The sequence below is a fragment of the Lelliottia sp. 7254-16 genome (assembly GCF_002922995.1).
GTDB classification, from domain to species: Bacteria; Pseudomonadota; Gammaproteobacteria; order Enterobacterales; family Enterobacteriaceae; genus Enterobacter; species Enterobacter jeotgali.
This window is the reverse complement of record NZ_PQVS01000013.1, coordinates 1-113,786: the sequence shown is the minus strand read 5'-3', so window position 1 is coordinate 113,786 and position 113,786 is coordinate 1. Positions and strand designations below refer to the sequence as shown.

109 protein-coding genes, 3 tRNA genes and 1 pseudogene (1 of these 113 running past the window's edge) are annotated in these 113,786 nt (G+C 55.4%); 72 read left to right on the top strand and 41 right to left on the bottom strand.

The features are described from left to right. Nucleotides 1-452: the 5' end (the start) of an EF-P beta-lysylation protein EpmB gene (epmB, locus tag C3708_RS17075; RefSeq protein WP_103949848.1), read on the bottom strand. It extends 577 nt beyond the left edge of the window; 452 of the gene's 1,029 nt are visible here — the first part of the coding sequence; the start codon lies at nt 450-452; the stop codon falls past the left edge of the window. Between the two features lie 41 nt (nt 453-493). Here epmB and efp point away from each other — a divergent pair, with 41 nt between their 5' ends. From efp to ecnB, 3 genes are all read left to right on the top strand, one after another. Next, complete coding sequence (gene efp, locus C3708_RS17070; RefSeq protein WP_095280459.1) at nt 494-1,060, top strand: elongation factor P; 567 nt, start codon at nt 494-496, stop codon at nt 1,058-1,060. A 59-nt stretch (nt 1,061-1,119) separates the two neighbouring features. Beyond that, nucleotides 1,120-1,251, top strand: a complete 132-nt coding sequence (locus tag C3708_RS17065; protein ID WP_095280460.1) for an entericidin A/B family lipoprotein — start codon at nt 1,120-1,122, stop codon at nt 1,249-1,251. 107 nt (nt 1,252-1,358) lie between these two features. Continuing rightward, on the top strand, nt 1,359-1,505 hold the full coding sequence (gene ecnB / locus C3708_RS17060) for a lipoprotein toxin entericidin B (protein ID WP_095280461.1): 147 nt from the start codon (nt 1,359-1,361) through the stop codon (nt 1,503-1,505). 45 nt (nt 1,506-1,550) lie between these two features. Here the strand turns inward: ecnB and C3708_RS17055 are convergent, their stop codons facing one another. Further along, nucleotides 1,551-2,150: a LuxR family transcriptional regulator gene (locus C3708_RS17055; RefSeq protein WP_103948112.1), complete on the bottom strand. Its 600-nt coding sequence runs from the start codon at nt 2,148-2,150 to the stop codon at nt 1,551-1,553. Between the two features lie 263 nt (nt 2,151-2,413). On the opposite strand from C3708_RS17055, the gene sugE reads away from it, so the two are divergent. Beyond that, on the top strand, nt 2,414-2,731 hold the full coding sequence (gene sugE / locus C3708_RS17050; RefSeq protein WP_095280463.1) for a quaternary ammonium compound efflux SMR transporter SugE: 318 nt from the start codon (nt 2,414-2,416) through the stop codon (nt 2,729-2,731). Here sugE and C3708_RS17045 read toward each other — a convergent pair. From C3708_RS17045 to frdA, 6 genes are all read right to left on the bottom strand, one after another. Further along, complete coding sequence (locus C3708_RS17045) at nt 2,728-3,258, bottom strand: lipocalin family protein (protein ID WP_095280464.1); 531 nt, start codon at nt 3,256-3,258, stop codon at nt 2,728-2,730. The two genes, sugE and C3708_RS17045, sit on opposite strands and share 4 nt — an antisense overlap. Before the next feature lie 64 nt (nt 3,259-3,322). Continuing rightward, a complete protein-coding gene (gene ampC / locus C3708_RS17040; RefSeq protein WP_103949855.1) occupies nt 3,323-4,465 on the bottom strand; it encodes a CMY2/MIR/ACT/EC family class C beta-lactamase in 1,143 nt (380 codons plus the stop codon). Nucleotides 4,466-4,524: 59 nt separating this feature from the next. Then, nucleotides 4,525-4,884, bottom strand: coding sequence for a fumarate reductase subunit FrdD (gene frdD, locus C3708_RS17035; RefSeq protein ID WP_103949847.1), 360 nt, complete (start codon nt 4,882-4,884; stop codon nt 4,525-4,527). Nucleotides 4,885-4,894: 10 nt separating this feature from the next. After that, on the bottom strand, nt 4,895-5,290 hold the full coding sequence (gene frdC, locus C3708_RS17030) for a fumarate reductase subunit FrdC (protein WP_095280466.1): 396 nt from the start codon (nt 5,288-5,290) through the stop codon (nt 4,895-4,897). A gap of 10 nt (nt 5,291-5,300) precedes the next feature. Then, nucleotides 5,301-6,035 (bottom strand): succinate dehydrogenase/fumarate reductase iron-sulfur subunit, encoded by a 735-nt coding sequence (locus C3708_RS17025; protein WP_095280467.1) that lies wholly within the window; start codon nt 6,033-6,035, stop codon nt 5,301-5,303. Further along, nucleotides 6,028-7,818, bottom strand: coding sequence for a fumarate reductase (quinol) flavoprotein subunit (gene frdA, locus C3708_RS17020; protein WP_095280468.1), 1,791 nt, complete (start codon nt 7,816-7,818; stop codon nt 6,028-6,030). Before frdA ends, C3708_RS17025 begins: the two co-directional genes overlap by 8 nt. Nucleotides 7,819-8,125: 307 nt before the next feature. Here frdA and epmA point away from each other — a divergent pair, with 307 nt between their 5' ends. Next, entirely contained in the window at nt 8,126-9,103 is a 978-nt protein-coding gene (gene epmA, locus C3708_RS17015; protein WP_103949846.1) for an elongation factor P--(R)-beta-lysine ligase, read from the top strand. 270 nt (nt 9,104-9,373) lie between these two features. Here epmA and mscM read toward each other — a convergent pair whose 3' ends face one another. The 3 genes from mscM to rsgA all read right to left on the bottom strand — a co-directional run bounded on the left by mscM (nt 9,374) and on the right by rsgA (nt 14,821). Next, nucleotides 9,374-12,685: a miniconductance mechanosensitive channel MscM gene (gene mscM, locus C3708_RS17005; protein ID WP_095280470.1), complete on the bottom strand. Its 3,312-nt coding sequence runs from the start codon at nt 12,683-12,685 to the stop codon at nt 9,374-9,376. Nucleotides 12,686-12,702: 17 nt separating this feature from the next. Then, nucleotides 12,703-13,671 (bottom strand): archaetidylserine decarboxylase, encoded by a 969-nt coding sequence (gene asd, locus C3708_RS17000; RefSeq protein ID WP_103947865.1) that lies wholly within the window; start codon nt 13,669-13,671, stop codon nt 12,703-12,705. Nucleotides 13,672-13,768: 97 nt separating this feature from the next. Then, entirely contained in the window at nt 13,769-14,821 is a 1,053-nt protein-coding gene (rsgA, locus tag C3708_RS16995; RefSeq protein ID WP_095280472.1) for a small ribosomal subunit biogenesis GTPase RsgA, read from the bottom strand. 107 nt (nt 14,822-14,928) lie between these two features. On the opposite strand from rsgA, the gene orn reads away from it, so the two are divergent. From orn to C3708_RS16975, 4 genes are all read left to right on the top strand, one after another. After that, complete coding sequence (orn, locus tag C3708_RS16990; RefSeq protein WP_103949844.1) at nt 14,929-15,474, top strand: oligoribonuclease; 546 nt, start codon at nt 14,929-14,931, stop codon at nt 15,472-15,474. A 208-nt stretch (nt 15,475-15,682) separates the two neighbouring features. Next, nucleotides 15,683-15,758: transfer RNA gene (locus C3708_RS16985), tRNA-Gly, on the top strand. A gap of 156 nt (nt 15,759-15,914) precedes the next feature. Beyond that, nucleotides 15,915-15,990, top strand: a tRNA-Gly gene (locus C3708_RS16980). A 46-nt stretch (nt 15,991-16,036) separates the two neighbouring features. After that, nucleotides 16,037-16,112 (top strand) — tRNA-Gly (locus C3708_RS16975). A 270-nt stretch (nt 16,113-16,382) separates the two neighbouring features. Here the strand turns inward: C3708_RS16975 and queG are convergent. Further along, nucleotides 16,383-17,522, bottom strand: coding sequence for a tRNA epoxyqueuosine(34) reductase QueG (gene queG, locus C3708_RS16970; RefSeq protein ID WP_103949843.1), 1,140 nt, complete (start codon nt 17,520-17,522; stop codon nt 16,383-16,385). Between queG and nnr the strand changes: the two genes are divergently transcribed. The 14 genes from nnr (at nt 17,521) to rlmB (ending at nt 33,327) form a co-directional block, all read left to right on the top strand. Beyond that, a complete protein-coding gene (nnr, locus tag C3708_RS16965) occupies nt 17,521-19,047 on the top strand; it encodes a bifunctional ADP-dependent NAD(P)H-hydrate dehydratase/NAD(P)H-hydrate epimerase (protein ID WP_103949842.1) in 1,527 nt (508 codons plus the stop codon). The two genes, queG and nnr, sit on opposite strands and share 2 nt — an antisense overlap. Continuing rightward, complete coding sequence (gene tsaE, locus C3708_RS16960) at nt 19,040-19,501, top strand: tRNA (adenosine(37)-N6)-threonylcarbamoyltransferase complex ATPase subunit type 1 TsaE (RefSeq protein WP_095280476.1); 462 nt, start codon at nt 19,040-19,042, stop codon at nt 19,499-19,501. The genes nnr and tsaE overlap by 8 nt, the downstream gene beginning before the upstream one ends. A 16-nt stretch (nt 19,502-19,517) precedes the next feature. After that, entirely contained in the window at nt 19,518-20,861 is a 1,344-nt protein-coding gene (gene amiB, locus C3708_RS16955; protein WP_103949841.1) for an N-acetylmuramoyl-L-alanine amidase AmiB, read from the top strand. Between the two features lie 9 nt (nt 20,862-20,870). Continuing rightward, complete coding sequence (gene mutL, locus C3708_RS16950; RefSeq protein WP_103949840.1) at nt 20,871-22,712, top strand: DNA mismatch repair endonuclease MutL; 1,842 nt, start codon at nt 20,871-20,873, stop codon at nt 22,710-22,712. Further along, nucleotides 22,705-23,655 (top strand): tRNA (adenosine(37)-N6)-dimethylallyltransferase MiaA, encoded by a 951-nt coding sequence (gene miaA, locus C3708_RS16945; protein WP_095280479.1) that lies wholly within the window; start codon nt 22,705-22,707, stop codon nt 23,653-23,655. Before mutL ends, miaA begins: the two co-directional genes overlap by 8 nt. Nucleotides 23,656-23,744: 89 nt before the next feature. Next, the gene (hfq, locus tag C3708_RS16940) at nt 23,745-24,056 is read left to right on the top strand and encodes an RNA chaperone Hfq (RefSeq protein WP_095280480.1); all 312 of its coding nucleotides are present in this window, start codon (nt 23,745-23,747) and stop codon (nt 24,054-24,056) included. A 75-nt stretch (nt 24,057-24,131) separates the two neighbouring features. Further along, complete coding sequence (gene hflX, locus C3708_RS16935; protein ID WP_095280481.1) at nt 24,132-25,412, top strand: ribosome rescue GTPase HflX; 1,281 nt, start codon at nt 24,132-24,134, stop codon at nt 25,410-25,412. 60 nt (nt 25,413-25,472) lie between these two features. Then, the gene (gene hflK, locus C3708_RS16930) at nt 25,473-26,735 is read left to right on the top strand and encodes an FtsH protease activity modulator HflK (RefSeq protein WP_103947871.1); all 1,263 of its coding nucleotides are present in this window, start codon (nt 25,473-25,475) and stop codon (nt 26,733-26,735) included. A gap of 2 nt (nt 26,736-26,737) precedes the next feature. Further along, complete coding sequence (gene hflC, locus C3708_RS16925) at nt 26,738-27,742, top strand: protease modulator HflC (RefSeq protein ID WP_095280483.1); 1,005 nt, start codon at nt 26,738-26,740, stop codon at nt 27,740-27,742. Nucleotides 27,743-27,813: 71 nt separating this feature from the next. Next, the gene (locus C3708_RS16920; RefSeq protein ID WP_095280484.1) at nt 27,814-28,011 is read left to right on the top strand and encodes a DUF2065 domain-containing protein; all 198 of its coding nucleotides are present in this window, start codon (nt 27,814-27,816) and stop codon (nt 28,009-28,011) included. A gap of 101 nt (nt 28,012-28,112) precedes the next feature. Continuing rightward, complete coding sequence (locus tag C3708_RS16915; RefSeq protein WP_095284157.1) at nt 28,113-29,411, top strand: adenylosuccinate synthase; 1,299 nt, start codon at nt 28,113-28,115, stop codon at nt 29,409-29,411. A gap of 201 nt (nt 29,412-29,612) precedes the next feature. Further along, nucleotides 29,613-30,038 carry a nitric oxide-sensing transcriptional repressor NsrR gene (gene nsrR / locus C3708_RS16910; protein ID WP_095280485.1) on the top strand — a complete coding sequence of 142 codons (426 nt, stop codon included), beginning with the start codon at nt 29,613-29,615 and terminating at the stop codon, nt 30,036-30,038. A 38-nt stretch (nt 30,039-30,076) separates the two neighbouring features. Further along, nucleotides 30,077-32,524 (top strand): ribonuclease R, encoded by a 2,448-nt coding sequence (gene rnr / locus C3708_RS16905; protein WP_103947872.1) that lies wholly within the window; start codon nt 30,077-30,079, stop codon nt 32,522-32,524. A gap of 71 nt (nt 32,525-32,595) precedes the next feature. After that, nucleotides 32,596-33,327 (top strand): 23S rRNA (guanosine(2251)-2'-O)-methyltransferase RlmB, encoded by a 732-nt coding sequence (gene rlmB, locus C3708_RS16900; RefSeq protein WP_103949839.1) that lies wholly within the window; start codon nt 32,596-32,598, stop codon nt 33,325-33,327. Between the two features lie 115 nt (nt 33,328-33,442). Here the strand turns inward: rlmB and C3708_RS16895 are convergent, their stop codons facing one another. Next, nucleotides 33,443-34,732: an MFS transporter gene (locus C3708_RS16895; protein WP_103947873.1), complete on the bottom strand. Its 1,290-nt coding sequence runs from the start codon at nt 34,730-34,732 to the stop codon at nt 33,443-33,445. A 191-nt stretch (nt 34,733-34,923) separates the two neighbouring features. Between C3708_RS16895 and C3708_RS16890 the strand changes: the two genes are divergently transcribed. Continuing rightward, entirely contained in the window at nt 34,924-36,546 is a 1,623-nt protein-coding gene (locus tag C3708_RS16890; protein WP_103949838.1) for an isovaleryl-CoA dehydrogenase, read from the top strand. Here the strand turns inward: C3708_RS16890 and C3708_RS16885 are convergent. The 3 genes from C3708_RS16885 to bsmA form a co-directional block, all read right to left on the bottom strand. Further along, a complete protein-coding gene (locus tag C3708_RS16885; protein ID WP_103949837.1) occupies nt 36,543-38,474 on the bottom strand; it encodes a methyl-accepting chemotaxis protein in 1,932 nt (643 codons plus the stop codon). The genes C3708_RS16890 and C3708_RS16885 overlap by 4 nt on opposite strands. A gap of 178 nt (nt 38,475-38,652) precedes the next feature. Further along, nucleotides 38,653-38,940, bottom strand: coding sequence for a DUF1471 family protease activator YjfN (gene yjfN / locus C3708_RS16880; protein WP_095280491.1), 288 nt, complete (start codon nt 38,938-38,940; stop codon nt 38,653-38,655). Nucleotides 38,941-39,076: 136 nt separating this feature from the next. Beyond that, the gene (gene bsmA / locus C3708_RS16875; RefSeq protein WP_095284158.1) at nt 39,077-39,406 is read right to left on the bottom strand and encodes a biofilm peroxide resistance protein BsmA; all 330 of its coding nucleotides are present in this window, start codon (nt 39,404-39,406) and stop codon (nt 39,077-39,079) included. Between the two features lie 138 nt (nt 39,407-39,544). Between bsmA and yjfP the strand changes: the two genes are divergently transcribed. Beyond that, a complete protein-coding gene (gene yjfP / locus C3708_RS16870) occupies nt 39,545-40,273 on the top strand; it encodes an esterase (RefSeq protein WP_103949836.1) in 729 nt (242 codons plus the stop codon). On the opposite strand, the gene ulaR is transcribed toward yjfP, so the two are convergent. Further along, on the bottom strand, nt 40,270-41,025 hold the full coding sequence (ulaR, locus tag C3708_RS16865; protein WP_103947877.1) for an HTH-type transcriptional regulator UlaR: 756 nt from the start codon (nt 41,023-41,025) through the stop codon (nt 40,270-40,272). The genes yjfP and ulaR overlap by 4 nt on opposite strands. A gap of 112 nt (nt 41,026-41,137) precedes the next feature. Then, nucleotides 41,138-42,202: an L-ascorbate 6-phosphate lactonase gene (gene ulaG / locus C3708_RS16860; protein WP_103949835.1), complete on the bottom strand. Its 1,065-nt coding sequence runs from the start codon at nt 42,200-42,202 to the stop codon at nt 41,138-41,140. Nucleotides 42,203-42,561: 359 nt separating this feature from the next. Between ulaG and ulaA the strand changes: the two genes are divergently transcribed. The 6 genes from ulaA to C3708_RS16830 are packed head-to-tail and all read left to right on the top strand — an operon-like array spanning nt 42,562 to nt 46,970. Further along, entirely contained in the window at nt 42,562-43,959 is a 1,398-nt protein-coding gene (ulaA, locus tag C3708_RS16855; protein WP_103947878.1) for a PTS ascorbate transporter subunit IIC, read from the top strand. A 15-nt stretch (nt 43,960-43,974) separates the two neighbouring features. Continuing rightward, nucleotides 43,975-44,280 (top strand): PTS ascorbate transporter subunit IIB, encoded by a 306-nt coding sequence (gene ulaB / locus C3708_RS16850; RefSeq protein WP_095280496.1) that lies wholly within the window; start codon nt 43,975-43,977, stop codon nt 44,278-44,280. Nucleotides 44,281-44,289: 9 nt separating this feature from the next. After that, nucleotides 44,290-44,757 carry a PTS ascorbate transporter subunit IIA gene (gene ulaC, locus C3708_RS16845; RefSeq protein ID WP_095280497.1) on the top strand — a complete coding sequence of 156 codons (468 nt, stop codon included), beginning with the start codon at nt 44,290-44,292 and terminating at the stop codon, nt 44,755-44,757. 13 nt (nt 44,758-44,770) lie between these two features. Next, nucleotides 44,771-45,421, top strand: coding sequence for a 3-keto-L-gulonate-6-phosphate decarboxylase UlaD (gene ulaD, locus C3708_RS16840; RefSeq protein WP_095280498.1), 651 nt, complete (start codon nt 44,771-44,773; stop codon nt 45,419-45,421). A 9-nt stretch (nt 45,422-45,430) separates the two neighbouring features. Next, the gene (locus C3708_RS16835; RefSeq protein ID WP_103949834.1) at nt 45,431-46,297 is read left to right on the top strand and encodes an L-ribulose-5-phosphate 3-epimerase; all 867 of its coding nucleotides are present in this window, start codon (nt 45,431-45,433) and stop codon (nt 46,295-46,297) included. Next, a complete protein-coding gene (locus C3708_RS16830; RefSeq protein WP_103947880.1) occupies nt 46,284-46,970 on the top strand; it encodes an L-ribulose-5-phosphate 4-epimerase in 687 nt (228 codons plus the stop codon). The genes C3708_RS16835 and C3708_RS16830 overlap by 14 nt, the downstream gene beginning before the upstream one ends. A 79-nt stretch (nt 46,971-47,049) precedes the next feature. Here C3708_RS16830 and yjfY read toward each other — a convergent pair whose 3' ends face one another. Then, on the bottom strand, nt 47,050-47,325 hold the full coding sequence (yjfY, locus tag C3708_RS16825) for a DUF1471 family protein YjfY (protein WP_095280501.1): 276 nt from the start codon (nt 47,323-47,325) through the stop codon (nt 47,050-47,052). Nucleotides 47,326-47,668: 343 nt separating this feature from the next. Between yjfY and rpsF the strand changes: the two genes are divergently transcribed. The 5 genes from rpsF (at nt 47,669) to C3708_RS16800 (ending at nt 50,197) form a co-directional block, all read left to right on the top strand. Continuing rightward, a complete protein-coding gene (rpsF, locus tag C3708_RS16820) occupies nt 47,669-48,064 on the top strand; it encodes a 30S ribosomal protein S6 (protein WP_011915632.1) in 396 nt (131 codons plus the stop codon). A gap of 6 nt (nt 48,065-48,070) precedes the next feature. Then, entirely contained in the window at nt 48,071-48,385 is a 315-nt protein-coding gene (priB, locus tag C3708_RS16815) for a primosomal replication protein N (protein WP_014068638.1), read from the top strand. A 4-nt stretch (nt 48,386-48,389) separates the two neighbouring features. Next, complete coding sequence (gene rpsR, locus C3708_RS16810) at nt 48,390-48,617, top strand: 30S ribosomal protein S18 (protein WP_000135199.1); 228 nt, start codon at nt 48,390-48,392, stop codon at nt 48,615-48,617. 41 nt (nt 48,618-48,658) lie between these two features. Continuing rightward, the gene (gene rplI, locus C3708_RS16805) at nt 48,659-49,108 is read left to right on the top strand and encodes a 50S ribosomal protein L9 (RefSeq protein ID WP_095280502.1); all 450 of its coding nucleotides are present in this window, start codon (nt 48,659-48,661) and stop codon (nt 49,106-49,108) included. Nucleotides 49,109-49,261: 153 nt separating this feature from the next. Continuing rightward, nucleotides 49,262-50,197: a DMT family transporter gene (locus tag C3708_RS16800; RefSeq protein WP_103949833.1), complete on the top strand. Its 936-nt coding sequence runs from the start codon at nt 49,262-49,264 to the stop codon at nt 50,195-50,197. A 35-nt stretch (nt 50,198-50,232) separates the two neighbouring features. Here C3708_RS16800 and C3708_RS16795 read toward each other — a convergent pair whose 3' ends face one another. Next, complete coding sequence (locus C3708_RS16795) at nt 50,233-50,877, bottom strand: OapA family protein (protein WP_095280504.1); 645 nt, start codon at nt 50,875-50,877, stop codon at nt 50,233-50,235. A 233-nt stretch (nt 50,878-51,110) separates the two neighbouring features. On the opposite strand from C3708_RS16795, the gene fklB reads away from it, so the two are divergent. Both fklB and cycA read left to right on the top strand, forming a co-directional pair. Next, nucleotides 51,111-51,731 carry an FKBP-type peptidyl-prolyl cis-trans isomerase gene (gene fklB / locus C3708_RS16790; RefSeq protein WP_174348693.1) on the top strand — a complete coding sequence of 207 codons (621 nt, stop codon included), beginning with the start codon at nt 51,111-51,113 and terminating at the stop codon, nt 51,729-51,731. A 307-nt stretch (nt 51,732-52,038) separates the two neighbouring features. After that, a complete protein-coding gene (gene cycA / locus C3708_RS16785; protein ID WP_095280506.1) occupies nt 52,039-53,448 on the top strand; it encodes a D-serine/D-alanine/glycine transporter in 1,410 nt (469 codons plus the stop codon). A gap of 96 nt (nt 53,449-53,544) precedes the next feature. Here cycA and ytfE read toward each other — a convergent pair whose 3' ends face one another. Continuing rightward, nucleotides 53,545-54,207, bottom strand: coding sequence for an iron-sulfur cluster repair protein YtfE (ytfE, locus tag C3708_RS16780; protein WP_103949832.1), 663 nt, complete (start codon nt 54,205-54,207; stop codon nt 53,545-53,547). Between the two features lie 248 nt (nt 54,208-54,455). Here ytfE and C3708_RS16775 point away from each other — a divergent pair, with 248 nt between their 5' ends. Next, nucleotides 54,456-56,105 (top strand): methyl-accepting chemotaxis protein, encoded by a 1,650-nt coding sequence (locus C3708_RS16775; RefSeq protein ID WP_103949831.1) that lies wholly within the window; start codon nt 54,456-54,458, stop codon nt 56,103-56,105. 119 nt (nt 56,106-56,224) lie between these two features. Here the strand turns inward: C3708_RS16775 and C3708_RS16770 are convergent, their stop codons facing one another. The 4 genes from C3708_RS16770 to C3708_RS16755 form a co-directional block, all read right to left on the bottom strand. Beyond that, nucleotides 56,225-57,187 (bottom strand): DMT family transporter, encoded by a 963-nt coding sequence (locus tag C3708_RS16770; RefSeq protein ID WP_103949830.1) that lies wholly within the window; start codon nt 57,185-57,187, stop codon nt 56,225-56,227. 75 nt (nt 57,188-57,262) lie between these two features. Beyond that, entirely contained in the window at nt 57,263-58,087 is an 825-nt protein-coding gene (locus C3708_RS16765; RefSeq protein ID WP_103947883.1) for an AraC family transcriptional regulator, read from the bottom strand. 81 nt (nt 58,088-58,168) lie between these two features. After that, nucleotides 58,169-59,017 (bottom strand): SDR family oxidoreductase, encoded by an 849-nt coding sequence (locus C3708_RS16760; protein ID WP_095280511.1) that lies wholly within the window; start codon nt 59,015-59,017, stop codon nt 58,169-58,171. Nucleotides 59,018-59,107: 90 nt separating this feature from the next. Beyond that, entirely contained in the window at nt 59,108-59,665 is a 558-nt protein-coding gene (locus C3708_RS16755) for a hypothetical protein (RefSeq protein WP_095280512.1), read from the bottom strand. A gap of 220 nt (nt 59,666-59,885) precedes the next feature. Between C3708_RS16755 and C3708_RS16750 the strand changes: the two genes are divergently transcribed. The 5 genes from C3708_RS16750 to C3708_RS16730 are packed head-to-tail and all read left to right on the top strand — an operon-like array spanning nt 59,886 to nt 63,822. Then, the gene (locus tag C3708_RS16750) at nt 59,886-60,245 is read left to right on the top strand and encodes a copper resistance protein (protein ID WP_095280513.1); all 360 of its coding nucleotides are present in this window, start codon (nt 59,886-59,888) and stop codon (nt 60,243-60,245) included. 48 nt (nt 60,246-60,293) lie between these two features. Continuing rightward, nucleotides 60,294-62,306 (top strand): protein-disulfide reductase DsbD, encoded by a 2,013-nt coding sequence (locus tag C3708_RS16745; RefSeq protein WP_103949829.1) that lies wholly within the window; start codon nt 60,294-60,296, stop codon nt 62,304-62,306. A gap of 2 nt (nt 62,307-62,308) precedes the next feature. Then, nucleotides 62,309-62,893 carry a DsbA family protein gene (locus tag C3708_RS16740; RefSeq protein ID WP_103949828.1) on the top strand — a complete coding sequence of 195 codons (585 nt, stop codon included), beginning with the start codon at nt 62,309-62,311 and terminating at the stop codon, nt 62,891-62,893. Continuing rightward, nucleotides 62,883-63,386, top strand: a complete 504-nt coding sequence (locus C3708_RS16735; protein WP_095280516.1) for a protein disulfide oxidoreductase — start codon at nt 62,883-62,885, stop codon at nt 63,384-63,386. The genes C3708_RS16740 and C3708_RS16735 overlap by 11 nt, the downstream gene beginning before the upstream one ends. A 49-nt stretch (nt 63,387-63,435) precedes the next feature. Continuing rightward, nucleotides 63,436-63,822: a helix-turn-helix domain-containing protein gene (locus tag C3708_RS16730; protein ID WP_095280517.1), complete on the top strand. Its 387-nt coding sequence runs from the start codon at nt 63,436-63,438 to the stop codon at nt 63,820-63,822. Between the two features lie 135 nt (nt 63,823-63,957). Here the strand turns inward: C3708_RS16730 and C3708_RS16725 are convergent, their stop codons facing one another. Next, on the bottom strand, nt 63,958-65,901 hold the full coding sequence (locus C3708_RS16725) for a bifunctional 2',3'-cyclic-nucleotide 2'-phosphodiesterase/3'-nucleotidase (RefSeq protein ID WP_103949827.1): 1,944 nt from the start codon (nt 65,899-65,901) through the stop codon (nt 63,958-63,960). Between the two features lie 190 nt (nt 65,902-66,091). Between C3708_RS16725 and cysQ the strand changes: the two genes are divergently transcribed. Then, nucleotides 66,092-66,832 (top strand): 3'(2'),5'-bisphosphate nucleotidase CysQ, encoded by a 741-nt coding sequence (gene cysQ, locus C3708_RS16720; RefSeq protein ID WP_103949826.1) that lies wholly within the window; start codon nt 66,092-66,094, stop codon nt 66,830-66,832. On the opposite strand, the gene C3708_RS16715 is transcribed toward cysQ, so the two are convergent. Next, complete coding sequence (locus C3708_RS16715) at nt 66,826-67,383, bottom strand: YtfJ family protein (RefSeq protein WP_103949825.1); 558 nt, start codon at nt 67,381-67,383, stop codon at nt 66,826-66,828. The two genes, cysQ and C3708_RS16715, sit on opposite strands and share 7 nt — an antisense overlap. 327 nt (nt 67,384-67,710) lie before the next feature. Here C3708_RS16715 and C3708_RS16710 point away from each other — a divergent pair, with 327 nt between their 5' ends. Next, entirely contained in the window at nt 67,711-67,917 is a 207-nt protein-coding gene (locus C3708_RS16710) for a DUF1107 domain-containing protein (RefSeq protein WP_012015808.1), read from the top strand. 73 nt (nt 67,918-67,990) lie between these two features. Here the strand turns inward: C3708_RS16710 and C3708_RS16705 are convergent, their stop codons facing one another. Together C3708_RS16705 and msrA are read right to left on the bottom strand one after the other, a co-directional pair. Further along, a complete protein-coding gene (locus C3708_RS16705) occupies nt 67,991-69,328 on the bottom strand; it encodes a hemolysin family protein (protein ID WP_095280521.1) in 1,338 nt (445 codons plus the stop codon). 207 nt (nt 69,329-69,535) lie between these two features. Next, nucleotides 69,536-70,177, bottom strand: a complete 642-nt coding sequence (gene msrA / locus C3708_RS16700) for a peptide-methionine (S)-S-oxide reductase MsrA (RefSeq protein WP_095280522.1) — start codon at nt 70,175-70,177, stop codon at nt 69,536-69,538. Between the two features lie 225 nt (nt 70,178-70,402). Here msrA and tamA point away from each other — a divergent pair, with 225 nt between their 5' ends. The 5 genes from tamA (at nt 70,403) to C3708_RS16675 (ending at nt 77,060) form a co-directional block, all read left to right on the top strand. Continuing rightward, the gene (gene tamA, locus C3708_RS16695; protein ID WP_103947887.1) at nt 70,403-72,136 is read left to right on the top strand and encodes an autotransporter assembly complex protein TamA; all 1,734 of its coding nucleotides are present in this window, start codon (nt 70,403-70,405) and stop codon (nt 72,134-72,136) included. Next, nucleotides 72,133-75,909 carry an autotransporter assembly complex protein TamB gene (gene tamB, locus C3708_RS16690; RefSeq protein WP_103949824.1) on the top strand — a complete coding sequence of 1,259 codons (3,777 nt, stop codon included), beginning with the start codon at nt 72,133-72,135 and terminating at the stop codon, nt 75,907-75,909. The genes tamA and tamB overlap by 4 nt, the downstream gene beginning before the upstream one ends. A gap of 2 nt (nt 75,910-75,911) precedes the next feature. Beyond that, on the top strand, nt 75,912-76,256 hold the full coding sequence (locus C3708_RS16685) for a gamma-glutamylcyclotransferase (protein ID WP_095280525.1): 345 nt from the start codon (nt 75,912-75,914) through the stop codon (nt 76,254-76,256). A 208-nt stretch (nt 76,257-76,464) separates the two neighbouring features. Continuing rightward, nucleotides 76,465-76,716: an AbrB/MazE/SpoVT family DNA-binding domain-containing protein gene (locus tag C3708_RS16680; RefSeq protein ID WP_103949854.1), complete on the top strand. Its 252-nt coding sequence runs from the start codon at nt 76,465-76,467 to the stop codon at nt 76,714-76,716. Further along, a complete protein-coding gene (locus tag C3708_RS16675) occupies nt 76,710-77,060 on the top strand; it encodes a type II toxin-antitoxin system ChpB family toxin (RefSeq protein ID WP_103949823.1) in 351 nt (116 codons plus the stop codon). The genes C3708_RS16680 and C3708_RS16675 overlap by 7 nt, the downstream gene beginning before the upstream one ends. Before the next feature lie 135 nt (nt 77,061-77,195). Here the strand turns inward: C3708_RS16675 and C3708_RS16670 are convergent, their stop codons facing one another. The 3 genes from C3708_RS16670 to ppa all read right to left on the bottom strand — a co-directional run bounded on the left by C3708_RS16670 (nt 77,196) and on the right by ppa (nt 81,037). Next, the gene (locus tag C3708_RS16670; protein ID WP_103949853.1) at nt 77,196-79,178 is read right to left on the bottom strand and encodes a TonB-dependent receptor domain-containing protein; all 1,983 of its coding nucleotides are present in this window, start codon (nt 79,176-79,178) and stop codon (nt 77,196-77,198) included. A gap of 72 nt (nt 79,179-79,250) precedes the next feature. Continuing rightward, nucleotides 79,251-80,321 carry a YncE family protein gene (locus C3708_RS16665; protein WP_103949822.1) on the bottom strand — a complete coding sequence of 357 codons (1,071 nt, stop codon included), beginning with the start codon at nt 80,319-80,321 and terminating at the stop codon, nt 79,251-79,253. Nucleotides 80,322-80,506: 185 nt separating this feature from the next. Continuing rightward, nucleotides 80,507-81,037, bottom strand: a complete 531-nt coding sequence (ppa, locus tag C3708_RS16660) for an inorganic diphosphatase (RefSeq protein WP_064324598.1) — start codon at nt 81,035-81,037, stop codon at nt 80,507-80,509. A gap of 306 nt (nt 81,038-81,343) precedes the next feature. Here ppa and ytfQ point away from each other — a divergent pair, with 306 nt between their 5' ends. From ytfQ to C3708_RS16635, 5 genes are all read left to right on the top strand, one after another. Next, complete coding sequence (gene ytfQ, locus C3708_RS16655) at nt 81,344-82,300, top strand: galactofuranose ABC transporter substrate-binding protein YtfQ (RefSeq protein ID WP_095284160.1); 957 nt, start codon at nt 81,344-81,346, stop codon at nt 82,298-82,300. Nucleotides 82,301-82,411: 111 nt separating this feature from the next. Continuing rightward, the gene (gene ytfR, locus C3708_RS16650) at nt 82,412-83,914 is read left to right on the top strand and encodes a galactofuranose ABC transporter, ATP-binding protein YtfR (protein ID WP_103949821.1); all 1,503 of its coding nucleotides are present in this window, start codon (nt 82,412-82,414) and stop codon (nt 83,912-83,914) included. 10 nt (nt 83,915-83,924) lie between these two features. Further along, entirely contained in the window at nt 83,925-84,950 is a 1,026-nt protein-coding gene (ytfT, locus tag C3708_RS16645; protein ID WP_095280530.1) for a galactofuranose ABC transporter, ATP-binding protein YtfT, read from the top strand. After that, nucleotides 84,937-85,938, top strand: a complete 1,002-nt coding sequence (gene yjfF, locus C3708_RS16640; RefSeq protein ID WP_095280531.1) for a galactofuranose ABC transporter, permease protein YjfF — start codon at nt 84,937-84,939, stop codon at nt 85,936-85,938. The genes ytfT and yjfF overlap by 14 nt, the downstream gene beginning before the upstream one ends. A gap of 93 nt (nt 85,939-86,031) precedes the next feature. Continuing rightward, the gene (locus C3708_RS16635; protein ID WP_095280532.1) at nt 86,032-87,600 is read left to right on the top strand and encodes a methyl-accepting chemotaxis protein; all 1,569 of its coding nucleotides are present in this window, start codon (nt 86,032-86,034) and stop codon (nt 87,598-87,600) included. A 34-nt stretch (nt 87,601-87,634) separates the two neighbouring features. Here C3708_RS16635 and C3708_RS16630 read toward each other — a convergent pair whose 3' ends face one another. Together C3708_RS16630 and fbp are read right to left on the bottom strand one after the other, a co-directional pair. Further along, on the bottom strand, nt 87,635-87,928 hold the full coding sequence (locus C3708_RS16630) for a LysR family transcriptional regulator (RefSeq protein WP_095280533.1): 294 nt from the start codon (nt 87,926-87,928) through the stop codon (nt 87,635-87,637). Between the two features lie 146 nt (nt 87,929-88,074). Continuing rightward, the gene (gene fbp / locus C3708_RS16625) at nt 88,075-89,073 is read right to left on the bottom strand and encodes a class 1 fructose-bisphosphatase (RefSeq protein ID WP_095280534.1); all 999 of its coding nucleotides are present in this window, start codon (nt 89,071-89,073) and stop codon (nt 88,075-88,077) included. Nucleotides 89,074-89,271: 198 nt separating this feature from the next. Here fbp and mpl point away from each other — a divergent pair, with 198 nt between their 5' ends. Next, nucleotides 89,272-90,645, top strand: coding sequence for a UDP-N-acetylmuramate:L-alanyl-gamma-D-glutamyl-meso-diaminopimelate ligase (gene mpl / locus C3708_RS16620; protein ID WP_095280535.1), 1,374 nt, complete (start codon nt 89,272-89,274; stop codon nt 90,643-90,645). Nucleotides 90,646-90,758: 113 nt separating this feature from the next. Here the strand turns inward: mpl and yjgA are convergent, their stop codons facing one another. Further along, nucleotides 90,759-91,310, bottom strand: a complete 552-nt coding sequence (gene yjgA / locus C3708_RS16615) for a ribosome biogenesis factor YjgA (protein WP_095280536.1) — start codon at nt 91,308-91,310, stop codon at nt 90,759-90,761. A gap of 94 nt (nt 91,311-91,404) precedes the next feature. Between yjgA and pmbA the strand changes: the two genes are divergently transcribed. Both pmbA and cybC read left to right on the top strand, forming a co-directional pair. After that, entirely contained in the window at nt 91,405-92,757 is a 1,353-nt protein-coding gene (pmbA, locus tag C3708_RS16610; protein ID WP_095280537.1) for a metalloprotease PmbA, read from the top strand. 221 nt (nt 92,758-92,978) lie between these two features. Further along, entirely contained in the window at nt 92,979-93,365 is a 387-nt protein-coding gene (gene cybC / locus C3708_RS16605; RefSeq protein WP_103949820.1) for a cytochrome b562, read from the top strand. Between the two features lie 70 nt (nt 93,366-93,435). Here the strand turns inward: cybC and C3708_RS16600 are convergent, their stop codons facing one another. Continuing rightward, the gene (locus C3708_RS16600; RefSeq protein ID WP_095280539.1) at nt 93,436-93,591 is read right to left on the bottom strand and encodes a Hok/Gef family protein; all 156 of its coding nucleotides are present in this window, start codon (nt 93,589-93,591) and stop codon (nt 93,436-93,438) included. A 412-nt stretch (nt 93,592-94,003) separates the two neighbouring features. Here C3708_RS16600 and C3708_RS16595 point away from each other — a divergent pair, with 412 nt between their 5' ends. The 10 genes from C3708_RS16595 to C3708_RS16550 all read left to right on the top strand — a co-directional run bounded on the left by C3708_RS16595 (nt 94,004) and on the right by C3708_RS16550 (nt 102,707). Beyond that, a complete protein-coding gene (locus C3708_RS16595; protein ID WP_095280540.1) occupies nt 94,004-94,342 on the top strand; it encodes a glycine dehydrogenase in 339 nt (112 codons plus the stop codon). Nucleotides 94,343-94,353: 11 nt separating this feature from the next. Beyond that, nucleotides 94,354-94,716: an SFCGS family glycine-rich protein gene (locus C3708_RS16590; RefSeq protein ID WP_095280541.1), complete on the top strand. Its 363-nt coding sequence runs from the start codon at nt 94,354-94,356 to the stop codon at nt 94,714-94,716. A 2-nt stretch (nt 94,717-94,718) separates the two neighbouring features. Further along, on the top strand, nt 94,719-95,018 hold the full coding sequence (locus C3708_RS16585) for a DUF4312 family protein (protein ID WP_095280542.1): 300 nt from the start codon (nt 94,719-94,721) through the stop codon (nt 95,016-95,018). A gap of 22 nt (nt 95,019-95,040) precedes the next feature. Further along, the gene (locus C3708_RS16580) at nt 95,041-95,817 is read left to right on the top strand and encodes a DUF4311 domain-containing protein (protein WP_095280543.1); all 777 of its coding nucleotides are present in this window, start codon (nt 95,041-95,043) and stop codon (nt 95,815-95,817) included. A gap of 13 nt (nt 95,818-95,830) precedes the next feature. After that, on the top strand, nt 95,831-96,472 hold the full coding sequence (locus C3708_RS16575; protein ID WP_095280544.1) for a DUF4310 family protein: 642 nt from the start codon (nt 95,831-95,833) through the stop codon (nt 96,470-96,472). A 43-nt stretch (nt 96,473-96,515) separates the two neighbouring features. Continuing rightward, nucleotides 96,516-97,649 carry an amidohydrolase/deacetylase family metallohydrolase gene (locus C3708_RS16570; protein ID WP_103949819.1) on the top strand — a complete coding sequence of 378 codons (1,134 nt, stop codon included), beginning with the start codon at nt 96,516-96,518 and terminating at the stop codon, nt 97,647-97,649. Further along, complete coding sequence (locus C3708_RS16565; RefSeq protein WP_103949818.1) at nt 97,633-98,745, top strand: DgaE family pyridoxal phosphate-dependent ammonia lyase; 1,113 nt, start codon at nt 97,633-97,635, stop codon at nt 98,743-98,745. The genes C3708_RS16570 and C3708_RS16565 overlap by 17 nt, the downstream gene beginning before the upstream one ends. 2 nt (nt 98,746-98,747) lie before the next feature. Further along, nucleotides 98,748-99,488 (top strand): KDGP aldolase family protein, encoded by a 741-nt coding sequence (locus tag C3708_RS16560; protein WP_103949817.1) that lies wholly within the window; start codon nt 98,748-98,750, stop codon nt 99,486-99,488. A gap of 143 nt (nt 99,489-99,631) precedes the next feature. Then, complete coding sequence (locus tag C3708_RS16555; protein WP_103949816.1) at nt 99,632-100,777, top strand: lactonase family protein; 1,146 nt, start codon at nt 99,632-99,634, stop codon at nt 100,775-100,777. Nucleotides 100,778-100,796: 19 nt separating this feature from the next. Continuing rightward, complete coding sequence (locus C3708_RS16550) at nt 100,797-102,707, top strand: transcription antiterminator (protein WP_103947899.1); 1,911 nt, start codon at nt 100,797-100,799, stop codon at nt 102,705-102,707. 32 nt (nt 102,708-102,739) lie between these two features. On the opposite strand, the gene nrdG is transcribed toward C3708_RS16550, so the two are convergent. The 5 genes from nrdG to treR form a co-directional block, all read right to left on the bottom strand. Beyond that, entirely contained in the window at nt 102,740-103,204 is a 465-nt protein-coding gene (gene nrdG, locus C3708_RS16545; RefSeq protein ID WP_103949815.1) for an anaerobic ribonucleoside-triphosphate reductase-activating protein, read from the bottom strand. Between the two features lie 154 nt (nt 103,205-103,358). Then, the gene (nrdD, locus tag C3708_RS16540) at nt 103,359-105,497 is read right to left on the bottom strand and encodes an anaerobic ribonucleoside-triphosphate reductase (protein ID WP_103949814.1); all 2,139 of its coding nucleotides are present in this window, start codon (nt 105,495-105,497) and stop codon (nt 103,359-103,361) included. Between the two features lie 751 nt (nt 105,498-106,248). Then, nucleotides 106,249-107,904 carry an alpha,alpha-phosphotrehalase gene (treC, locus tag C3708_RS16530; protein WP_103949813.1) on the bottom strand — a complete coding sequence of 552 codons (1,656 nt, stop codon included), beginning with the start codon at nt 107,902-107,904 and terminating at the stop codon, nt 106,249-106,251. Between the two features lie 51 nt (nt 107,905-107,955). Further along, entirely contained in the window at nt 107,956-109,374 is a 1,419-nt protein-coding gene (gene treB / locus C3708_RS16525) for a PTS trehalose transporter subunit IIBC (RefSeq protein ID WP_174348700.1), read from the bottom strand. A gap of 125 nt (nt 109,375-109,499) precedes the next feature. Further along, nucleotides 109,500-110,447: a trehalose operon repressor TreR gene (treR, locus tag C3708_RS16520; RefSeq protein ID WP_103947903.1), complete on the bottom strand. Its 948-nt coding sequence runs from the start codon at nt 110,445-110,447 to the stop codon at nt 109,500-109,502. Between the two features lie 194 nt (nt 110,448-110,641). Here treR and mgtL point away from each other — a divergent pair, with 194 nt between their 5' ends. The 3 genes and pseudogenes from mgtL to C3708_RS16510 form a co-directional block, all read left to right on the top strand. Further along, complete coding sequence (gene mgtL / locus C3708_RS24070) at nt 110,642-110,695, top strand: mgtA regulatory leader peptide MgtL (protein ID WP_350315582.1); 54 nt, start codon at nt 110,642-110,644, stop codon at nt 110,693-110,695. A 148-nt stretch (nt 110,696-110,843) separates the two neighbouring features. Continuing rightward, on the top strand, nt 110,844-113,552 hold the full coding sequence (gene mgtA / locus C3708_RS16515; protein ID WP_103949812.1) for a magnesium-translocating P-type ATPase: 2,709 nt from the start codon (nt 110,844-110,846) through the stop codon (nt 113,550-113,552). Nucleotides 113,553-113,658: 106 nt separating this feature from the next. Next, nucleotides 113,659-113,786: pseudogene (locus C3708_RS16510) on the top strand (IS481 family transposase); the annotation flags it as partial.

Here is a 113,786-nt window from a genome sequence, read left to right as displayed (position 1 = left end):
ATATAGTCCAGCGCCACCTGCCAGTTGCGCTTATTGCCCTGGTTTTCGGCATACGGGAAGTGACGACGGAAGCAGTAGCGGCAATTTACCGCACATCCGCCCTTCACCAGCAGTAGCGCGCGGTTCTGGTATTTATGCAGCAGGCCAGGCACCACGCTGTTTTGTTCTTCCAGCGGATCGGTGCTAAAACCAGGCGCAGTGACGAACTCATCCTGTGAGGTAAGTACCTGTTTCAGCAACGGATCGTCGGAGTTGCCTTTCTCCATACGTGCGACAAATGCACGCGGGACGCGCAGCGCAAAAAGGCGTTTTGCCTCACGACCAGCGAGCAGGTTTTCATCAGTGTCTATATTCAATAGACGCAGCAGTTCATCAGGACTGGTGATTACATCGGCAAGTTGCGATAACCAATCTTCTCTGGACGGGGTATTTAGGGTTACAATATGCGCCATTTTGTGGCTTAGCTACCAGTTAACAATTTTCAGAGGGCCTTATGGCGACTTACTATAGCAACGATTTTCGTGCTGGTCTTAAAATCATGATGGATGGCGAACCGTATGCGGTTGAAGCGAGCGAATTCGTTAAACCAGGTAAAGGCCAGGCATTCGCGCGCGTTAAACTGCGTCGCCTGCTGACCGGTACCCGCGTTGAGAAAACCTTCAAATCTACCGACTCCGCTGAAGGCGCTGACGTTGTCGATATGAACCTGACCTTCCTGTACAACGACGGCGAGTTCTATCACTTCATGAACAACGAAACTTTCGAGCAGCTGGCAGCTGATGAGAAAGCCGTTGGTGATAACGCGAAATGGCTGCTGGACCAGGCTGAATGCATCGTGACCCTGTGGAACGGTCAGCCTATCTCCGTGACTCCGCCTAACTTCGTTGAGCTGGAAATCATTGAAACCGACCCAGGCCTGAAAGGTGACACCGCAGGTACTGGCGGCAAACCAGCGACGCTGTCTACTGGCGCAGTGGTTAAAGTTCCACTGTTCGTACAGATTGGCGAAGTGATCAAAGTAGATACCCGCTCTGGCGAATACGTATCTCGCGTGAAGTAATTCATGTAAATGATTTGAGGCGCAGCGCCTGCTGCGCCTGATTGATTCAGGCAGGGATGATGAAACGTACCGTTAAAATTCTGCTGCTGCTGGCACTCTCCAGCGCGATTCTTTCCGGCTGCAACACCGCGCGTGGCGTCGGTGAAGATATTAAAGACCTCGGCCATGCTATTTCCCACGCTGCCAGTTAATCACGTCTAATACTCCGAAAAATTCTTCCTTTTCCGTCAACCGGCGGGATCTTGTCTATCCTTAAGTGGCTATACACAAATAACATTGGCTATAAAAGGAAGATATTATGGTTAAGAAAACAATTGCAGCGATCTTTTCTGTACTGGTGCTTTCTTCAGTATTAACCGCCTGTAATACCACGCGTGGCGTGGGTGAAGATATCTCAAGCGGCGGTAGCGCGATTTCTGGTGCAGCGACGAAAGCGCAGAATTAAAGCAGTGTTATCAGGACGGTACGGAACGGGTCTACCGCCGTACCGTCAGCTTTCGACTTCCTGAAGGGTCAAAAACGGTGAAAAACGGGTATCCATATGCAGCTTCATACGGATATTACGTTTGTAGGTATACACCGTCTTACTGTTAATACTGAGTTTGCTGGCAATTTTCTGATTGCTGGCGCCTTCCATCCACAGCGTTAATACTTTTCCTTCCTGACGAGTCAGCAGCGGCGCCGCAATTTGCGGTATCTCATAGCTGGCGCAAGAGCTCAGCGCGTCATTAATTACCGCCGCCAGCGTTTCAAGCCCGGTGCTTTTGCTCAGGGATGCCCAGAGTGGGAACTGTTGAATATAGTCCGACATATCCAGTTTCTCGCTGGACTGTAACAGAATAAAAGGCCGTGTCTCGCTGGCAATCAGCACCGAGGACAGCTGCTGGATATCATTCATATCCTGCATAAAACTGTTGAGATCAGCGATGACCAGCGTCGGTTTCCATTGCAGGATGTGCTCCCTGGCAAGGAACAGGTTGTTCAGACCGGTGACCATAAATGAGCCCGGGAACAGACCTGAATGATTGAGCCAAGCTTCAAACCCGGAGCGGGTGAAGTGACAACGGTCAATCAAGAGAATTTTAAACATGTTTTTTTTCGCATCAGGCAAAGGGTTTGGCTTGCTGCCATCAGAAAGCACACCATCATAGGGAAGTCGGATGAGTGATAAAGGACTGAACTCCGTTGCATACTGAGGCTATTTCAGGCTTTAACCGACTTTTCGCAAATGGATTGAAATAAAATCAGTTTGTGGGGAAAATAGGCGCTTCACTTATGCCTTGCTGGACGACCTGCAAGCGCTTCGACCACCGGGGACGGCCCCAGACTGTTATTTAAGTTAAGGAGCCCGATATGTCCTGGATTATTCTTTTGATCGCCGGTTTATTGGAAGTTGTGTGGGCCATTGGCCTGAAATACACCCACGGTTTCACCCGCCTGACCCCCAGTATCATTACCATTACCGCCATGATCGTCAGCATTGCGCTGCTCTCCTGGGCGATGCGCACGCTGCCCGTTGGCACCGCGTATGCCGTCTGGACAGGGATTGGCGCAGTAGGTGCAGCCATCACTGGCATTCTGCTGCTAGGGGAATCCGCGAGCCTGGCGCGTATCGCCAGCCTCGGGTTAATCGTCGCGGGAATTATTGGGCTAAAACTCAGCACTCATTAATGAGGCTGTTCCACCCAAATTAATTTCGACACATCAAACCCCTGCCGGGTCGCGATATCGAGCATTTGCTGTTTCATTTCGGCTGAAATGGTCGGCGTGCGCGAGAGAATCCACAGATAATCGCGATCCGGCCCGCAGACCAGCGCATGGCGGTATTCCCGGTCCAGCGCAATCACGTTATAGCCGCCGTAGAACGGGCCAAAGAACGACACTTTCAGCGCGGCTCTGCTCGGGTCACCGGTAAAGTACGCTTTGCCGATCGACTGTTGCCACATGCCACGCTCTGGGTTGTATCCCTTGTTGATCACCTGAATGCCGCCGTCATCCATCGTGCTATAGGTGGCGGTGACGCGCTGAAGTCCACGCTCAAAGCGGTGATCGAGACGGGCGATTTCATACCAGGTACCCAGATAACGCTGTGCATCAAAATTGTTGACGACGGTAACGCCATTTGGCGGGGTAGGGGAACTACAGGCCACCACTAAAAACGCGGCTGTCACTGCGGCGATAACAGGCAAAATGCGCATAGAAGTTTCCTTGCTGTTTTTTTGTTAAGTGTAGATGACAGCAAGGAAAATGCGGGACAAAAGGTTACTTGAGCGCGTCCAGAATTTGATACGCGGCGTCTACACGAGCCGGGTTGGGATAGCTTTTATTCGCCAGCATCACGATGCCAAGATTCTTTTCCGGAATAAAGGCGACATAACTGCCAAATCCGCCGGTGGATCCGGTTTTGTGCACCCATGAGGCTTTCACGGCTGGCGCTGGTGGATTGACTGCCACTGCGGTTGTCGGCGCGAGCGCGATTTTATTATCGCTGCCGTCGACGATAGTTTTGGCTTTCACCGGCCAGTTCAGCATTTCCCAGCCTAAGCCCTGATACATCTCGCCGATACGCCAGTAGCGCGACTGCGCAAGCGTAATGCCCTGCTGCAGTTTTTCATCTTTAACGCTTGCCGGGTTCATGTTGGCCTGCACCCAGCTCGCCATATCTTCAATTGTGGTTTTGACGCCGTAAGCTTCGGCATCCAGCATCCCCGGCGAAACGTGAACCGCTTTGCCGTCGCGATAGCCCCAGGCATAGTTTTTCGCTTCCGCAGCCGGAACATTGAGCCAGGTGTGATTCAGTTTCAGCGGCTGGAATACACGCGTGGTCATCGCCTGTTCAAAGCTCATGCCCGAAGGTTTAACAGCGAGGGCGCCAAACAATCCAATGCTGGCGTTCGCGTAAAGGCGTTTTTCGCCAGGTGCCCACTGCGGCTGCCAGTGTTGATAGAACTTCAGCAGGGCCGCCTGGTCGGTGACTTCATCCGGCACCTGGAGCGGCAAACCGCCCGCCGTATACGTCGCCAGATGCAGAAGATTGATATGTTCCCATTGTTTGCCCGTCAGCTCCGGCCAGTATTTTGTCACCGGGTCGCTGAGTTTAATCTCGCCGCGCGCAATAATGTCACCGCCGAGTACCCCAGTGAAGGTTTTGCTCACGGACCCCAGCTCAAACAGGGTTTGTTGAGTGATGGGTTTATTCCCGTCGATATCGGCTTTACCCCAGGTGAAATAGTGAGGTTTACCCTGATAAATGACCGCGACGGCCATACCGGGGATAGCCTGTTCCTGCATAAGTGGGGCGATGGTGCGATTGACGATGTCGGCAAGCTGTTTGTCTGTTGCCGGTGCCGCCAGCGTTGAGAATGACGCGCTGAGCAGTAAGGCACAGCAAAGTGATTTTTTCATCTGAGCATCTTCCATAAAAAAGCCCGCCGGAAGGGCGGGCCGGATGAAGACGCACAATATCAAATTGTGACGATAGCAACCAGGGTCACAACCGTCAGAATGGTCGCCAGGCCGTAGAACACCCATTTGCCGTTTGGCACGTGGATTTTCAGGTCATGCATGGCGTGGTGGATGCGGTGCAGCCCCAGCCAGAGTGGCAGAACAATCATCAGGAAGATAAACACGCGGCCAATAAAGCTGCTGGCGAACGTCAGCACGCGGTCGTAGCCCAGCGCATCACCGGGGAAAAGACCCAGCGGCAGCAAAATCGCCACCAGCAGGATAATGACCGGTGCCACGATGGCGCTCCACATGCCGCCTGCGCCGAACAAGCCCCAGAATACCGGCTCGTCAGAACGTTTTGGGTTGGGATTAATCACTCAGGCCTCCTTACCAGAACAGTGCCACAAACAGAACGACCACAGTCACGACTGCAGTCACCGCCCAAAGCCCTTTAATGACTGGCTCTGGCCCCATTTTCTCGCCTTTCACGATGATGTTTGCAGCCTTCGGCGCCAGCTCAAACCAGGTTTTGGTATGCAGCAGCGCAGCGGCCAGCACGATCAGGTTCAGGATCACCACGATCGGGTTTTGCAGGAAACCCACAAAACTGGCCCAGGTTTCCGGGCCGTGCTTCAGCGCGAAAACACCGTACATCAGCTCAAGGCTGAACCACACCGCCGGAACCGCCGTGCCTTCACGCAGCATATAGAAGCGATAAAACGGCAGTTTTTTCCACCAGGTAGCCGGCATTGGCCGCACGTAGGCTTTGCGTTTAGTCGTCATCATGCACTCCTTAGCGTGGTTTCAGGGTAGCGATAAGAAAGTCTTTCGAGCTTTCCACTTTGCCCTGCTGAATAGCGGCGGCCGGGTCGACATGCTTCGGACACACTTCCGAGCAATAGCCCACGAAGGTGCAGCTCCACACGCCATTCTGGCTGTTCAACTGCGCCATACGTTCTTTCTTCCCGTGGTCGCGGCTGTCTTCGTTGTAACGATGTGCCAGAGTAATGGCCGCCGGGCCGATGAACTCCGGATTCAGACCAAACTGCGGGCATGCGGCGTAGCACAGGCCGCAGTTGATGCAGCCGGAGAACTGATGGTATTTCGCCATCTGCGCCGGGGTCTGGGTGTTTGGACCCTGATCCGGCGTGCGCGGGTTGCCGATGATGTACGGCTTAATCGCTTCCAGACTTTCGATAAAGTGGGTCATATCGACCACCAGATCGCGCTCGATCGGGAAGTTGCCCAGCGCTTCGACCTTCATGCCTTTGGTGTACTCGCGCAGGAAGGTTTTACAGGCCAGCTTCGGCACTTTGTTGACCATCATGCCGCAGGAGCCGCAGATCGCCATGCGGCAGGACCAGCGATAGCTCAGGTCTGGTGCCAGGTTATCTTTGATGTACCCGAGCGCATCCAGCAGGGAAGTTTGCTCATCAAAAGGCACATCGTAGAAAGCGCTGTGCGGTGCGGCGTCCACTTCCGGGTTGTAGCGCACCACTTCAATTTTCAACGTCTGCATCTCAGCCATTCGCCTTCTCCTTCTTATCGGCGGCTTCCGCTTCTGCCCCATAAACACGTTTCGCTGGTGGCAGCGTGGTGATCTTCACGTCGCTGTAGTCCAGACGGGTGGTGCCGTCTGCGTCGCGGTAAGCGAGGGTATGCTTGAGGAAATTCACGTCGTCGCGTTCGGTACAGCCTTCGTCCAGACGCTGGTGCGCGCCGCGCGACTCTTTACGCGCCAGAGCGGAGTGCGCCATACATTCGGCAACGTTCAAACCGTGGCCCAGTTCGATGGTGTAGAGTAGGTCGGTGTTGAACACGCTGGAGGTATCGGTAATGCGCACGCGCTTGAAGCGCTCCTGCAGCTCCGCCAGCTTATCGACGGTTTTCTGCATCAGTTCCGGCGTACGGTAGATCCCGCAGCCTTCTTCCATAGAAAGCCCCATTTCGTCGCGGATTTTCGACCAGTTTTCGGTACCTTCCTGGTTAACCAGCGCTTTCAGGCGTTTTTCGACATCCACCACTTGCGCGTCCAGCGCGGCGCTGTTGGCTTCACCGGCCGTTGCGGCGCGTTCCATCGCGCGTTCACCCGCCATGCGGCCAAACACCACCAGCTCGGCCAGCGAGTTGGAGCCGAGACGGTTCGCTCCGTGCAGGCCGACGGAAGAACATTCTCCAACGGCAAACAGCCCTTTAATACGGCTTTCGCACTGCTGATCGGTTTCGATTCCGCCCATAGTGTAATGCGCGGTTGGACGTACCGGGATCGGCTCTTTCACCGGATCGACACCGACGTAGGCTTTCGCCAGTTCGCAGATGAACGGCAGACGTTCCAGCAATTTCTTCTCACCCAGATGGCGCAGGTCGAGATAGACCACATCGCCGCGCGGAGTAGAGATAGTGTTGCCTTTGCGCCATTCGTGCCAGAACGCTTGGGAGACTTTGTCGCGCGGACCGAGTTCCATATATTTGTTTTTCGGCTCGCCGAGCGGCGTTTCCGGGCCCATGCCGTAATCCTGCAGATAGCGATAGCCGTCTTTGTTGACCAGGATACCGCCTTCACCACGGCAGCCTTCCGTCATCAGAATGCCAGAACCCGGCAGGCCGGTTGGATGATACTGAACAAATTCCATGTCGCGCAGCGGAATACCGTGGTTGAGCGCCATGCCCATGCCATCGCCGGTGACGATCCCGCCGTTAGTGTTGTAGCGATACACGCGGCCAGCACCGCCCGTGGCCATTACCACCGCATTGGCACGGATCTGCATCAACGTGCCTTCCATCATGTTCATTGCCACCAGGCCACGCGCATGACCGTCGTCGACCAGAATGTCGAGGACGAAGTGCTCATCGAAGCGTTGAATTTGTGGGAACTGGAGGGAAGTCTGGAACAGGGTATGCAGCATGTGGAAGCCGGTTTTATCGGCGGCAAACCAGGTGCGTTCGATCTTCATCCCGCCGAAACGGCGCACGTTAACGCTGCCATCCTCACGGCGACTCCACGGGCAACCCCACTGCTCCAGCTGGGTCATTTCCGTCGGGCAATGATGGACGAAGTAATCAACAACATCCTGTTCGCAAAGCCAGTCGCCCCCGGCAACCGTGTCGTGGAAATGATATTCGAAGCTGTCATGATCCTGCGCTACGGCGGCGGACCCTCCTTCTGCGGCAACTGTGTGGCTGCGCATGGGATAGACTTTTGAAATCAGTGCGATTTTAGCGCTTGGATTTGCTTGTGCTGCAGCGATCGCAGCCCGTAATCCTGCGCCGCCTGCACCTATAACGACAAGATCGGCTTGAAAAGTGTGCACGACATTCCTCCAGATTTTTGTTTTTTCGCAACGCGATAACCAACAGGTTTCGTTTGCCACAGAGGCGGTTGCGAATGCGTTTCCACTGCTCCTTTATGGGTAAAACAGTATAGCCTTATGGATGTGAGGGAAATTTGACGCGTTCGATTTTTTTGCTGTTAAGTCCGGCGATTTATCACGGCGTTTGATGAATTGCGTCACGGAATCGCACTGTCTGCTGAATCGAGAAAATTTACTGCGCAAAATTTGTCTCTCTTCCCGCTAACGAGTAGACTTCGTGCCCTTGTCTGAAACCGGAGAAATTCCCATGAGCGAAACGGCCACCTGGCAGCCGAGCGCAACCATCCCTAACCTGTTAAAACGTGCAGCAATTATGGCAGAAATCCGCCGTTTCTTTGCTGACCGTGGTGTACTTGAGGTGGAAACGCCGTGCATGAGTCAGGCAACGGTGACCGATATTCATCTGGTCCCGTTTGAAACCCGTTTTGTCGGCCCAGGTCATTCTCAGGGAATGAATCTGTACCTGATGACCAGCCCGGAATATCACATGAAGCGCCTGTTGGCAGCGGGTTGTGGCCCGGTGTATCAGCTGTGCCGCAGCTTCCGCAATGAAGAGATGGGACGTCACCACAACCCGGAATTCACCATGCTGGAGTGGTACCGCCCGCATTACGATATGTACCGCCTGATGAACGAAGTGGACGATCTGCTGCAACAGGTGCTGGAGTGCGCCGGAGCCGAAACGCTCTCTTATCAGCAGGCTTTCCAGCGTCATCTGGAAATCGACCCGCTGTCGGCAGACAAAACGCAGCTGCGCGAAGTGGCGGCGAAGCTGGATCTGAGCAATGTCGCGGATACGGAAGAAGATCGCGATACCTTGCTGCAACTGCTGTTCACCTTTGGCGTTGAGCCGCAGATTGGCAAAGATCGTCCGACGTTTGTCTATCACTTCCCGGCAAGCCAGGCGTCTTTGGCGCAGATCAGCACCGAAGATCACCGCGTTGCCGAGCGTTTTGAGGTCTACTACAAAGGTATTGAGCTGGCGAATGGTTTCCACGAGTTGACCGATGCCCGCGAACAGCAGCAACGTTTCGAGCAGGATAACCGTAAGCGTACCGCGCGCGGTCTGCCGCAGCAGCCAATTGATACCAACTTACTGGAAGCACTAAAAGCCGGTCTGCCGGACTGCTCCGGCGTGGCATTGGGTGTAGATCGTCTGGTGATGCTGGCGCTTGGCGCCGAGCAGCTTGGTGATGTGATTGCCTTTACGGTGGATCGCGCCTGAGGCGGGTTTTCCCCTCACCCTAGCCCTCTCCCAAAAGGAGAGGGAACTGTTCGGAGCTGCTTCTCCCTCTCGCAAAGGGAACTGTTCGGAGCTGCTTTCTCCCTCTCGCCAAGGGAACTGTTCGGAGCTGCTTTCTCCCTCTCGCAAAGGGAACTGCTCGGAGCTGCTTTCTCCCTCTCGCAAAGGGGATTGTTCGGAGCTGCTTTCTCCCTCTCCCTGTGGGAGAGGGCCGGGGTGAGGGCATCTGGCCGCACCAACCCACACCTTACCTTACAAACTCCCCGCCGGCCTTTTCCGCGCCGCAGACGTCAACGTTCTTCCCGTTTTGCGCCCATCCAGAGTTTCCAGACGCATCTGGAACGGAGGGAATGGCATATCAATACCGTGCTCCCTGAACCCGGCCAGAATCAGCTGGTGGATCTCATGACGCAACGGCATACGATGCCCCATCTCGGCGGCGTAGATACGCAGCTCGAAAATCTGAATCCCCTGCTGCAAATCGACCAGGAACACTTCCGGTGCCGGGTTGTCGATCACCAGAGAACAGCGTTCAGCGGCGGTATACAGAATCTGCGTGACCTCTTCGCTGTTCGCATCCGAAGGTGCCGGAACGGTCAGCACCACACGTGTCACAGAGTCCGACAGCGACCAGTTAATAAACTGCTCAGTGATGAACGCCTTGTTCGGGACAATGATCTCTTTGCGATCCCAGTCGCTGATGGTGGTGGCGCGGGTGTTGATCTTGGTGATACTCCCGGTCAGATCACGGATCGTCACGGTATCGCCAATGCGGATCGGTTTTTCGAACAGAATGATCAGGCCAGAGATGAAGTTGGCGAAGATCTCCTGCAAACCAAAGCCCAGACCGACACCGAGAGCCGCGACCAGCCATTGCAGCTTGGACCACTCGATCCCAATCATCGAGAAACCGACCAGTCCACCAAACAACAGGATCAGATATTTGGTAATCGTGGTGATGGCGTATCCCGTGCCAGGCGTTAAATCCAGGTGCTGCAACAGCGCCAGTTCCAGCAGAGCAGGGAAATTACGCACCAGCTGCGTGGTAATAATCAGCACCAGAATCGCAATCAGCACCGCACCCAGGGTTATCGGCTCAAGGCTTTCGACACCCTGCACCGTCGAGGTGGCATCCCACAGGGAGATGTTTTCGAGGAAGCCAAACGCCGAATGAATTTCCGACCACAGCACGATCACTGACAGCAGCGCGATAAGCATCAAAATGGATCGCACCAGTCGCAGGGACTGGGTACTGATCGCATCCAGATCCAGCTCGACTTCATCCACTTCTGTCGTGCCTTCGGTACTGCTGGTGCTGTGCGGATCGTCTTCGCCGCGCGCGCGCTGGGCAAGGATTTCGGCGCGACGATGCTTGGCGCGATCAAACGCCAGTCGACGGCGCTGAATTAGCATCCATCGGCGGATAATGTGATACACCACCAGCAGCAGGAACCAGATCGCGACCGAAGTTTCCAGGCGGGCCAGCAGGGCCATTGAGGTCGCCAGATAGCCGACCGCTGCCGCCAGAATCGCCGCCAGCGGCGCGCTGAGCAGCAGGTTCCACAGCATGCGGTTAACCATGTTTTCGCCGCTGCCGGTTTTATCGACATACAGCGGGATACCGGCGCGTTTCAGGCTCAGCGTGACCATCGCCAGCGCGCCGCAAATCAGCATAAAGCACAGCCGTCCGAGCGAGCCCGAAAACTCACGGTCATTAAGATTATCGAACATAATCAGTGCCATAATCAGCGGCACAATCAGTCCGATACTCATCAGGTAATAGCGCATCGCCCGCGTCACGCGCTGGCGCGGCCACGCGAAGTGGGCGATAAACAGCCCATTCGGACGCGAGAACGTGGCGCAGATCATTACCACCCACAGCAGCGGCACCGTGGCGGTAACGCCATCGCCAATCGCCACGGCGAGCGGATAAGGCCAGGCTTCACGCAAACCATAGCCTAGCGTCATCCACAGCAGAGGCAGGGGAGAGGCCACCAGAATCGACCAGAAAACGGTGCGCAGCGTTAGCCAGAAGTGGTCCTGGGTCACTTTGCCCACTCGAGCGCTGGAACGTTCCAGAAAACGGGTGAAGTGTCGGCGCGAGTAAATACTAAAACCAACCAGAATTAATGCGCCGAGCAGCGGGAAAATCGTCTCTTTGCTGGTCAGGATCATGACCCCGGCTTTTCCCACCTGACCAAAGGTATCCAGCGAGATCAGACGACGTAGATCCTGAACTAAATCCAGCGGCCAGGAGATGCCCATTGGTCGTACATCGGATGTCCAGAACAGGTAACGGTGCGTGGCTTCGTTGACCTCTTTCAGCGCATCTTCAAGCTGGCTGTTGGATACTTTCAGCTTGGTCAATTCCAGAATCAGCGTGTCGCCGCCCTGCAACAGGGAATTGAGCAACTCGCGCTGCGTACGCAGCTGGGCTTCGAGAATCCGATTCTCTTCGCTGGTTAACGGCTCACCGTCCGCCTGATGCTGCTGGCGGATTTGCGGCTGCTTGTTAAGCAGGTCTTCATAACGCAGGCGCTGGACGCGCAGCTGCGCCATTTCGGTATCTAGCTGCTGCGGTTTCGGCATTTCCGGCAGACGCGCGACCTGCGCACGTAACGCCTCACCCAGCAGATTCGACGACCCCAGCCACTGAGACTGCTCGCGCAGAGTATTCAGGGCCTGGCGCACCTGTAATGTCTGATTGGTGGCCTGACGCTGCTGAGAGGCCACCAGATCCATACGCTGGGCCTGCTGGTTAAGGGCGGCTGACAATTCACGGTTGACCTTGAACTGAGCCACAATCCCGGCCGGGAGATTTTCGCTGTTCTCTGCCAGCAGTTCGGTGCTTTCCAGCGCGCGTTCGGCTTCACGCTGACGTTGGCTGTTTAGCTGATTGCGCAGGGCTTGCAGATACGTATCGAGCTGCTGGCCCTGTTTTTGCGCCAGCTCAGAGCGCATGCGCGCCAGCTCCTGGCGGTTATTGGCAGACAGCTGGGCCAGTTCAAGCTCATCAACCTGGGCTTTGAGTTTGGCGGATTCGGCCTGCAGGCTGAGATTTTGCGGGCTGTTAGCGGGCTGCGTGCCTATGCGGCGCTCGACTTCGCTGAGCTGGCGGCGAGCATCGGTTTGCTGTTGTGGCAGTTGGCTGAGGGAATCAGCGATTTCGCGGGCGCGTTCTTGCTCCTGCTGGGCCTGACGGCTCTTTTCCAGCAACTGGCTGCTGACCTGTAAGATTTCCTGATTCAGGGCATCGGAGGTCATGCCCGACGGCACGTCGCGCGGTTCATCGCGCAGATTATTTAGCTGCGAACGGAGTGTTTGGGAGAGTTTGGGGAAGTTATCGATAACCTGTTGATATTGCTGCACGCGCTCAAGGGAACCTTTACGTTCCTCAAGCGCGTTCAGCGCAGCCTGGAGCTGCTCAACGGCTTCCGGCTGGGCGGGTTTTGCCGCTTTTGCCTGCTCCAGTTCCTGGGATATCTGTTTGGCATCAGGGGCTGTCGCTGCGTACGCCCCTGTACTGAGGCACCAGGCCATCAGAAAAATGATAATCGGGCGCACTTCAGTAACCCCTTTGGTTAGACCTGGTCTTTCTTATCGTCAACCAGCGGACTGGCGTCGTGTTCGGCTTCGATCTCTTCTTCTGCCAACGGAGCTGGCTCAGCTTCCGGTGTCACGAGGGTTTCAGTAGAAACCGCCAGCGGCTGACCGATTTTGGTCACCGACAGGCTGGAAAGCGTTTCGACCAGATTCACTTTGCCCGGTGCGAACAGGTTGATAACCGTTGAACCCAGCTTGAAGCGGCCCATTTCCTGACCTTTCAGCAGGGCAATTGAGCCTTCGCTTTCGCCAGCCGGCCAGGTCCAGCGTTTGATCACGCCTTCGCGCGGTGGGGTGATGGTCCCGGCCCACACGGTTTCGATGCTGCCTACAATGGTAGCACCGACCAGAATCTGCGCCATTGGGCCAAATTCAGTATCAAACAGGCAGATGACGCGCTCGTTACGGGCAAACAGGTTCGGAACGTTTTGCGCCGTCAGATGGTTCACCGAGAACAGATCGCCCGGCACGTAGATCATTTCACGCAGGATACCGTTGCACGGCATGTGGACGCGGTGATAGTCGCGCGGAGACAGGTAGGTGGTGACAAACGAGCCGTTGCGGAACAGGTCCGCCATCAGATAGTTACCCGCCAGCAGGGCTTCCATGCTGTAGTCGTGGCCTTTAGCCTGCAGGATTTTGTCTTCTTCAATTTTGCCGAGCTGGCTGATCACGCCGTCAGCAGGCATCACCAGTACGGCTGGATCGGTATTCAGCGGACGAACGTCATCGCGCAACGGGCGGACGAAGAAATCGTTAAAGGTGCGATAGCTGGCGGTGTCCGGCTTCTGCGCCTCTTTCATGTCGACCTTGTAGTATTTAACGAACAGATCGATAACCAGCTTAGTCAGCCAGCCCGCTCGTTTGCTCGCGCCCCAGCCCGCCAGGCGGGTGAGCCATAGTTTTGGCAGAATGTATTGAAGCGAAAGTTTAAATGAGTTTAACAAGGTAGCCTCCAGGCCATTGTTTTGTCGTTCCTGATCCGGCCAAAGGGAGCCGGAACCTGAAAAAAGGGGACGATTTTAGCGACGCTTAGCTTAGTTGTCAGTTATCAGAATCAGAAAAGTTTTTACGCGTTTTTACCTGGTCCATGCTTTCGAGGATGTGGTGATAGTTATAAAAACGGGTTTCGGCAATTTTCCCGTTTTCAACCGCTTCACGAATGGCGCAGCCAGGGTCTTTGTCGTGTTTACAGTCGCGATATTTGCAAGCACCTAAATATTCATGGAATTCGACAAATCCATTGAAGATTTGTTCCGGCTCAAGGTGCCAAAGTCCAAATTCGCGCACCCCAGGGGAGTCAATCACATCACCGCCGTGCGGGAAGTGGTACAGGCGCGAGGCGGTGGTGGTGTGCTGTCCAAGCCCTGAGTTATCAGATACGTCATTGGTCAGGATCTCTTTCTGCAGGCCCAGCAGATTGTTTAACAGGCTGGATTTGCCCACGCCAGACTGGCCAGCGAAAATACTGATACGGTCAGTGAGCGCCTCTTCAAGCGGTTTCAGGCCATCTTTCTTATGGCTGGAAACCATCAGAACGCGATAGCCAATATCACGATAGATATCCATCTGCTCGTTCACGAACGCCATACCTTCGTCATCCAGCAGATCGATTTTGTTCAGAACGATCAGCGGCTCGACTTCCAGCGTTTCGCAGGCGACGAGATAGCGATCGATAATATTGAGCGAAAGCTCGGGTAAGATTGCCGACACAATCACGATCTGATTGATGTTGGCGGCGATCGGTTTGACGCCATCGTAGAAGTCGGGGCGTGTCAGAACGGACGTGCGCTCATGAACCGCTTCGACGATCCCTTTTACGTTGACACCTTCGGATGCCGCTTTGCCCGGACGCCATACCACACGGTCACCTGTCACCAGTGAACGGATGGTACGACGAATGTTGCAGCGGTGAACACCGCCGTCGGCAGCTTCCACATCGGCGTGCATACCGAAACGGCTAATCACCATGCCTTCGGTCGTTTCGCCAAACAGGTTGTCGTCGTAATCGGGTTTCTCCGAAGTGGTCTTAAGACGGCGCTGATGGTTGGCACTCACACGGCGCTGTTGCCCTTTGGAGAGTTTATTTTTACTCAATCGTGCTGACTCCTGGTCGCCCGTATCGGGCAAAACCTCTATGATACACACTAATTAATACTAGTTAACCTGCTACAGCCGGTTATGCGAGAAGGGTGGAAAATAACATGAGCGCAGACGAAAACAACCTGATTTGGATCGATCTTGAAATGACCGGGTTAGATCCCGAGCGCGATCGCATCATTGAGATCGCCACGCTGGTGACCGATGCCAACCTGAACATTCTGGCGGAAGGCCCGACGATTGCCGTGCATCAGTCTGACGAACAGTTAGCGCTGATGGACGACTGGAACGTACGCACCCATACCGGCAGCGGGCTGGTGGAACGCGTGAAAGCCAGCACTCAGGACGACCGTGACGCCGAGCTGGCGACTATTGAGTTCCTGAAGCAGTGGGTTCCTGCGGGCAAATCGCCGATCTGCGGTAACAGCATCGGTCAGGACCGCCGTTTCCTGTTTAAGTACATGCCGGAGCTGGAAGCCTATTTCCACTACCGTTATCTGGACGTGAGCACCCTGAAAGAGCTGGCTCGTCGCTGGAAACCGGAAATTCTCGATGGCTTTAAGAAACAGGGCACCCATCAGGCGATGGATGATATCCGTGAGTCGGTGGCAGAACTGGCGTATTACCGCGAACACTTTATTCAGCTCTGATTTCAGATGGTTGCCGGGTGGCGGCTTCGCCTTACCCGGCCTACTCGGCCTGTTTTTGGTGTAAAAACACGCAAAGCGACGAATAATCCATCACTTGAACTGAATTTCGAAAAAATCGCTTTAAGGGGGGTTGCAGCTAAAAGGATTTCTCGTATAATGCGCCTCCCGTAACGACAGAGAATTACACGTTACGACAGCGCAAATTTTTGCGGGAATAGCTCAGTTGGTAGAGCACGACCTTGCCAAGGTCGGGGTCGCGAGTTCGAGTCTCGTTTCCCGCTCCAAAATTTGTTCTGTAGAAGTTATACGCACCACCCAATCGCAGGATTTCAAGTTGCAACAAGGCGGCAACTGAACGAATCCTTAGGAGCTTACTTAAGTAGGTGACTGAGGTGAGTGAAGGCAGCCAACGCAGTGGCGGCTTGAAAGACGAAGATTAAGCGGGAATAGCTCAGTTGGTAGAGCACGACCTTGCCAAGGTCGGGGTCGCGAGTTCGAGTCTCGTTTCCCGCTCCAAAATTTGAAAGTATCGCAAGATACGCACAGCATCATGATCACCCAAGCGGGAATAGCTCAGTTGGTAGAGCACGACCTTGCCAAGGTCGGGGTCGCGAGTTCGAGTCTCGTTTCCCGCTCCAAATTCTTCTTCATACCCAGTTTATCCACAGCGAAGTTCTTCGTTGGGGACATTTTCTTTTGCCTCTGACAAACTCTTGTAAACAGAGTTATCCACAGATCCGGCTATTATTCCTGAATCGCAAAAACCTTCGCACGGTGAACGGTATATCTGTAACCTATTGAAGTTTATATATAAAATTTGATTTCAAAATGTTATTGAGATCACTTGACCTCTCTGCAAAGCCTGATGGTTCCTGACTTCATGATTTTATTCACAGGCTGTGAATAGTTCAGGCATCGCGCGGAAGCCCTTTTTCGACCACCCGAACCAGACGCTGTTTCTTCGGCAACTGCACCTCAACGACACAGGCGTTTCGCTTCTCGATTTGCTGCGCAATCGCCCACTCTATGTGTTCGTCGAGAAGTGGGTGCTCACCTCGACGTGTTTCAAGCGCCTGAATATTCGCTTCGTCCCAGGGCGCATTTCCCAGCGCAACGGCGATATTTCTCAGCCAGCGCAGATGCCCAATGCGGCGAATCGCCGAACCTTCGGTAATTTTCAGGAAATAGTTTTCGTCCCAGGCAAACAATTCTGTCAGCTTCGGAGCGTGCAGCGCCTTACGCGGACTGAAATCGTCTTCCTCGGTGAGCTGTGAATAACGATTCCACGGGCAGATCAGCTGACAGTCGTCACATCCGTAAATTCGATTGCCAATCAGTGGGCGGAACTCTTCCGGGATCGCCCCTTCGAGTTCAATCGTAAGATACGAGATGCAGCGGCGTGCATCTACGGTGTAAGGCTCGACAATCGCGCCCGTTGGGCAGATGGTCATGCAGGCCACGCAGCGCCCGCAGCCCTCTTCAACCGGACCGTCCACTGGCAGCGGCAAATCAATCAGTAATTCACCGAGAAAGAAGAATGAGCCCGCGTCGCGGCTCAAGATAAGTGAGTGCTTACCTGTCCAGCCAAGCCCTGCTTTTTCAGCGATTGGGCGCTCAAGAATAGGCGCGGAATCGACAAAAGGTCTAAAATTCAGCGAACCACAGTGCTGCTGGATGGTTTCGCCGAGTTTTTTTAAGCGGTTACGCAGAAGTTTATGATAATCACGTCCAAGGGCATAACGGCTGACGTAACCCAGTGACGGGTCTTTCAGCGTGCGGGCAAACGCCGCGTTAGCGGGAAGGTAGTTCATGCGAACGCTAATGACGCGCAGGGTCCCCGGCAATAGTTCATGGGGCCGGGCGCGCATCATGCCGTGACGCGCCATCCACTCCATTTCGCCGTGGTATTGTTTGTCCAGCCAGGCCTGCAGTTTTGGCTCGCTCGCGGAAAGGTCAGTATCCGTGATACCGACTTTCTGAAAGCCAAGCTCAGCGCCCCACTGTTTAATGTTTTGCGCTAACTGATTGAGATCGAGGGGCTGTGACATGACGGACCATACGGTGAAGAAAATCCCCGCAAGTATACCACATTCCATTTGGCCTGCGGACGCCCTGCGTCGCGCTGAAAAAGAGGCCGCCGACAGTCTGGGTATCACCCTCTACGAGTTGATGCTCCGTGCGGGCGATGCGGCGTTTAGCCTCGCACGAGAAGCGTATCCACTCGCCACTCACTGGCTCATCCTGTGCGGGCACGGCAATAACGGCGGCGATGGTTATGTCGTCGCCCGGCTTGCCGCCGCAGCGGGGATGAATGTTACGCTCCTGGCCCTGGAGAGTGACAAGCCGTTGCCAGAAGAGGCGAACGAGGCCCGTGACGCCTGGTTGAACGCCGGGGGCGTGATCCACGCGGCGGATATCGTCTGGCCAAAGGATATCGATCTTATTGTGGATGGGCTGCTCGGCACCGGGCTGAAACAGGCTCCACGCGAGAACGTCGCCAATCTTATTGAACAGGCGAACGCGCATCCCGCGCCCGTTATCGCGCTGGATATTCCCTCGGGACTGGTCGCGCAAACGGGCGCGACGCCGGGGGCGGTGATCAATGCCGCTGCCACCGTGACTTTTATTGCCCTCAAACCTGGCCTGTTGACAGGCAAAGCGCGTGATGTGGTAGGAAAACTTCATCATCATGCGCTCGGCCTGGATATCTGGCTTGCGGGTCAGGAAACAAATATCTCCCGTTTTGATGCCTCGCAGCTTGCGCAATGGCTGCCAGCGCGCCGTCCGACATCCCATAAAGGCGACCACGGAAAACTGGTCATTATCGGTGGCGATCACGGCACTGCGGGGGCAATACGCATGACCGGCGAAGCCGCTCTGCGGGCGGGCGCAGGTCTTGTGCGAGTACTCACTCGCGTCGAAAACATTCCACCGATAATCACCGCGCGCCCGGAGCTAATGATGCATGAACTCACGCCACAATCCCTAGAAGAGAGCCTGGTATGGGCGGACGTGGTGGCGATTGGCCCAGGATTGGGTCAACAGGAGTGGGGCAAAAAAGCGCTGCAAAAAGTCGAGAACTGCCGTAAACCGATGCTGTGGGATGCCGACGCGCTGAACCTTCTGGCAATCAATCCTGATAAACGTCACAATCGCATTCTGACGCCACACCCCGGCGAGGCCGCGCGGCTGCTTAACTGCAGCGTCGCAGAAATTGAAAGCGATCGCTTACTTTCTGCGCAGCGTCTGGTAAAACGTTACGGAGGTGTTGCGGTTCTGAAAGGGGCAGGCACCATTGTGGCTTGTGAATCTGGCGCGTTGGGCATTATCGACGCAGGCAATGCGGGGATGGCAAGTGGCGGAATGGGCGACGTGCTCTCCGGCATTATCAGCGCATTGCTCGGACAGAAACTTACCCCTTATGATGCAGCTGTTGCAGGCTGCGTGGCGCACGGCGCGGCTGCCGACAGACTGGCAGCGCAGTATGGAACGCGCGGCATGCTGGCCACCGATCTTTTTGACGCGCTACGGCGTGTTGTTAACCCGGATGTGATTGACGTAGAAAATGACTAATCGAGTGATTGCTTTACCCGACGAGCAGGCAACTTTGGATCTTGGTAAAAACCTGGCGCTGGCCTGCGAGGGCGCGACCGTGATTTATTTATACGGTGATTTGGGTGCGGGTAAAACCACCTTCAGCCGCGGATTTTTGCAGGCGCTGGGGCATAAAGGGAACGTGAAAAGCCCGACCTATACCCTGGTGGAGCCTTACGAGCTCGAAAATGTGAGGGTGTATCACTTCGATCTCTACCGTCTTGCGGACCCAGAGGAGCTGGAATTTATGGGTATCCGCGATTATTTTGCCAACGACGCCATTTGCCTGGTGGAGTGGCCACAACAAGGTGCGGGTGTGTTGCCTGACCCGGATGTCGAAATTCACCTGGATTATCAGGCGCAAGGGCGTGAGGCACGCATCAGTGCAGTTTCCTCATCAGGCTGTTCCTTGCTGGCTCGTTTGGCCAGCTGAATGAAGGGATAACGGGATGATTAATCGCGTTAAAGGTTGGTTGTTGGCCGCAACGGTGCTGCTGTGCACGCAGGCCGGAGCGGCGAGCTTATCGGACATTCAGGTGTCCAACGGTGATTCGCAGGCGCGCATCACCTTCAGTTTCATGGGCGATCCTGATTACGCCTTCTCACAGGTCGATAAACGTAGCGTTGCGCTGGATATCAAACAGACCGGGGTGATTCAGGGTCTGCCGCTGCAATTTAGCGGCAACAATCTGGTCAAAAGCATTCGTTCCGGGACGGCAACAGACGCGCAATCCCTACGCCTGGTGGTTGATCTGACGCAGAATGGTAAAACCCGCGCGGTGAAGCAGCAAAACGGTGCGAATTACACTGTCGTCTTCACCATTAATGCCGATGTTCCTCCGCCACCACCTCCGCCGCCTGCGCCTGTCGTGGCACAACGCGTGGAGCCGCCGGTGGTTGCACCGCGGCCGTCTGAACCGGCGCGTAATCCGTTCAAGGCGCAAAACGATCGCATCACCAGCGTGACCAGCAGCAATACCGTCACGCGCCCGGCGGCACGTGCGCGAGCAGTGTCGTCCGACGAGAAAGTGATCATCGCCATTGACGCCGGTCACGGCGGGCAGGACCCTGGCGCGATTGGGCCGGGCGGTACGCAGGAGAAAAACGTTACTATTTCTATTGCGCGTAAACTGCGTGCTTTGCTGAACGACGATCCGATGTTTAAAGGCGTCATGACCCGTGACGGCGACTATTTCATCTCTGTGATGGGGCGTTCCGACGTGGCGCGTAAGCAAAATGCGAACTTCCTGGTATCGATTCATGCGGATGCCGCACCGAACCGCAGCGCAACTGGGGCCTCGGTCTGGGTTCTGTCGAACCGCCGTGCGAACAGCGAAATGGCGAACTGGCTCGAAGAGCATGAGAAGCAGTCTGAACTGCTTGGTGGAGCGGGGGATGTACTGGCGAACAGTCAGTCCGATCCGTATCTCAGCCAGGCGGTGCTGGATTTACAATTCGGTCATTCTCAGCGCGTCGGGTATGATGTGGCGACTAACGTGATTAGCCAGCTTCAGCGCGTCGGCGCGATCCACAAACGCCGCCCTGAGCACGCGAGTTTAGGCGTGCTGCGCTCCCCGGATATCCCGTCGATTCTGGTCGAAACCGGTTTTATCACCAATAACGGCGAAGAGCGCCTGCTTGGTAGCGACAGCTATCAGCAGCAAATTGCCGATGCGATTTATAACGGTCTGCGCAATTACTTTGCTGCGCATCCGCTGCAGTCAGCGCCGCAAGGGGGCGCGGGTCAAACCGCCAGCGCAGTCCTCCCAGGCGAGATGAGCGCGACCCACTAAGGAGAAGTCATGCCGATTCAGGTTCTGCCGCCGCAGCTTGCGAACCAAATCGCCGCCGGCGAGGTGGTGGAGCGTCCTGCATCGGTCGTGAAAGAACTGGTTGAGAACAGTCTGGATGCGGGGGCGACCCGCATCGATATTGATATCGAACGCGGTGGCGCAAAGCTTATCCGCATTCGCGATAACGGCTGTGGTATCAAAAAAGACGAGCTGGCGCTGGCGCTGGCGCGTCACGCCACCAGTAAAATTGCCTCACTCGACGATCTGGAAGCGATTATCAGCCTCGGTTTTCGCGGCGAAGCGCTGGCCAGTATCAGCTCCGTTTCCCGTCTGACGCTCACCTCCCGCACTGCCGAACAGCAGGAAGCCTGGCAGGCGTATGCGGAAGGGCGTGACATGGACGTGACTGTTAAACCTGCCGCCCATCCTGTGGGTACCACGCTGGAAGTGCTGGATTTGTTCTACAACACGCCGGCGCGGCGTAAGTTTATGCGCACCGAGAAAACCGAATTCAGCCATATCGACGAGATTATTCGCCGCATCGCATTGGCGCGTTTTGACGTCGCCATCAATCTGAGCCATAACGGCAAAGTGATGCGTCAGTATCGAGCGGTGGCTGAAGGCGGTCAGAAAGAGCGTCGGTTAGGCGCGATCTGCGGAACCGGGTTCCTGGAACAGGCGCTGGCGATAGAGTGGCAGCACGGTGATTTAGCGATGCGCGGTTGGGTGGCCGATCCGAAAGCCATGAACACGGCACTGGCTGAAATTCAGTATTGCTACGTCAATGGCCGCATGATGCGCGATCGCCTGATCAACCATGCGATCCGCCAGGCTTGCGAAGATAAACTCGGCGCGGATCAGCAGCCTGCGTTTGTGTTGTATCTGGAAATCGATCCACATCAGGTGGACGTTAACGTCCATCCGGCTAAGCATGAAGTGCGCTTCCACCAGTCGCGTCTGGTGCATGATTTTATCTATCAGGGCGTGCTGAGCGTTTTGCAGCAACAGGCTGAGCCGACGCTGCCGCTGGCTGAAGAGGTTATCGCGCCGCGTCCGATTCCTGAAAACCGCATCGCAGCGGGGCGCAATCAGTTTGCTGAGCCTGCTGTTGCTCGCGAGCCGGAAGCTCCGCGTTATTCTTCAGGCAGTAGCGCACCGCGACCGGTCGGGGCAAACTATCCCCATGCGCCGGGATATCAAAAACAGCAGGGTGCGCTGTACAGCAAATTGCTGGATACTCCAGCCGTCGAGCGTAAAGAGAACGTGGCGCAATCGGCCCCGGCGCTGGAAGGACACAGCCAAAGCTTTGGCCGGGTGTTAACGATTATTGCACCGGAAACGGCGTTGCTGGAACGCGACGGTAAATTGGCCTTGCTGGCGTTACCTGTTGCAGAGCGCTGGTTGAAACAGGCACAGCTGACGCCAGGCGCAAACGCGGCCTGCGCACAGCCGCTGTTGATTCCCGTACGGCTCAAAATTTCAGCGGACGAAACCACCCTTTTGAACCGTGCTAAAGCGCTGTTGGCGGAAATGGGCATTGAATTTGTCTTAGAGTCTCATCATGTGACGATTCGCGCGGTGCCTTTACCCTTACGCCAACAAAATTTACAAAACTTGATTCCTGAACTGATAGGCTACCTGGCGCAGCAAACGACGTTAGATGCGACCAATACCGCGCAGTGGCTTGCCCGCCATTTGGCGAGCGACCATCATCCGTGGAGCATGGCGCAAGCCATCACCGTATTGGCAGAAGTTGAACGTCTTTGTCCTCATTTGGTCAAAGCACCGCCGGGTGGTTTATTACAACGTGTTGATTTAGATTCGGCGATGAATGCCCTGAAAAATGAGTGATGTGAGTAAGGTGAGCCTGCCTAAGGCGATTTTTTTAATGGGCCCAACGGCCTCTGGCAAAACCGCGTTAGCCATTGAGTTACGTAAAGTTTTGCCAGTAGAGTTGATTAGCGTCGATTCCGCCCTTATTTATCAAGGGATGGATATCGGTACGGCGAAGCCAGACGCAGACGAATTGCGCGCGGCCCCGCATCGGTTGCTGGATATTCTCGACCCGGCCCAGGCGTACTCAGCCGCGGATTTTCGCCGCGATGCGCTGGCGCAAATGGCTGAGATAACCGCAGCAGGCCGGATACCGCTGCTTGTCGGCGGAACCATGCTCTATTTCAAGGCGTTGCTGGAAGGATTATCACCCTTGCCATCAGCGAGCCCTGAAGTGAGAGCCAGAATTGAGCAGCAGGCGGCAGAGCAAGGATGGGGCGCGTTGCACAAGCAACTGGAAGAAGTTGACCCGGTTGCCGCAGCACGGATTCATCCAAATGATCCGCAAAGGCTTTCCCGGGCACTGGAAGTTTTTTTCATTTCGGGTAAAACTTTAACGGAACTGACGCAAACGTCAGGAGAGGCTCTGCCGTATCAGGTGCATCAGTTCGCCATCGCCCCGGCGAGCCGTGAACTGCTCCATCAACGAATTGAGCAGCGTTTTCATCAGATGTTAGCTTCAGGATTTGAAGCAGAAGTACGAGCGCTATTTGCTCGCGGAGATTTGCATACGGACATGCCTTCCATTCGTTGTGTCGGATACCGCCAGATGTGGTCATACATTGAAGGCGAGATCTCATACGATGAAATGGTTTATCGAGGTGTTTGCGCCACGAGACAGTTAGCGAAACGCCAGATGACCTGGTTGCGCGGTTGGGACGGTATTCACTGGTTAGACAGTGAGAAGCCAGACCAGGCGTACAGCGAAGTTTTACAGGTTGTGGGTGCTATCGCAGACTGAATGTGTACAATTAAGTCGTACCGTGCGCAATTTTTCAGAATCGCAAGGTTCTAAGTACATAACAAGCATACATATAAGGAAAAGATAGAATGGCTAAGGGGCAATCTTTACAAGATCCGTTCTTGAACGCATTGCGTCGTGAACGTGTTCCAGTTTCTATTTATTTGGTGAATGGTATTAAGCTGCAAGGCCAGATTGAGTCTTTCGATCAGTTCGTGATTCTGTTGAAAAACACGGTCAGCCAGATGGTGTATAAGCACGCTATTTCTACTGTTGTTCCGTCCCGTCCAGTATCTCATCACAGCAACAACGCTGGCGGCGGCACCGGTAGTAATTTCCATCATGGCAGCAACGCACAGGGCTCTTCTGCACCTGCGCAGGACAGCGAAGAAACCGAGTAAGGTAACGGGCTGTTTTTCCACACGGGGAGCCAGGTTTTCTGCGTTCCCCGCTGATTTATTTTGAGGATAATACGCTTGTTTGACCGTTATGATGCTGGTGAGCACGCGGTACTGGTACACATCTATTTTACGCAAGACAAAGATATGGAAGACCTCCAGGAGTTTGAAGCTCTGGTCTCTTCCGCCGGTGTCGAAGCATTGCAGGTGATTACCGGTAGTCGTAAAGCACCGCACCCAAAGTTTTTTGTTGGTGAAGGTAAAGCAATCGAAATTGCGGAAGCCGTAAAAGCAACTGGCGCGTCAGTCGTGCTCTTTGACCATGCGCTATCTCCGGCTCAAGAGCGTAACCTGGAAGCTCTGTGCGAATGTCGTGTTATCGATCGTACAGGACTGATATTAGATATTTTTGCTCAGCGTGCACGTACCCACGAGGGGAAATTGCAGGTTGAGCTGGCGCAATTGCGTCATCTTGCCACACGCCTTGTGCGTGGCTGGACCCACCTTGAAAGGCAAAAAGGCGGGATTGGTTTGCGCGGTCCGGGTGAAACCCAGCTCGAAACCGACCGTCGACTGCTGCGTGGCCGTATTACCCAGATCCTCTCACGTCTGGCAAGAGTTGAAAAACAGCGTGAGCAAGGACGTCGTTCGCGAACCAAAGCTGACATCCCAACGGTGTCGCTGGTGGGGTATACCAACGCCGGTAAATCCACCCTGTTTAACCAGATTACTGAGGCCAAGGTTTATGCCGCAGACCAGTTGTTTGCGACCCTTGATCCTACGCTGCGTCGCATTGACGTCGCAGATGTCGGTGAAACAGTGCTGGCGGATACCGTAGGGTTTATTCGTCATTTGCCGCACGACCTGGTGGCTGCGTTTAAAGCAACCTTGCAGGAGACGCGTCAGGCGACGCTGCTGCTGCACATTATCGATGCTGCGGATGTACGCGTGCAGGAGAACATCGACGCGGTCAATACCGTGCTCGAAGAGATCGAAGCGCATGAAATCCCTACGCTTCTGGTGATGAATAAAATCGATATGCTGGAGGATTTTGAACCACGTATCGACCGAGATGAAGAGAACAAACCGATTCGGGTCTGGCTTTCTGCCCAGACCGGGGCCGGTGTGCCACTGCTTTTCCAGGCTTTGACAGAACGTCTTTCTGGTGAGGTGGCTCAGCATACGCTGCGTCTGCCGCCACAGGAAGGCAGGCTGCGCAGCCGGTTTTATCAGCTTCAGGCGATAGAAAAAGAGTGGATGGAGGAGGACGGCAGCGTGGGGATGCAGGTGCGTATGCCGATCGTTGACTGGCGTCGCCTCTGTAAACAAGAACCTGCGCTGGTGGACTACGTCGTCTAACCAGGTAAAGGTGCACGAGCCTGAAAATTCGCCCTTGCATAACAAATATGGAGCATATACATGGCGTGGAATCAGCCCGGTAATAACGGACAAGACCGCGACCCGTGGGGAAGCAGCAATAATCAAGGCGGCAACTCTGGGGGAAATGGCAACAAAGGTGGTCGCGAGCAGGGTCCTCCTGATCTGGACGATATCTTTCGCAAACTGAGCAAAAAGCTGGGTGGTTTTGGCGGAGGTAAAGGTTCTGGCTCGGGTGGGAATTCCACTCCAGGGCCGCGCCCGCACATGGGTGGTCGCGTAGTGAGCATTGTTGCCGCTGCCGTGGTCATCATTTGGGCTGCCAGCGGGTTCTACACCATTAAAGAAGCCGAGCGCGGTGTGGTCACTCGTTTCGGTAAGTTTAGCCATCTGGTTGAGCCAGGTCTGAACTGGAAGCCAACCTTCGTCGACAACGTGACGGCCGTTAACGTCGAATCGGTACGTGAACTGGCAGCGTCCGGTGTGATGCTGACTTCTGACGAGAACGTAGTGCGCGTTGAGATGAACGTCCAGTACCGCGTGACCGATCCGGAACACTATTTGTTTAGCGTCACCAGCGCCGATGACAGTCTTCGTCAGGCAACCGACAGCGCCCTGCGTGGCGTGATCGGTAAATACACCATGGACCGTATTCTGACTGAAGGTCGTACCGTTATCCGTAGCGATACCCAGCGCGAGCTGGAAGAGACCATTCGTCCATACAACATGGGTATCACTTTACTGGACGTCAACTTCCAGGCCGCTCGTCCGCCGGAAGAAGTGAAAGCCGCATTTGATGATGCGATTGCCGCGCGTGAAAACGAACAGCAATACATCCGTGAAGCCGAAGCCTACACCAACGAAGTTCAGCCACGTGCTAACGGCCAGGCGCAGCGTATTCTCGAAGAGGCGCGTGCGTATAAGACACAGACCATCCTGGAAGCACAGGGTGAAGTTGCTCGCTTTGCGAAGCTCCTGCCGGAATATAAAGCCGCACCGGAAATTACCCGTGAGCGTTTGTATATCGAGACCATGGAGAAAGTGCTGAGCCACACCCGTAAAGTGCTGGTGAACGACAGCAAAGGCGGCAATCTGATGGTGCTGCCACTGGACCAGATGCTGAAAGGCGGTAATGCGCCTGCGGCAAAACAGGATACCAGCGGAGCAAACAATCTGCTGCGTCTGCCACCGGCATCCAGCAGCAATTCCAGCGCCAATACCACGTCTTCTTCAAACGATGGTGACATCATGGACCAACGCCGTGCCAACGCACAGCGTAACGACAGCCAGCGTCAGGGGGAATAACGATGCGTAAGTCAGTTATTGCGATTATCATCATCGCGCTGGTCGTACTTTATACCTCCATCTTTGTGGTGAAAGAGGGCGAGCGCGGGATCACCATGCGCTTCGGTAAAGTTCTGCGTGACGATGAAAACAAACCACTGGTCTTCGAGCCGGGCCTGCACTTTAAGCTCCCGATGATTGAATCAGTGAAAATGCTCGACGCCCGTATCCAGACTATGGATAACCAGGCCGATCGTTTCGTTACCAAAGAGAAAAAAGACCTGATCGTTGATTCCTACATCAAATGGCGTATCAGTGACTTCAGCCGTTACTATCTGGCGACCGGCGGCGGTGACGTCTCCCAGGCAGAAGTGCTGCTGAAACGTAAGTTCTCTGACCGTCTGCGTTCTGAAATTGGTCGTCTGGATGTGAAAGACATCGTGACCGATTCCCGCGGTCGTCTGACTCTTGAAGTGCGTGATGCGCTGAACTCCGGTACAGCGGGCACGGAAGATGAAGTCGCCACGCCAGCAGCGGACGATGCAATCGCTAAAGCGGCTGAACGCGTTCAGGCTGAAACCAACGGCAAAGTGCCGGTGATGAACCCGAACAGTATGGCTGCGTTAGGTATCGAAGTGGTCGATGTGCGTATCAAGCAGATCAACCTGCCTGCCGAAGTGTCTGAAGCGATCTATAGCCGTATGCGCGCTGAGCGTGAAGCGGTTGCCCGTCGCCACCGTTCACAAGGTCAGGAAGAGGCTGAAAAGCTGCGCGCGACAGCGGATTACGAAGTGACGAAAACGCTGGCAGAATCTGAACGTCAAGGCCGCATTATGCGCGGTGAAGGCGATGCAGAAGCGGCGAAACTGTTTGCCGATGCCTTCAGCCAGGACCCGGATTTCTACGCCTTTATTCGTAGCCTGCGTGCGTACGAAAACAGCTTCCAGAGCAATCAGGATGTGATGGTGCTCAGCCCTGACAGCGATTTCTTCCGTTATATGAAGACGCCAGGCAACGCCACGCGATAAACTCATTCTCGTTTGAGTTATCAAACCACCGCTCTCAACGGAGCGGTGGTTTTCTTTTATAGGGAGCTAAAATGAATTCCACTATCTTGCTAGCATTAGCCTTGGTTTTGGTGCTCGAAGGGTTGGGGCCGATGCTTTATCCACGCGCATGGCGTCGAATGATCGCCACCATGACCCAACTGCCGGATAATATTTTACGTCGTTTTGGCGGGGGTCTAGTGGTTGCTGGAGTGGTGATCTACTACATGTTGAGGAAAACGATTGGCTGATCAAAAAGTGGTCGGATTTGCCTTATATTGAGGCCAAAAAGTGCTGTAACTCTGAAAAAGCGGTGGTAGAATCCATTTTTAAGCAATCGGTGATTTTTAAAATGGGTAACAACGTTGTCGTACTGGGCACCCAATGGGGTGACGAAGGTAAAGGGAAGATCGTCGATCTTCTGACTGAACGTGCTAAATATGTTGTACGCTATCAGGGTGGTCATAACGCTGGCCATACTCTCGTAATCAACGGTGAAAAGACCGTCCTCCATCTTATTCCATCAGGTATTCTTCGTGACAATGTGACCAGCATCATCGGTAACGGTGTTGTGCTGTCTCCTGCTGCGCTGATGAAAGAGATGAAAGGCCTGGAAGACCGTGGTATCCCGGTTCGTGAGCGTCTGCTGCTCTCCGAAGCCTGCCCGCTGATCCTCGACTATCACGTTGCACTGGACGTAGCGCGCGAAAAAGCACGCGGTGCAAAAGCTATCGGCACCACCGGCCGTGGCATCGGCCCTGCTTACGAAGATAAAGTTGCTCGTCGCGGTCTGCGCGTTGGCGACTTGTTCGACAAAGCCACCTTCGCTGAAAAACTGAAAGAAGTGATGGAATATCACAACTTCCAGCTGGTGAACTTCTACAAAGCTGACGCCGTTGACTACCAGAAAGTGCTGGATGATGTCATGGCGGTAGCGGATATCCTGACCGGTATGGTTGTGGATGTGTCCGACCTGCTGGACCAGGCGCGCAAACGTGGCGATTTCGTCATGTTCGAAGGCGCACAGGGTACGCTGCTGGATATCGACCACGGTACCTATCCGTACGTGACTTCCTCTAACACCACCGCAGGTGGCGTGGCAACGGGCTCCGGCCTGGGCCCACGTTATGTGGATTACGTTCTGGGTATCATCAAAGCTTACTCCACTCGCGTGGGTGCAGGTCCATTCCCTACCGAACTGTTTGATGACATCGGCGAGTTCCTGTGCAAACAAGGTAACGAGTTTGGCGCGACCACTGGTCGTCGTCGTCGTACCGGTTGGCTGGATGCTGTTGCTGTGCGTCGTGCAGTGCAGATTAACTCCCTGTCTGGCTTCTGCCTGACCAAGCTGGACGTGCTGGACGGCCTGAAAGAAGTGAAAATCTGCGTCGGTTACCGTATGCCAGATGGCCGCGAAGTGACCACTACTCCGCTGGCAGCTGACGACTGGGAAGGTATCGAGCCGATTTACGAATCCATGCCAGGCTGGTCCGAAACCACCTTTGGTGTGAAAGAGCGTAGCGGTCTGCCGAAAGCCGCGCTGGACTACATCAAGCGTATCGAAGAACTGACCGAAGTGCCGATCGACATTATCTCTACCGGCCCTGACCGTACTGAAACCATGATCCTGCGCGACCCGTTCGACGCATAATTCAGGTTTTGCCCGGCGGCGCTACGCTTGCCGGGCCTACAAAACACTTCTTAAGCCGGATAAGCAACGTGTATCCGGCTTTTTAGTTCCTCTTTCCCCCTTTCAGTCAAATAAATTAGCCGCTAAGTATCTGGCTGGTTTATCATCAATAGTGAATATCTCTGCGGTTTGACCGCGTTTTTCCCTTTTCCTGAGGTTGATGTGCAGTTAACGAGTTTCACCGATTACGGCTTGCGTGCGCTGATTTACATGGCGTCGTTGCCACAAGGACAGATGACCAGTATCTCTGAGGTGACAGAGGTCTACGGCGTGTCCCGTAATCATATGGTCAAAATAATCAATCAACTTAGCCGTGCGGGATACGTGACTGCCGTCCGCGGGAAAAACGGGGGGATTCGTCTCGGTAAACCAGCGCAGAGTATTCGTGTTGGGGATGTGGTACGTGAACTGGAGCCGCTGACTCTGGTGAATTGCAGCAGCGAGTTCTGCCACATCACTCCCGCTTGCCGCCTGAAACAGGCGCTTTCTAAGGCTGTGCAAAGTTTTCTCAAGGAACTGGATAACTACACGCTGGCCGATTTGGTTGAAGAGAATCAACCGCTGTATAAATTATTGCTGGTGGAATGAAGAAAATTTCCACCGGAGCTGACAACGGAGGAACCGACATGTCACATGATCCTTTCCAGGAACGCGAAGCAGAAAAGTACGCGAATCCTATCCCAAGCCGCGAGTTCATCATCGAACACTTAACTAAACGCGAAAAGCCCGCTAATCGTGAAGAACTTGCCGTTGAATTAAACATTGAAGGCGAAGAGCAAATTGAAGCCCTTCGCCGCCGCCTGCGCGCTATGGAGCGCGACGGCCAGCTGGTCTTTACCCGCCGCCAGTGCTATGCCCTGCCGGAACGTCTCGACCTGCTGAAAGGCATCGTTATCGGTCATCGCGATGGCTACGGCTTCCTGCGCGTCGAAGGACGCAAGGATGACCTGTACCTGTCATCTGAACAGATGAAAATGTGCATCCACGGCGATCAGATCCTGGCGCAGCCGTTAGGGGCTGACCGCAAGGGCCGCCGTGAGGCACGCGTGGTTCGCGTACTGGTGCCGAAAACCAGCCAGATTGTCGGGCGTTACTTCACCGACGCGGGCGTTGGCTTTGTGGTGCCGGACGACAGCCGTCTTAGCTTCGACATCCTGATCCCGCCGGAAGAAGTGATGGGCGCGCGCATGGGTTTCGTGGTGGTGGTTGAACTCACCCAGCGTCCAACGCGTCGCACCAAAGCGATTGGTAAGATCGTGGAAGTGCTGGGCGATAACATGGGTACCAGCATGGCCGTGGATATGGCGTTGCGTACGCATGAAATTCCACACGTCTGGCCAACCGCTGTTGAAGAGCAGGTCAAAGACCTGAAAGAACAGGTGCCGGAAGAGGCCAAAGTGGGCCGCGTGGATCTGCGCGATCTGCCGCTGGTCACTATCGATGGCGAAGATGCCCGCGACTTTGATGACGCCGTCTTCTGCGAGAAAAAACGCGGCGGCGGCTGGCGTTTGTGGGTGGCGATTGCGGACGTGAGCTATTACGTGCGCACCAACACCCCGCTGGACAGTGAAGCCCGCAGCCGTGGTACGTCGGTGTACTTCCCGTCGCAGGTGGTCCCAATGCTGCCAGAAGTGCTTTCCAACGGCCTCTGCTCCCTGAACCCACAGGTCGATCGCCTGTGTATGGTCTGCGAAATGACCATCTCCACCAAAGGGCGTTTAACCGGCTACAAATTCTATGAAGCGGTGATGAGCTCGCATGCGCGCCTGACGTACACCAAAGTCTGGCACATGCTGCAGGGCGATCAGGAATTGCGCGAGCAGTACGCGCCGCTGGTGAAACACATTGAAGAGCTGCATAGCCTCTACAAAGTGCTGGATCAGGCGCGCGAAGAGCGCGGCGGGATCTCCTTTGAGAGCGAAGAAGCGAAGTTTATCTTCAACGCCGAGCGCCGCATCGAACGTATCGAGCAGACGCAGCGTAACGATGCGCACAAACTGATTGAAGAGTGCATGATCCTGGCGAACATTTCGGCGGCGCGTTTCGTTGAGAAAGCCAAAGAGCCTGCGCTGTTCCGTATTCACGATAAACCAACCACCGAAGCGATCACCGCATTCCGTTCTGTGCTGGCGGAGCTGGGTCTGGAACTGCCGGGCGGCAGCAAACCAGAACCGCGCGACTACGCCGAGCTGCTGGAATCGATTGGCGATCGCCCTGACGCAGAAATGCTGCAAACGATGCTACTGCGCTCGATGAAACAGGCGATTTACGACCCAGAAAACCGTGGTCACTTCGGCCTGGCGCTGCAGTCTTACGCGCACTTTACCTCTCCGATCCGTCGTTACCCGGATCTGTCACTGCACCGCGCCATTAAGTATCTGTTGGCACAAGAGCAGGGGCATAAAGGAAACACCACCGAAACCGGCGGCTACCATTATTCTATGGAAGAAATGCTCCAGCTCGGTCAGCACTGTTCAATGGCGGAACGTCGTGCAGACGAAGCGACGCGTGACGTGGCTGACTGGCTGAAGTGTGATTTCATGCTGGATCAGGTGGGCAACGTCTTTAAAGGCGTCATTGCCAGCGTCACCGGCTTTGGTTTCTTCGTGCGTCTCGACGAGCTGTTCATCGACGGTCTGGTTCACGTCTCGTCTCTGGACAACGATTACTATCGCTACGACCAGGTCGGACAGCGTCTGACGGGTGAATCCGGTGGCCAGACTTACCGTCTGGGCGATCGTGTGGAAGTCAAAGTTGAAGCCGTCAACATGGACGAGCGTAAGATTGATTTCAGCCTGATCTCCAGCGAACGTGCGCCGCGTAACGTCGGTAAAACCGAACGTGAAAAGGCCAGAAAAGGGCCGAATGGTAAAACCAGCGGCAAACGTCGCCAGGCAGGTAAGAAGGTGAACTTCGAGCCAGATGCCGCTTTCCGTGGTGATAAAGGCAAACCAGCGCCGAAACCACCGAAAGCCAAGAAAGAGAAAGGCGCGAAAAAACCGTCGGCTAAGACTCAGAAAATAGCGGCCGCGACTAAAGCGAAGCGTGCGGCGAAGAAAAAAGTGGCGGAGTGATTTCCCCTCACCCTGACCCTCTCCCCATTGGGGAGAGGGGAAAAAGCAAAAGCAATTAACGAGAACCATCAATGAGTGAAATGATTTACGGCATCCATGCGGTGCAGGCCCTGCTGGAGCGCGCACCGGAGCGTTTTCAGGAAGTTTATATTCTGAAAGGGCGTGAGGATAAACGTCTGCTGCCGCTGATCCATGCTCTGGAAGCCCAGGGCGTGGTGATTCAGCTGGCAAGCCGCCAGTTCCTCGACGAAAAAAGCGAGGGTGCCGTTCACCAGGGGATTATCGCGCGTGCGAAGCCGGGCCGTCAGTACCAGGAAAACGATCTGCCGGATCTGATTGCCCAACTGAATAACCCGTTCTTCCTGATCCTCGACGGCGTGACCGATCCACACAACCTCGGCGCATGCCTGCGTAGCGCAGATGCGGCAGGTGTTCATGCGGTGATTGTGCCGCGTGACCGTTCTGCACAGCTGAACGCCACGGCGAAGAAAGTGGCCTGCGGCGCGGCGGAAAACGTACCGCTGATCCGCGTGACCAACCTGGCGCGCACTATGCGTCAGCTACAGGAAGAGAACATCTGGATCGTCGGCACCGCTGGCGAAGCCGATCACACCCTGTACCAGAGCAAAATGACGGGCCGTATGGCGCTGGTGATGGGTGCAGAAGGCGAAGGGATGCGTCGTCTGACTCGCGAGCATTGCGATGAGCTGATCAGCATTCCGATGGCGGGCAGCGTTTCGTCTCTGAACGTGTCTGTGGCAACAGGTATCTGCCTGTTCGAAGCAGTGCGTCAGCGCGGGTAATAAACAGCAAGGCCTTCCTGCGGAAGGCCTTTAGTGTTTTCTCCCTCTCCCGTGGGAGAGGGCCGGGGTGAGGGCATCAGACGGTGAAGGACTGAAGCGCCACCGGGCGCAAAGGCTACTCCTCCAGTGACCGAAGATGGTCGTCTTTCTTGAGCGTCATCAGCGCGACAATACTCACCACCGCCGTCGCCATTACGTAATACGCCGGAATATCCAGATTCCCGGTCTGCTTAATCAACCCCGTAATAATCAAACCCGCGCAGCCTGAGAAGATCGCGTTCGACAGCGAATAGGCCAGCCCAAGGCCGGTGTAACGAACACGCGTCGGGAACATCTCCGACAGCATCGCCGGGCCAGGACCCGCCAGCATTCCCACCAGACCGCCCGCAATCAACACTACAATCGCTTTGACCGCCAGCGTGCTGGATTCCGCCTGCAAAATCTTCAGTAAAGGCAGGGCGAGGATCAGCAGCAGCGCAGTCGCAATCACCATCACCGTACGCCGCCCGATGCGGTCGCTCAGGATGCCCGACGGGATAATCGTCAGCGCAAAGCCAATATTTGAAATCACCGCAATCAGCAGCGCCTGGTTAAAACCGGTGTGCAACGCGGATTGTAAATAGGTCGGCATAATCACCAGATAGGTATACCCGGCGGCAGACCACACCATTACGCGGGCAATCCCCATCACAATCGCCTTGAGGGTGGCAGCGGTTTGCGCCTGGGCGACGACTGGCTTTTCCTTTTGCTGCACAAAGCTCGGTGTCTCCTCCATGCTCACCCGCAACCACAGGGCGACCACACCCATCGGTAGGGCGAGGAAGAACGGGATGCGCCAGCCCCAGTCATGCAGCGCTTCGGGCGTCAGCACGGCGGAGAGCAAAGCGACTATCCCTGCGCCTGCCAGCAGGCCGAGCGCAACGGTAAAGGATTGCCACGCGCCGTACAGACCGCGTTTCCCGCGTGGGGCGAACTCGGTCATCAGCGACACCGCACCGCCATATTCCCCCCCGGCAAACAAGCCCTGCAGAATGCGCAGCCCGGTGATGATCAGCGGTGCCGCAATGCCGATACTGGCGTAGACCGGCACGATACCAATGGCAGCAGTGGCGAGCGTCATCAGCACCAGCACAATAATCAGCGTTGGCTTGCGACCGATTCGGTCGCCAATGCGTCCGAAGACAACCGCGCCAAGCGGACGGAAGAAAAAAGCCACGGCAAATGAGGCGTAGGTGAGGATCAGGCTGGTCATCCCGGCTTCGCCTTCAAGCTGGAAAAAGTTCTTCGCAATGACGGTCGCCATAAACCCGTATACCGCGAATTCATACCATTCGATGAAGTTACCAATCGAGCCTGCAATTAAAGCGCGCTTGTGCGCGTCCGGCGCACGTTGGGAAGAGTGCATAATGATTCTCTCATGGGATGTGAGAATAAATTATTCAACAGAATGGTCCGCGTGAAATAGTTTATTCTTATGTTGTGTGACCTGATTCACGAATGATTTCAGTTAGTTTGCCACCTTGTGACCCGACTCCCATGCAGCGCTCGCGTGCGCTGTCCATACTTACCTTCATTGCCATTGAAGGAGGGACACACATGCACTGGCAGACACACACGGTTTTTAATCAGCCTGTACCGCTGTCGAACAGTAATCTGTTTTTGTCCGATTGCGCCTTGCACGAGGCAGTGGCGCGTGAAGGGGCCGACTGGGACAGCGAATTTCTCGCCAGCATTGGTCAGCAGCTTGGCACGGCAGAATCCCTGGAGCTGGGGCGTCTCGCCAACACCAATCCACCGGAGTTGTTGCGTTACGATCCGCGAGGAGAACGACTTGATGATGTGAGATTCCATCCAGCCTGGCATTTGCTGATGCAGGGACTGTGCGCTAACCGGGTCCATAATCTGCCCTGGGAAGATGAGGCCCGCAAAGGTTCGTTTGTCGCTCGCGCTGCGCGATTTGTGCTCCATGCGCAGGTAGAAGCGGGAACACTTTGCCCGATAACAATGACGTTCGCCGCCACGCCGCTACTCCAGCAGACGCTTCCCAAACTTTTCCATGACTGGCTTACGCCTCTGCTGAGCGATCGCTACGATCCACATCTGGCCCCCGGCGTACAAAAGCGTGGGCTGCTGATCGGCATGGGAATGACTGAAAAGCAGGGGGGCTCGGACGTGCTGAGTAACACCACACGGGCGGAAAAATGTAGTGACGGGAGCTATCGACTGATTGGGCATAAATGGTTTTTCTCCGTGCCGCAAAGCGATGCCCATCTGGTGCTGGCGCAGGCCAAAGGGGGATTATCATGCTTTTTCCTCCCGCGTATTCTCCCAGATGGGCAGCGTAATAGCGTCCGACTGGAACGCCTGAAAGACAAGCTCGGCAACCGCTCGAACGCCAGCAGCGAAGTCGAATTGATGAATGCCTCAGGCTGGCTGCTGGGTGAAGAGGGCGAGGGTGTAAGACAGATCCTGAAAATGGGCGGACTGACGCGCTTTGATTGTGCGTTAGGTAGCCACGGGCTGATGCGCCGCGCGCTGTCCGTCGCGCTGTACCATGCACATCAGCGCCAGACGTTTGGTAAAAATCTAGTCGACCAGCCGCTAATGCGCGAAGTATTAAGCCGGATGGCGCTGCAGCTCGAAGGACAAACCGCGCTGCTGTTCCGTCTGGCGCGCGCATGGGATCGGCGCGACGATCCGCAAGAATCTGCCTGGGCGCGGCTCTTTACCCCTGCGGCTAAATACAGCGTGTGCAAAGGGGGGATGCCGTTTGTCGCCGAAGCAATGGAAGTGCTTGGGGGCGTCGGTTATTGCGAAGAGAGCGAGCTGCCTCGCATCTACCGTGAGATGCCGGTGAACAGTATCTGGGAAGGCTCGGGCAATATCATGTGCCTGGATGTCCTGCGGGTGCTGGCGAAACATTCTGGAATTATTGATGTTTTGCATGAAGACTTCGCGCAGGTGAAAGGTCAGGATCGCCATTTTGATCGTGGCTGGCGGCAGTTGCAGCAAAAATTACGCAAACCGCAGGAAGCGCAGGGCAGGGAGATCGCTTCGCAACTCTATTTATTGGGAGCCGGTGCGCAAATGTTGCGACACGCATCGCCTCCTGTGGCGCAGGCGTGGTGTCGCATGATGCTGGACCCCCGTGGCGGCTCGCTGTTGAGCGAACAGGTGCAAAACGACCTGCTGCTGCGCGCCACAGGGCGAGTGGGCTAGTTCTTCAGACGGAACAGGCTAACAAGCTCAGTCAGGTGTGAGCCTTTCTCGCGCAGCGTGTGTGCTGTTTGCTCGCTGCGCGAAACCCGGTCGGCGTTGATATGCGACGCTTCACCGATGTGCGACATCGCCAGATTGACCTGACGAATCCCCGCCGACTGTTCGTGCGAGGCATGGTTAATCTCTGTGACCAGTTGGTTGATGTTATCGATGTGAACAATTATCGAGTCCATCGCCTGCCGGGTTTGCTCGGAAAGCTGGTGGCCTTCGGTGACTTTCTTCAGCGTGTCGCCGATGAGTTGTTCGATCTCCTTCACGGCATTTGCACTGCGCGCGGCCAGCGCCCGAACTTCCTGAGCGACCACAGCAAAACCTTTGCCGTGCTCACCTGCGCGCGCGGCTTCGACCGCGGCGTTCAGCGCCAGGATATTGGTCTGGAAAGCGATTGACTCAATCACGCGGGTGATGTCTTCAATACGTTTCGATGCGTCGCGAATATCATCCATCGTCGCGACAGCATTACCGACCGTTTCCCCGCCGTGATGTACCGCGCGAGATGTTTCCCCGACGAGCTGCTGGGTTTGCTGCATGTTCGCCGCATTTTGCGCCACGGAGGCGGCAAGCTGCTCCATACTCGCGGAGGTTTCTTCGACGCTGCTGGCCTGTTTGTTGATCTGCCCAGAGATTTCACCGGTATCGGACGCCAGTGCGTTAGTACCAAGGTGGATTTCACCCGCGGCTTCACGCACCTGCTGAACGATTTTCTGCAGCCCACCGCCGATGCCGTTAATCGCGTCAATCAGTTGGCCCACTTCATCCTGGCGGTTAACAGGCAGCTCTGCACGAAGGTCGCCTGCGGCGTATTGACGGGCAAGATGGATAACATCGCGCAGTGGCCGAGTTAACCAGCGACGAATAATGATAACGAACATGGCTGCGAACAGAATCGACAACACAATGCCCGCCAGCAGGAAGCGATCGCGTAAGGCGTTGACGTGCTCCAGCAGTACCGATTTATCCACCTCACCAATAATTGTCCAGTTCCAGCCCGGCAGCGGGGTATAGGCCATTTTGAGCGTGCGTCCATCATCACTGACACGCTCGACGGTGCCCTCTTTGCCGCTCAGCAATTGCTGCTGGAGTGCGCTATCCCATTTCGGCTGCTGCCCCTCTTCGCTGGCATGGAACAGATATTGCCCGCGTGTTTTGCCATTACTGCGATCCAGCACGTAGAAATGACCGCTTTCACCCAAGCGGCGGTTGAGGATCTTATCGCGCATCACGTTCCAGGAATGTCCAATGTCGATACCGACAAAAATGATCGCAATCACCTGCCCACTTGCATCTTTCACCGGCTGATACTGCGTGATGTAGCGCTTGCCAAACAGCAGAGCCAGGCCGCGATAAACCGCGCCTTTACTGACGCTGCTGAAGGCGGCGCTGGTGTTGTCGAGAACGGTGCCCATCGCTCGTTCACCGTTTTCTTTGCGCAGGGATGTGGCGACGCGGATAAAGTTGTTACCGCTGCGTACAAACAGCGTCGAGATTGCTCCGGTACGATTCAGAAAATCATCGGAGAAAGTGTTGTTTTCGTGGAGCTCGGTATCGCCGCCTTTCAACAGTGGAGCGTTTTGACCGTTGATCGCGCGGATTTGGCGGGTATCAATATTCAGTGGTTGTGGCAGAAACGTGCTGAAGAGTTTGGTGTAGCTTTCGACTTCTTCGCCAAGGCTGGTATTAAACATCTGCACCATATCCACGACACCAGTGGACTGGTTGTGAAGATCCTCTACCGCCAGTGCCTCTAGCTGTTGGCTGGCTTTGTGACTCAGGAGGAAAGTGAACAGCAGAAACAGTATTGCGACACTCACGCCGGTCAGTAGCGATAACTTAGCGCCAAGACCTGCACGGCGGAAAAAATTGATCATAAATTGCTCATTGTTGAAAAGGTATGGCTGTTCAACGGCAGAGCGAGGCTAACATTTATCAACTTTATGTAACTAAATGTTACATAGCTGTGTCGAGTTAGTAGCGTTAAGGATAATCGATTTGTAAAAAGACAAAAGCCACTAACATTAAGTGGCTTTTATAGGTATAGGGGGACTATCAGGCGTAGAGAATAGCTTGTACACGCCATTGGTCGGCGTATCGGTCTTCCTGCATCTGGACGATTCGATACCAAGATGCCCCTTGCTCATCCGCTTTTAAGGCAATGACACGTTCAACGTCTTGCGGGCTCCCTGAAATATTATTCACAGAGATTAGGCCAATTTCGTTTAAGCCTGTGACGCAATCAGCACTGGCAAACTCTGCTGACTGTGCGGTTGTGCTCATCAGCCCAGCTGAGAGCAGCAGTGAGGTCAAAGCAAGAGATCGTTTCATTGTCAGCTCCATTTCACATGTCTCCGGTATCCGCCGGGCAATCCTTCGCAAATAAACTCACTTCCATTGTCACAGGCATGGAGTTTATTGTGGACAGGAAAACGTCTATGGACGCAAAGCAGTGTAAATGTCGTTTAAATGCTGACAGTTATTTGCGATACAAAATGGCCTGCGAGTACCACTGTCCGGTAATGATGGTTTCATCCACCATAATAATGACGTAGTAATCTGCTTTTGCGGCGACGGCTTTTGCTCTTATGTCATCCTCTGCATCCGCCGGTGAGCCACGAACTAACGTGCTGACGGTACCCATTCGTTGTAATCCTTCGGTTTGATTACGGCGAATTTCCTGAGGATGATTGGTGGCCGGTGGAGCGGGCTGAGGTGTTCCTTCCAGCACGCTACAGCTTGTTACCAGCAACACCAGCAATAAAGCAGCTAACCTGCGCATAACCATATCTCGTTTCCTGATAGCCATAGTGTAGATGTCTGCGAATTTAGTTTTGGGGGAATGTTCCCAAACTGTTATCTGTGACGTCATTTTCGAATGAAAATAGCGTGAAAGCGTAATCCAGTTCTCAACATTATGAATCACCCATTAGAAAGAGGATCGGCAATGATTGAACTAAAGACGCAGCAGCTTGGTGAGCATGAAATTCTACACGCTTTCCCGGCTGGATTGAGTGAGCAACCATTGCCACTTGTGATTTTTTATCATGGGTTTACCTCATCTAAACTGGTTTACAGCTACTTTGCGGTCGCGCTGGCGCAGGCAGGATTTCGTGTGGTGATGCCCGATGCGCCCGATCACGGTTCGCGTTTTTCGGGTGATGAGCAGACGCGTTTGGGCCAGTTCTGGCAAATCTTACAGGGCAGCCTGGGCGAGTTTTCCGGGCTAAGAGATGCGCTCTATCAGGCGGGGCTGGTGGCCGATGAACGTCTCGCTGTAGCAGGTGCGTCGATGGGGGGAATGACCGCACTCGGGATCATGGCACGCCATCCGGAAGTGAAGTGCGTGGCGAGCTTAATGGGGTCGGGCTATTTTTCGACGCTTTCTCAGACGCTATTTCCGCCCCAGGCGCAGGATGTCGACGCGGTTCTCGCCTCGCTCGCTGACTGGGACGTGACTCACGCGCTGCCGCGTTTGGCCGACCGCCCACTGTTGCTGTGGCACGGCGAGGCCGATGATATCGTGCCTGCCGCCGAAACGTTGCGTTTGCAGCAGGCGCTTGTGCGAGAGGGGCTGGATAATAACCTGACCTGCCTGTGGGAAGCGGGCGTGCGGCATCGCATTACGCCCACGGCGCTGGATGCCACCACTGATTTTTTCCGTAAAAACCTTTAAACGCGCAGGATTTTGACGCCCAGATCCTCAAGTTTTTGCAGGATCTGCGGATTAGCACTTTTACCGGTGATCACCATGTCGATCTGCTCGGCGCGGCTGAACAGCATTCCGGCTCGTTCGCCCACTTTGCTGCTGTCGACCAGCACCACCAGTTTCCCGACGACATTCAGCATATTTTGTTCCGCCATCGCCGTGAGCATATCAGTTTTGTACAGCCCATCGGCGGTCAGCCCTTTGCCGCTGGTGAACATCCAGTGCCCGGCGTACAGGCTGTTTTCACTGTCCTGTGGGCTGAGGGTGATGGACTGGCTCTTGTTGTACTGGCCGCCCATGATCACCACGCTTTCGTGCTCCTGGTCGATCAGATAGTTGGCCAGCGGCAAATAGTTTGTGATGATTTGTACCGGTTTTCCGCACATTTCACGGCCCAGTAAAAAAGCCGTCGAACCGCAGTTAATCACCACGCTTTCACCGGGATTCACCAGTTGCGAAGCGGCGCGGGCGATACGCACTTTCTCATCGTGATTCTGCGCCTGATGAATATTCATTGGCGTCCAGCGTGGGCGTTGCTGGCTAATGGCTTCCGCGCCATTGCGCACTTTCTTGAGCTTACCGCTCTCATCGAGCTTATTGATATCGCGGCGCGCCGTGGCAGGGGATATTTCAAGACGATCAATCACTTGTTCGACGGTGACAAAACCTTTTTGTGCCAGGAGTTCCAGTAAGATTTGATGCCGTTGCGCTTCCGTCATGAGCTATTCCGAAAAAAATTGATTTTAAAAGATGATATTTGAAATAGCCTGAAAATACTAAGCAAAAGAGAAAATCGCCAGGCGCACTGGCCTGGCGAAAGCTGTTCTTTGGTTACAGGAACGATTTAAACGGCAGATCCGGCTCAATGGTGAAGCAATCATCAAAGCCACGCGGGTAGTGATATTCGAAATTATCTTTATCCAGCGGCCAGGTAAATTTGCCGCCCACCTGCCAGATAAACGGCTTGAATCCGTACTTCAGACGATCTTTTTTCATCTCCCACAGGACCCGAATTTCCTGCGGATCGGCCTGGAAGTTTGACCAGATATCGTGATGGAACGGAATCACCACTTTGGTGTTGAGCGCTTCCGCCATACGCAGCATATCGGCGCTGGTCATTTTATCGGTAATACCGCGCGGGTTCTCTCCGTATGAGCCGAGCGCGACGTCGATCTTGTGTTCGTTGCCGTGCTTAGCATAGTAGTTGGAATAGTGAGAGTCGCCGCTGTGATAAAGCGATCCGCCCGGTGTTTTGAACAGATAATTTACCGCACGTTGGTCCATGCCATCCGGCAGAATACCTGCGGCTTTTTGGTCGGCTGGGAGGGTTATCAACGCGGTACGATCGAACGCATCAAGCGCATGAATTTCCACGTCTTTGATTTTCACCACGTCGCCCGGTTTCATGACGATGCAGCGCTCTTTCGGCACGCCCCAGCCAATCCACAAGTCGACGCAAGTTTGTGGCCCAATAAACGGCACATCGTCCGCGCAGTTTTGCATGACTGCTGCGGCCACGTTGACGTCGATATGATCGTTATGATCGTGAGTCGAGAGCACCGCATCGATCTGACGAATGGCGAACGGATCCAGCACAAACGGCGTGGTGCGCAGGTTTGGCTGTAGTTTTTTGACGCCTGCCATGCGCTGCATCTGGTGTCCGTCTTTCATCAGCGGATTGCCGTGGCTCTGTTTGCCGGTGCCGCACCAGAAATCGACGCAGATATTGGCACTGCCTTCTGATTTCAGCCAAATACCGGTACAGCCAAGCCACCACATTGCAAAAGTGCCTGGTGCGACCTGCTCTTGTTCAATCTCTTCATTCAGCCAGCTGCCCCATTCCGGGAAGGTGCTCAGAATCCATGATTCACGGGTGATGGATTTCACTTTACTCATTGTTCAACTCCCTTTTTAATCATAAATAATCATTTAGTGATTTGTTATGATTTATTTTGTCACCATTAAATCAGCATTGCAACGACGATTTTGCATAATCATTGATGTAACACATCGAAGTAACAGGAAGTGAAGAATGCGATTCTTATTTCTGGGTTTGTGTTAATTATCTAAATTAAAAGAATAAATTATGATTCATGCGTATGGAATGAAAATCATTATGAAGTGCAGGGAAATAATTTGCGTGACGCGTCACAAATAATCAAATTCAATCTTGTGGTGATTATTTGTGATTACTAGAGTGAGGGCACTTCTCTTACGCAGTTTGTCCTTTGTGCCCTCACTTTCTGGAGTGTGTTATGGAAATCCTCTACAGCGTCTTTACCGTCTTCTTCAATCAGGTAATGACCAACGCGCCGCTGTTGCTGGGTATTGTGACCTGTCTCGGCTATATCCTGTTGCGTAAAAGCGCGAGTGTGATCGTCAAAGGCACCATCAAAACGATTATCGGTTTTATGCTGTTGCAGGCGGGATCGGGTATTTTGACCAGCACGTTTAAGCCCGTTGTCGCCAAAATGTCAGAAGTTTACGGCATTAATGGTGCGATTTCGGATACCTACGCGTCGATGATGGCGACCATAGAACGCATGGGTGATGCTTACAGCTGGGTTGGCTATGCGGTGCTGCTCGCGCTGGCGTTGAATATCACTTACGTGCTGCTGCGCCGGATCACGGGCATTCGTACCATCATGCTGACGGGACATATCATGTTCCAGCAGGCCGGGCTGATTGCCGTCTTTTTCTTTATCTTTGGCTACCCGATGTGGACCACCATTATCTGCACGGCGGTGTTGGTGTCGCTCTACTGGGGCATCACCTCCAACATGATGTACAAGCCGACGCAGGAAGTGACCGACGGCTGCGGTTTTTCCATCGGACATCAGCAGCAATTTGCCTCGTGGATCGCCTATAAAGTCGCGCCATACCTCGGAAAGAAAGAGGAGAGCGTGGAAGACCTCAAACTCCCCGGTTGGCTGAACATTTTCCACGACAACATCGTCTCCACGGCGATTGTCATGACCATTTTCTTCGGCGCGATTCTGCTCTCTTTTGGCATTGACGTGGTGCAGGCGATGGCCGGGAAAACCCACTGGACTATCTACATTCTGCAGACAGGCTTCCAGTTCGCGGTGGCGATTTTCATCATCACTCAGGGCGTGCGCATGTTTGTCGCTGAGCTTTCCGAAGCATTCAACGGTATCTCCCAGCGACTGATTCCCGGTGCCGTTCTGGCCATTGACTGTGCGGCTATCTACAGCTTTGCGCCGAATGCGGTGGTGTGGGGCTTTATGTGGGGCACTATCGGCCAGCTGATTGCGGTTGGCATTCTGGTCGGCTGTGGCTCTTCCATTCTGATCATCCCTGGCTTCATCCCAATGTTCTTCTCTAACGCCACTATTGGTGTCTTTGCTAACCACTTCGGCGGCTGGCGCGCGGCTGTCAAAATTTGCCTGGTGATGGGGATGATAGAAATCTTTGGCTGCGTGTGGGCGGTCAAACTCACCGGTATGAGCGCGTGGATGGGCATGGCGGACTGGTCGATTCTGGCACCACCGATGATGCAGGGCTTCGCCTCTGTCGGCCTGGCCTTTATGGCCGTCATTATCTTGATTGCACTGGTTTATATGGTCTTCGCTGGGCGCACACTGCGCGCTGAAGAAGACGCAGAGAAACAGCTGGCAGAGCACTCTGCCTAACAAGGAGTTTTGATTATGACCGTACGTATTCTGGCAGTGTGTGGTAACGGACAGGGCAGCTCCATGATCATGAAAATGAAAGTGGACCAGTTTCTCACCGGGGAAGGTGTGAGCCACACGGTGAACAGCTGCGCCGTAGGCGAGTACAAAAGCGAGCTAAGCGGGGCGGATATCATTATTGCCTCAACGCATATTGCAGGCGAAATCACGGTGACGGGCAATAAATATGTGGTGGGCGTGCGCAATATGCTCTCCGCCGCCGATTTCGGTCCAAAGTTGATGGACGTCATCAAAGAGCACTTCCCCGGCGACATCAAATAAGGACGCGACATGAAATTACGTGATTCGCTGGCGGAAAACCGTTCCATCCAGCTGCAGGCCGAGGCCAGCACCTGGCAGGAGGCTGTCAAACTGGGCGTTGATTTGCTGGTTAAGGCCGATGTGGTTGAGCCGCGCTACTACCAGGCCATTCTCGACGGCGTGGCGCAGCACGGCCCGTACTTCGTCATTGCGCCAGGCCTTGCCATGCCACACGGTCGCCCGGAAGAGGGCGTCAAAAAAACCGGCTTCGCGCTGGTGACGCTGAAAACACCGCTGGTGTTTAACCACGAAGACAACGACCCGGTCGATATCCTGATCACTATGGCGGCAGTTGATGCCACCACCCATCAGGAAGTGGGCATCATGCAGATCGTGAATCTGTTTGATGATGAAGCCAATTTCGACCGCCTACGCGCCTGTCGTACCGAGCAGGACGTTCTGGAATTAATCGATAGCGCCAATGCGGCGACAGTTTAATAGGGAATTGAAAATGTCATTACCAATGTTGCAGGTGGCTCTGGATAACCAAACGATGGCTCACGCGTACGAAACAACGCGTCTGATTGCAGAAGAAGTCGACATCATCGAAGTCGGCACTATTCTTTGCGTCGGGGAGGGGGTGCGCGCGGTGCGTGACCTGAAAGCTCTGTATCCGCACAAAATTGTGCTGGCCGATGCCAAAATTGCCGATGCGGGGAAAATTCTCTCCCGTATGTGTTTTGAAGCCAACGCCGACTGGGTGACGGTGATCTGCTGCGCGGATATCAACACCACCAAAGGCGCGCTGGAAGTGGCAAAAGAGTTCAACGGCGATGTGCAGATTGAACTGACCGGCTACTGGACCTGGGAACAGGCGAAAGAGTGGCACGACGCGGGTATTCAGCAGGTGGTTTATCACCGCAGCCGCGACGCGCAGGCCGCCGGTGTTGCCTGGGGCGACGCGGACATCAGCGCCATCAAACGTCTTTCGGATATGGGCTTTAAAGTGACGGTGACGGGCGGTCTGGCGCTGGAAGACTTACCGCTGTTTAAAGGGATTCCAATCCACGTCTTTATTGCCGGTCGCAGCATTCGCGATGCCGCGTCTCCGGTTGAAGCCGCGCGTCAGTTCAAACGCTCCATCGCCCAGCTGTGGGGATAAGGAGCGGGTATGTTGTCTACACAAGCTCCGCTCGGTATCTATGAAAAAGCTCTTCCCGCCGGTGAGTGCTGGCTTGAGCGCTTACAGCTTGCGCAAAAACTGGGATTCGATTTTGTTGAAATGTCCGTGGATGAAACAGATCTACGCCTTTCTCGTCTCGACTGGAGTCGTAAAGAGCGTCTGAAGCTAGTCAACGCGGTGGCGGAAACCGGCGTGCGGGTGCCGTCAATGTGCCTGAGTGCCCATCGTCGTTTTCCACTCGGTAGTGAAGACGATCTGATTCGCGACCAGGGGCTGGAGATCATGCGCAAAGCCATCACGTTTGCGCAGGATGTTGGAATTCGTGTGATCCAGCTGGCAGGCTATGACGTCTATTATCAGAAAGCGAATGATGAAACTCGCCGTCGTTTTCGTGAGGGACTGAAAGAGAGCGTCGACATGGCCAGCCGTGCGCAGGTGACGCTGGCGATGGAGATCATGGATTACCCGCTGATGAACTCCATAAGCAAAGCGCTTGGCTATGCACACTACCTCAATAATCCGTGGTTCCAGCTTTATCCTGATATCGGCAATCTGTCGGCGTGGGATAACGACGTACAAATGGAGTTGCAGGCAGGTCGCGGGCATATCGTGGCGGTTCACGTCAAAGACACACTTCCTGGCGTATTCAAAAATGTCCCGTTCGGCACCGGGGTTGTGGATTTCGAACAATGCTTCCGGACGCTTAAACAGAGTGGCTATTGTGGGCCGTACCTGATTGAGATGTGGAGTGAAACGTCAGACGACCCGCTCGCCGAAGTGGCGAAAGCCCGCGACTGGGTACGCGAGCGGATGGCGCGGGCCGGATTGCTGGAGGCGTCTCATGCAACAGCTTAAACAGCAAGTGTTTGACGCCAATATGGATCTCCCGCGCTACGGTCTGGTGACGTTTACCTGGGGTAATGTGAGCGCGATCGATCGTGAACGCGGGTGGGTGGCGATCAAACCCAGCGGTGTGGCATATGACGTCATGCAGCCAGAGGATATGGTGGTGGTAGATCTGGACGGCAACGTTATTGACGGGAAATGGAACCCCTCTTCGGATACTGCCACCCATCTGGCGCTTTATCGCCGTTATCCGTCCCTCGGCGGCGTGGTGCATACCCACTCGACCCATGCAACGGCTTGGGCGCAGGCGGGGCTGGCCATCCCGGCGCTTGGCACCACGCACGCTGACTATTTCTTTGGTGACATCCCCTGTACCCGCGCGTTAACCGAAGAAGAAGTGCAGGGCGAATATGAGCTAAATACCGGGAAAGTCATCATCGAGACGGTCGGTGAGCGCGAACCGCTACATACGCCGGGAATTGTCGTCTGGCAGCACGGTCCATTCTCGTGGGGCAAAAATGCGCACGATGCGGTGCACAATGCGGTGGTGATGGAAGAGGTGGCGAAAATGGCGTGGATTGCGCGCGGTATCAATCCACAGCTTCAGCCCATCGACAGCTATCTGATGAACAAGCACTATCTGCGCAAACACGGTCCAAATGCCTATTACGGGCAGAAATAAAAAAAGCCCCCGGGCAGGGGGCAAGTCAAACTATGGCTATATTTTCGTTGTTGGCTTTCCTGGTGCTAGCGTCAAAGTCTTATCGATAGATATCTGCGCTGGCGTGCATATTGCCGTTGCTACCGGGCTCGCGGGTCAAAATGACGTGGTAGTACTTTGCGCCCTGTGCATCGGTCTCTTCATTCAGCGCCTGATCTGCTTCACTTTCGGTGGCGAAGTTATGATTGATGTAAATTACGCCCAAGCTCTGCACATCATCCATATTTCTGGCCTGTCGACCGTCTATCTTGATGGCTGCCATCGCGTTTGCACTAAGCAAAAGCGCAGCCAGAATGGCAATTACGATGTTTTTCATGATATGCGCTCCACGACTGCGTGCTGTGTGACGGTTTGTACCTCTCCTGTGCTGTTCGGATGGGGTCTGATTAAAGTGTAATCGTTAATATTGTGGGGAATGGCGACCATTTCTGATGCTGTTGTTCAAAAAAGTAGCGCTACCCGATGTGACTAATTTTAAATCATCTACTTAGACCGGCTTCACGCTTTGTGCGAATTATTTGTGCAATCAGCTTGAGTTTTTTAGGGTTCGCAATTAGAATGACGCGTCAATTTTTCGGCCGCCCTTTAACACGTTCCTTGCCTCCATGGGCCGCGGCTGACCCAGACAGGAGGCTGAATAATCCGTAAGGAGCAATTCGATGCGTCATTACGAAATCGTTTTTATGGTCCATCCTGACCAGAGCGAACAGGTTCCGGGTATGATCGAACGTTACACTGGTGCAATCACTGCAGCAGAAGGTACGATCCACCGTCTGGAAGACTGGGGCCGCCGTCAGCTGGCTTATCCGATCAACAAACTGCACAAAGCTCACTACGTTCTGCTGAACGTTGAAGCTCCGCAGGAAGCGATCGATGAGCTGGAAACTAACTTCCGCTTCAACGACGCCGTTATCCGCAGCATGGTAATGCGTACTAAGAACGCAGTTACCGAAGCATCTCCGATGGTTAAAGCGAAAGACGAGCGCCGTGAGCGTCGCGATGATTTCGCAAACGAAACCGCAGATGATTCTGATGCTGGGGATTCTGAAGAGTAATTTCTGATGACCAACCGTCTGGTGTTGTCCGGTACCGTGTGCAGGACCCCCCTTCGTAAGGTCAGCCCATCAGGAATTCCTCATTGCCAGTTCGTGCTTGAGCATCGTTCTGTGCAGGAGGAAGCCGGGTTTCACCGGCAGGCGTGGTGCCAAATGCCCGTTATTATTAGCGGACACGAAAACCAGGCCATTACTCACAGTATAACGGTCGGTAGCGCAGTAATCGTTCAGGGGTTCATTTCTTGCCACAAGGCAAAGAACGGCCTGAGCAAAATGGTTCTGCATGCCGAGCAGATTGATTTGATAGATTCTGGAGACTAGCCATATGGCACGTTATTTCCGTCGTCGCAAGTTCTGCCGTTTCACAGCGGAAGGCGTTCAAGAGATCGACTATAAAGATATCGCAACGCTGAAAAACTACATCACCGAAAGCGGTAAGATTGTCCCAAGCCGTATCACCGGTACTCGTGCAAAATATCAGCGTCAGCTGGCTCGCGCTATCAAACGCGCTCGCTACCTGTCTCTGCTGCCGTACACTGATCGTCATCAGTAATCGGGCACGGTCCATTAATACGACTTTAAGAGGATAAGGTAATGCAAGTTATTCTGCTTGATAAAGTAGCAAACCTGGGCAGCCTGGGTGATCAGGTTAACGTTAAAGCGGGCTACGCTCGTAACTTCCTGGTTCCACAGGGCAAAGCTGTTCCTGCTACTAAGAAAAACGTTGAGTTTTTCGAAACCCGTCGTGCTGAACTGGAAGCCAAACTGGCTGACGTTCTGGCGGCTGCTAATGCTCGTGCTGAAGCAATCAATGCACTGGGCACCGTTACCATCGCGTCTAAATCAGGCGACGAAGGTAAACTGTTCGGTTCTATCGGTACTCGCGACATCGCTGACGCTGTAACTGCAGCTGGCGTTGAAGTGGCTAAGAGCGAAGTTCGTATGCCGAACGGCGTTCTGCGTACCACTGGTGAGCACGAAGTGGACTTCCAGGTTCACAGCGAAGTGTTCGCTAAACTGGTTGTTAACGTTGTAGCTGAGTAATTTTTTACTCTGTTAGCGTTTAAGCGCCGGCCTTGTGCCGGCGTTTTGTTTTTTTAAGCCCCGCCAAAATCACACCCTGCGTCTTGTATGGTAGCTATTCCTCTCGCATTCCCTGATAATAATTGAAACGCAATTTTATCTTTGAGATTTGCTATGGAAGCCTCTCCTTCAGTCCCCGTTTTCGCCCGAAAGAATATCGCCTACGCAAGCGCTACACTGTGTTGTTTGTTATGGGGTAGCTCTTATCCGGCGATCAAAAGTGGCTACGAACTTTTCCAGATTGCTACCGACGATATTCCGTCGAAAGTGGTCTTTGCCGGTTACCGTTTTCTCTTCGCAGGTATGCTGTTGCTGATGTTTGCGCTGGCCCAGCGCAAACCCATTGCCCGGCTCACGCCACGGCAGTTTGGGCAGCTGACGTTGCTGGGTCTGACACAAACGACCATCCAGTACACGTTCTTCTATATCGGCCTCGCGTATACGACCGGCGTCAAAGGCTCGATAATGAACGCGACCGGGACTTTCTTCAGCGTACTGCTGGCGCACTTTATCTATCAGAACGACAAGCTTAGCTATAACAAAACCATCGGCTGTGTTCTCGGTTTTGCAGGTGTGATGCTGGTGAACTTCAACAGTGGATTGATGGATTTTAGCTTTGTCTGGAAGGGTGATGGTTTTGTGGTACTGGCGGCGTTTATCCTGTCTGCTGCCACGCTGTACGGTAAACGTATTTCGCAAACCGTCGATCCGACGGTGATGACTGGCTGGCAGCTGGGGATTGGCGGTGCTGTTCTGGTGGCCGGTGGCTATGCGACGGGCGGAACGCTGGAAGTACACAGTATGGCGGCGGTGGCCGTGCTCGGCTATCTGACCCTGCTGTCGTCCGTGGCCTTTGCCCTGTGGAGTATGCTGCTGAAAGTAAACCGCGTGAGCATGATTGCTCCGTTCAACTTTGTCATCCCCGTCGCGGGGACGGTGCTGTCGGCCATTTTCCTTGGGGAAAACATTCTGGATATCAAATACGCGATCGCGCTGGTGCTGGTTTGCTCGGGGATTTGGTGGGTGAATAAGGCGAAAAAAGCGGTCTGATATGAACGCCCGGCCGGCACGACCGGGCATCTCGGTTATTTCACTCGCATAAAGCTGCCGTTTTGTTCACGCATAAACAGCACCTGCTGGCCGTTGCCGGTATCAATCGTCAGGCCCGTCACCACGCCGCTGGCGTTCTGGCGAATCTGCACCATCTGCCCGTTCTGTAAGTTGCTCAGAGGTTTTCCTTCGCCTTCGACCTGCGCCATCGCATAGACATCGGTCGGTGGCAGATTATGGTCGCGGAACAGCTGCGCCATCGTTTTGCCCGGCTCGACGCGATACGCGCGCCACTGCTGATCAATACCTGGCGGCTGTTGCGCCTGCGACCGAACGGGCGCGGCTGCCTGTTCCTGCGGTTGCTCTTCCTGAACGGGCTCCGGCGAGACCGGTGCTACCAGGCCTGGATCGTTAGACGGTGTGACCAGCTGCGTTTGCATCGGTTGTTGATCGGGCTGTGGCCGTGACTGCGACTGAATATCCAGCTGAGCGTTGCGGCTCACGGGCTGCACATCACTGCTGTCATCGCCTGAAGGAAGCAGGAATCCGATCACTACCACCAGCGCCGCAATAATAATGCCTCGGCGGTGCAGCGGCGGCAGCGGGTCCATGATGCGAAAATTGTCCGGCGCGTGCCAGATTTTCGCCAGGGTAGGTTTCAGTTCAAATCGCCCGGGCATGGCTCTCCTCCTGCTCCGCATCATTATAATCCTGTCCTGAGAAGTATAGTCTGCTAACTGCCTGAATGGCGTAGTAAACCCGACTCGTGTGACTCATGTTTAGGAAAACACCTGGTCGCCCCTATTGTTTCTGTTTCGCCGCTGTTTGTCATCTTTACTTCAGACAAAGTTTTACCCATAAGGGCGTGGCTGATATGCTGCCCGCTACTTTAAATGTGATGGAAGGAAAACCCATGACCACCCCGACTTTTGACACTATCGAAGCGCAGGCAAGCTACGGTATCGGTTTGCAGGTAGGACAGCAGCTGAGCGAATCCGGCCTGGAAGGACTGTTACCTGAAGCACTGGTGGCGGGCATCGCTGATGCGCTGGAAGGCAAACACCCGGCTGTACCGGTAGACGTTGTACATCGCGCACTGCGCGAAGTTCACGAGCGTGCGGATGCCGTTCGCCGTGAGCGTTTCGAAGAAATGGCCGCTGAAGGCGTGAAATACCTGGAAGAAAACCGCGAGAAAGAAGGTGTTAACAGCACCGAATCTGGCCTGCAATTCCGCGTGATCACTCAGGGCGAAGGCGCGATTCCTGCGCGCACCAACCATGTACGCGTGCATTACACCGGCAAACTGATCGACGGTACTGTGTTCGACAGCTCCGTTGCGCGTGGCGAACCGGCTGAATTCCCGGTCAATGGCGTGATCCCTGGCTGGATCGAAGCGCTGACGCTGATGCCAGTTGGTTCCAAATGGGAACTGACTATCCCACAGAACCTGGCCTACGGCGAGCGTGGCGCTGGCGCGTCTATCCCGCCATTCAGCACCCTGGTATTTGAAGTCGAGCTGCTGGAAATCCTGTAATCGGCACACGTATTTCCTCTCCCGCTGCGGGGGAGGAAATAGTGAGAAAACCTATAGTTACGCCGATATCAATATTTAATCTTGCAAACAGCCGAGTTGCGTGTATTTTTGTGAGCTGTTTCGCGTTGTATGAGTGATATGACACTCACTTTAAACATATTATTAACATAATATCTATTTCATAGTATTCATCCCGCCGATTCTTACCTACTATCGATGAGTCCTTTTACGGGACCGTCTTTTTTTGACGTATTTAAAGGCCAGAAGAGCCTAACAACACAGACAGGCACAAACAGGAAAAAATCACATGGTAGATCAGGTAAAAGTCGTTGCCGACGAAGAGGCATCGTCTGAACAGTCGCTACGGCGCAATCTCACAAACCGTCACATTCAGCTTATCGCCATCGGCGGTGCCATCGGCACAGGGCTGTTCATGGGGTCAGGTAAAACCATCAGTCTTGCCGGACCGTCGATCATCTTCGTCTATATGATCATCGGTTTTATGCTGTTCTTCGTGATGCGTGCAATGGGTGAATTGCTGCTCTCGAATCTCGAATACAAATCCTTTAGCGACTTCGCCTCCGACCTGCTCGGTCCGTGGGCGGGATACTTTACCGGCTGGACCTACTGGTTCTGCTGGGTGGTCACCGGCATGGCGGACGTCGTCGCCATAACGGCCTACGCACAATTCTGGTTCCCCGGCCTTTCCGACTGGGTGGCATCGCTGGCGGTAATCGTTCTGCTGCTGAGCCTTAACCTCGCCACCGTCAAAATGTTCGGTGAGATGGAGTTCTGGTTCGCGATGATCAAAATCGTCGCTATCGTTGGGCTGATTGTGGTCGGTCTGGTGATGATCCTGACGCACTTCCAGTCGCCGACCGGTGTGCAGGCATCCTTTACGCACCTGTGGAATGACGGCGGCTGGTTCCCGAAAGGGCTGAGCGGCTTCTTCGCGGGCTTCCAGATTGCGGTGTTCGCCTTCGTGGGTATTGAACTGGTGGGCACCACCGCTGCGGAAACCAAAGATCCGGAGAAATCCCTGCCACGTGCGATCAACTCGATTCCGATTCGTATCATCATGTTCTACGTCTTCGCGCTGATCGTGATTATGTCCGTGACGCCGTGGGGCTCCGTTGTCCCAACCAAGAGCCCGTTTGTTGAGCTGTTTGTTCTGGTGGGTCTGCCTGCTGCGGCCAGCCTGATTAACTTCGTGGTACTGACCTCGGCGGCTTCTTCGGCGAACAGCGGTGTGTTTTCCACCAGCCGTATGCTTTTCGGTCTGGCGCAGGAAGGCGTCGCGCCGAGTGCGTTCGCCAAGCTGTCCAAACGCGCGGTTCCGGCGAAAGGGCTGACCTTCTCCTGCATCTGTCTGCTGGGCGGTGTGGTGATGCTGTACGTCAACCCGAGCGTGATTGGCGCATTCACCATGATTACCACGGTGTCGGCTATCCTGTTCATGTTTGTCTGGACGATTATTCTGTGCTCGTACCTGGTGTATCGCAAACAGCGTCCGCAGTTGCATGAAAAATCAATCTACAAAATGCCGCTTGGCAAGCTGATGTGCTGGGTTTGCATGGCGTTCTTCGTGTTTGTACTGGTTCTGCTGACGCTGGAAGATGACACCCGTCAGGCGCTGATCGTGACGCCGCTGTGGTTCATCGCGCTGGGGTTAGGCTGGCTGTTTATCGGTAAGAAACGTATGGCAGGCGTGCGTTAATTCTGTAGCCGGATGGCGCTGCGCTTATCCGGCCTACGAAGACAAAAAATGCACGAGATGTAGGCCCGGTAAGGCGAAGCCGCCACCGGGCTTTTTTTATTCCCCGGCTAATGCGCGCGGGAACAGGACGTTGTTTTCCAGACTGATGTGTTCCATCAAATCGTCGATCAATACGTTGATCCCGTTGTACATCGCTTTCCAGGTGGTGCAAGCATCCGCCGGTGGCGTGACGTTATTGGTGGTGTGTTTGATCACTTCCAGCAGCTCGCCCGCGTCGTCGTGCTCACTTTCCATGACGCTGATCGGCCCCATCGCCTGGCTACCCATGCCCTGCTTGATCATCGGGAACAGGATCTGCTCCTCTTTCATCATGTGGCTTGAAAGCTCTTGATGCAGCATGGTCAGGTATTTCGCCAGGCCGCGCGGTACGGAGGCCTTATCCGCATGTACGCGCTCGACTTTCGTCGCCTGAAGAATCAATTCCGGCAGTTGTTCACGGTGGCGATCGTGATAACGCACGATGATGTGGTCAATGATTTCTGCCAGCGCCACGCTGCGCCAGTCTTTCTCTATCGGTTGCTCGGCCAGTTGCGCCAGTTCGGCTTCAATCGCGTCAACATCCAACTCTTTACGCAGAGCCGCACGCGCCAGCGTTTGCTTCCCGCCACAGCAGTAATCCATATCGTATTTACGAAACAGCGCAGATGCGCGTGGAATGGAGAGCGCCAGCTCGCCTAAAGGTTGGTCGCGAAAGGCCATAGCAGTTACCTCATCATGAAGAATATAAGATGCATTTTAAATGCATCTTTAAGGCGAAGCTATAACCCTTTAGTGGCAACGGTAAAAACGAGAGGTGCGTCACAATTATTTTGAAGTTTTAAGCTGCTGAATGGCTTTAATAAATTCCGAAAATGACACGCTTATGCCCGTCCCTACGTTAAACAACCCCGCGCGTCTGCCGATAGATACACGTCAAACACTATCCTGCATATAACTAAAGGCATCGCATGTTTAAACGTATAAAAGTCATTACCCTATTGATCTCGGTGTTGCTCGGGCTGGGCGCAGTCCAGCTGATCTCCGCCGGGGTGTTCATCAATGCTCTGAATAACGACAAAGATAACTTTACCGTCTCCCAGCTTTCCAGCCAGAACGTGGCTGAATTTACTGACGCCTGGATCAGCCTCAACCAGGCACGCGTCACGCTCAACCGTGGCATGCTCCGTTTGCAGAGCAGCGTCGCAAGCCAGATTAACGGCGGACAGCTGAACGAGTTGGTCGCCACGGCCAAAAATCTGCTGGCCGAAGCGCAGGGTCATTACGATAAATACTACGCTTTGCCAGAAACACCGGGGATGGACGAGAACCTGTCCAAAGAGCTGGAAGAGCAATATCGCGTATATTCATCCACACTGACGCAAATGAACACCTTGCTGGCGCAGGGCAATCTTGAAGATATGTTCAAGCAAAATGCCGAGCAAAAGCAGACCGGCATGCAAAAAGTGTATCGCGAGTGGCGCGAGGCGCAGGCGAAACTGACCAGCAGAGGCATTCAGGACAATGAAAGCGACTACAACCGCATCCTGTGGATCCTCTCCGCCATTATGCTGGTGGTTTTGGCGGTGATTATCACCAGTTGGATTGCGATGCGCCGCGTGCTGTTGCTGCCGCTGCATGACGTGATCAGCCATATCCGCGCGATTGCGGCGGGCGACCTGACGCAGCCGATCGATGCCCAGGGCAAGAACGAAATGGCGGTTCTGGCGCGTAACGTGCAGGAGATGCAAACCGCATTGGCAAACACTGTTGGTGTGGTGCGTGAAGGGGCTGACACTATTTATACCGGCGCGGGCGAAATTTCTGCCGGCAGCAACGATCTCTCCTCCCGTACCGAGCAGCAGGCCGCATCGCTGGAAGAGACCGCCGCAAGCATGGAACAGCTGACCGCGACCGTGAAGCAAAACGCCGACAACGCCCGTCAGGCGTCCCGTCTGGCGCTGGACGCTTCGACTACCGCCAAAAAAGGCGGCAGCGTGGTGGAAGGCGTGGTGCGCACAATGGATGAAATCGCCACCAGCTCCAGCAAAATTGCCCAGATAACCAATGTGATTGACGGCATTGCGTTCCAGACCAATATTCTGGCGCTGAACGCAGCGGTAGAAGCCGCGCGCGCAGGCGAGCAAGGCCGTGGCTTTGCCGTGGTGGCTGGCGAAGTTCGCACGCTGGCGCAGCGCAGCGCCCAGGCGGCGAAAGAGATCAAAGGGCTGATTGATGATTCGGGCGATCGCGTCAACGCCGGTTCAGCGCTGGTCAATCAGGCCGGGGAAACGATGGCCGAAATCGTTAACGCCGTAACGCGCGTGACCGACATCATGGGCGAAATCGCCTCGGCGTCCGATGAGCAGAGCCGCGGTATCGACCAGGTCGGCCAGGCGGTGGCGGAGATGGATCGTGTGACGCAGCAAAACGCCTCGCTGGTAGAAGAATCCGCCGCAGCGGCAGCCGCGCTGGAAGATCAGGCCGCGCGCCTGAACGAAGCGGTCGCGGTGTTTAAAATCACCCGCGGCCAGGCGGTAAAAGCGGCTCCGGTAAAAACGTACGCAGCGAAGGCTAAGTCAGCGGCGACGGTCAACGAAGCTCACTGGGAAACCTTCTGACAGATGCCGGATGGCGCTAGCGCTTATCCGGCCTACATAAACCGCGCCGGATGGTGCAAATTCATCATTGTGGTTTTGTAGGCCCGGTAAGCGCAGCGCCACCGGGCTTTTTTTTACATTTAGGCTACCGGAACCACCGTCGGTTTTTCCGGTTTTGCTCTGACAGCAATCACCACCCCCACCACCAGCAGCGCGATTCCACACCCTGTTAACAGCGGCGGCACGCTGTGGCGCATCAGGAAGGTATAAAGCAATCCGGCCAGAGTTTCGAAGACAATCAGTGGCACCAGAATCACCGTTGGCAATTTTTGGCTGGCGATATTCCAGCACAGCGCTCCCACCCACGAGCACAGCACCGCAATTGCCACCATCAGGCCGACAAACACCCACGGACGTGGGCCGAACGGCAGGGCAAATTCCGGCTGTTGCAGATCCAGCCACCAGCAAGATGCCGCATACCCCAGCAGCGAAACCGGCAGCGTCACCAGCGCCTGCGCGGTCGCCCACATCATTGGGTGCTTATCCGGATTTTCCCGCAGCCAGCGGGCGTTACGAAGGGCATACCACGCCCAGCAGACGACGGACACCGACGCCAGCAAAATCCCCGACCCGTAGCGCCATCCGTCAAACTCGCCAACGCCCACGTGGTGCAATTCAGCAATGTTCACCAACGCCAGGCCGATGGCGATACACACCAGCGCAGGGATCATTTTTGACCACGCCAGTTTGCCGTCGCGCTGGCTATACAGCAGGTTAGCAAATACCGGAATGACCACTGGCAGTGTCCCAATAATCATCGTCGAAACCGGCGCACCGGTGCGCTGAATGGCACTTGCCAGACACACGTAATAGATAATATTGCCCATCATGGTCAGCGCCAGTGCGGTTTTCCAGTCATGGTGAGTGAGTTGGCGAAGGCGTGCGCGGCCCAGCCACGCCAGCGGCAGGGCGATCAGCCCCAGCGCCAGATAGCGCCCCATCGACTGCAACACCGCCGGGTATTCTGGAACCATTAACGGGCCGACAAAAATCAGTCCCCACATCAAACCCGCCAGCAGGGCATACAACACGCCGATAATCATTTTGCCATCCACATCAAAGAAACCTGCGTGCAGTGTAGAAAAGCAATGGGCGGGAATATTGTATGAGGTTGCGCATTAGCGCCGGACGACCTGCTTTTGATAGCGAACGGGCGTAATGCCGTAGCGATGAGTAAAGGCGCGGGTGAGATGCGACTGATCGGTCAGGCCGGTGGCGGCGGCCACTTCGGCGGCGGGCATACCGAGGGTCAGAAAGGCTTTGGCACGCCACAGGCGGATCGCCATCAGCATCTGATGCGGCGTGACGTGAAAGTGAGCTTTAAACTGGCGCTGGAAATGGTAAGGACTGAGCGACACCACACGCGCCAGTTCGTCCAGCGTCACTGGATGCATATAGTTGTCGTGCAGATACTCGCGCACCCGCTCGAAGCGATGTGCCCCTTCCTGAATCACCGGTGCATGGCGCGCCAGTGGTTGAAAAGTGTCGATCAAATCCAGCAGCAACCCCTTCTGCGCCAGCGGATCGTCCGTATGCCACAGACCATAAATCAGCTGACAGATCTGCTGCGAGCGCAACGGGTCGTGGCGCGTTACATCGCTAAACCACCAGTGGCGAATGCCAGTGACGTCTTCGAGCAGGTCGGGATCGAGATACACCATCCGGTAGCGCCAGCCGTCGTCGGTTGCGGCTTCGCCGGTGTGCAGCTCGTCAGGATTCATGGTGACAACAGAATGGACGGGAGCGACGTACTGGGTGCCGCGATAGCGAAAGCGCTCGGCACCGGCTTCGATTGCGCCGATCCCGAAGGCTTCGTGGGTATGTGGTTCAAAGGCGTAGCGTGAGATATGCGCGTGATACAGTTCGACGCCCGGCACTTGCGCCAGATGGCGAAAGCGCGCGCTGTCTCTCTCATCGATGAACTGTTCGGGTACGCCTTGCACGGTGAGCCTCCGGGTGGGTCATCTTTTCATTATCAGAGATGACCCACGGGGATGCCACAAAAATTAACCACCGCGTAACCGTTACAGAATGCCTTTTACGCTCTCAGCCAGCGGCGTGGTTGGGCGACCAATCAGTTTGCTTAAGGTATGGCTGTCGTCGAACAAACCGCCTTTAGACGCGCCCGTATCGGAGTCAGCCAGCATGTCTGCCAGCCCGGCCGGTAAGCCCACGCCTTTCAGTGCGGCGGCGAAATCGGCTTCGCTCAGGTTCTGGTACGTCACCGGTTTTCCGCTCTGTTTGCTCAGCTCGGCGGCCAGCTCGCTCAGCGTCCAGGCGTTGTCGCCCGCCAGTTCGTACACTTTGCCCTCGTGGCCTTCTCCGGCGACAACGATAGCCGCTGCCGCCGCGTAATCTTCGCGCGTGGCCGAGGCGATTTTGCCTTCACCCGCCGCGCCGATAAACACGCCGTGCTCAATTGCAGGTGGTGCACTGGCGAGATAGTTTTCAGTGTACCAGCCGTTACGCAGCAGGGCGTAAGGAATGCCAGAATCGGCCAGCGCTTTTTCAGTCTGAACGTGTTCAACGTGCAGGCCAAGCGGGGATTTATCCGCATGCAGCAGGCTGGTGTATGCAATGAATTTCACGCCTGCCGCTTTGGCCGCGTCAATGACGTTTTGATGTTGAGTGGCACGTTGGCCGACTTCGCTGGAGGAGATCAGCAGCAGTTTATTCACGCCGCTTAAGGCAGCGGTGAACGCCGCCCGATCGGTGTAATCGGCCTGACGCACAACAATACCTTGCTGGCTCAGGGCGTCGGCTTTCGCCGGATTGCGCACAATTGCCACGATCTGGCTGGCAGGAACGGTTTTCAGCAGATTTTCGATAACGTGTTGGCCAAGCTGGCCGGTAGCGCCGGTAATTGCGATCATCAGGGAACTCCTTCGTGTTTGTCTGGTGTTGTAAAACACTAACACCTAAGCTTACTTTTAGTAAGTACGTACAAAAAGGTAAGTATTAAATCATTCATTCCGGCTCACTTCCTGACTCAACAACCGGGCTTCTTGTGCCGAAATCGTGGCTGCCGATTTAAAAGCTATAAACACCAGCAGGGCGCAGGCGATAAACCCCCACCAGAAATGACCGTTCAACAGTAGCAGACTGGCCACAGCGACATACGACACCGCCGTCACGGCGCTGACGAGCGCGACTTTAATGGCAATTTCTTCATTACGTTTGAGGGATGTGCCGATGAGTACCGCGATTAAAATCATGCCGATCGCGGCACCGATAACCGGAAGGGCGCAAATCATGGCGGCAACCAGGAAAATTAACGTCTGGTATTTACGTAAACCGGGATGATGCGCAAAGAAATCAGTTTCAAAGACCGTTTGCGTGGAGCGGTTAAATATCCGCACCAGGCAATTTTTCCTGAAAAGCAGGTGCAGGTGCTGCCCTGTTTCCAGTTGAGACAGAACCCGTGCAGGGATCGCAATAGTGTCTTTCGTGTCACCCCGTTTCAGGACAATAGAATTCCATGAGATGTGTTCAATCTGACCTGCCAGTAGTTTCTTTTCCATTTGTCATCATCGTTGAGTGACTGGATAACAGAGGCGCATCTTAGACTACGCGGAGTTAAGTAGTGTAAAGTTGGCTGCTAACTCAATAAGGTATTGTACAGATTGTTAAAGTGCAGATTATTGGACGAGGATTTTTCTGCTGCTTGTCTCTCGACGTTTCTTTACAGCACGCCGAGATTTTTGCCGCTAAGATAACCTCCTGAACTTTATCGAGGCGTTTATGATCCCCCGTCAGCGGAAAGCTTTTCTTCTTGTCGCTCTGGCATGTCTGGTAGTGCTTGTTTGCACCACGCAGCGCATGGCGGGGCTGCACGCGCTGCTGATGAACGTCTCGCCTGTTGCTCAGCAAACGGTACAGCAAAGCGGTGAAGCCGACGCTCCGGTCACACCCTGCGAGCTGAGCGCCAAATCTCTGCTGGCGACACCGCCGATCATGTTTGAAGGCGCGCTATTTGCCATCACGCTGATACTGGCTGTGCTGGCCGTTGTGCCGCCTCGTCCGGTGCGCCGTTGGCCGCCTCGCGTTATCTCTCCGCCCCGATTGCGGGTGCATCTGCGACTCTGCGTCTTCCGTGAATGATTGATTGCCTGGGAATATAGGTTAATCAATTATTTATGGAGAAAATAAATGCATGCATTTTTAAGGCAGCTTGTGCTCTGCCTGTTTTGGCTATGGCTGCCCGTCAGTCAGGCCGCCGACAGCGGCTGGCTCCGCGCTGCCGATAACGATCACGCCAGCGTTCGCCTGCGGGCAGACGCTCAGGAAAAGGGTGATACGCGCCTGCTGCTGGACGTTACGCTGGAGAAAGGCTGGAAAACCTACTGGCGATCGCCGGGAGAAGGCGGTATTGCGCCCGCCATCAAATGGCAAACCCCGCTGGAGATGGACTGGCGCTGGCCCGTGCCGCAGCGTTTCGAAGTAGCAGGCATCACCACGCAGGGTTATGACGGCAAGGTGTCGTTCCCAATAACCTTACGCGGTCAACTGCCGGGTAAACTGGCGGGTGTGCTGACGCTCTCCACCTGCAGCAACGTCTGCATCCTGACGGACTATCCCTTTGCGTTGGATCTCAGTGCGCCCGCCGATCCGCAGTTCAACTACGACTTCAGCCGCGCGCTGGGCACACTGCCGCTTTCTGAAGGGCTGACTTCCCAGATCACAGCCGGTTTCGGCGCAGAAAAGCTAACTGTCACCGCCACCCGCGAGGCGGGCTGGCAAAACCCCGAGCTGTTTATCGACACTTTGGCAGACACAGATTTTGGCAAACCGGTTTACCAGGTTGACGGCCAAACCCTGACCGCTAGCGTGCCCGTTAGCGATGGCTGGGGAGAAGCGGCTCCGGATCTGCGGGGCAAAACCCTGTCGCTGGTGCTGGCAGATAAGGGGCAGGCGCAGGAAAGCCGGGTGATAGTGGGAGAAACTCAATCCAGCGACGCGCCGCTCTCGCTTGGCGGGATCATACTGATGGCACTGGTCGGAGGGCTGATCCTCAACGTCATGCCGTGCGTGCTCCCGGTGCTGGCGATGAAACTGGGCAGCATTGTGCAGACCTCTTCGGTCAACCGCCGTCGCGTTCGCCAGCAATTTATGGCCTCGGCCGCCGGGATCGTAACCTCCTTCCTCGCCCTGGCCCTGATGATGACCGTACTGCGCCTCGGCAATCAGGCACTCGGCTGGGGCATTCAGTTCCAGAACCCGTGGTTTATCGCCGCGATGGCGCTGGTGATGGTGATATTCAGCGCCAGTCTGCTGGGCCTGTTTGAAATCCGGCTCTCCTCGGGGCTGTCCACGTTTCTCGCTACGCGGGGTGGCAATGGTCTGCTCGGGCATTTTTGTCAGGGCGCTTTTGCAACGCTGTTGGCGACACCCTGTACCGCGCCGTTTCTTGGCACGGCGGTTTCTGTCGCACTGGTCGCGCCCTTGCCGCTGCTGTGGGGGATCTTCCTGGTGATGGGGGTTGGCATGAGTTTGCCGTGGCTGTTGATCGCCGCCTGGCCGGGACTGGCATTGCACATGCCGCGTCCAGGGCGCTGGATGAACGTAGTGCGGGTGATTCTGGGGCTGATGATGCTCGCTTCGGCGCTGTGGCTGAGTAGCCTGCTCGCGGTGCATATCGGGCCAATCCCAACGCTGACGTTGACCGCCTTCATCATCATTGGGCTATTGCTTGCGACGTTATGGCGCTGGGGCTGGCGGACAGCTTTATCCTGGGCAGTGGCTGCGACAGTAGCGCTTGCCATTCTCTTTTCGCTCTTACGTCCCGGCAGCGCTGCGCTGGTGGAGGATCGCGTTGCCTGGCAACCGCTCAGCGAAGAGGCCATCACCGCTGCCCTTGCTGAGAATAAGCGGGTATTTGTGGATGTCACCGCCGACTGGTGCGTGACCTGTAAAGCGAACAAATACAACGTGCTGCTCCGCGATGAGGTGCAAGACGCCCTGAGTGCGCCGGACGTGGTAGCACTGCGCGGCGACTGGAGCCGTCCGTCCACGACGATTAGCCAGTTCCTCCACGCTCGCCAGAGCGCCGCCGTCCCCTTCAATCAAATTTATGGCCCAGGGCTTGAGCAAGGCCGCGTATTGCCGCCGTTGCTGGAAAGAGACTCTCTCCTTCAGACCCTGACCGACGCCAAAGGAAAATAACGATGCGTATTATGACTTTCATCATGTTGATGTGCTTTTCAGCCCTGAGCTTCGCCGCTGAACCCGATCTGGAAAATTTACTGTGGAACGATCCAAATACCCCGGCGATGGGGGCAGAAAAACCGCGCCTGACGCTGGTGTCATTTACTGATTACAACTGCCCGTACTGCAAACAATTCGACCCGGAGCTGGAAAAAATCGTGCAAAAGTATCCGGACGTCAAACTGGTGGTGAAACTCCTGCCGTTTCGCAGTGAAAGCTCTGCCCATTCAGCGCGTATCGCGATGACCGCGTGGCGACAGCAGCCTCAGCAGTTCTGGGATTTGCACCATCGGCTGATGTCGAAGAAGGGCTATCATGACGATGCCTCTATCCTGGCTGCTCAGCAGAAAACGGGTACTGCGGCCATCAAAGCGGACGAGAAAAGCGGCGAAACGCTGCAGATGAATTTGATTCTCTCGCAGGTGTTGGGTGTGCAAGGTACTCCGGCGACGCTTGTTGGCAAAACAATGGTGGCGGGCGCCATTCCTTACGACGAACTGGAGGCGCTGGTAAAGCAAGAGCTGGCGAATCCTGATGCGCAGTAAATACATGCGCTGGCTGCGCGAAGGTATCGTCTGGCTGCTGATTGCGACAGCCACTGTGCTGGTTGTGGATCAGTTTCGCAAACCGGCGCTCCCGGCGACATTTATCAGCACGCCGTTGCAGACGCTGGACGGCGAATCGGTTGATCTGGCGCAGAAGAGCCACGAACGACCGCTGCTGGTTTACGTCTGGGCAACCTGGTGCGGCGTGTGCCGGTACACCACTCCCTCGGTGGCAGAAATGGCGGAGGAGGGGAAAAACGTCATCACCGTTGCGCTGCGATCCGGCGAAGACCCTGCTCTAAGTCAGTGGCTGGCGAAAAAAGGTTATGCGATGCCGACGGTCAATGATCCTCAGGGCCTGCTCGCGAGGAGCTGGCAAGTGCAGGTCACGCCGACGGTAATGATTGTGTCGCAGGGAGAAGTGAAATCCATCACCACGGGTTACACCAGCGGCTGGGGCATGAAGCTGCGGCTCTGGTGGGCGGGGGTGTGATGTGGCACACTGGAGCTAACTTTTAGTAAGTACCGTCAGAAAGGTGAGTATGAAAACGTCAATTCCGACGCTCAGTGAGCAAATGCGCGACGGCAATCTGTTTGCCGAACAGTGTCCGTCCAGAGACGTGCTCAAGCACGTGACCAGCCGCTGGGGCGTGCTGATTCTGGTGGCGCTGCGTCAGGGGACACATCGTTTTAGCGACCTGCGCCGCAAAATGGGTGGCGTCAGCGAGAAAATGCTGGCTCAGTCGTTGCAGGCGCTGGAACAGGACGGCTTTGTCGATCGCGTTTCATATCCGGTGGTACCACCGCACGTGGAGTACAGCTTAACGCCGCTGGGCGTTCAGGTGAGCGAGAAGGTGGCCGATCTGGCGGACTGGATTGAGGTGAATACGCCGCAGGTGTTGGCCCATCGGGACGACCGTGCGGCGTGATGAATTGCCGGGTGGCGCTGACGCTTACCCGGCCTACAGTTTCGGCGCGATTTGCGGGTTTTGAACTGCGGATTCGGTGCGATTTGCGGGTTTTGTAGGCCGGGTAAGGCGTAGCCGCCACCCGGCACAACCACGCTACTTACTCAAATCCACCTGATAAATCGCGAACCCAATGTCATCACTTCCGATGTTTTTCATCGGATACTGCGCTTTGTCTTTGATAAACGCCGCCGCTTTTGCAGACGGTGACGTTTCAAAGCGAATATCCAGTTTGGTGTCGCTCTGAATCGGGGCCAGACGCCAGTTATTGTCCGCCGCCGGATGCACTGCTCCGGCCTTTTTAGACTGCTCACCAATCCATGCCGCCAGCACCGAGCGGTTCTCGTCCGGTGATGCAAACGCGATATGGCTATCGCCAGTTCCGGCAAATTTACCGCCGTAGGCGCGATAGTTATTGGTTGCCACCAGGAACACCGCGTTCGGATCGATCGGCTTACCGTTAAAAGTTAGGTTTTTAATGCGTTCAGCCTGCGGATTTACCGTCTGGCACTCGCCGTCATATTTCGCGGGCTGCGACACATCAATTTGATAATCCACGCCGTCGATCACGTCGAAGTTATAGGTGCGGAAACCGTCCCAGTTAATCAGCGACTGCGGTTTACTGCTGTGAACGTCGATTTGGTTAAACTGACCGGCAGAACACTCCAGCCACTCTTTCACCTCTTTGCCCGTCGCTTTCACCACCACCAGCGTGTTCGGGTAGAGATAAAGATCCGCCGCGTTGCGGAAGGTGAGCTGGCCTTTTTCCACTTCGACATAGCTTGCCGGGTCGTTCTTGCGTCCACCCACTTTGAACGGGGCCGCAGCAGACAGGACCGGCAGTTTTGCGAGGTCTGGATCGCCCTGAATAAAGCGCTCGACGTAGGCTTTCTGCGCCATGTTGACGATCTGCACCGTCGGATCGTCCTGCACCAACGCCAGGAAGCTGTACATATTGTCGGAGGATTTCCCGACCGGCTTGCTGACAAATTCGCGGGTCGCGTCGTGATCGTGTTTCAGTACGTTCAGAATGTTTTTATCTTCTGCTGCCAGCGATTTTTTGGCTGCCGCGTCGTAAATCGGACGCGCTTCGGCTTTCGACTGCGTGACCTGCCATTTCCCGCCGTCGTTGTTCAGCACCAAATCCACCACGCCCAGATGATCGCCCCACATGCCCGGCATCACCGACGGTACGCCGTTCAGCGTGCCTTTCTCGATATCCGCGCCCTTGATGCTGGCGAAATCTTTGCCTGGGAACACCGCGTGCGCGTGGCCAAACAGAATGGCGTCGACGCCCGGCACTTCACTCAGATAGTAAACGGAGTTCTCGGCCATCGCCTGATACGGATCGGCAGACAGACCGGAGTGTGCGACCACCACCACCAGATCGGCGCCTTTCTCACGCATTTCCGGCACGTATTTGCGCGCCGTTTCGGTGATGTCGTTGACGGTCACTTTGCCGGAGAGATTCGCTTTGTCCCAGGTCATGATCTGCGGCGGCACAAAACCGATATAGCCGATTTTAAGCGTCTGCTTTTTACCGTCCTTATCGACCACCTCAGTCTCTTTAATCAGATATGGCGTAAACAGCGGCTTTTGCGTCTTAACGTCGATGATATTGGCATTAACGTACGGGAATTTTGCCCCGGAAAGGGCCATGTGGAGATAATCCAGGCCGTAGTTAAATTCATGATTTCCAAGGTTGCCGACGGCGTAATCCAGGGTATTCAACGCCTTGTAGACCGGGTGGATATCACCCTTTTTCAGCCCTTTCGCCGCCATGTAGTCGCCGAGCGGACTACCCTGAATTAAGTCGCCGTTATCGACCAGCACGCTATTTTTCACTTCGCCACGCGCGGCGTTAATCAAACTGGCGGTGCGCACCAGCCCGAATTTTTCGGTTGGGGTATCTTTGTAGTAATCGAAATCCATCATATTGCTGTGCAGGTCAGTCGTTTCCAGAATACGGAGATCGACCGTTGCTGCCTGAACGCTCGCGGCAATCAGCGTCGCCAGAAGCGTTGCGCTAAACTTAATCATCAGAGGAGTCCTTTTTACGATCCAAGCCACAAAAGAATATGTATGTATATTTTGTTGCTTACAGAAGTGTGAATCCTGCCAGAAAAAAGTGTCGTGAAACCAGAATTGCCTCACAGATAGCGGAATTGTTTACAATACGATATAACTAAAACAAATACTTATGCCCACTGCGTTAACAAAGAGGTGGAGAATGTTAGATAAAATTTGTCAGCTCGCACGGGATGCGGGTGATGCCATTATGCAGGTGTACGATGGCGCGAAGCCGATGGATGTTGTCAGTAAAGCTGACGACTCCCCGGTAACAGCGGCCGATCTCGCGGCCCACGAGGTGATCCTCAAAGGGTTGCAGGCCCTGACACCGGAGATTCCGGTGCTGTCTGAAGAGGACCCGCAGAGCTGGGATGTGCGCCAACACTGGCAGCGCTACTGGCTGGTAGATCCGCTGGACGGCACCAAAGAGTTCATCAAGCGTAACGGTGAGTTCACCGTCAACATCGCGCTGATTGAGAAAGGCAAAGCAGTGCTGGGCGTGGTCTATGCCCCGGTGCTGAAAGTGATGTACAGCGCGGCGGAAGGCAAAGCCTGGAAAGAAGAGTGCGGGACGCGGAAGCAAATTCTGGTGCGCGACGCGCGGCCACCGCTGGTGGTGATCAGCCGCTCGCACAGCGATTCCGAATTGCAGGAATATCTGCAACAGCTGGGTGAACACCAGACGACGTCGATTGGATCGTCGCTGAAATTCTGTCTGGTGGCAGAAGGACAGGCGCAGCTGTATCCGCGCTTTGGGCCGACTAACGTCTGGGATACGGCGGCAGGCCATGCGGTGGCATCGGCGGCGGGCGCACACGTTCACGACTGGCAGGGTAAGCCGCTGGACTATACCCCGCGCGAATCGTTCTTAAACCCGGGCTTTCGGGTCTCGATTTACTGACCGAGTAATTTATGCAGCAGGGCGACCACCTGCTGCACCTCTTCCTGCGTCAATGCACCGTCTTTCGCCCATTGCACGCGGCCCTCTTTATCCAGCACCACAATCGCGGAACTCTCCTCTTCCAGCCCCCAGGCTTTGCGCGTCACGCCGTCGCTGTCAACAATAAACTGCGACCACGGATAGAGTTTTTTGTTGCTCTCAAGGCTTGAACGCACAAACATGCCGGAGCCTGGAATCGCATCGTCGGTGTTCACAATGGTGGTGGTCTGGTAGCGGTCATGAGGGAATTTTGCGGACTTGATCGCTTCAACCAACGTGGCATTTTTCTCTTTTGCCGAGGTACGACCGGCAATATGTTGCACCACTCGCACTTTGCCCGCGAGCTGCGCGCTATTCCAGGGTTTATAGCTAAACTTATCATTGTCGAGAATCAATTCTCCCCGATCGGCAATACCGATCGGTGGCACACGCTGTCCATTTTCAATGTTATGTGCGCAGGCCATCATCGGCAGTAACAGGCAGGCTACGGCCAGGATGTTACGAAGGGTCATGGTGTTTCCTTATCATTATCGTTGCAGGTGATCCGACCACTTGGTCTTACGGTTTAAGCATAAGTGCGATCGTCAGGCTTTTCCCGCAATCCGAATGCCAGTTTGCGGGCGAACGCACATATCCGTAAAAAAACGAAGGCTTATACTGTTTTCAGAAACGCTATGCAAAGAATGTTCTGAATAATTGTAATCAAACGGTAAATAAACTTATGCATACTGGGTATCAACGTTTTTCTGGTCTATAGTCATTGAGCAATAAATTTGCGCTCAGGACAGTCGGCCCGATTGTGGCGCCGCAAGAGCGTATGATTCGCAGGAGATACAAGAATGAAAATTTTCCAACGCTACAACCCGCTTCAGGTGGCGAAGTACGTGAAGATCCTGTTCCGAGGACGGTTGTACATCAAGGACGTTGGCGCTTTCGAATTTGATAAGGGCAAAATTCTTATCCCGAAAGTGAAGGACAAACAGCACTATTCTGTGATGTCCGAAGTCAACCGACAGGTTATGCGTCTGCAAACTGAGATGGCTTAACTGCGTGCTATGCAGTAATTAAAGCAGTATAAAAAAACGGCTCCCAAGGGAGCCGTTGATGTTTGTGCAGCGCTTACGCAGACACTTTTTCTTCCGCGTCTGGCAGTTTTGGCACCAGCACTGTCGGTTTGTTATCAATGCGCGTCACCAGCAGCTGGTCGATGCGGTAGTTATCGATATCTACGACTTCAAACTTGTAGCCGGAGAACTTCACCGAGTCGGTCCGTTTCGGGATTTTACGCAGCATAAACATCATGAAGCCGCCAATGGTCTCGTAGTTGCCTGACTGCGGGAATTCATCGATATCCAGCACGCGCATCACGTCTTCAATCGGCGTGCCGCCGTCCACCAGCCATGAGTTCTCATCGCGCGCCACAATCTGCTCTTCCAGACCCTGACCGACCAGATCGCCCATCAGGGTGGTCATCACGTCGTTCAGTGTGATGATGCCTACCACCAGCGCGTATTCATTCATGATCACCGCGAAGTCTTCACCGGCGGTTTTGAAACTTTCCAGCGCTTCAGAGAGCGTTAGGGTGTCCGGCACAATCAGCGTATTGCGGATCTGCACGCCGCTGTTCAGCGCCAGGCTTTGGTTTGCCAGCACGCGGTTCAGCAGGTCTTTAGAATCGACGTAACCGATGATGTGGTCGATATCTTCGTTACACACCAGGAACTTGGAGTGCGGATGCTCGGCCACTTTGTTTTTCAGGCTCTGCTCGTCTTCGTGCAGGTCGAACCAAATCACGTTTTCACGTCCGGTCATGGAGGACGGCACGGTACGGGATTCGAGTTCAAACACGTTCTCGATCAGTTCATGTTCCTGCTTACGCAGCACACCCGCCAGCGCACCGGCCTCAAACACGGCGTAAATATCATCGGAAGTGATGTCGTCTTTACGCACCATCGGCAGTTTGAACAGACGGAAAATGGTATTCGCCAGGCCGTTAAAGAACCAGACCAGCGGGCGGAACACGTACAGACAGAAGCGCATCGGGTTGATGATGCGCAAAGCCACAGCTTCTGGCGCAATCATACCGATGCGTTTCGGGGTTAAATCTGCGAACAGAATGAACAGACCCGTGACCAGCGAGAAGGAGAGAATAAAGCTCAGCTGTTCGGACAGTTCAGGCGCGAAGTACTTTGAAAACAGGCTGTAAAAGGCCGGAGAAAAGGCCGCGTCGCCCACGATACCGCCGAGAATGGCGACCGCGTTAAGACCGATTTGCACCACGGTAAAGAACATACCGGGATTTTCCTGCATTTTCAGGATGCGTTGGGCGTTGAGGTTGCCATCGTCGGCAAGCAGTTTAAGTTTGATCTTGCGGGAGGCGGCCAGCGAAATCTCTGATATCGAGAAAAATGCACTGACAGCAATAAGGCAAAGTATTACTAAAATACTGTTTAACATAGTTTATCCGGCCTAACGCCAGATCCTCGGAAGGGAGTTGATTTCATTCGTGTGAAGACACATTGAACATCGGCTCGTAGCGTTGAGCCGATTATTTCAGCGGGTAGTATAGCGTAAACGAGTGTAAATCCGCCAGAGGTCACATTTTTACTAAAAAAAGGGCGGGCAGAGGCGCGCCACGCGGCTCGCGTGGCGCGGGAGAGATAATCAGGCCAGCTGTGGCGGCAGGCAAACGCCGATTCCGCCGATACCGCAATAGCCGTACGGGTTTTTGTGCAGATACTGCTGGTGGTCGTCTTCCGCATAGTAGAACGGTGTCGCGGTGGCGATTTCGGTGGTGACCTGGCGTGTATCGCCCGCGGCCTGCATCGCCTCCTGGAAGCGGGTCAGGCTGGCGCGCGCGGCGGCGTCCTGCTCTGGCGTCAGCGGATAAATGGCGGAACGATACTGAGTTCCATGATCGTTACCCTGCTGCATGCCCTGGGCCGGGTCGTGGTTTTCCCAGAAAACCTGCAATAATTGTTCGTAGCTGATGACCGCCGGATCGTAGACCACGCGCACGGCTTCCGCATGACCAGTGTCACCCGAGCACACTTCGCGATAGGTTGGGTTAGGCGTGTAACCGCCGGTATAACCCGCAGCCGTGCTGTAGACGCCCGGTAATTGCCAGAAGAGGCGTTCGACGCCCCAGAAGCATCCCATCGCGAACAGGGCGATCTCCATCCCGTCCGGGACATTGGTCATCGAATGATCGTTAACGGCGTGTAATGTGGCGACCGGCATTGGCGTATTACGTCCCGGCAGTGCATCTGCTTGAGAAACAAGATGCTTTTTGTCGAATAAACTCACGGTTGGGCCTCCGGGGCAGCGATGTTTCAGTTAAGGTTGTCATGGAGCGTTTAATTGAACACAATAAATACGCTGAATGAGTCTAGATTTAAACATAAGAAATATTAGGCCTGTCGGCCATTTTTCAACCCAGTGAATGGGTTTTGGGCTTTTATGCCGTGAAACGCCGCGGAGCGGCACTTCAATTGCTTCCAGGGGTGGAAACAAGGATATTCAGGAGAGAACGTGCCAAAGATCCGCCAGTTATGTTTGGTCAGTTTATTGCTGACAAGCGGAGTCGCCAGCGCGGCGAATGTCCGTTTGCAGGTTGAGGGGTTATCCGGGACGCTGGAAAAAAACGTGCGTGCACAGCTTTCAACGATTGAGAGTGATGAAGTGACGCCGGACCGGCGCTTTCGCGCACGCGTGGATGATGCGATCCGCGAAGGGCTGAAAGCGCTCGGTTATTACGAACCTACCATTGATTTCGATTTACGTCCGCCTCCGGCCAAAGGTCGCCAGGTGCTGATTGCTCGCGTATCCAAGGGCGAGCCGGTGCTGATCGGCGGCACCAACGTGGTGCTGCGCGGTGGTGCGCGTACTGACCGCGATTATCTGGATCTGCTGGGCACGCGCCCAAAGGTCGGCACTGTGCTGAATCACGGTGACTACGACCACTTCAAAAAAGAGCTCACCAGCGTTGCGCTGCGTAAGGGCTATTTCGACAGTCAGTTCAACAAAAGCCAGCTCGGGGTTGCCCTCGACCGCCGTCAGGCGTTCTGGGATATCGATTACGACAGCGGCGAGCGCTATCGTTTTGGTGATGTCACCTTCGAAGGCTCGCAAATCCGCGACGAGTATCTGCAAAACCTGATCCCCTTCAAAGAGGGCGACTATTACCAGTCAAAAGATCTGGCTGAGCTGAACCGTCGTCTGTCGGCAACCGGCTGGTTTAACTCCGTCGTCGTGGCACCCGAATTTGACAAGGCGCGCAAAACCAAAGTCTTACCGCTGCACGGCGTCGTTTCGCCGCGCACCGAAAACACCATCGAAACCGGTGTCGGTTACTCAACGGACGTCGGTCCGCGCGTGAAAGCAACGTGGAAAAAGCCGTGGATGAACTCCTACGGCCACAGTCTCACCACCAGCGCCAGTATCTCCGCGCCGGAACAGCAGCTCGATTTCAGCTACAAAATGCCGCTGCTGAAGAACCCGCTGGAGCAGTATTACCTGGTGCAGGGCGGCTTTAAGCGCACCGATTTAAACGATACGGAATCCGACTCCACCACGCTTGCCCTGTCGCGCTTCTGGGACCTTTCCAGCGGCTGGCAGCGGGCGATTAACCTGCGCTGGAGCCTCGACCACTTTACCCAGGCTAACGTCACCAACACCACCATGCTGCTCTATCCGGGCGTGATGATCAGCCGCACCCGCTCGCGCGGCGGCCTGATGCCAACCTGGGGCGATTCCCAGCGCTATTCCATTGATTACTCCAACACCGCCTGGGGCTCGGACGTCGATTTCTCGGTGGTGCAGGCGCAAAACGTCTGGATTCGTACCCTTTACGACAAGCACCGCTTCGTGACGCGCGGCAACCTCGGCTGGATTGAAACCGGCGACTTTGAACGCGTGCCGCCGGACCTGCGTTTCTTCGCGGGCGGCGACCGCAGTATTCGTGGCTATAAGTACAAATCGATCTCCCCGAAAAATGACAAAGGCCAGCTGATGGGGGCCTCTAAACTGGCGACCGGATCGCTGGAGTACCAGTACAACGTCAGCGGAAAATGGTGGGGCGCGGTGTTCGTGGACGGCGGCGAAGCGGTGAGTGATATCCGCAAAAGTGATTTCAAAACTGGCGCAGGCGTCGGCGTGCGCTGGCAGTCACCGGTCGGGCCGATCAAGCTCGACTTCGCCGTTCCTGTAGGCGACAAAGACGAACACGGTTTACAGTTTTACATCGGTCTGGGGCCTGAATTATGAGTTTATGGAAGAAGATAAGCCTCGGCGTGTTGATTTTTATCGTGCTGCTGCTCGGCACGGTGGCGTTCCTGGTGGGGACCACCACAGGTCTGCATCTGCTGTTTAACGCGGCGAACCGCTGGGTGCCAGGGCTTGAGATCGGCCAGGTGACGGGCGGCTGGCGCGATTTGCGCCTCAAGAATATCCGCTATCAACAGCCTGGCGTGGCGGTGAACGCGGGCGAGTTCCACCTGGCGGTGAAGCTTAGCTGTCTGCGCGACAGTGGCCTGTGCGTCAACGATCTATCGCTAAAAGATGTGAACGTGGCGATAGACTCAAAGAAAATGCCGAAATCTGCGTCGGTGGAGGAAGAGGAGAGCGGTCCGCTCAATCTCTCTACACCTTATCCGATCGCGCTGTACCGCGTGGCGCTCAACAACGTCAATATCAAAATCGACGACACCACCGTTTCGGTGATGGATTTCACCTCTGGCCTGCGCTGGCAGGAGAAAAACCTGACCCTGACGCCAACTTCCCTGCAGGGGCTGCTGATTGCCCTGCCGAAAGTCGCCAAAGTGGCGCAGGAAGAGATCGTCGAACCGAAAATTCAGAACCCACAGCCGGAAGAAAAACCGCTCGGCGAGACGCTGAAAGACTTGTTCTCGAAGCCGGTGCTGCCGGAGATGACCGACGTTCATCTGCCGCTTAACCTCAACATCGAAGAGTTCAAAGGCGAACAGCTGCGCCTGACGGGCGACACAGATTTGACCGTGTTCAACATGCTGCTGAAAGTGAGCAGTATCGACGGCACCATGAAGCTCGACGCGCTGGATATTGATACCAACCAGGGGAGCGTTAACGCGACCGGGCAGGCGCTGCTGCGGGATAACTGGCCGGTGGATATTACCCTCAACAGCGCCCTCAACATCGACCCGCTGAAAGGCGAGAAAGTGAAGGTCAAAGTGGGCGGCGCGCTGCGCGAGCAGCTGGAGTTCGGCGTCAATCTCTCCGGCCCGGTGGATATGGTGCTGCGCGGGCAGACAAAGTTAGCGGAAGCGGGTTTACCGCTGAATCTGGAGCTGGTGAGCGAACAGCTCTACTGGCCGTTTACCGGCGAAAAACAGTTCCAGGCCGATAAGCTGAAGCTCAAGCTGAGCGGCAAAATGACCGATTACACGCTGTCGTTCCGCACCTCGGTGAAGGGCGAAGGCCTGCCGCCAGCGGATATTACCCTCGATGCGAAGGGTAACGAGCAGCAGATTAATCTCGATAAACTCACCGTGGCGGCGCTGGAAGGTAAAACTGAACTGACCGCGCTGCTCGACTGGCGGAAAGCGATCAGCTGGCGCGGCGAGCTGAACCTGAAAGGCATCAACACGGCGAAAGAGGTGCCTGACTGGCCGTCGAAGCTCGACGGAACCATCAAAACGCGCGGCAGTCTGTACGGCGAAAGCTGGCAGATGGAGGTGCCGGAGATCAAACTCACCGGCAACGTGAAGCAGAACAAAGTCAATGTCGAAGGCTCCCTGCGCGGGAACAGCTATTTACAGTGGATCATCCCGCATCTGCACGTGGTCCTGGGGCGCAATACGGCGGATATCAAAGGTGAGCTGGGGGTGAAGGATCTCAATCTGGATGCCACCATCGATGCGCCCAATCTCGACAACGCCCTGCCGGGTCTCGGCGGAACGGCGAAAGGCTTAGTGAAAGTGCGCGGAACCGTTGACGCACCGCAGTTGCTGGCGGATATCACCGCCAACAATCTGCGCTGGCAGGAGCTGTCCGTCGCACGCGTACTGGTGAAAGGTGACGTCAAATCCACCGACCAAATCGCGGGCAACCTGAATCTGCGCGTTGAGCGTATTTCCCAGCCGGACGTGAATATCAGCCTGGTGACGCTGGACGCAAAAGGCAGCGAGAAGCAGCACGACCTCCAGCTGCGCGTGCAGGGCGAGCCGGTTTCTGGTCAGCTGCATCTGACGGGCAGTTTCGACCGCAAGGAGGAGCGCTGGAAAGGGGTTCTGGATAATACCCGCTTCACCACGCCGGTGGGGCCGCTTACGCTCTCCCGTTCCATCGCGCTGGATTACCGCAACGCCGAGCAGAAAATCAGTATCGGGCCACACTGCTGGACTAACCCGAACGCCGAGCTGTGCGTGCCGCAGACTATTGATGCGGGCGCGGAAGGGCGCGCGGTGGTGAATCTCAACCGCTTCGATCTGGCGATGCTGAAACCGTTTATGCCGGAGACCACCGAAGCCAGCGGCGTCTTCAGCGGTAAAGCCGATGTATCGTGGGACACCACCAAAGAAGGGCTTCCGCAGGGCAACGTCACGCTCTCTGGACGTAACGTAAAAGTGACCCAGACGGTGAACGACGCGCCGCTGCCGGTAGCGTTCGAGACCCTGAATCTGACGGCGGATCTGCATAACAACCGGGCAGAGCTAGGCTGGCTGATTCGTCTGGCCAACAACGGTCAGTTCGACGGCCAGGTGCAGGTTACCGATCCGCAAGGGCGACGTAATCTGGGCGGCAACGTCAATATCCGCAATATGAACCTGGCGATGGTCAACCCAATCTTCTCGCGCGGTGAAAAGGCAGCCGGGATGCTCAGCGCTAATCTGCGTCTGGGTGGCAATGCCCAAAGCCCGCAGCTGTTTGGTCAGATGCAGCTCAACGGCGTGGATATCGACGGCAACTTTATGCCGTTTGATATGCAGCCGAGCCAGATCTCGATGAACTTCAACGGCATGAGTTCGACGCTCGCGGGCGTGGTGCGTACCCAGCAGGGGCAGATCAACCTGAGCGGCGACGCAGACTGGAGTCAGATTGATAACTGGCGCGCGCGCGTGGCGGCGAAAGGTAGCCGGGTGCGCATCACCGTGCCGCCGATGGTGCGCCTCGACGTTTCCCCGGATGTGGTCTTCGAAGCGACACCAAGCCTGTTTACCCTCGATGGCCGCGTCGATGTGCCGTGGGCGCGCATCGTGGTTCATGACGTGCCGGAAAGCGCCGTTGGTGTCTCCAGCGATGAGGTGATGCTTAATAATGATCTGAAGCCGGTCGAGACTAAAAGCGCTGGGATTCCGATTAACAGTAATCTGACTATTCACGTCGGCAACAACGTGCGGCTTGACGCGTTTGGTCTGAAAGCGCGACTGACGGGCGACCTGAAAGTGGCGCAGGACAGCCAAGGCCTTGGCCTGAACGGACAGATCAATATTCCGGAAGGGCGCTTCCACGCTTACGGGCAGGATCTGATTGTGCGTAAAGGCGAGTTGCTGTTCTCCGGCCCGCCGGATCAGCCGCTGTTGAATATCGAAGCGATTCGTAACCCTGAATCGACTGAAAACGACGTGATTGCCGGGGTACGCGTCACCGGAACAGCCGACGAGCCGAAAGCGGAAATCTTCTCCGATCCGGCGATGTCGCAGCAGGAAGCGCTTTCTTATCTGCTGCGCGGGCAGGGTCTGGACAGCCAGCAGAGCGATAGTGCGGCGATGACGTCAATGTTAGTTGGCCTGGGGGTTGCACAAAGTGGGCAGGTTGTGGGTAAAATCGGCGAGACGTTTGGCGTAAGCAATCTGGCGCTGGACACCCAGGGAGTCGGTGACTCTTCGCAAGTGGTGGTCAGCGGCTATGTACTGCCAGGTCTACAGGTGAAATACGGCGTGGGGATCTTTGACTCACTGGCAACTCTCACGTTACGCTATCGGCTGATGCCTAAGCTATATCTGGAAGCGGTGTCTGGCGTAGACCAGGCGCTCGATCTGCTCTATCAGTTTGAGTTTTAGCAATGCGAATATTTGTATACGGCAGTTTACGAACCAGGCAGGGCAACAGTCACTGGATGACCAATGCCCAGTTACTGGGAAATTACAATATCGAGAACTACCAGTTGTACAGTCTGGGCCACTATCCAGGCGCGGTTCCGGGGAACGGAACGGTACAGGGTGAAGTTTATCGTATTGATAACGCGACGCTTGCCGAACTTGATGCCTTGCGCACCAGGGGCGGGGAATATGCACGCCAGTTGATCCAGACCCCGTATGGCAGTGCATGGATGTACGTGTACCAGCGTCCGGTCGATGGATTGAAACTGATTGAAAGCGGTAACTGGTTAGACAGAGACCAGTACTGATATGAACAACGCCACCTTCGGGTGGCGTTGTTTTTTGCGAGATGCTACGCATTCTGTTCTGCAATTTTCCAGCACATCACTTTTTTCTCCGATGCTTTTTCCGAAACGAATAATTGCCCCATTTTTTTGCTGGCACTCACACATGTGCAGGCGTAAAACAGTTCTCGCATCTTCATGAGTTATACTTTGTATAACCTTGGAGGTAATGATGCGTATAACTATTAAAAAGTGGGGAAACAGTGCAGGTATGGTTATTCCAGGCACAGTAATGAAAGAGCTCGGTTTACAACCGGGTCAGAGTATGGAAGCTCAGGTAATGAATAATCAGTTAGTGCTAACGCCAGTAGCTAAGCGTTACACGCTAGAAGAACTGCTGGCGCAGTGCGATACGACAGCTCCAGAAATAAGTGAACAGGAACTCTGGGGAGCATCCGGCCCTGTGGGGGATGAAATATGGTAAAGCGCCCGATTTTTGAGCGCGGGGATATTGTGCTCGTCGGGCTTGATCCCGTAAGAGGTCATGAGCAACAAGGGGAGAGTCGGCCTGCGCTCGTCCTATCAGTCGGTGATTTTAATCAGTTAGGAATGACGTTAATTGCCCCTGTCACTCAAGGTGGCAACTTCGCTCGTTATGCGGGTTTCAGCGTGCCGCTGAGCTGTGAAGAGGGTGACATTCAGGGCGTGGTTCTGGTCAATCAAATCAGGATGCTGGATCTCAGTGCCCGGCAGGCTAAACGGCTGGGTGTGGCCGCAGATGAAGTTGTTGAAGATGTGCTGCTGCGTTTGCAAACGCTTATCGACTGAGGCTAATGCTGACGGGTGGCGCCTACGCTTACCCGGCCTACAAAAGCTGCGATACCGTCATGTAGGCCGGGTAAGCGCAGCGCCACCCGGCAATAAACGGCTCAGGTTTCTCCAGCGGCCTGGCTGAGCGCAGAATTAAAACTCAATCCTTGCCCCAAGATTGTATCGACGTCCTTCGAGCTGCCCGTAATCGCCCCACGAGGTGGTGCGTTTCGGGTCTGCATCAAACAGGTTATAAATTCCCGCCAACAGTTGGGTGTTTTTATTCAGCTTATAGCGCGCGCCGATATCGACCAGCGTGTAAGCCTCATATTCCGTGCCACTGTTGCTGTCACGGTTGCTGCTGCGGTAGTTCGCGTTACTCCACAGGTCCAGAGACTGCGTGGTTGCCCAGGTCAGTGACACGTTCGCCATGTGACGTGGGAAATCATTCAGCGCGTAACCCTTATCCACGCCGGATTTCTGCTCGCTGTGGTTATAGGTGTAGTTCGCGTTCGCTTTCAGGTCGGCGGTAATCTGCCAGTCGCCATTCAGCTCGATACCGTAAACGTCGGCTTTGCTGACGTTAAAATATTTATCCACGGAATCCGCTTTGTAGCCGTTCACTTCGCACTGGTGAGTGGACGTCGTTTCGCAGATGGTCTGCTCGGAGATTTTGTCCTTGAACTGGGTATAGAAGACGGTGCCGTCCAGCGACACGGATTCTCCGGTCCAGTACAGGCCCGTTTCGGCGTTGATGCTTTTCTCAGGTTTCAGATCGTCGTTACCCACGGTCAGGAACGGATACGGCGGCGTTGACCCGTGCGGGGTGACGAATTGATCCGAGGTAGCGCGCAGCTCCGGTTTTTTATAGCCCGCCGAGAGGCCGCCTTTCAGCGCCCAGGCATCGGTGATTGCCCAGTTACCGTACAGTTTTGGCGTTACGTGCGCGCCGAAGTAGCTGTCGTAATCGCCACGCGCGGAAGTGGTCAGGGTAAAATCATTGATCGTCCACGCATCTTCTGCAAACAGCGCCCAGCCGTTACGCGTCACTTTGGTCACCGGCTCCACGCCCGGCAGGGTTTTGCCCGACTCGTAGAAATGGTCGTTTAACTCTTCGCGCGTAAAGTTGGCCCCGACGGTGAGCTTGTGGTTATCCAACGTGAACGTAGTTTGCGAGTTGGCAACGTAGTTTTCCGTCTGCACATATTCGGGCGAGGTGTTGTCCAGCAGATACTTCGAACGCCCTTTTTCGTAATTGATGTAGTTGGTTGTGGCAATGGTGTCATCTGCATACCAGCCGGTATGCGTGAGGGTCACCGCGTCGCGATCGAATTTCCACATCCACGGCGTACCGCGTTTTTTGGTGCGATTTTTTTCCTGCTCGCCCACAACCACATTCAGATCGAAGAGGTTATTTTCGCTGGCCTTCAGGCCGAGCGTGGCATCCACCGATTTGCGGTTGTGCTTGCCGAAGTAATTCTGGCGCTCGTCGTCGCGGCGATCCAATCCGTCAGCGGCAATGCTTAAACCCAGTTTGTCCTGAATGAGTGGCCCCATCGCAAACAGGTTCAGCTGGCTGGTGTTGCCGAGATCTTTATGTTCCTGCAGCCAGGTGTTGGCGGCGATAGCGCCGGTCCAGTCTGCTACGCCGTAGGGTTTTTTGGTGATCACGTTGACCACCCCGCCGATGGCATCAGAGCCGTACAGGGAGGACATTGGACCACGAATCACTTCGATGCGCTCGATGGCTTCCATCGGCGGTAAAAAGCCCGCTTCTGCACCGATATCCTGGCCGTAAGGCCGCGATTCGCTGGTGTTTTGCTTTACGCTGTTGACCATAAATGCCGTATAGCTTGAGTCCATCCCGCGCATCATAATGCTGCCGTTGGCCATATCGCTGCCGCCGTTAGAGACCGATACGCCGGGGATATTTTTAATCGCATCGCCGATGGTCTGGTCGGGCTGAATATCCAGCGTTTTGCGATCGATACTGGAAATCGTGGCGGGGGCTTCTTTTTTCTGCTGTGCAAAGCCGGTCGCGGTGACCACCATTTCGTCATCCGCCTGTGCGGGTAAAACCAGTGTGCCGGTTAACGCCACCATGCCTGTGAACGTAATTAATTGACGCGTTTTCATAGCCATAAACCCAAAAGGAAAAATAAAAAACACCCGACGGTCTTACGCCGCAGGGTGTGGTTGGTGAAGGAATCAGAGCTTATCGAGGGCGATTCTGATGACGTAATCCGGCTTCTCTTTGGCCTCTTTCTCGTCTTGTTTAACGCTGGCGTACAGCACGTTACCGTCGGTAGAGAGGGCGAGGCTGTTCGGCATTGCGCTGGTCGCGATGCTGTTTTTCACCTGATACGTTTTGCTGTCGATAATGCTGATGAGTTTTCCGTTGCGGTGCGTGACGTAAATCTCGTTACGCTTTTCGTTGTAAAGCACCGCCAGAGAATTGGTGACGTCGATATGATCAAGCACTTTGCCGGTCGTGATATCCACCACCAGAACGTTCGGTAAATCCGGATCAGTCAGGAAAGTGCGGTTATTTTTGCTGTCCAGCGCGATGTTCAGGAAGAAGTGTTTTTTCTCTGGTTCGACGTTGAAGCGGCTGACGATTTTGTCGGTTTGGGTATCCACGACAATCAGCCCATTTTTGCCGTTAACCACATACAGACGATTTTTCTCAGCGTCTACCGCCAGCCCGGTCGGGTATTCGCCCATATCTGTCAGGGTATTAACCAGCTGGCGCTTTTCGGTGTCGATCACCCAGACGATGCCTTTCTCCACCACGGCGGTGACGTACAGGCGGTGATGCTGTTTATCGAGCACCATTTCGCGGGTGTGGGCGATATCTTTCGGGTTGCTGGTGTCGGCGAGCTGGATAACCGCCAGCTCTTTGCCGGTCTGGGTATCGATGACGGTGACGGAGCCTTCCAGCGTGTTGCCCACGTAGAGAAGGTGATTTTCTTCGTCAAGCGCGGTGGCGAACACGCGGCGCGTGGTTTCAATCACGCCCGTTCCCGTCAGGTCTTCCAGGTCCAGCTTGTAAATTTTGCCTTTGGTTTTGTCTTTATCAAACGAAGGGGCGCTGGCGGCGAACAGCACTTTCGCCTGTCCGTCGTAGGCCAGTTCATAAACACCGTGGCCCACGGGCTGGGTGACAAAGTCTTTCTCCGGCAGCGGGGTAGCGTAACCAGACACGCTGGTCAGCATGAAAGCCGCAGCAACGGCGAGTGCGAGGGAGGCTTTAAGGGTCTTCACATTGTGTAGGGTCATTGACGTTTATTCACAGTTATTTACGAAGTGCAAATGATAATGATATCTACTCTCATTATCAAATGAGTAATGTGAACTGCGACTACCTTTTCTGGTAGGTCAATAACCGGTCAGATATTAAGGGGATACAGAATGACAGACACAAAAAAGCCCCGACTCGCGGGGCTTAGCATAGGGCGTAAGAATTACTTCTTAGCGGCGCGCTCGAAGGACGCAACGATTTCAGCTTTCGCTGCTTCAGCGTTGTCCCAGCCGTCAACTTTAACCCATTTGCCTTTTTCGAGATCTTTATAGTGCTCGAAGAAGTGAGTGATCTGCGCTTTCAGCAGTTCTGGCAGGTCGTTCACATCTTTGATGTGATCGTACTCTTTGCTCAGTTTGGTGTGCGGAACGGCAACCAGTTTCGCATCTTCACCGGCTTCGTCGGTCATTTTCAGTACGCCAACCGGACGGCAGCGAACCACAGAACCTGGGGCCAGTGGGTACGGAGTTGGGACCAGAACGTCTACCGGGTCACCGTCCAGAGACAGGGTGTGGTTGATGTAACCGTAGTTGCACGGATAGAACATCGCGGTGGACATGAAACGGTCAACGAACAGCGCACCGGTGTCTTTGTCGATTTCGTATTTGATAGGATCTGCGTTGGCCGGGATTTCGATAACAACGTAGATGTCTTCCGGCAGTTCTTTACCCGCAGGGACGTTGAGTAAGCTCATGTGAGTGTCCTATGTGTATGCTAAACAAGTGGCGAGTATTATAGCCAACTCGCGCTGAAAGTCTCCGCCTGTTTTCATTCTCATCCGCATCCCCGCGCCATTTTCAGAACCTTTCCATGACAGGAAAATCCATAAACTCAGCCGCATATTTAATGGGCGAATGAAAGCGATTACAAACTTGTGATTAACGTTTTATTCACTTTTCCGAAGTGTGATGTAACGCAATCCGTTACATATTCCATTGGCTATAGTTTTTTCGCAGAACATCTTTTGACCAACAATAACCTGGGCTACGAGGGCATCATTATGTGGAAGCGCTTACTTCTTGTCACAGCAGTTTCGGCAGCCATGTCGTCTATGGCGATGGCCGCACCATTAACCGTCGGTTTTTCACAGGTTGGATCGGAATCTGGCTGGCGAGCGGCTGAAACCAACGTCGCGAAAAGCGAGGCCCAAAAGCGCGGTATCACGCTGAAAATCGCCGATGGCCAGCAAAAACAGGAAAACCAGATCAAAGCGGTGCGTTCGTTTATCGCCCAGGGCGTTGACGCCATTTTCATCGCGCCGGTGGTGGCGACAGGCTGGGAACCGGTGCTAAAAGAAGCCAAAGACGCTGAAATTCCGGTGTTCCTGCTCGACCGTTCCATTGATGTGAAAGACAAATCTCTCTATATGACCACCGTCACCGCAAACAACGTGCTCGAAGGGCAGCTGATCGGTGACTGGCTGATTAAGCAGGTCGATGGCAAGCCGTGTAACGTGGTCGAACTGCAAGGTACCGTCGGCGCTAGCGTGGCGATCGACCGTAAAAAAGGCTTTGCGGAAGCCATCGCCAAAGCGCCAAACATCAAAATCATCCGTTCTCAGTCCGGTGACTTTACCCGCAGCAAAGGTAAAGAGGTTATGGAGAGCTTCATCAAGGCTGAGAACAACGGCAAAAATATCTGCATGGTTTACGCCCATAACGACGACATGGTGATCGGTGCGATTCAGGCGATCAAAGAAGCGGGCCTGAAACCGGGCAAAGATATCCTCACCGGCTCTATCGACGGCGTGCCGGATATCTATAAAGCGATGATTGACGGCGAAGCGAACGCCAGCGTCGAGCTAACGCCAAACATGGCCGGTCCGGCGTTTGATGCTCTTGAGAAATTCAAGAAAGACGGCACCAAACCTGAACAGCTGACCATCACTAAATCTACCCTCTACCTGCCAGACACGGCGAAAGAAGAGTTAGAGAAGAAGAAAAACATGGGCTACTAAGGCCTCTCAGCCAGGAAAAATGCCGGGTGCCGCTGCGCTTACCCGGCCTACAGTACGCATTTTTGTAGGCCGGATAAGCGTAGCGCCATCCGGCGTGATGTAGGGGGAATCATGACTCAAGAACAACACCAGGAAATCCTCCGAACCGAAGGATTAAGCAAATTCTTCCCCGGCGTGAAAGCGCTGGATAACGTCGATTTCAGCCTGCGTCGCGGTGAAATTATGGCGCTGCTCGGTGAAAATGGCGCCGGGAAATCGACGCTGATCAAAGCGTTAACCGGCGTGTACCACGCCGATCGCGGCACCATTTTTCTTGAAGGCAACGCCATCTCCCCGAAAAATACCGCCCACGCCCAACAGTTGGGCATCGGGACGGTTTACCAGGAAGTAAACCTGCTGCCAAACATGTCGGTGGCGGATAATCTGTTTATTGGTCGTGAGCCGCGTCGCTTCGGCCTGTTGCGCCGAAAAGAGATGGAAGCGCGCGCCACCAAACTGATGGAATCCTACGGTTTTTCCCTCGACGTGCGCGAGCCGCTGAACCGCTTTTCGGTGGCGATGCAGCAGATTGTCGCCATTTGCCGGGCGATCGATCTCTCTGCCAAAGTACTGATCCTCGACGAACCCACCGCCAGCCTCGATACCCAGGAAGTGGAAATGCTGTTCACTCTGATGCGCCAGTTGCGCGATCAGGGCGTTAGTCTGATTTTCGTCACCCACTTCCTCGATCAGGTTTATCAGGTCAGCGATCGCATTACGGTTCTGCGCAACGGCAGTTTTGTCGGCTGTCGCGAAACCCGCGAGCTGCCGCAGATCGAGCTGGTCAAAATGATGCTGGGCCGCGAGCTGGACACCCATGCGCTCCAGCGGGCGGGCCGGACGCTGTTGAGCGACAAACCCGTTGCCGCGTTCAAAGATTTTGGCAAAAAAGGCATCATCACCCCGTTCAACCTGGAAGTGCGCCCAGGCGAAATCGTGGGTCTGGCGGGTCTGTTAGGATCGGGGCGTACTGAAACCGCCGAGGTGATTTTTGGCATCAAACCAGCCGACAGCGGCAGTGCGATGATCAAAGGCAAACCGCAAACGCTGAGTTCTCCCCATCGGGCCTCCTGTCTGGGAATTGGTTTTTGCCCGGAGGACAGGAAAACCGACGGCATCATTGCCGCCGCCTCGGTGCGCGAAAATATCGTGCTGGCGTTACAGGCCCAGCGCGGCTGGCTGCGGCCAATCCCTAAGCGCGAGCAGGTCGCCATTGCCGAGCGTTTTATTCGCCAGCTCGGCATTCGCACCCCCAGCACCGAGCAGCCGATTGAGTTCCTCTCCGGTGGCAACCAGCAAAAAGTGCTGCTCTCCCGCTGGCTGCTGACCAAACCGCAGTTCCTGATCCTCGATGAGCCGACGCGCGGTATCGATGTGGGCGCGCACGCCGAAATTATTCGCCTGATCGAAACGCTGTGCGCTGACGGTCTGGCGCTGCTGGTCATCTCCTCCGAGCTTGAAGAGCTGGTGGGGTATGCCGATCGCGTGATTATCATGCGTGATCGTAAGCAGGTGGCAGAGATCCCGCTGGATGAACTCTCGGTTCCGGCGATCATGAATGCTATCGCGGCATAAGGAGTCAATCGTGATGCCCCGTTCTCTTCCCCAGCCAGGCGAATCCAGGCGCCGCGTTAACTGGCCCACCGGCACGCCGCAGATCGTGGCACTGCTGCTGGTGCTGGTGGTGGATAGCCTCGTTGCGCCGCATTTCTTCCAGATTATTTTGCAGGATGGCCGCCTGTTCGGTAGCCCTATCGATATTCTAAACCGCGCCGCACCGGTGGCGCTGTTGGCAATTGGCATGACGCTGGTGATTGCTACTGGCGGGATCGATTTGTCCGTCGGCGCGACGATGGCCATCGCGGGCGCGACAGCCGCCTCGATGACGGTTGCCGGACACAGTCTGCCGGTTGTGATTTTAGCGGCACTAGGGACCGGCGTACTGGCGGGCCTGTGGAATGGAATTCTGGTCTCGCTTCTGAAGATCCAGCCGTTCGTTGCCACCTTAATTCTGATGGTGGCCGGACGCGGCGTGGCGCAGTTGATTACCTCCGGGCAGATCGTCACCTTCGACTCTCCGCAGCTGGCGTGGTTCGGCAGCGGCAGGCTGCTGCTGTTTCCGACGCCGGTGATCATTGCCCTGGTGACGCTTGTCGTGTTCTGGCTGTTCACCCGTAAAACGGCGCTGGGGATGTTTATCGAAGCCGTGGGGATCAACATTCGCGCCGCGAAAAATGCGGGGGTCAGCACCCGGATGGTGGTGATGCTGACCTACGTCCTGAGCGGGGTCTGCGCGGCCATTGCCGGGATTATTGTCGCCGCCGATATTCGCGGGGCTGATGCCAATAACGCCGGATTATGGCTGGAGCTGGATGCGATTCTGGCGGTGGTGATTGGCGGCGGATCGCTGATGGGCGGGCGCTTTAACCTGCTGCTGTCGGTGATTGGCGCGCTGATTATCCAGGGGATGAACACCGGTATTTTGCTCTCTGGCTTCCAGCCGGAGCTGAATCAGGTGGTCAAAGCGGTGGTTGTGCTCTGCGTACTGATTGTTCAGTCGTCGCGCTTTATTAGCATCATCAAGGGGATACGCGGCCATGATAAAACGTAACTTACCGCTCATGATCACCCTGGGCGTCTTTGTGCTGGGCTATCTCTACTGCCTGACGCAATTCCCCGGTTTCGCCTCGACGCGTGTGATTTGCAACATTCTGACTGATAACGCCTTTCTGGGGATTATCGCCGTCGGCATGACCTTCGTGATCCTTTCCGGCGGGATCGATCTCTCCGTCGGGTCGGTGATCGCCTTTACCGGCGTGTTCCTCGCCAAAGCGATTGGGTTCTGGGGGATCTCGCCGCTGCTGGCTTTCCCGCTGGTGCTGGTGATGGGCTGCGCGTTTGGTGCGTTTATGGGCCTGCTGATTGATGCTCTGAAAATCCCGGCGTTTATCATTACCCTCGCCGGGATGTTTTTCCTGCGTGGGGTGAGTTATCTGGTATCGGAAGAGTCGATCCCAATCAACCATCCGATCTACGACACCCTCTCCAGCCTGGCGTGGAAAATCCCTGGCGGCGGTCGTCTGAGCGCGATGGGCCTGCTGATGCTCGGCGTGGTGGTGATCGGCATGTTCCTTGCGCACCGCACCCGTTTTGGCAACCAGGTCTACGCTATCGGCGGCAGCGCGACATCGGCAAATCTGATGGGGATCTCCACCCGCAGCACCACGATCCGCATCTACATGCTATCAACGGGGCTGGCGACCCTGGCGGGAATTGTCTTCTCGATCTACACCCAGGCGGGCTACGCGCTGGCGGGCGTGGGCGTTGAACTGGACGCGATTGCCTCGGTGGTGATTGGCGGTACACTCTTGAGCGGCGGCGTTGGAACGGTACTCGGCACGCTGTTTGGTGTGGCGATCCAGGGGCTGATTCAGACCTACATTAACTTCGACGGCACGCTCAGCTCCTGGTGGACCAAAATCGCGATTGGCGTTTTACTGTTCATCTTTATCGCGCTCCAGCGTGGTCTGACAGTACTGTGGGAAAATCGCCTCAGCTCGCCGGTGACGCGGGTGAGCACCACAACGCTCAACAGATAACGTCCTGAATTTGCTTAAAGTGTAAACTTTTTCCGGTAGCGGTCGATAACCTTTATTTCTGTCCAGAAATATCTCGCTACCGGAAATAACATCATGCTGAAAACGCTATCGATTCGTACCGGCTTGCTTTCGTTACTGGCCGTTATGACCCTTCTGCTGCTGATTGTCAGCGGCATTGGCATTTATGCCCTCACACAGAGTTCCTCTTCTTTACAGCGCATTAATCACCTTCAGGGTGAGCAGATGGTGCAGCTCAACGCGGGTTACACCCTGATTTTGCGCGCCCGTAACGAAGCGGGTCAGGCCGTTCGACTCATGGAAATCGGTATGCTAGACGATGCCGCCAAATCCGTGCAGAACATCAATCGCGAAGTCGCTCAGGCGCAAAAAACGCTGAAAGGCGTGATCGACGGCGGCATTGAGAACCCGAAAGGGCAGCAACTGCTGGACAAAGTGGCGGCAAGTTTTGCCACCTATAACGCCGAAGGGATCACTCCGATGGTGGCCGCGCTGAACCAACAGAGCGCCGATACCTATTACGATCTGCTGGAGAATAAGCTGATCCCGGTCGCGCGTCAGTTTGATAACGACATGCAAGCGTTCCAGTCGTGGAGCGAAAAGCGCGGGAAATCGGAAGTGAAAGCGGTGCAGTCGAGCAAAAACCGGGTGATGATGCTGATCGTGATTGCCGCCCTGCTCACCGCCGGGATCATCGTTCTGGCCTGGCTTTCTCTGCGCAATATGCTGCTTAAACCGCTTCTGGCGTCGATTGCTCAGCTGGAACACGTGGCGGCAGGCGATCTGACACACAGCCTGAACGAACCGACCAGCCAGGAATTTAACCGCCTGAATGCGGCGATCGAAGAGATGCGCCAGTCGCTGATGGGCTCGGTCATGCGCGTGCGCGATGCCAGCTCGCAAATTGATACAGGCAGCCGCGAGTTGACCGCCGGAAACATGAATCTGGCCCAGCGCACGGAATCCACGGCCACCTCCCTTGAGCAGACGGCAGCGAGTATGGAAGAGATCACCGCCACCGTGAAGCAGAACGCCGATAACGCCGAACAGGCGCACCAGATGGCGAAAAGCGTCTCGGATACCGCCGATCACGGCAGCGAAATGGTGTGCTACGTAATTGAAAAAATGCGCGATATCTCAGGCAGTTCGGCGCGCATCGCAGACATCCTGAGCGTGATTGACGGCATTGCTTTCCAGACGAACATTCTGGCGCTCAATGCTTCGGTCGAAGCGGCGCGCGCGGGCGAGCAGGGGCGTGGGTTTGCGGTGGTCGCCGGAGAAGTGCGTAACCTCGCCAGTCGCAGCGCCGATGCGGCGAAAGAGATTCGTACGCTAATCAGTGATTCCCAGACTCACGTCAACGAAGGCAGCGAGCTGGCTCAGCAGGCTGGCGAAACGATGGATGAAATCGCCACCGAAGTGCTGCGCATGACCAAACTGATGCGTGAGATCGCCAACGCGTCTCTGGAGCAGAGCCGTGGTATTGAGCAGGTGAATATCGCGGTCAATCAGATGGACGAAACCGCGCAGCAAAATGCTGCGCTGGTACAACAATCTTCCGCCGCGACGCGCTCTCTGGAAGAGCAATCGCGCGAGCTGATTGAAGCCATGTCGTCGTTTAAATTATCGGCCCAAACGGCCTGACTAAAATAAGCCCTGACGCATAATGCGTCGGGGTTTATACTTCCGCAGTATTCACCGCACCAATATTTTGATGAATATCCGCCATTAAATTTTCCAGCGAATTTGTCAGCTGTAATGCTTTTTGCGTGGGCTCAAGATATAAACCTTTACGAATAAATAACGGCTCATCAAAAAGTTGATTAAAACGTTTTAATGCCAGACTTACCGCCGGGCGCGACATGTCCAGACGCACGGAGGCTTTCGCCATGCTGCCGCAGCGGACAATCTCAATAAAAACAGGAATAAGATTTAAATCGATACCGGTGTTTGCACGAGAATAATTTTGCATCGTGACGGTCACTCCTCTGAATAAAATTTAACTGTTCAGAATAATGCGTGAGTGGCCGGGAAGATTAAAGCGCCATTTTTATATTCATTTATACGGTAAAATATATAAATGAAAAGAGGGAGCGATGCTCCCTCAGAGTAAAAGCGTTACGCGTCCGGGTATTCGCGGATCAAACGTTCAACGTCTTCGACCATGTGATTGTTGCCAACAAAGAACGAACGGCGCTGGTGCAGGCTGTTCGGGATAATATCCAGAATCCGCTCTTTACCATCGCTGGCCTTGCCGCCAGCCTGTTCAGCCAGGAACGCCATCGGGTTGCATTCATACAGCAGGCGCAGTTTCCCTTCCGGGTGGCTGGCGGTGCTTGGATAAAGATAAATGCCGCCTTTCAGCAGGTTACGGTGGAAATCCGCGACCAGAGAACCGATGTAGCGCGAGGTATAAGGGCGCTGGGTCAACTTATCTTCTTCCTGGCAGAATTTGATGTATTTCTTCACGCCGTTCGGGAATTTGATGTAGTTGCCTTCGTTGATGGAGTAAGTGGTGCCTTTTTCCGGGAAGCGCATGCGCTCCTGGCTCAGGCAGAATACGCCCAGCGAAGGATCGTAGGTAAAGGCATGAACGCCGCAGCCGGTGGTGTACACCAGCATGGTGGATGACCCGTAAACCACATATCCGGCAGCCACTTGCTTGCTGCCCGGCTGCAGGAAATCTTCTTCAGTGACCGGGGTACCGACGGGCGTAACGCGGCGATAAATGGAGAAAATCGTGCCGACAGAAACGTTCACGTCGATATTGGAGGAACCGTCCAGCGGGTCCATCAGAACGACGTATTTGGCGTGCTCGCAGCCTTCGAAAACAACGATTTCATCTTCTTCTTCGGACGCAATTCCCGCGACGATATCGCGTGCGCGCAGTGCGGCTTTCAATTTCTCATTGGCGAACAGATCGAGTTTTTGCTGCACCTCGCCCTGCACGTTTTCGGCACCGCTGGCACCCAGGATATCGACCAAACCGGCCTTGTTGATATCGCGGTGGATGATCTTCGCGCCGAGCTTTATTGCCGACAGCAAAGCAGTGAGCTCACCAGTAGCATGAGAGAACTCGTGCTGCTTTTCGACAATAAATTCACCTAACGTTTTCATAACACTTTCCCTGCATCGTATGTGAGTAAAGCGATCGTATGTTGCGTATAAAGCCTGAAGCCCAACAATCTTAACAAACATTCAAATATTAGCGCAGAGGTGAATCGCGCCAGCAAAATACGGATTTACCTGAAATGCGTTTCTCTGACGCTGACATGTGAGTAAAATGTGCGCCACACAGAAGAGGGATAGTGACGTATGCGCATTCATATATTGGGGATTTGTGGCACTTTCATGGGCGGACTGGCGATGCTGGCGCGCTCTTTAGGCCATGAGGTGACGGGTTCGGACGCCAATGTGTATCCGCCAATGAGCACATTGCTCGAGAAACAGGGCATCGATCTGATTTCGGGATATGACGCCAGCCAACTGGACGATGAGCCGGATTTAGTGATTATCGGCAACGCCATGACCCGTGGTAATCCGTGTGTGGAAGCGGTGCTGGAACGCAACATTCCGTTCATGTCTGGCCCACAGTGGCTGCATGATTTCGTGCTGCGCGATCGCTGGGTGCTGGCCGTGGCCGGTACGCACGGCAAAACCACCACCGCCGGAATGGCGACCTGGATTTTAGAGGCCTGCGGCTACAAGCCGGGCTTCGTGATCGGCGGCGTACCGGGGAATTTTGACGTTTCCGCGCGTTTGGGCGACAGCCCTTTCTTCGTGATTGAAGCGGATGAATATGACTGCGCGTTCTTCGACAAGCGTTCCAAATTCGTGCATTACTGCCCGCGCACGCTGATCCTCAATAACCTTGAGTTTGATCACGCAGACATTTTTGACGATCTGAAAGCGATTCAGAAACAGTTCCACCACCTGGTGCGCATTGTGCCGGGCCAGGGGCGCATCATCTACCCGGAAAACGACATCAATCTGAAACAGACGATGGCGATGGGCTGCTGGAGCGAACAGGAGCTGGTGGGCGAGCAGGGCCACTGGCAGGCGAAGAAACTGACCACCGACGCCTCCGAATGGGAAGTGTGGCTGGACGGTGAGAAAGTCGGCGAAGTGAAGTGGGCGCTGGTCGGTGAACACAACATGCATAACGGTCTGATGGCGATTGCCGCCGCGCGTCACGTGGGCGTCCTGCCTGCCGATGCGGCGAATGCGCTTAACACGTTCATCAACGCCCGTCGTCGTCTCGAACTGCGCGGTGAAGCCAACGGCGTGACCGTGTACGACGATTTCGCCCATCACCCAACGGCGATCCTCGCGACGCTGGCTGCCCTGCGTGGCAAAGTGGGCGGCACGGCGCGGATTCTGGCAGTGCTGGAACCGCGCTCGAATACCATGAAAATGGGGCTCAGTAAGGACGATCTCGCACCGTCGTTAGGCCGTGCGGATGAAGTCTTCCTCCTGCAACCGCAGCATATCCCGTGGCAGGTAGCGGAAGTGGCGGAAGCGTGCATTCAGCCTGCGCACTGGCATGCGGACGTAGACACATTAGCGGATATGATCGTCAAAACGGCGCAGCCGGGCGATCACATTCTGGTGATGAGTAACGGTGGTTTTGGTGGGATTCATCAGAAACTGCTGGACGGTCTGGCGAAGAAAGCACAAGCGGTAGAGTAGCTGTTGTGCCCGGTGGCGCTTTGCTTACCGGGCCTACAGAATCGTTGGGCGGATAACCATCCGGGCCGACAACATCGTAGGCCGGATAAGCGCAGCGCCATCCGGCAAAAATCTTAACCTTCGTTCTCAGCCAGCTCGCGCAGATACTGGAAAATCAGGCGCGCAGATTTCGGCGGCTTATTCCCTTCTTTCTCTTTCTTCGCGTTACGGATAAGCGAACGTAACTGCTGGCGGTCAGCGTCCGGCCACAGGTTCAATACTTCTGCGACGGCATCGTCACCGTTATCGACCAGACGGTCGCGGATCTGCTCAAGCTTATGGAACAGCGCAACCTGCTGGTTGTGACGGTTCTTCAGCTTATCCAGCGCCTGGCGGATCGGTTCTACGTCACGCTGGCGCAGCATTTTACCAATCAGCTGGAGCTGACGGCGACGGCCTTCTTTTTTGATTCGTTGGGCCAGTTCAATGGCACCGCGCAGATCCGGGTCGAGCGGGAGTTTATCCAGCGCGTTTTTACCCAGTTCTACCATTTCCGCACCAAGTTGTTTTAACTCTTCGGCGTCGCGTTTAATTTCACTTTTACTGACCCAGATGATTTCATCATCTTCGTCTTCGATGTCATCACCGGGAACGTCGTCGAGCCAGTCTTCGGGCTGCTTAGTCATGTCAGGCTCCTTAAAAAAGAGGCTAATGTTACCAGTTAAGACGCGCACTGAAAAACGGTTCTCTGTTAGACTTCAGATAACTCCCTCTTACAGTATGGCATTTGCGATGAAAGTAACCTCACAAGTTGAAGCGCAGCGTAAGATTCTTGAAGAAGCGGTATCCACAGCACTGATGCTGGCCTCAGGCCAATCCGACGGCGCAGAAGTGGCGGTCAGTAAGACCACGGGCATTAGCGTCAGCACCCGCTTTGGCGAAGTGGAAAACGTTGAATTTAACAGTGACGGCGCGCTGGGGATTACGGTTTATCACCAGAATCGCAAAGGCAGCGCCTCTTCGACCGATCTCAGCCCGGATGCCATTGCCCGTACCGTGCAGGCCGCGCTGGATATTGCGCGCTACACCTCGCCAGACCCGTACGCGGGCGTGGCAGACAAAGAGCTGCTGGCGTTTGACGCCCCGGATCTGGACCTGTTCCACCCGGCTGAAGTCACACCGGACGAAGCCATCGAGCTGGCGGCGCGCGCAGAACAGGCGTCGCTTAAAGCCGATAAACGCATCACCAATACCGAGGGCGGCAGCTTCAACAGCCACTACGGAATCAAGGTGTTCGGCAACAGCCACGGCATGTTGCAGGGCTACTGCTCAACACGTCACTCTCTGTCCAGCTGCGTTATCGCCGAAGAAAACGGCGATATGGAACGTGATTACGCCTACACCATTGGCCGCGCGATGGGCGATTTGCAGTCTCCTGAGTGGGTCGGTGAAGATTGTGCAAGACGCACTCTTTCGCGTCTGTCTCCGCGCAAACTGTCGACCATGAAAGCGCCAGTTATTTTTGCCAATGAAGTGGCAACCGGTCTGTTTGGCCATCTGGTCGGCGCGATTGCGGGTGGGGCGGTGTATCGTAAATCCACCTTCCTGCTCGACGCGCTGGGCACCCAAATTCTGCCAGAATGGCTGACCATCGAAGAACATCCGCACCTGCTGAAAGGGCTGGCGTCCACGCCGTTCGACAGCGAAGGCGTGCGCACCGAACGTCGTGACATTATCAAAGACGGCGTGCTGACCCAGTGGCTGCTGACCAACTATTCTGCGCGCAAACTGGGGCTGAAAAGTACCGGTCACGCGGGCGGCATTCACAACTGGCGCATCGAAGGCCAGGGCCTGAACTTTGAACAGATGCTCAAGCAGATGGGTACCGGCCTGGTTGTCACCGAGCTGATGGGCCAGGGCGTGAGCGGCATCACCGGCGATTACTCGCGCGGTGCGGCGGGCTTCTGGGTCGAAAACGGTGAAATTCAGTACCCGGTGAGCGAAATTACCATCGCCGGTAACTTAAAAGATATGTGGCGCAATATTGTTACGGTCGGTAACGATATTGAAACGCGCAGCAATATACAGTGTGGTTCAGTGCTGTTACCGGAGATGAAAATCGCCGGCCAGTAATACCCGTCATACTTCGAGCTGCAGGTGCGTTGGCTGCGCGTGCTCACCCCAGTCACTTACTTTAGTAAGCTCCTGAGGACTCGCGCACTTGCCGCGTGACTCGGCCAGTGGCCTCGCCCCTTCGGGGCCAGCGCATGCGCTGTTCAAAACGCTGTGCGTTTTGTCCTGCAACTCGAATTATTCGGGTATGACTTTTTCTATAATAAAAAAGGAAGTGAGCAATGTATAAAAGCCTGTTAGCCGTCGTCGTCGCTTCAACCCTGGTCATGAGTCCGGCTGCGTTTTCCGCCGATCTTGAAGACAATATGGATACCCTCAGCGCCAATCTGAAAGTGGTGCAAAAAACCGATAATGCGACGGAAATGAAAGACGCATTAACCAAAATGCGTGCCGCCGCGCTCGATGCGCAAAAAGCGACGCCGCCGAAGCTGGAAAACGCGGCGCCAGACAGCGCGGAGATGAAAGATTTCCGTCACGGTTTTGACGTGCTGGTCGGGCAGATCGACGGTGCGCTGAAGCTCGCCAACGAAGGCAAGGTCAAAGAAGCGCAGGCCGCTGCTGACGGCTTCGTCACCACGCGCAACGAGTACCACAAAAAGTATCGTTAAATGGGTGCCTGAGCTGTACGCCTGGTCTCGTGATGCGGAGGCATACTCCCTGCCTCCGCGTGTTAGCTCCTTACTTCCCGGAGCGGCAGTCCATCCGCGCAACTAACTCCAGCGAACCCTGACGAAAACGGAGCTCGCAAAGCGTTTTGCGGTTTACCAGAGATAAGATGATTAGTGTCAAAGCAATAATCATCAGAGCCCTGATAATCGGTTTCTGCTGCTTCATGGATGCCTCCTTGGCAGCGGGTAAGGCATTGCTTCACGTGTCTAGACGTGTTGTTTCAGCCCCGACCCTGATTTAAATTCAGGTAGGGGCTTTCCACTTTCCGTCCCATGCATGAGACAGTTAGTCTCAAGCACCCACGCGCACTCTATCGAATCCCCATAAGAAAACCTTATCCACGTCACATTTCTACGAGCCCACTCGTAAACTTTTTCGTTCTCGTTCCCGCCGTTTGACCCTCGAATAGCGTGATATTCATCACGTGAATCCAGCTGATAATTCATATTTGCCGCAATTATGTGGCACAGATCACTGGTGCCGCTTTCCTTTCCACTTCGAAGTGGAAAACAACTCGCTACAAACATTTCACAGCCAGCGTTAGTTTGAACCCAGAGCCATTAACGGGGTAAGACGAGTGATTAACGGAGCGGTAATGAACGACGTTGGGGAACAGGCAGCGCAAACGCAAAAGCTCGCCGACACCATGCTGGAGCAGGTTTTCACCCTGCTTGCCCATAACAACATCATTCCCAATGACGTCCAGGTGCAAATGCTGACTTCACACGTTCGTGCGATGGCGCACCGGTCTGTGACCGGCGAGCCGCTGCCGGAGGTGGAAGCCGACCTGTTTGACGAAATTTCTGCAGATTCAATGCGACTTGCCCGCGAAGTGGTGGCGCAGTTCGGCAATCTTCCTGATGAAGAAGCCTGGCTGCTCTCCGTTCACTTCGAAGTCGCGAAAGACAACCTTTAAGGAGCAATACCATGGAACAAATTACTGTAGTCATCGGCGATCGTCTGGGCAAAGGCCAGAAAGTGGCCCTCGGCGTTGAAAAAGCGGGCGGTCGTGCGGTTGTCGTGCCGGGTGTCGCGGCGGATATGAAGCTGGGCGATGTGATGAAAGCGGAAAACGCTACTTTCGGCATCTCTTTCTGCGGCAGTGGCGGCGCTGGCGCTATCACCGCGCAGACCAAATATGGCTACAAAGCCAAATACGGCATGCGTTCAGTGGAAGAGGGTGTTACCGCCATCAACGAAGGCTGCAACGTGCTGGGCTTTGGCTTTATGGATAAAGAAGAGCTGGGCGAACGTCTGGTGCAGGCGTGGCAGAAGAAGCACGGCGCATAAGCATGAAAGAACAATTCACCACCACGGTGAGGGTGAAAGGCAAAGGCGAGATGAAATCCCGCGCCTTTGCCGACGCACTAAACCACGTACAGGCGACGGTGATGAAAGCCTCGCCGCATATCTTACTGCGTATTGAGCCACAGGATGTGCAGGTTGTTCAGGCGCAAGAAGCGGTGCGTAAGGAAGCTTTTCTGTACTTCTTTTTGCGCCGGGAAAGACGCACTTACAGCGTGGAGCTGGATGTGACCGTCAACGTGACTGCCATCAATCTCGACAAGGTGGACTTTGTCACGCAACGCTGATTCTTACTAATAGGGCAGACTAATGTTCCTGATAATTTTAATAAAATCGCTCATCATCGGCGGTCTGGTTGGCGTCGGCGTGGGCGCCGGAGCGGCACGCATGTTTCATGCGCCTACCACACAAGGTATGGGCGCGTTTCGTACGTTGGGGGAACTGAACTCCTGTGAAGGGGACCCGGCGTCTCACTTCTCCTTTGGTCTGGGGTTCTTCTTTAACGCCTGGGCATCGTCAGTGGCTGCGGGGGCATTCACTCAGGACGTTGACCATCGCATCATCCCTAACTGGGGTGCGGCGGCGCTGATGCTGAAAAATCGCAACGTCGGTGAAACCCTGCACGACCCGCGCAAAATGGCGATTGCCTGCGGCATCATCGGCATGTTCGTGGTCACCTTCCTTAACCTCACCGCCTCGTCCGTTCCGGCAGCCCTTCAGGTTACTGCTGTGAAGGTGCTGGTTCCGGCAGCCAACCTGCTGGTCAATACCGTAATGCCGGTAATTTTCTGGCTGGCGGCAATTGATGCGGGCAAAAAATCGGGCTTCTGGGCAACCGTGTTTGGCGGCGCAGCGCAGCTGATCATGGGTAACGCCGTACCGGGTCTGGTGCTGGGTATTCTGATCGGTAAAGGCGTCGAAGAGAGCGGCTGGAACCACGTCACCAAAGTGATGATGGTGGCTATCGTTCTGCTGTTCGTCCTGAGCGGATTCTTCCGTGGCTTCGACATGAAGATGATCGAATCCTTCCATCTGACCGTGCCGAACTGGCTCGATCTGATCCACAGCTCGCTCAGCGGCAAATAACAGGAGCCTCTAAATGGAACAGAATAAAGGTTTTTGGTATGCCGACTGGTCGTTCCCGATCTTCGTTGGCCTGCTCTCCTCCGGCGTCTTCGCCGGGACGCACATGTACTACCTGTACGGCATCGGCGCGTTTAACGAAGTGGCCTTCGTGGCGATGTTGAAAGCAGGCATCGACACCGGCGTGTACGGCGCGGTGGCGGCGTTCGGCGCAAGCTTCCTGTTCGCCCGTATCATCGAAGGTTCCCTGGTGGGGATTCTGGATATCGGCGGCGCGATTCAGACCGGCGTCGGCCTCGGCGTTCCGGCGCTGCTGCTGGGCGCGGGGATCATGTTCCCGGTGACCAACTTCATCGCCTCGCTGGCGACCGGCCTGGTGATTGGTCTGGCGATTGGCTACGTGATCATTCTGGCGCGTAAATTCACCATCAATCAGAGCAACTCCACCTACGGGGCTGACGTGATGATGGGCGCGGGTAACGCCTCTGGCCGCTTCCTCGGGCCGTTGATTATCCTCAGCGCCATGACCGCTTCCATTCCGATTGGTATCGGCTCCCTGGTCGGCGCGCTGCTGTTCTACCTCTGGCAGAAGCCGATTACCGGCGGCGCGATCCTCGGCGCCATGATTTTAGGCTCGCTGTTCCCGGTAGCCCTTTAACACCCACGGGCGCTTAAGGCGCCCGTCCTTTCAGGAGATACGCATGTTTGATTTACTCCTGCGCCGTGCGCGCCTGACCGACGATACCTTGACCGATATCGCCATCCAGGACGGTAAAATCGCAGCGCTGGGCGAGATTTCCACTCCCGCACACAAAACCGTCGAGCTGAACGGCGAAGTCTTCGTCAGCGCCGGCTGGATTGATTCCCACGTTCATTGCTACCCGAATTCCCCGATCTACCACGATGAGCCCGACAGCGTCGGCATCGCCACGGGCGTGACCTCGGTGGTGGATGCAGGCAGCACCGGTGCGGATGACGTGGACGACTTCTACGACATCACCCGCAAAGCGTCTACGGACGTTTTTGCCCTGCTGAACATCTCCCGCGTCGGGCTGATCGCCCAGAACGAACTGGCGAACATGGCTAATATCGACGCTGATGCGGTGAAACAGGCCGTTGCACGCCACCCGGATTTCATCGTTGGCCTGAAAGCGCGCATGAGCAGCAGCGTGGTCGGCGAAAACGGCATCACGCCGCTGGAACGCGCGAAAGCGATTCAGAAAGAGAACGGCGATCTGCCGCTGATGGTCCACATCGGCAATAACCCGCCGAATCTCGATGAGATCGCTGATTTGCTCAGCTCCGGCGACATCATCACCCACTGCTACAACGGCAAACCGAACCGTATTCTGACGCCAGAAGGCGAGCTGCGCGCTTCCGTCACCCGTGCGCTGAAGCGCGGCGTGCGTCTGGACGTCGGCCACGGTACCGCGAGCTTTAGCTTTGAAGTGGCGAAACGCGCCATCGCGATGGGCATTCTGCCGCACACCATCAGCTCGGACATCTACTGCCGCAACCGCATCAACGGCCCGGTCGGCAGCCTTGCCAGCGTGATGTCGAAATTCCTCGCCATTGGCATGTCGCTCCCGCAGGTGATCGAGTGTGTCACCGCCAACGCCGCCGATGGCCTGCGTCTGGCCCATAAAGGCCGCCTTCAGCCGGGTCTGGACGCCGACCTGACGCTGTTCACCGTCAAACGCCAGCCAACGCTGCTGGTGGATGCGGAAAACGACAGCCTGCAGGCTGAACATATTCTGGTGCCGCTTGCCGCGATCCGCGCGGGCAAGGGCTATATGACCGAACAAGGGAGTACGGAAAATGCCTTCGATTTATGAGAAATACGGTTTAAAACAAGTGATCAACACGTCTGGCCGCATGACCGCGCTGGGCGTATCCACGCCGCGCCCGGAAGTGGTGCAGGCGGCGATGGACGGCATGAACCAGTACTTCGAAATGAAAGATCTGGTGAATAAAACCGGGGAATACATCGCGAAGCTGCTGGACGTGGAAGGGGCGACGGTCGTCTCCTGCGCGTCGGCGGGGATTGCCCAGTCCGTCGCGGCGGTGCTGGTGAAAGACAGTGACTGGCTGCTGGAAAACCTGCACGTCACGCCGATCGAGAACAACGAAATTGTGCTGCCGAAAGGCCACAACGTTAACTTTGGTGCACCGGTGGGTACGATGGTGGCGCTCGGCGGCGGTAAACTGGTGGAAGCCGGGTACGCCAACGAATGCTCTGCCGATCAGCTGGCAGCGGCGATCACCCCACGCACGGCGGCGATCCTCTACATCAAATCGCACCACTGCGTGCAGAAAAGTATGCTCAGCGTCGAGCAGGCGGCAGTGGTGGCGCGCAAACACGATCTGCCGCTGATCGTCGATGCGGCCGCCGAAGAAGATCTTCACACCTATTATCGCTCTGGCGCGGATCTGGTGATCTACAGCGGCGCGAAGGCGATTGAAGGGCCAACCAGCGGGCTGGTGATCGGCAAAACGCAGTACGTCGAGTGGGTGAAACGCCAGACGGCGGGCATTGGTCGCGCAATGAAAGTGGGCAAAGAGGGGATTCTCGGCCTGACCTGCGCCATCGAACATTATCTGACGGCAACCAAAGAGAGCGGGGCGGAAATGGTCGCGAAAATGACGCCATTTATCGATTCCCTGAATACCCTAAACGGCGTCACGGCCCGCGTGGTGTGGGACAGCGCCGGTCGCGATATTGCGCGCACTGAAATCCAATTCGACGAAGCCACCACCGGCGTCGGCACCGGCGATCTGGTATCGCAGCTTAAACAGGGTGAATACGCGATCTATTTCCGTGGCTACAAGGCCAACGAAGGGATTATCGAAGCGGACGTGCGCAGCGTCAGCGCCGATCAGCTGAACATTGTTTATCGCCGCATCCGCGAAGTCTTAAGCCAGGAGAAATAAGCATGAAACTGACCCCCAATTTTTACCGTGACCGCGTGTGTCTGAACGTGCTGGCCGGTTCCAAAGCTAACGCCAGTGCGATCTATGAAGCCGCAGAAGGTCATGTCCTGGTGGGCGTGCTCTCCAAAAACTATCCAGATGTGGCGAGCGCCGTTGCGGATATGCGTGAATACGCTGCGCTTATCGACAACGCGCTCTCCGTCGGGCTGGGCGCGGGCGACCCGAACCAGTCGGCGATGGTGAGCGAGATTTCTCGCCAGGTGCAGCCGCAGCACGTCAACCAGGTGTTTACTGGCGTGGCGACCAGCCGCGCGCTGCTCGGGCAGAACGAGTCCGTGGTCAACGGTCTGGTGTCACCAACGGGTACCGTTGGGATGGTCAAAATCTCCACCGGCCCGCTGAGCAGCAAAGCGCCGGACGGTATCGTCCCGGTGGAAACGGCGATTGCCCTGCTGAAAGATTTCGGCGGCAGCTCGATCAAATACTTCCCGATGGGCGGCCTTGAATGCCGTGAAGAATACAAAGCCGTCGCCGAAGCCTGCGCCCGTCACGATTTCTGGCTGGAGCCGACCGGCGGTATTGATCTGGAGAACTTCGAGGAGATCCTGCAGATCGCCCTCGATGCAGGCGTGAGCAAAATCATTCCGCATATCTACAGTTCAATCATCGACAAAGCCAGCGGTGATACCCGTCCTGACGACGTGCGCACGCTGCTGGAGATGACGAAGAAGTTGGTTAAGTAGCTTTTCCCCTCACCCTAACCCTCTCCCAAAGGGAAAGGGGACTAAAACATCCTTCTCCCTGTGGGAAAGGGGACTAAACCGCCCTCTCCCTGTGGGAGAGGGCCGGGGTGAGGGCATCAAACCGCACAAAGCCAGGAGCCACCATGCACACCCATCACCTGCTCGTTGCTTCACTCTCTATGCTCGCCACCGCCGCCATCGCCCAGCCCCAGTACGCCTGGGTCGGCACCTACAACCCGAACGGCGAGGGGCTGTACCGTTTTACCGTCGATCCGCAAACCGGCGCGCTCGGTAATAAAAAATTGGTCAGCCAACTGCCCAACGCCGCGCAGCTCACCGTCTCGCACGATGGCAAAACCCTCTATCTGGCGAGCGAAGCCGAGAAAGGGATGATTCAGGCGCTGCGCATCGGTGCAGAGGGTGAACTGACCGAGCTCAATCAGGTGGCGTCCGGTGGAGCGGGGCCAGTGTATGTTTCGCTTACGCCGGAAGGGCGACATCTGCTGGTGGCGAACTACGTCAGCGGTTCGATTGCGGTGCTGCCGGTGAAAGCAGACGGCAGTCTGGGCGAGGAAACGGACACGCATCAGGATCAGGGCGAACCTGGCGCAGCTAAGCCGGAAGCGGCAGTGGAAGGGAGTTTCGCCGCCAGCGATCATAACGGCCCACACGCTCATATGATCGCCGCCGATCCGAGCGGGAAATTTGTCTTTTCGACGGATCTCGGCCTGGATCGCATTTATCAGTACCGCTTTGACGGTCAAAGCGGAAAACTCACCCCGAACGATCCGCCATTTATCAGCGCCTCGTCGAAAGGCGCGGGGCCCCGGCATTTCGTCTTTACCCCGAAAGGTGACGGCCTGTGGCTGATCAACGAAGAGTCCTCAACCCTGACCTGGTATGCACTGGATAAGACTTCCGGCACTCTGAAAGCAGGCAAAACGATTTCGTCACTGCCGAAGGAGTACAAAGGCACCAGTTTTGCCGCCGGGCTGGCGTTGAGCGCCGACGGCCAGCAGCTTTACGTCGCGAACCGTTTGCATAACAGCATCGCGCACTTTAGGGTAACGGCGGACGGCACGCTGGTGCATCAGGATGATGTCTGGACGCGCGGGGATTATCCGCGCTCGCTGACCCTGGATCAGCAGGGCCGCTGGCTGTACGTTATGAATCAACGCAGCGATAACATCACCCGTTTTCGCGTTGCGCCCGATGGCACACTAAGCTTTGAACCGGACTACACGCCGGTCGGCAGTCCATCACAGATGGTCATTTCAACCGGGCCATGAGCCGTAAGAGGACAAAGACGTGCGATTTCCGAACCAACGTTTAGCGCAACTGTTTGATCTGTTGCAAAACGAGACGCTGCCGCAGGATGAACTGGCGCAGCGGTTGTCGGTATCCACGCGTACCGTACGGGCGGATATCACCGCCCTCAACGCGCTGCTGGCTGGCCACGGCGCGCAGTTTATTCTCAGCCGCGGCAACGGCTATCAGCTTAAAATTGATGATGCCTCGCGCTATCAGTCGTTGCAGGATTCCCGTCCGCGTGCGCTGCGTATTCCGCGCACCGGTCAGGAGCGCGTGCACTATCTGGTGGTGCGTTTTCTCACCTCCGCCTTTTCCTTAAAACTGGAAGATTTGGCTGATGAATGGTTTGTCAGCCGCGCCACGTTACAAAGTGACATGGCAGAAGTGCGAGAGTGGTTCCAGCGTTATTCTTTGACCCTGGAAACGCGCCCGCGCCACGGCATGAAACTGTTCGGCAGTGAGATGTCGATTCGCGCCTGCCTGACCGATTTGCTGTGGGAGCTGGCGCAGCAGGACAGCCTCAATCCGCTGGTGACGGAAGTCGCCCTCAATGCGGGCGTGCCGGAGCAACTGGTGGTGGTGCTGCACGACACCCTTACGCGCCATCACATTCGTCTCACGGATGAAGGCGAGCTGTTTGTCCGTCTGTATTGCGCCGTGTCGGTGCGGCGTATCAGCGAAGGCTATCCGCTGCCGGAATTTCACGCCGAAGATGTGGAAGAGAATGTACGCAATGCCGCGCGTGATATCGCCGTCGCCATTGCGCACCTTGCCGACAAAGTACTCGCCCCGTCGGAGGAAAACTGGCTCTGCGTCCACATCGCCGCGCGCCAGATTCAGGAGATCGCCCCAAGTGCGATTAACGCCGACGACGACGAAGCGTTGGTGAATTACATTCTGCACTACATCAACAGCCACTATAACTACAACCTGCTGAACGACGCCCAGCTGCATGCGGATTTGCTGACGCATATCAAAACCATGATCACCCGCGTGCGCTACCAAATCATGATCCCCAACCCGCTGCTGGATAACATCAAGCAGCACTACCCGATGGCGTGGGACATGACCCTGGCGGCGGTCTCTGGCTGGGGGAAATACACCCCGTATGTGATCAGCGAAAACGAAATTGGTTTTCTGGTGCTGCACATCGGCGTCGGGCTGGAGCGGCACTACAACGTCGGCTATCAGCGCCAGCCGCGCGTCCTGCTGGTTTGCGACGCCGGAAACGCGATGGCACGTATGATTGAGGCGGTGCTGCAACGTAAATACCCACAGGTGGAAGTGACGCGCACCGTCACGTTGCGTGAGTACGAACTGGCGGAAAGTATTAGCGAGGATTTCGTTATCTCCACTGCGCGTATCAGCGAAAAAGCCAAACCGGTGGTACAAATCGCCCCGTTCCCAACCGACTATCAGCTGGAGCAGATCGGCAAGCTGGTGCTGGTGGACCGCACCCGTCCGTGGATGCTGGAAAAATACTTCGACGCCGAGCATTTCCGGGTGATTGATTCAAGTATCGATCAGCAAACTCTGTTCCAGGAACTGTGCGGGCAATTGCGTCAGGAAGGGTTTGTCGACGCGGAGTTTCTTGATTCGGTGGTGGAACGTGAAGCCATCGTCAGCACCATGCTCGGTGACGGCATCGCGCTCCCGCACTCCCTCGGTCTGCTGGCGCAAAAAACCGTGGTCTACACTGTGCTGGCACCCCAGGGCATCAAATGGGGCGACGAAACGGCGCACGTGATTTTCCTGCTGGCGATCAGCAAAAGCGAGTACGAAGAGGCGATGGCGATCTACGATATTTTCGTCACCTTCCTGCGTGAACGGGCCATGACGCGCCTGTGCGGCTGCCGCGATTTTGCGGAGTTCAAAACAGTGGCGATGGAGAGTTTGAGTCGATTTTAAGACGATAGGCGGAGAAGGTATCCGCCCATCGATTAACGTAAATGATGCACAACCTGGTTGCTGCTACCGCGCCAGATAAGCGCCGGGTCTTTCAAATCCTGCACAAACTTGCCGTCGACCAGGACGTTAATCAGGTCGACGATTTCCATTTGCGCATCGTTCAGCTCATCCAGCTTGTAGCCGGTCCACACCCAGATATCTTTCCCCGCGCACTCTTTGTGAATGCGCTTCACCAGTTTCAGAATGTGCGGCACGTTCTGTGGGTGAAGCGGGTCGCCACCGGAGAGGGAAATCCCCTGGCGTGGAATGCGCGTGTCATTCAGATCGCTGATGATCCGGTTTTCCATTTCGTCGTCAAACGGCAGGCCCGAGTTCAGCCGCCAGGTGCTTTTGTTGTAGCAGCCGGGGCATTCGTGAACGCACCCTGAAACAAACAGGGTGCAGCGGGTGCCGGGGCCATTGACGATGTCGACGGGATAATACTGATGGTAATTCATTTCTGTTTCCCAATGAGCACGCTGATGCCCTCACCCCGGCCCTCTCCCACAGGGAGAGGGAGAAAATCGCGCTGGTCGGGGAGAAAACTGCGCCGGGCGGTCCCCTCTCCCTTGAGGGAGAGGGCTAGGGTGAGGGGGAAAATTCCGCGACGGATTACCCGATCTGCCCATTCCCTAAATGCTTCACGCGGCGTTTCACTTCTTCCTGCTTGCCGGCGTTGAACGGACGCGCGTCAGGGCTGCCGAGATATCCGCACACGCGGCGGGTCACGGAGACACGGGCCGCATCGTGGTTACCGCATTTCGGGCAGGTAAAGCCCTTGCTGGTACATTCAAACTCACCGGTAAAGCCACACTCGTAGCATTCGTCGATCGGCGTGTTGGTCCCGTAATACGGCACGTGCTGATAGCTGTAATCCCACACGTCTTCCAGCGCTTTCAGGTTGTGCTGAATGTTCGGGTACTCGCCGTAACAGATGAAACCGCCGTTGGCGATCGGCGGATAGGCCGCTTCAAAGTCGATCTTGTCGTACGGATTGACCTTTTTCTCGACGTCGAGGTGGAAGCTGTTGGTGTAGTAGCCTTTGTCGGTCACGCCGTTGACTACACCAAATTCGGCGGTATCCAGACGGCAGAAGCGGTCGCAGAGGTTCTCGCTCGGTGTGCTGTACAGGCTAAAGCCGTAGCCGGTTTCGTCTTTCCACAGATCCACCGCATCGCGCAGACGCTGGACGATAGCCACGCCTTTCTCACGCAGGGCCTCGCTGTCATACATATGCTGATTGCCGAACAGCGCGTTGATGGTTTCGTGAATGCCGATATACCCCAGGGAGATCGATGCGCGACCGTTCTTAAAGATTTCAGACACGTCGTCGTCCGCTTTCAGGCGCACGCCGCAGGCCCCTTCCATATACAGAATCGGTGCGACGCGGGCTTTGACCCCTTCCAGACGGGCGATGCGGGTCATCAGGGCTTTACGCGCCAACTGCAGACGTTCGTCGAGCAGCGTCCAGAACGCGGCTTCATCACCTTTCGCTTCCAGCGCGATGCGCGGCAGGTTAAGGCTGATCACGCCGATATTGTTACGGCCTTCATGGATTTGCTCGCCGTGTTCATTTTCATACACGCCGAGGAAGCTGCGGCAGCCCATCGGGGTTTTGAACGAACCGGTGACTTTCACCACCTGGTCGTAGTTCAGAATATCCGGATACATGCGTTTGCTCGCGCATTCCAGCGCCAGCTGTTTGATGTCGTAGTTCGCATCGCCAAACTTATGGTTCAGGCCATCGCGAATGGCGAAGACCAGTTTCGGGAACACCGCGGTTTTGCGGTTTTTGCCGAGGCCCGAAATGCGGTTGCGCAGAATCGACTGCTGAATCAGACGCGATTCCCAGCTGGTGCCCAGGCCAAAACCGAAGGTCACAAACGGCGTCTGGCCGTTGGCGGTGTGCAGGGTGTTCACTTCATATTCGAGGGACTGGAACGCGTCGTAGCACTCTTTTTCGGTGCGGGAGTGCGCATAGCCGTCGGCATCAGGAATATTCCACTCCTGCGCCACTTTACGATGCTTGTTGAAGCTCTCGGTGACAAACGGGGCCAGTACTTCGTCGATACGGTTAATGGTGGTGCCGCCATAAATATGGCTGGCTACCTGGGCGATGATCTGCGCCGTCACCGCCGTGGCGGTGGAGATGGATTTTGGCGGTTCAATCTCGGCGTTACCCATTTTAAAGCCGTGGGTCAGCATGCCTTTCAGGTCGATCAACATACAGTTGAACATCGGGAAAAACGGCGAGTAGTCGAGATCGTGGTAGTGGATCTCACCGCGCTCATGCGCCTGCACCACGTCGCGCGGTAGCAGGTGCTGACGGGCATAGTGCTTGGCGACGATACCGGCAAGCAGGTCGCGCTGTGTCGGGATCACCTTGCTGTCTTTATTGGCGTTTTCATTGAGCAGCGCCGAGTTGGTCTGCTCGACCAGGCCGCGAATCTCCTGATTCAGGCGACCGCGCTTTTCACGCTGGATGTCACGGTCGTGACGATACTCAATGTAGGCGCGCGCCAGCTGCTTGTACGGACCGGACATCAGCTGGTTTTCTACCGCAGTCTGGATCTCATTGATATCCACCTGACTGCGTTCATTCATCTGGCTACAGACAATTTCTGCGACGGTGGCGCAGTAATCTGCGTCATCGACTCCCGCTGCTTTAGCTGCACGCAGAATGGCTTCTTTGATGCGCTCTGACTTAAACGGCACTTTACAGCCATCTCGTTTCATCACATGCGGTGTCATGATCACTCCATTAAAAACAGGTTATCCACAGAGGTGGGGAAGTATGCTCTGGACGCAAGTCCCGATGTCTCAGTCACTTCCCTCGTTCCCGACGCTTGTTATCCACAATTCCGGCCAGCGTTGACGCCGTTGTCTTGTTGGAATAGTAGACGATAAATACAATATGTTGGGTCGGCGTGCATTTTAAGTTCTATATGTAGTGATTTGCATCAAACATGTTTGCGATTTTTTTGATTCAGAACAAAGTAAAAAGACGAGAGTACAAATGGCGGGCACTGTAGCGTTTGTAAAGGCCAGGCAGGAAAATTCTGATTAATTATTCAACAAAAACAGTAAGGTATTGCCGTGAAAATGTAGCGCCCTCCGTATTGGTGATCAAGTAAGCAACGCAGGTTGTTCCGTTCACCTCATGTTCAGCAGAATATAATGAGTTTGTCACCTGTGAACGTGCAAAGGGGACCGCGCGGCCCCCTTTGCAATCCCCGCGCCCCGCCATGAAATCGGTGCTTCGCACTGCGCTCACCTCCTGGCCTGCTGCCTGCGGCCGGCTCGACTCGACATCCCTGTCTCGTTTCGCCTCTGGTCGCCATCCCTGGCGCCCAGACCTTGTCATCCGGCCTCCGGTTCGCCGATTTCTGCGAGGACCCACACCTGTGCCATATTCAGACGATTGAGAAGTAGGTTTTGTAGGCCGGGTAAGCGAAGCGCCACCCGGCAAAAACGTGCACCGTGTCGAGGCAGGCGGGAGGCATTACTCCTGCATCCACCACACCGCCTCAAACGGGCGCAAGGTCATCGCCGTCGGTTTCGCGGCCACTTCGGCGTAGTTGCTGATGACCACGCGCCAGTCGCCACTCACAGCATCCGGCTGCCATTCCTGGCATTCGCGACTCAGGTTCGCGACCACCATCAGCGTCTGCCCTTGCCACTGGCGGCGATAGCACCACAGGGAAGGGTGCATCGGCAGCAGATCCTGATAGTCGCCCCAGGTCAGCAGCGGGAGTGATTTACGCAGGGCGATCAGCGACTGGTAGGTATAAAACACCGAATCGGGATCGTTGAGCGCCGCGTCCACATTGATGGTTTCGACGTTATCGCACAGATCGATCCACGGCTCACCGGTGGTAAATCCGCCGTTCGGCGTGGCATCCCACTGCATCGGTGTGCGGCCGTTGTCGCGGGATTTACTCGCCAGAATTGCCAGAAGTTCGTCCGCATCGCGGCCTGTTGCCCGCAGTTCAGCGAACATGTTGTGGCTTTCCACATCGCGGTAATCGGTGATGCGCGCGAAATGCGGGTTGGTCATGCCGATCTCTTCGCCCTGATAGATGTACGGCGTGCCCTGCATCCCGTGCAGCACCATCGCCAGCATTTTGGCGGAGGTGGCGCGGTACTCGCCCTCGTCGCCAAAACGTGAAACGATGCGTGGCTGATCGTGGTTACACCAGAACAGGGCGTTCCAGGCAACGTTATGCATCCCCTGCTGCCAGTGGCTGAACAGCATTTTCAGCGCCACGTAATCGGGTTTTGCCAGCGTCCACTTTTCGCCGTTCGGATAATCGACTTTCAGGTGATGGAAGTTAAAGGTCATCGACAGTTCGCGCCCGTCGAGAGCGGCGTATTGCTGGCAGTTTTCCAGCGATGTCGAGGACATCTCGCCCACGGTCATCAGGTTGCGCGGGGTGAAGACGTCCCGGCTCATCTCCTGGAGATATTCATGGGCGCGCGGGCCGTCGGTGTAGAAACGGCGGCCATCGCCCAGCGGATCGTTCGGGAAATCCTGGTCCTTGGAGATCAGGTTAATTACGTCGAGACGTAAACCGTCCACGCCGCGATCGGCCCAGAACTCGCACACTTTTTTCAGCTCGCTGCGCACGTCCGGGTTTTCCCAGTTCAGATCCGCCTGCTCCGGGGCGAACAGGTGCAGATAATACTGCTCGCTCTCAGCATGCCAGCGCCAGGCGTTGCCGCCAAATTTGGAGCGCCAGTTGTTCGGAAGCTGGTCCGGCGTGCCATCGCGCCAGATATAGAACTCACGGTACGGACTTTCTTTATTCAGCGATTCGCGGAACCACGCGTGCTGCGTGGAGGTGTGGTTGAGCACCATGTCGAGCACCAGACGGATGCCGCGCGCGTGGGCCTGCGCCACCAGCTCATCAAAATCATCCAGCGTGCCGTAGGCCGGATCGATGGCGGTATAGTTCGCCACATCGTAGCCGTTGTCCACCTGCGGGGAAATGTAGAAAGGGGTCAGCCAGATGGCGTCCACGCCAAGGGTTTTTAGGTAGTCCAGACGCTGCGTTACACCGCGTAAATCACCGGTGCCACGACCGGTCGTGTCCTGAAAACTCTTTGGGTAAATCTGATAGATGACGCCGTTTTGCCACCAGTGCGGAAGGGTATTCATAATGCGTTCCTGCAAATGCGAAGGGGCGCAATTGCGCCCCGAAAGAAGAAGTTAAACAATCTGCAGCGTGCCCTGACGGAACTTGCGCTGATAGATAACGGTCGTCAGCGCCATCGGGACGATAATCGCCACCGCCATCGCCAGAGCAAACACCTGCCAGTAGGTCGGCTGAATCGAGAGGATGCCCGGCAGGCCACCCACGCCGATGCCGTTCGCCATCACGCCGTTCAGACCACACAGCAGCCCTGCCAGCCCCGAACCGATCATCGCGCACAGCATCGGGAAGCGGTATTTCAGGTTGATGCCGTACATCGCCGGTTCGGTGACGCCGAGGTAGGCGGAGATCGCCGCCGGAACGGAAATTTCACGCTCGTTGTGTTTGCGGCTGACCAAAATAATGCCGGTGACAGCAGAGGCCTGCGCAATGTTCGACAGGGCGATAATCGGCCAGACCGGCGTGCCGCCGAGGCTCTGAATCATCTGCATGTCGATAGCCAGCGTGGTCTGATGCACGCCGGTAATCACCAGCGGCGCATAGAGGAAGCCAAACAGCGCGGCGCCAATCGGAGCGAAGCTGCCGGTCATCAGGTGACGGACCGCAAAGGCCACGCCGTCGCCAATCATGCGGCCAAACGGGCCGATAAAGGCGTGGGCGAGGAACACAGCCAGAATCAACGAACAGACCGGAACCACCACCAGATAGAGGTAATCCGGCACGATGCGTTTCAGGCGGGTCTCAATAAAGCCCAGCGCCAGACCGGCCAGCAGAGCGGGGATAACCTGCGCCTGATAACCCACTTTAGCGATAGTAAACAGGCCGAAGTTCCACACTTCTGGCACCTGCTGCCCAAGTAAGTAAGCGTTCATTAACTGCGGAGAGACCAGCGTCACGCCGAGCACGATACCCAGAATCGGCGTCCCGCCCATTTTGCGCACCGCCGACCAGCAGATCCCGACCGGCAGATAGAAGAAGATCGCCTCGCCAATCAGCCACAGGAAGTCATAGATGCTTTGCAGCGCGGGATACATTTGCGCCAGAGTCTTGCCATCGCTCATCGGCACGTCGCCGATCACGTTGCGGAAGCCGAGGATTAAGCCTCCGCTTATCAGCGCCGGCAGCAGCGGGAAGAAGATCTCCGCGAAGTGGGAGATCAGCTGCTCGTGCCATTTCATATTCTGGCGCGCCGCTTTCTTGGCCTGCTCTTTGTCCGCCGTCGAATGCCCGGTTGTCGACAGCAGGGCCTGATAGTAATCGCCCACTTCGGTACCAATCACCACCTGGAACTGCCCGGCGTTGGTGAAGCAACCTTTGACCATCGACAGTTCCTCGATGGCCTTCGGATTGGCTTTGGCCGGATCGTTCAGCACAAAACGCAGACGGGTAATGCAGTGGCTGACGGTGGCGATATTTTCGCGGCCCCCAACCAGAACGATCAGCTGGTCGATATCAGTTTGTTTAACTTTGCTCATCATGAAGCCTCATGACAGATGTGGAGGGTAATGACCTGGACGCAAGCCTACTCTTTGAGCGACACGGTGAAAATGGGAACGTTCCCGAAATCGGGCGAGGATCACAATAATCCGTTTTAAGAGGGTTAAGAGAGGTGGGCTGGAATGACGATCTGACGGGGTTCGCTGCGCCCGTTTATCTGCTCAATAAGCTGCACAGCTGCCTGACGGCCTGCTTCGGCGTAGCCCGGATCGACGGTGACAATCTCAGGATGGAGGAACTTCATCAGCGGTGTGCTGCCCACGCTGGCGAGCTGGACGGTGTCGATGCGCTGCTCCTGCAAATATTTGCTGGCTCCCAGCGCGAGGGTATCGGTCGCGCAAATCAGCGCGGTGGTTTGCGGGGTCAACACGCTTGCCACCTGATCGTAGCCCTGTTTCATTGCCAGACCGGGCAGCGAGGCAACCGCTGGAAGATTGTGTTGTTTGCAAAATGCGAGATAGGCTTCGTGGCGACGCTTACCGGTGGTGACGTCACTGTGCGGCACGCCGAGGAAGCTGATATGGCGATGGCCCTGCTCGTACAGACGCTGCATCAGGGTGAGGATCGCGCCTTCGTCGTCGTAACAAACAGAGGCAAACCCGCTGGCGTCGCGCGCCAGCAGCACCAGCGAGGACTGCCAGGGTTTCAGCGTTTCATCCTTAATGCCGGTAAAACCAAACAGCACCACGCCGTCGATATTACGTCGTTGCAGCATCCCAAGATGCTCCTCCACCAGCAGAGGCGAGAACTGACTCTCCATCATGATCGGATCGTAGCCCTGTTCGTAAAACGCAGGCAACATGGTTTGCACCGCCAGATTTTCAGACAGGGAATCGAGACGCGAGACGATAATGGCGACCACTTTGTCGCTCTGTCCGCGCATGGCGCGCGCGGAGCGGGAAGGGGAAAAACCGTGCTGATTCATAACCGCCTCGACGCGTTCACGCGTGCGTTCGCTGACACCACTTTCGTTGTTCAGTACGCGCGACACGGTGGATTTCCCTACGCCGCTTAAACGGGCGATGTCTTTAATGGTCAGGCGGTTCTGCATCCTTTATTCCCTGTAACGGCGGCAAGTCGTCAATTGAGACTAATGCTTACGATTTAATTAGCAATGAGCAAAGTCTGGTATATGTACGGTTTAAATCTGCGGGCGTATCATACCGCCCGAATCGCTACTAAAGGTATGGTTAAAACACGATACTGCGCTGCGATTAACCCTTTTTTTCACTTACCGGAGGCCGTATGGATCCCGATCCCACACCTCTCCAGCAATGGAGTTTAAGTACTTTCCGGTAAGCCAGTCGTCTTCTAACTGTCTCGCCGGTGATGTGAGGCAGTGACATCTCAATGTTCCTGCTATAAAAATTTAAGTGCCATTCAGGTACCGTCTTGTTGCGCCTGAAGGTAACACTGCGTCCGCCTTTGCGGATGTGGGGGACTTTTTATGCTGAAAAATATCACCCAGCAGCTGCTCGCTCAGCTGAACCGCCACCTGCCGCGCCGTCTTGTCCAGCGCGATCCGCTGCCGAACGCCAAAAATCTGGCTGGGGCCGCTATTCCGCCCACGCTGACGGAACATTGCCTCAAAGCCGCCGCGATGGACGAAAACGAAGTCTGGCGCGCCTTCGGCGGTCACCCGGAAGGGTTGAACGCGGCGGAAGTGGAAAAAACACGCGCCGAGCACGGCGATAACCAAATCCCGGCGCAAAAACCGGCTCCGTGGTTTGTCCATCTCTGGCTCTGCTATCGCAACCCGTTCAACCTGCTGTTGACCGTTCTGGCGATTATTTCCTACGCCACCGAAGATCTGTTTGCCGCAGGCGTAATAGCCCTGATGGTAGCGATCTCCACCATGCTCAACTTCATTCAGGAAGCGCGTTCCACCCGTGCGGCGGACGCCCTGAAAGCGATGGTCAGCAATACTGCCACCGTCCAGCGCGTGATCAATGAGAAGGGCGAAAGCGCCTGGCTGGAACTGCCGATCGATCAGCTGGTGGTGGGCGACATCATTAAGCTGGCGGCGGGGGACATGATCCCGGCGGACCTGCGCGTGGTGCAGGCCCGCGATCTGTTCGTCGCCCAGGCGTCCCTGACCGGTGAATCCCTGCCGGTCGAGAAAGTGGCGCGTAGCCGCAACCCGCAGCAAACCAACCCGCTCGAAAGCGATACTCTGTGCTTCATGGGCACTACCGTGGTGAGCGGCACCGCGCAGGCGATCGTCATTGCCACCGGCGGCAACACCTGGTTTGGACAGCTGGCCGGGCGCGTCAGCGAGCAGGAAAGCGAGCCGAATGCGTTCCAGAAAGGCATCGGTCGCGTCAGCATGTTGCTGATCCGCTTCATGATGGTGATGACGCCTATCGTGCTGCTCATCAACGGCTACACCAAAGGCGACTGGTGGGAAGCGGCGCTGTTTGCCCTCTCCGTGGCGGTCGGTTTAACGCCGGAAATGCTGCCGATGATTGTCACCTCCACGCTGGCTCGCGGGGCGGTGAAGCTTTCTAAACAGAAAGTGATTGTGAAACACCTCGACGCCATTCAGAACTTTGGCGCGATGGATATTCTTTGCACCGATAAAACCGGCACCCTGACGCAGGATAAAATTGTGCTGGAGAATCATACGGATGTCTCTGGCAAAGTCAGCGAACGCGTGCTGCAAACCGCGTGGCTGAACAGCCACTACCAGACCGGGCTGAAAAACCTGCTGGACGTCGCAGTGCTGGAAGGGGTGGACGAAGATTCTGCGCGCACGCTCTCAACGCGCTGGCAAAAAGTGGATGAGATCCCGTTCGACTTCGAGCGTCGCCGCATGTCGGTGGTGGTCAGCGAGCAAGCGGATGTCCATCAGCTGATCTGCAAAGGGGCGCTGCAGGAGATCCTCAATGTCTCTACCCAGGTGCGTCATAACGGTGAAATCGTGCCGCTCGACGACACCATGCTGCGTCGCATTAAACGCGTGACCGACAGCCTGAACCGTCAGGGGCTGCGCGTGGTGGCGGTCGCCAGCAAATTCTTGCCGGGCCGCGAAGGGGATTATCATCGTGTCGATGAGTCGGATCTGATCCTCGAAGGTTACATCGCCTTCCTCGATCCACCGAAAGAGACCACAGCACCGGCGCTGAAGGCGCTGAAAGCCTCCGGTATCACCGTAAAAATCCTTACCGGCGACAGCGAGCTGGTAGCAGCGAAAGTGTGTCACGAAGTGGGGCTGGATGCGGGCGAGGTGGTGACGGGGAGCGATATCGAAACGCTTTCCGATGACGAACTGGCTGCGCTTGCCAAAACTACTACCCTGTTCGCACGCCTGACGCCAATGCATAAAGAACGCATCGTCACCCTGCTGCGCCGCGAAGGGCACGTGGTCGGCTTTATGGGCGACGGCATCAACGATGCCCCGGCGCTGCGCGCGGCGGATATCGGGATTTCCGTTGACGGGGCGGTCGATATTGCCCGTGAAGCGGCCGATATCATCCTGCTGGAAAAGAGCCTGATGGTGCTGGAGCAGGGCGTGATCGAAGGACGTCGTACCTTCGCCAACATGCTGAAATACATCAAAATGACCGCCAGCTCTAACTTCGGTAACGTCTTCAGCGTACTGGTGGCGAGCGCCTTCCTGCCGTTCCTGCCGATGCTGCCGCTGCACCTGCTGATTCAGAACCTGATGTACGATGTCTCTCAGGTGGCGATCCCGTTTGATAACGTTGATGACGAGCAGATCCAAAAACCACAGCGCTGGAACCCGTCGGATCTCGGTCGCTTCATGCTGTTCTTTGGCCCAATCAGCTCTATCTTCGACATTCTGACCTTCTGCCTGATGTGGTTCGTGTTCCACGCTAACACGCCAGAACATCAAACCCTGTTCCAGTCCGGCTGGTTCGTGGTCGGGCTGCTGTCGCAAACGCTGATTGTGCATATGATTCGTACGCGCCGCATTCCGTTCATCCAGAGCCGCGCCGCCTGGCCGCTGATTATCATGACCGGCGTCGTCATGGTACTGGGTATCGCGCTGCCGTTCTCACCGCTGGCGAGCTACCTGAACCTGCAGGCGCTGCCGCTGAGCTACTTCCCATGGCTGGTGGCGATTCTGGCGGGCTACATGGTTCTGACCCAGATGGTGAAAGGGTTCTACAGCCGTCGGTACGGTTGGCAGTAAGGTTTTTCCCCTCACCCTAACCCTCTCCCTGTACGGTCCGGGGACATCATGAACACTTGTTCGGGGACATGGTAGACACTTACAACTAAGGCATACGAACCCGTTTATGGAGTCGCTTATGCCCTGGGATGCGAGAGATACCATGTCATTACGTACCGAGTTTGTTCTGTTCGCCTCGCAAGACGGGGCGAACATCCGTTCTCTTTGCCGTCACTACGGCATTTCGCCCGCTAC

What these genes read in the sequence shown, in the direction of transcription:
- efp (WP_095280459.1), top strand. Translation starts at nt 494, where the DNA reads ATGGCGACTTACTATAGCAACGATTTTCGTGCTGGTCTTAAAATCATG.
- C3708_RS17065 (WP_095280460.1), top strand. Translation starts at nt 1,120, where the DNA reads ATGAAACGTACCGTTAAAATTCTGCTGCTGCTGGCACTCTCCAGCGCG.
- ecnB (WP_095280461.1), top strand. Translation starts at nt 1,359, where the DNA reads ATGGTTAAGAAAACAATTGCAGCGATCTTTTCTGTACTGGTGCTTTCT.
- C3708_RS17055 (WP_103948112.1), bottom strand. Translation starts at nt 2,150, where the DNA reads ATGTTTAAAATTCTCTTGATTGACCGTTGTCACTTCACCCGCTCCGGG.
- sugE (WP_095280463.1), top strand. Translation starts at nt 2,414, where the DNA reads ATGTCCTGGATTATTCTTTTGATCGCCGGTTTATTGGAAGTTGTGTGG.
- C3708_RS17045 (WP_095280464.1), bottom strand. Translation starts at nt 3,258, where the DNA reads ATGCGCATTTTGCCTGTTATCGCCGCAGTGACAGCCGCGTTTTTAGTG.
- ampC (WP_103949855.1), bottom strand. Translation starts at nt 4,465, where the DNA reads ATGAAAAAATCACTTTGCTGTGCCTTACTGCTCAGCGCGTCATTCTCA.
- frdC (WP_095280466.1), bottom strand. Translation starts at nt 5,290, where the DNA reads ATGACGACTAAACGCAAAGCCTACGTGCGGCCAATGCCGGCTACCTGG.
- C3708_RS17025 (WP_095280467.1), bottom strand. Translation starts at nt 6,035, where the DNA reads ATGGCTGAGATGCAGACGTTGAAAATTGAAGTGGTGCGCTACAACCCG.
- epmA (WP_103949846.1), top strand. Translation starts at nt 8,126, where the DNA reads ATGAGCGAAACGGCCACCTGGCAGCCGAGCGCAACCATCCCTAACCTG.
- orn (WP_103949844.1), top strand. Translation starts at nt 14,929, where the DNA reads ATGAGCGCAGACGAAAACAACCTGATTTGGATCGATCTTGAAATGACC.
- nnr (WP_103949842.1), top strand. Translation starts at nt 17,521, where the DNA reads ATGACGGACCATACGGTGAAGAAAATCCCCGCAAGTATACCACATTCC.
- queG (WP_103949843.1), bottom strand. Translation starts at nt 17,522, where the DNA reads ATGTCACAGCCCCTCGATCTCAATCAGTTAGCGCAAAACATTAAACAG.
- tsaE (WP_095280476.1), top strand. Translation starts at nt 19,040, where the DNA reads ATGACTAATCGAGTGATTGCTTTACCCGACGAGCAGGCAACTTTGGAT.
- amiB (WP_103949841.1), top strand. Translation starts at nt 19,518, where the DNA reads ATGATTAATCGCGTTAAAGGTTGGTTGTTGGCCGCAACGGTGCTGCTG.
- mutL (WP_103949840.1), top strand. Translation starts at nt 20,871, where the DNA reads ATGCCGATTCAGGTTCTGCCGCCGCAGCTTGCGAACCAAATCGCCGCC.
- miaA (WP_095280479.1), top strand. Translation starts at nt 22,705, where the DNA reads ATGAGTGATGTGAGTAAGGTGAGCCTGCCTAAGGCGATTTTTTTAATG.
- hfq (WP_095280480.1), top strand. Translation starts at nt 23,745, where the DNA reads ATGGCTAAGGGGCAATCTTTACAAGATCCGTTCTTGAACGCATTGCGT.
- hflK (WP_103947871.1), top strand. Translation starts at nt 25,473, where the DNA reads ATGGCGTGGAATCAGCCCGGTAATAACGGACAAGACCGCGACCCGTGG.
- hflC (WP_095280483.1), top strand. Translation starts at nt 26,738, where the DNA reads ATGCGTAAGTCAGTTATTGCGATTATCATCATCGCGCTGGTCGTACTT.
- C3708_RS16920 (WP_095280484.1), top strand. Translation starts at nt 27,814, where the DNA reads ATGAATTCCACTATCTTGCTAGCATTAGCCTTGGTTTTGGTGCTCGAA.
- C3708_RS16915 (WP_095284157.1), top strand. Translation starts at nt 28,113, where the DNA reads ATGGGTAACAACGTTGTCGTACTGGGCACCCAATGGGGTGACGAAGGT.
- rnr (WP_103947872.1), top strand. Translation starts at nt 30,077, where the DNA reads ATGTCACATGATCCTTTCCAGGAACGCGAAGCAGAAAAGTACGCGAAT.
- rlmB (WP_103949839.1), top strand. Translation starts at nt 32,596, where the DNA reads ATGAGTGAAATGATTTACGGCATCCATGCGGTGCAGGCCCTGCTGGAG.
- C3708_RS16895 (WP_103947873.1), bottom strand. Translation starts at nt 34,732, where the DNA reads ATGCACTCTTCCCAACGTGCGCCGGACGCGCACAAGCGCGCTTTAATT.
- C3708_RS16890 (WP_103949838.1), top strand. Translation starts at nt 34,924, where the DNA reads ATGCACTGGCAGACACACACGGTTTTTAATCAGCCTGTACCGCTGTCG.
- C3708_RS16885 (WP_103949837.1), bottom strand. Translation starts at nt 38,474, where the DNA reads ATGATCAATTTTTTCCGCCGTGCAGGTCTTGGCGCTAAGTTATCGCTA.
- yjfN (WP_095280491.1), bottom strand. Translation starts at nt 38,940, where the DNA reads ATGGAGCTGACAATGAAACGATCTCTTGCTTTGACCTCACTGCTGCTC.
- bsmA (WP_095284158.1), bottom strand. Translation starts at nt 39,406, where the DNA reads ATGGCTATCAGGAAACGAGATATGGTTATGCGCAGGTTAGCTGCTTTA.
- yjfP (WP_103949836.1), top strand. Translation starts at nt 39,545, where the DNA reads ATGATTGAACTAAAGACGCAGCAGCTTGGTGAGCATGAAATTCTACAC.
- ulaR (WP_103947877.1), bottom strand. Translation starts at nt 41,025, where the DNA reads ATGACGGAAGCGCAACGGCATCAAATCTTACTGGAACTCCTGGCACAA.
- ulaG (WP_103949835.1), bottom strand. Translation starts at nt 42,202, where the DNA reads ATGAGTAAAGTGAAATCCATCACCCGTGAATCATGGATTCTGAGCACC.
- ulaA (WP_103947878.1), top strand. Translation starts at nt 42,562, where the DNA reads ATGGAAATCCTCTACAGCGTCTTTACCGTCTTCTTCAATCAGGTAATG.
- ulaB (WP_095280496.1), top strand. Translation starts at nt 43,975, where the DNA reads ATGACCGTACGTATTCTGGCAGTGTGTGGTAACGGACAGGGCAGCTCC.
- ulaC (WP_095280497.1), top strand. Translation starts at nt 44,290, where the DNA reads ATGAAATTACGTGATTCGCTGGCGGAAAACCGTTCCATCCAGCTGCAG.
- ulaD (WP_095280498.1), top strand. Translation starts at nt 44,771, where the DNA reads ATGTCATTACCAATGTTGCAGGTGGCTCTGGATAACCAAACGATGGCT.
- C3708_RS16835 (WP_103949834.1), top strand. Translation starts at nt 45,431, where the DNA reads ATGTTGTCTACACAAGCTCCGCTCGGTATCTATGAAAAAGCTCTTCCC.
- C3708_RS16830 (WP_103947880.1), top strand. Translation starts at nt 46,284, where the DNA reads ATGCAACAGCTTAAACAGCAAGTGTTTGACGCCAATATGGATCTCCCG.
- yjfY (WP_095280501.1), bottom strand. Translation starts at nt 47,325, where the DNA reads ATGAAAAACATCGTAATTGCCATTCTGGCTGCGCTTTTGCTTAGTGCA.
- rpsF (WP_011915632.1), top strand. Translation starts at nt 47,669, where the DNA reads ATGCGTCATTACGAAATCGTTTTTATGGTCCATCCTGACCAGAGCGAA.
- priB (WP_014068638.1), top strand. Translation starts at nt 48,071, where the DNA reads ATGACCAACCGTCTGGTGTTGTCCGGTACCGTGTGCAGGACCCCCCTT.
- rpsR (WP_000135199.1), top strand. Translation starts at nt 48,390, where the DNA reads ATGGCACGTTATTTCCGTCGTCGCAAGTTCTGCCGTTTCACAGCGGAA.
- rplI (WP_095280502.1), top strand. Translation starts at nt 48,659, where the DNA reads ATGCAAGTTATTCTGCTTGATAAAGTAGCAAACCTGGGCAGCCTGGGT.
- C3708_RS16800 (WP_103949833.1), top strand. Translation starts at nt 49,262, where the DNA reads ATGGAAGCCTCTCCTTCAGTCCCCGTTTTCGCCCGAAAGAATATCGCC.
- C3708_RS16795 (WP_095280504.1), bottom strand. Translation starts at nt 50,877, where the DNA reads ATGCCCGGGCGATTTGAACTGAAACCTACCCTGGCGAAAATCTGGCAC.
- fklB (WP_174348693.1), top strand. Translation starts at nt 51,111, where the DNA reads ATGACCACCCCGACTTTTGACACTATCGAAGCGCAGGCAAGCTACGGT.
- cycA (WP_095280506.1), top strand. Translation starts at nt 52,039, where the DNA reads ATGGTAGATCAGGTAAAAGTCGTTGCCGACGAAGAGGCATCGTCTGAA.
- ytfE (WP_103949832.1), bottom strand. Translation starts at nt 54,207, where the DNA reads ATGGCCTTTCGCGACCAACCTTTAGGCGAGCTGGCGCTCTCCATTCCA.
- C3708_RS16775 (WP_103949831.1), top strand. Translation starts at nt 54,456, where the DNA reads ATGTTTAAACGTATAAAAGTCATTACCCTATTGATCTCGGTGTTGCTC.
- C3708_RS16770 (WP_103949830.1), bottom strand. Translation starts at nt 57,187, where the DNA reads ATGATTATCGGCGTGTTGTATGCCCTGCTGGCGGGTTTGATGTGGGGA.
- C3708_RS16760 (WP_095280511.1), bottom strand. Translation starts at nt 59,017, where the DNA reads ATGATCGCAATTACCGGCGCTACCGGCCAGCTTGGCCAACACGTTATC.
- C3708_RS16755 (WP_095280512.1), bottom strand. Translation starts at nt 59,665, where the DNA reads ATGGAAAAGAAACTACTGGCAGGTCAGATTGAACACATCTCATGGAAT.
- C3708_RS16750 (WP_095280513.1), top strand. Translation starts at nt 59,886, where the DNA reads ATGATCCCCCGTCAGCGGAAAGCTTTTCTTCTTGTCGCTCTGGCATGT.
- C3708_RS16745 (WP_103949829.1), top strand. Translation starts at nt 60,294, where the DNA reads ATGCATGCATTTTTAAGGCAGCTTGTGCTCTGCCTGTTTTGGCTATGG.
- C3708_RS16740 (WP_103949828.1), top strand. Translation starts at nt 62,309, where the DNA reads ATGCGTATTATGACTTTCATCATGTTGATGTGCTTTTCAGCCCTGAGC.
- C3708_RS16735 (WP_095280516.1), top strand. Translation starts at nt 62,883, where the DNA reads ATGCGCAGTAAATACATGCGCTGGCTGCGCGAAGGTATCGTCTGGCTG.
- C3708_RS16730 (WP_095280517.1), top strand. Translation starts at nt 63,436, where the DNA reads ATGAAAACGTCAATTCCGACGCTCAGTGAGCAAATGCGCGACGGCAAT.
- C3708_RS16725 (WP_103949827.1), bottom strand. Translation starts at nt 65,901, where the DNA reads ATGATTAAGTTTAGCGCAACGCTTCTGGCGACGCTGATTGCCGCGAGC.
- cysQ (WP_103949826.1), top strand. Translation starts at nt 66,092, where the DNA reads ATGTTAGATAAAATTTGTCAGCTCGCACGGGATGCGGGTGATGCCATT.
- C3708_RS16715 (WP_103949825.1), bottom strand. Translation starts at nt 67,383, where the DNA reads ATGACCCTTCGTAACATCCTGGCCGTAGCCTGCCTGTTACTGCCGATG.
- C3708_RS16710 (WP_012015808.1), top strand. Translation starts at nt 67,711, where the DNA reads ATGAAAATTTTCCAACGCTACAACCCGCTTCAGGTGGCGAAGTACGTG.
- C3708_RS16705 (WP_095280521.1), bottom strand. Translation starts at nt 69,328, where the DNA reads ATGTTAAACAGTATTTTAGTAATACTTTGCCTTATTGCTGTCAGTGCA.
- tamB (WP_103949824.1), top strand. Translation starts at nt 72,133, where the DNA reads ATGAGTTTATGGAAGAAGATAAGCCTCGGCGTGTTGATTTTTATCGTG.
- C3708_RS16685 (WP_095280525.1), top strand. Translation starts at nt 75,912, where the DNA reads ATGCGAATATTTGTATACGGCAGTTTACGAACCAGGCAGGGCAACAGT.
- C3708_RS16680 (WP_103949854.1), top strand. Translation starts at nt 76,465, where the DNA reads ATGCGTATAACTATTAAAAAGTGGGGAAACAGTGCAGGTATGGTTATT.
- C3708_RS16675 (WP_103949823.1), top strand. Translation starts at nt 76,710, where the DNA reads ATGGTAAAGCGCCCGATTTTTGAGCGCGGGGATATTGTGCTCGTCGGG.
- C3708_RS16670 (WP_103949853.1), bottom strand. Translation starts at nt 79,178, where the DNA reads ATGAAAACGCGTCAATTAATTACGTTCACAGGCATGGTGGCGTTAACC.
- C3708_RS16665 (WP_103949822.1), bottom strand. Translation starts at nt 80,321, where the DNA reads ATGACCCTACACAATGTGAAGACCCTTAAAGCCTCCCTCGCACTCGCC.
- ppa (WP_064324598.1), bottom strand. Translation starts at nt 81,037, where the DNA reads ATGAGCTTACTCAACGTCCCTGCGGGTAAAGAACTGCCGGAAGACATC.
- ytfQ (WP_095284160.1), top strand. Translation starts at nt 81,344, where the DNA reads ATGTGGAAGCGCTTACTTCTTGTCACAGCAGTTTCGGCAGCCATGTCG.
- ytfR (WP_103949821.1), top strand. Translation starts at nt 82,412, where the DNA reads ATGACTCAAGAACAACACCAGGAAATCCTCCGAACCGAAGGATTAAGC.
- yjfF (WP_095280531.1), top strand. Translation starts at nt 84,937, where the DNA reads ATGATAAAACGTAACTTACCGCTCATGATCACCCTGGGCGTCTTTGTG.
- C3708_RS16635 (WP_095280532.1), top strand. Translation starts at nt 86,032, where the DNA reads ATGCTGAAAACGCTATCGATTCGTACCGGCTTGCTTTCGTTACTGGCC.
- C3708_RS16630 (WP_095280533.1), bottom strand. Translation starts at nt 87,928, where the DNA reads ATGCAAAATTATTCTCGTGCAAACACCGGTATCGATTTAAATCTTATT.
- fbp (WP_095280534.1), bottom strand. Translation starts at nt 89,073, where the DNA reads ATGAAAACGTTAGGTGAATTTATTGTCGAAAAGCAGCACGAGTTCTCT.
- mpl (WP_095280535.1), top strand. Translation starts at nt 89,272, where the DNA reads ATGCGCATTCATATATTGGGGATTTGTGGCACTTTCATGGGCGGACTG.
- yjgA (WP_095280536.1), bottom strand. Translation starts at nt 91,310, where the DNA reads ATGACTAAGCAGCCCGAAGACTGGCTCGACGACGTTCCCGGTGATGAC.
- pmbA (WP_095280537.1), top strand. Translation starts at nt 91,405, where the DNA reads ATGGCATTTGCGATGAAAGTAACCTCACAAGTTGAAGCGCAGCGTAAG.
- cybC (WP_103949820.1), top strand. Translation starts at nt 92,979, where the DNA reads ATGTATAAAAGCCTGTTAGCCGTCGTCGTCGCTTCAACCCTGGTCATG.
- C3708_RS16600 (WP_095280539.1), bottom strand. Translation starts at nt 93,591, where the DNA reads ATGAAGCAGCAGAAACCGATTATCAGGGCTCTGATGATTATTGCTTTG.
- C3708_RS16590 (WP_095280541.1), top strand. Translation starts at nt 94,354, where the DNA reads ATGGAACAAATTACTGTAGTCATCGGCGATCGTCTGGGCAAAGGCCAG.
- C3708_RS16585 (WP_095280542.1), top strand. Translation starts at nt 94,719, where the DNA reads ATGAAAGAACAATTCACCACCACGGTGAGGGTGAAAGGCAAAGGCGAG.
- C3708_RS16580 (WP_095280543.1), top strand. Translation starts at nt 95,041, where the DNA reads ATGTTCCTGATAATTTTAATAAAATCGCTCATCATCGGCGGTCTGGTT.
- C3708_RS16575 (WP_095280544.1), top strand. Translation starts at nt 95,831, where the DNA reads ATGGAACAGAATAAAGGTTTTTGGTATGCCGACTGGTCGTTCCCGATC.
- C3708_RS16570 (WP_103949819.1), top strand. Translation starts at nt 96,516, where the DNA reads ATGTTTGATTTACTCCTGCGCCGTGCGCGCCTGACCGACGATACCTTG.
- C3708_RS16565 (WP_103949818.1), top strand. Translation starts at nt 97,633, where the DNA reads ATGCCTTCGATTTATGAGAAATACGGTTTAAAACAAGTGATCAACACG.
- C3708_RS16560 (WP_103949817.1), top strand. Translation starts at nt 98,748, where the DNA reads ATGAAACTGACCCCCAATTTTTACCGTGACCGCGTGTGTCTGAACGTG.
- C3708_RS16555 (WP_103949816.1), top strand. Translation starts at nt 99,632, where the DNA reads ATGCACACCCATCACCTGCTCGTTGCTTCACTCTCTATGCTCGCCACC.
- nrdG (WP_103949815.1), bottom strand. Translation starts at nt 103,204, where the DNA reads ATGAATTACCATCAGTATTATCCCGTCGACATCGTCAATGGCCCCGGC.
- nrdD (WP_103949814.1), bottom strand. Translation starts at nt 105,497, where the DNA reads ATGACACCGCATGTGATGAAACGAGATGGCTGTAAAGTGCCGTTTAAG.
- treC (WP_103949813.1), bottom strand. Translation starts at nt 107,904, where the DNA reads ATGAATACCCTTCCGCACTGGTGGCAAAACGGCGTCATCTATCAGATT.
- treB (WP_174348700.1), bottom strand. Translation starts at nt 109,374, where the DNA reads ATGAGCAAAGTTAAACAAACTGATATCGACCAGCTGATCGTTCTGGTT.
- treR (WP_103947903.1), bottom strand. Translation starts at nt 110,447, where the DNA reads ATGCAGAACCGCCTGACCATTAAAGACATCGCCCGTTTAAGCGGCGTA.
- mgtA (WP_103949812.1), top strand. Translation starts at nt 110,844, where the DNA reads ATGCTGAAAAATATCACCCAGCAGCTGCTCGCTCAGCTGAACCGCCAC.